Here is a 113290-nt window from a genome sequence, read left to right on the forward strand (position 1 = left end):
TGGTCATGATCGTGATCTCGCTGGTGCTGCCGCGGGGCCGCGCCGGCCTCGCCGCCATCCTCCCGGCTGTCCGGAACCGTGCTTTTCCCCGCATCTACGTGGTGGCCGGTGCCATCGGTGCGCTGTTCGTGTTTGCCCAGTCCTTCACCGTGGGCATCCTCGGCGTGGCGCTTTTCACCGTCGCCACCGTGACGGGGCAGACCGTGAGCGGCCTGCTGGTGGACCGGATGGGTATCGGGCCGGCCGGGAAGAAATCCGTGACCGGCATCCGCATCATCGGCTGCATCCTCACCATCGCAGCGGTCGCCTGGGCAGTATCACCCCGGTTCGGCGGCGGAGCCTCAGGGGACGCGGCAGGACTGCTGCTGCCCCTCCTGCTGCCGGTGGCGGCGGGCTTCCTCATGAGTTTCCAGCAGGCCATGAACGGCACCGCCACTGTGCACTACGGCACCCCGATCGCCGCCACGTTGGTCAACTTCGTAGCCGGCTGCATCGTGCTGTGGATTGCGCTGGCGGTGAAGCTGGCGGTAGCCGGCCCGGCCAACCCGCTGCCGGGGGAGTGGTGGTACTACCTGGGCGGTCCCATGGGCTGCGTCTTTATCGGCCTGGGCGCCCTCCTGGTCCGCAGCCTGGGCGTGCTGGTCACGGGGCTGGGCATGATTGCCGGCCAACTGCTGGGCTCGCTGGCCCTGGACCTGGTGCTGCCCACCCCCGGGACCGTCGTCGCTCCGGCCACCGTGCTGGGGACCCTGCTGACCCTCGCCGCCATCATCCTGGCAACCCTGCCCTGGCCGCGGGGCGCGCTGCGGAGGCAGCGGCCGGTACGCTAGGACACGAGCTTTTCCACGTCTTCCTTCAACCGTCCCCACGTGTTGCCCACTGTGCCTCGGCACTCGGCAGCCGGGGCCCGACAACCCGCGGACCGCACCCAGCGGCCCTGTAGAAAATGGAGTTATCCCATGGCAGCAAAATCCGTCCTCGACCAGGTCATTTCCCTCTCCAAGCGGAGGGGCTTCGTATTCCAGGCCGGTGAGATCTACGGAGGCTCGCGGTCTGCCTGGGACTACGGCCCCCTGGGCGCCGAGCTGAAGGAAAACATCAAGCGCCAGTGGTGGCAGTCCATGGTCCGCGGCCGCGAGGACGTAGTGGGCCTGGACTCCTCCGTAATCCTGCCCCGCCAGGTATGGGAAGCCTCCGGCCACGTGGAGGTCTTCTCCGACCCCCTGGTGGAGTGCCTGTCCTGCCACAAGCGCTACCGCGCGGACCACCTCGAGGAAGAGTACGAGGAAAAGAAGGGCCGCCCTGCGGAGAACGGCCTGAAGGACATCGTCTGCGCCAACTGCGGCACCCGTGGCCAGTGGACAGAGCCGCAGGAGTTCTCCGGCCTGCTCAAGACCTACCTGGGACCGGTGGCCAGCGAGGAAGGCCTGCACTACCTCCGCCCCGAAACCGCGCAGGGCATCTTCGTGAACTTCAACAACGTGCTCACCACCTCCAGGAAGAAGCCCCCCTTCGGCATCGGCCAGATCGGCAAGTCCTTCCGCAACGAGATCACCCCCGGCAACTTCATCTTCCGCACCCGCGAGTTCGAGCAGATGGAGATGGAGTTCTTCGTCGAGCCCGGCACGGATGAAGAGTGGCACAAGTACTGGATGAACGATCGCATGGCCTGGTATACCGGCCTGGGCATCCGCGAAGAGAACCTGCGCTTCTTTGAGCACCCCAAGGAGAAGCTGAGCCACTACTCCAAGGGCACCACGGACATCGAGTACCGCTTCGGTTTCCAGGGCTCCGAGTGGGGTGAGCTGGAAGGCATCGCCAACCGCACCGACTTTGACCTCTCCACGCATGCCAAGGCATCCGGCACGGACCTGAGCTACTTCAACCAGGCCACCAACGAGCGCTACACTCCGTACGTGATCGAGCCCGCGGCCGGCCTGACCCGTTCCTTCATGGCGTTCCTGGTGGACGCCTACACCGAGGACGAGGCCCCCAACGCCAAGGGCGGCGTGGACGTGCGCACCGTGCTGAAGCTGGACCCGCGCCTGGCCCCGGTCAAGGCCGCCGTGCTGCCCCTGAGCCGCAACGAGGACCTGTCCCCGAAGGCCAAGGCCCTCGGCGCGCAGCTGCGGAAGAACTGGAACATCGATTTCGATGACGCCGGCGCCATTGGCCGTCGCTACCGCCGCCAGGACGAGATCGGCACCCCGTTCTGCATCACCGTGGACTTCGACACGCTCGAGGACCAGGCCGTGACCATCCGCGAGCGGGACACCATGAGCCAGGAACGCGTCTCCCTGGACAAGGTGGAGGGCTACCTGGCGGCACGGCTGATCGGCGCCTGAGCATGGCCATCGACTACCGCGAATGGCGTGACGGCGACGACCTGGCGCTCCTGGAAATCTGGGGCGACCCGGACACCGCGCAGGCCGGACAGTTCCGCGGCGCCCTTGCCGTCTCCTCCAACGGGAGGGACGGCAACCCATGGCGCCGCTGCATCGTGGCCGAAGACGTCGTCGACGGCGTCCGCATTCCGGTCGCGGCCGGCGTCGTCTACGAAGCGTCCCTGCACCCGGACCGACTCTGGGCCTACATCGAAGTCGCGAAGGACCACCGCCGCACGGGGATTGGGGCCAGCCTCCTGACCATGCTGCGCCGCGAAGCGGACAACGCGCCGTCGGGCGTGACGAAGCTCCGCGCCAAAGTGGAGCCGGGCACGGCAGGCGCTGCCTTCGCCGAAGAGTTCGGGCTCGCGCCCATCCAGCGCTCCCGCCTGGTGGTTGTCGAGCCCGGCGCGCTGCGGCTTCCGGTGTTCCCGGACAAGGACCACGGCGGACGCCCCATCGACGGCGAAAACGCCGGCTCTGACGTCGTGATGGACCTGGCCACCGGCTCCGTGGAACTGACGGATGTGGTGGGCCGCTACTACACCTCCATCCACGGCTGGGACTCCCCGGGCGTCCTGTCCGTGGGCCAGGTGCAGAAGCTGTTCCTGGATGAGCTCACCGGCGCGCACGGCGCCATCGTGCTGCGGGCCCAGCCGGAGTCCGCATTCGGCCAGGGCGTGGCGCCCAGCAAAAAGGGCCGCATCCGCGCCTTCGCCGTCAGCTACGCTCCGCCGGCGGATCCCGACGCCGCACCCCACACACAGGGTCCGGAGAGCGGGCCTGAAACCCCCACGGATGTCTTCGTGGGCCACGAGCCGGCGCTTGACGCTGACGACGCCGCCGCGGCCGTCCGCGACATCCTCTCCCTGATCGCGTACCAGCACCCGGTCGTGCTGGAACTCGACGACTCCATGACCGCCCTGCGCGCCGCCGTCGAGCCCCTTCTGGAAAGCGGCAAGGCGCGGCTGGCGGGTACCGAAACCCTGGTGGTCTCGGACTAGGGCAGCGCCTGCCCGCTGCATCGTGCCACGCGCCGTCCCCGGAGGGTGCGTGGCACAGCCCTTTAAGCCGGCTAGGTCGCGCGTGGACCACGGCGGCGGCCGGCGGCTGCGTCTGCCGCGTCCAGCAGCTGCCGCTCGGCATCCGTGGGAGCGGCACCGCCGAGATGTGCCGGCATCCACCAGGCTCCCGGCCCGGGCTGGAGCGGAAAATCTGCGATGCAGCGGTCGATTCCTGACTGCAGAATGCTGCGCAGTTTTGCCGTGCCCGCCTCGGCGTCGACGTCCGGGGCAAACATCATGGGCCCGTCAATCTGGACGCGGACAGGCGCCCGCCAGCCGCGCCGCAGCGAAAAACCGTGCCCGCGGGTCATGATCCGGTGGGCGCCCCAGACGGACACCGGGATGACCGGGACTCCTGCTTCCGCGGCCATCCGGACCGCGCCGGTCCTGCATTCCCGGACCGTAAAGCTCCGGCTGACGCCAGCTTCCGGAAATACCGCCAGATACTCGCCGGCCCGCAGCTTGGCCACGGCGGAGTCGTAGGCGTCGGAACGGTCCGCGTACCCCACGACCACATGGCCGCTGGCGCTGATGGCGGGACCTGCAAGCCAATGGTCCGCCGCGCCCTGGTGGACCAGGAAGCGCAGCTGGGCACGGGAGTGCCGCCACAGGAGCAGCTCAACCACTGCAAAGTCCAGGTAGCCGAAGTGGGTGATGGCAAAGACCGCGCCGCTGCCTGGCGAAATCTGGCGGGACGGCCCGCTGGTGGATCCGCTTGGGGGCAGGTGCTCCAGGCCCGTGGCACGGACGTCCAGCCGCAGGGCCCAGCGGAGGAACTGTCCGGTGCGGACGATCAGCCGGTAGAAGCGGTCGTTGGGTGGGGGACGCCAAGGCATCGCGGAGCGCCCTAGAGGGTGACCTGGACTGAGGCGTCCGGCAGCAGCTGCGTGAAGGCAGGGGAGGGCCGGACGGCAGCGCCCGTGCTTTCGGCGAAGGACTTGATGACGAACCCGGTGGCAAGGGTGTGCCAGATGCGGATTTTGCGGAGCATGAAGTGCCCCACCCCCCTGAGGGCCACGTACTGCATGCTGGCAGCGTCGGCAGACGCCCGGCGGGCAAAGGCCAGGGACTGGGTGGGACTGGTCATCTGGTCCGTGGTGCCATGGATGATCAGGACCTTCCTCCCGGCGACCCTTTCGGCAGGGGTCTGCGGGTCCAGCCAGGGCGCAAGGGCCACCACGGCATGCACCTGCGGGTGGTCGGCAGCGCACACGGCGGTCAGGCCTCCCATGGAGTGCCCCAGCAGGAAAACCGGAACGTCGGGGTGGCGTTCGGCTATCTGCCGCAATGCCCACCGTGCGTCCTGAAGGGGGGACATGTCGGGCCCGTTCCAGCCACGCACGCTGTTGCGCAGGGACCATACCGCCAGCCCCTGTTTCCCGCCGGCGCGGTGCAGATGCCGGGCGAACGGGACCATCCTTGCCGGACTGAGGTGCCGGGCCTCCACCGGGTCGTGGCTGTGCGGCCTTCCGCCGTGCAGGACCAGGACCACGCCCTTGGTCTCACCGGATGCTTCGAGGACACTCAGCACGGGCCGGTGGGCAGGAACTGTTGATGCCGTCCCGGCCCGCACCACACCACTGTCCGCTGTTTCGCTGTTGCCGGCCCCATACCCGCCACGGTTCTCCATGCCTGGTTCCTCCCCATCCCAATGGTCCATTTATAAACCCTATGGCGCCGCACGTAGAGTTCAACGCATGAGGTTGTACTGCTGATGGGCGCCGGTCACTCCCACGCTTCCCTGGATCATTCGGAGCCGACGCCGCAAGCGATGGCTGCGCGCAGGAAAGCGAACCGCATCCTGGCCGCCGTGCTCATTCCGCTGGCACTGCTGACCCTGGCCGGCATGGCCGCGCTGTGGCCGTCGGGAAGCAAGGAAGGGATTTCCCTGGCCAACCCTTACTCCACGGCCCCAGGCGTCACCTTCGACACGGGCACCATCCAGAGCGTGGTAACCGGAAGCTGCATGGAGGGCGCGGGACAACAAAGTTCAGCCCAGCAGGGCACCAGTGACCAGGGCCCCACCCAGCAAGGTTCAGCCCAGCAGGGCCCCACCCAGCAGGGATCCACGCAGCAGCCCCCGGGCCAGGGCTCGGGCTGTACCTTCGCCTACACCGACCCGGACAAGGGCGGAAGCCCGGTGAAGGTGGTGATCAACCCGGACGTGGCCTCCTCGCACGGCGTGAAGCCCGGGGACCAGATCCGCTACCTGAACCTCTCGAAGGTCCAGGGTGCCACCGGGTCCCAGGGCTCGCCGGCGTACGTCTTCGTGGACTTCGTCCGCACCCTGCCGATCGTGCTGCTCGCGGTACTCTACGCCGTGGTGGTCATCGCGGTGGCCAGGTGGCGGGGTTTCCGGGCGCTGATCGGGCTGGTGGGCGCGTATTTCGTGCTTGCCGCCTTCCTGCTTCCGGGGCTGGTGGAGGGCAAGCCGCCCCTGTTGCTGGCCCTGGTGGGGTCCACCGTGATCATGATCGGCGTGCTGTATTTCGCCCACGGCTTTTCCGCGCGGACATCCACCGCGCTGCTGGGCACCATCTTTGGACTGTCCATCACCGCCCTGCTCGCGGCGTGGGCAACGGACGCGGCAAACCTGGCCGGCGTGGGCAGCCACGATGCCGCCACCCTGGTCAACACGTCGTCCAACATCTCCATTTCCGGGGTGATCCTCTGCGGACTCATCATCTCGGGCCTGGGCGTCCTCAACGACGTGACCATCACCCAGTCATCGGCCGTGTGGGAACTCTATGAACTCGCCCCCGCCAGCAGCGCCCGCAAGCTCTTCACCTCCGCCATGCGCATCGGCCGCGACCATATCGCCTCCACCGTGTACACCATCGCGTTCGCCTACGCCGGCGCCTCGCTGCCCATCCTGATCATCGTCATGCTCTACGACCGCCCCCTGATGGACACCCTCACCAGCGCTGAACTGTCCGAGGAAGTCATCCGGACGCTCGTAGGTTCCATTGGGCTGGTACTCGCCATCCCGGTCACCACCCTGATCGCCGTGCTCGTGGTCAAGGCGACAGGGATCAAGCCAGCGGACGTCCCGGCAACGGCAGCAGAGAACGACGACGCCGGGCACAGCCACGCGGACGACGTGTCGGACACGGGGGCGCTCGCCGCAGCCGCCCTTGAGGAACGCAGCCGGCGCACCGCCGTCGAACCCCTTGACGAGCAGCCCGCCACCAGGCGGGGCCGGCGCGCCGACCGCGGCTGACCCGCGTCCGGTACGGCCGGCAACCTACTGATAGTCCGCGAGCCAGAGATCCGGGCCGAAGACCTCGTACTGGATGTCTTTGGGCCGTACGCCCGCGCCGACGAGGGCGGTGCGGACGGCCTGCATGAAGGGCACTGGTCCGCAGAGGTAATACTCGGCGTCGGAGGGCAGAGCCACGTCGTGGATGTTCATGAATCCGGAATGCACGTTTCCGCCACCTCCGGCCGCACCTGATCCCGTGCCGTCCGGGTTGAGGAACCAGGTGTTGATGGACCCGTCCTGCAGCGCGGACAGGTCCGCAGCCACCTGGTTCCGCAGCGCGAACGAGGCGGGGGAGTCGTCGGCGTGCAGGAACATGACCTTCCGCTGAGAGCCGGACTTCACCAGGTGGGACAGCATGCCGGCCATCGGAGTGATCCCGATGCCTGCACTTGCCAGCACCACGGGCCGGTCGGTGTACTCAAGGACAACGTCGCCGAAGGGGGCGGACAGCGTCACCTCATCGCCCACGTTGACGTGGTCGTGCAACAGGTTGGACATCTCGCCGTCCGGTGTGCCCTCCGCCCGGACGCGCTTGACGGCGAACCGCCGGTGCTGCCCGTCGTCCGCCTGCGTGAGGCTGTACTGGCGTGGCTGCACGACGCCGTCGGGCATCTGCATTTTGAGGGTCACGTACTGTCCCGGAAGCGACGGCTTTACATCCCGCTCGTCGGTTCGCTCCACCACGAAACTCACCACATCGTCCGTTTCCTGGATCTTCCCGGCCACCCGCCAGGTGCGCCATACGGTTTCGGGACTGAGCCGTACGGCGTCGTACAGCCCGCGTTCCTTGTTGATGAGCATGTTGGCCATGAGCCAGTAGACCTCGTCCCATGCAGCCGCCACCTCCGGGGTCACCGCATCGCCGAGCACATCGACGATGGCCCACATCAGGTTGTCGTGCACCACCTGGTACTGCTCGGGACTGAGACCCAGGGACACGTGCTTGTGCGCAATCCGGGACAGCAGGTGGTCGGGGAGGTGGGTGGGATCGTTGACCAGGAAGCCGGCAAACGCGGCGACTGAACCGGCCAGGGCCTGCTGCTGCCGGCCGTCGGCCTGGTTGCCGCGGTTGAACAGGCCATTGAGCAGTTCGGGATGTTCCTGGAACATGTGCGTGTAGAAACGGGAGGCAATTTCCTGGATGTTTTCCCCGACGACGGGGAGGGTCGCCTGGATTACCGGATACGAAGTGTCGGACAGCATGGGCATGTCTCCTTCAAGGTCCTGGCCGGTGTGCAGTCCCGCGCCACGCTAGCACCGGCGGGAAACCCGGGAACAGGCCCTTTGGCACTCGCAGGGAGCCGATTTGCCCGGCTTTGCAACAATGGACAGGTGACTGTTGCAGCAACTCCTCCCGCCCCCAAGCTGGAACTCCCGCCCCTGAAGCTGGGACCCATTACGGTGGACACCCCCGTGATCCTGGCTCCCATGGCGGGCATCACCAACTCCGCCTTCCGCAGGCTCTGCCGTGAATACGGCGGCGGCATGTACGTGGCGGAGATGGTCACCTCCCGCGCGCTGGTGGAACGGACGCCCGAATCCCTCCGCATCATTTCCCACGACGACGACGAAAAGGTCCGCTCCGTGCAGCTGTACGGCGTGGATCCCGGCACTGTCGGTGCTGCTGTGCGGATGCTCGTGGAGGAAGACCGGGCCGACCACATCGACCTCAACTTCGGCTGCCCCGTCCCCAAAGTGACCCGGCGCGGCGGCGGCTCGGCCCTGCCCTGGAAGATCGACCTCTTCACCTCCATCGTGCAAACCGCCGTCAGGGAAGCGTCCAAAGGCAACATCCCGCTGACCATCAAGATGCGCAAGGGCATCGACGATGACCACCTGACATACCTGGACGCCGGCCGCATCGCCCGCGACGCCGGTGTTGCCGCCGTCGCCCTGCACGGCCGCACCGCCGCCCAGTTCTACTCCGGCAAGGCCGACTGGTCCGCCATCGCCAGGCTCCGCGAGGCGCTCCCGGACATCCCCGTGCTGGGCAACGGCGACATCTGGTCCGCCGAGGACGCCGTCCGGATGGTCCGCGAAACCGGCGTCGACGGCGTCGTGGTGGGCCGCGGCTGCCAGGGACGGCCGTGGCTCTTCGGCGACCTGCAGGCCGCGTTCGAAGGCAGCGACGTCCGGCACCGGCCCAACCTGCGGCAGGTGGCCGAGGGCGTCTACCGCCACGCGGAACTCATGGTGGAGACGTTTGGCGATGAAGGCAAGGCGCTGCGCGAGATCCGCAAGCACATCGCCTGGTACTTCAAGGGTTACGTGGTGGGCGGCGAACTGCGCACCAGGCTTGCCCTGGTGACCAGCCTTGAAGTCCTCCGGGACACCCTTGCCGAGCTGGACCTGGACTCGCCCTATCCGGGCGTTGACGCCGAGGGCCCCCGCGGACGTGCCGGCTCGCCCAAGAGGCCGGCCCTGCCCAAGGACTGGCTGGACTCCCGGGCGCTGAATGATGACCAGTCCCGGGACATCGCAGCCGCCGAACTGGACGTTTCCGGTGGCTGAAACACGCGTGTCCGGGGCCTCCGGAGCCGGAACCCCCACCGCGGCCCTGGCGCTGCCCGGCTACGACACCCACGACTCCGCCCGCTGGGTGGAGGAGCCGCCCAAGAGTACCTACCGTTCCGACTTCGAACGGGACCGGGCCCGCGTGCTGCACTCCTCGGCCCTGCGCCGGCTGGGCGCCAAAACCCAGGTGGTGGCACCGGACACGGACGACTTTGTCCGCACCCGCCTCACCCACAGCCTGGAAGTGGCGCAGGTGGGCCGCGAACTGGGCCGGGCCCTGGGCTGCGACCCGGATGTGGTGGACACTGCCTGCCTCAGCCACGACCTCGGCCACCCGCCCTTCGGCCACAACGGTGAATCGGCCCTGAACGAGGTGGCGCACGCCATTGGCGGCTTCGAAGGCAACGCCCAGACCCTTCGCCTGCTGACCCGCCTGGAACCCAAGGTGCTCACGGCTGACGGCCGCCCCGCCGGGCTGAACCTCACCCGCGCAAGCCTTGACGCGGCGTCGAAGTATCCCTGGTCAGCCCTTGAAGCTCCTGTCATCCACGGGCAGCGGACCAGCAAATTCGGCGCCTATGAGGACGACCTGCCTATCTTCAACTGGATCCGGGAAGGTGCCCCGGAGCGCCGCACGTGCCTGGAAGCGCAGGTGATGGACCTGGCGGACGACATCTCCTACTCGGTGCACGACGTGGAGGATGCGATCGTTGCCGGCCACTTCCAGCTGCGCTGGATGGACAACCCGGACCACCGCGCCCGCGTGGTGGGCTACGCCAAGCAGTGGTACCTGCCGCACAACGACCCCGCCGCCATCGACGCCGCCCTGGCGCGGCTGGAGGCCACGGACGTGTGGGTGCGCGAGGCGGACGGCAGCCGCAAGTCCATGGCGGCGCTGAAGAACATGACCAGCCAGCTGATCGGCCGGTTCTGCCAGAGCGCCCTGGAGACCACCCGCGCCGTCTACGGGCCGGAAAACCTCACCCGCTACAACGCCGAACTCATGGTTCCTGATGAGACCGTCATGGAAATCGCCGTGATGAAGGGCCTGGCCACCACCTTCGTCATGACCACCGAACACCGGCAACCCATCTACGAGCGCCAGCGCGAGGTCCTCCACGCCCTGGTCACCGCCCTCAGCGCCACGGGGGACCGGCACCTGGAACCGATGTTCGCTGCGGACTGGCGGGCCGCGGACGACGACGGTGCGCGCCTTCGCGTGGTCATCGACCAGGTGGCATCGCTCACGGACGGGTCGGCCCTGGCCATGTACGAGCGCCTGGTGGGCAGCCTGCCCTCGCTCTGGTAGGCCGGCCGCAGCTCCTTCCCCGGCACCCTCCCGATCAACAGCTTCCTTAAAGCATCTACACAGGAAGCAGGTGCACCATGGGAGGAAAGAAGGGCCGCCAGGAACGGGAGCAGGTCATGAATACTCGCAGCAGGGGCAAGCGCCTTGCCACCGGAATTACCGCAGCCGTTGGTGTCGGCAGCTTCGCGGCTGCCGGTGTGGCCGCAGCTGCCGTGTACGCTGCCACACCTTCCGTGATCGCCAGGACAACCCCCGCCGCGGACAGCAGCACCCAGGGCACGACTTCCAAATCCGGTGCTGCCCGCTCAGATGATGACGACAACGGCACCCGCCAGGACAACGGCACGCGCCGGTCCAGGAGCTACGGCAACACCAGCCCCGTCCAGCCAAGCAAGGGCGGCACCGTCCACGGCAGGTCTTCGGGGTCCTGACGTGGGAGGTTCAGGGTCCGCCGCGGGCCCAGCCACCCCGCGGGACGTCGCACAGGCGGCCTGGACGGTGTGGGGGCTCGAGGCCTCGGTGACGGTGACGGAACCCGGCATCGTCGGTGCAGCGGAGGAAATCGTCCGCGACGTCGTCGCCGCCGTGGACCGCGCCTGCAGCCGGTTCCGGGATGACTCGGAACTGGTAAGGCTCCAGCCCCTGATGCCATCGGGCGTCAACGTCAGCCCCATGTTCCAGCATCTCCTCGAGCGCGCCCTCGACGCCGCACACCTTACGGGCGGGGATGCTGACCCCACCCTCGGCGCCCAGCTGGCCGCCCTCGGCCATGGACCCCTGGAGGATGAGCAGGCTGAAATGCCGGGGCACCCGGGAATAAGGAGCATTCCGGTGCCGCCCGCGCCCTCCATTCCGGCAGCGCCCGCACCGCGTGCGCCGGGCTGGTCCCGCCTGCACCTCGACGCCGGCACCTTGACCCTGCCCGCGGACCTGCGCCTCGACCTCGGCGCATCGGCCAAGGCCGTTGCAGCGGACCTCGCTGCGGCCGAAGTGCACCGGCAGCTGGGCTGCGGGGTGCTGGTGAGCCTGGGCGGCGACCTGGCCAGTGCAGGAGCGGGACCCCAACAGGACGGCGGACCCGGCCCCTGGCGGATCCTGGTCCAGGACCTGCCCTCCGACCCCGCCCAGCACGTTTCGCTTGCCCCCGGTTTCGCCCTGGCAACGTCGAGCACGCAAAAGCGCCGGTGGACCCACCAGGGAGCCCAGGTACACCACATCCTTGATCCCCGCTTTGGCCTTCCTGCCGACCCTGTGTGGCGTTCGGTTACCGTGGCGGCCCCCTCATGCCTGGAGGCCAATGCCTTCAGCACCGCGGCCATCGTGCGGGGCTTCGCAGCCCTCGAATGGTTCAGGACCGAAGGGATCCCGGCGCGGCTCGTGGACAGCCGCGGCAGGGTGGCCGCCACTGGCGGCTGGCCCGCCGAAAACTACCTCGCTGCCGGAATCGAAAGCCCGGAGGACAGCCTGAAGGCAGATCAAAACTCCGGTTACTTTGGCGAAGCCAGCGTCAGCGAAGGTGCACGCCATGGATGAGGCAATGTGGGCTTTCGGCAGGGTCAGCGGATTCGTGTCCCTGACACTGTTCACCGCGTCGGTGCTGCTGGGGATCCTTAACCGGTCCGGCCGGCCCATGCTGGTGCTGCCGCGGTTTTCCATCAGCCTCCTGCACCGGAACATAGCCCTGCTCGCCACCGTCTTCCTCGGGCTGCACGTGGGGTCACTGCTTCTTGACTCCTATGCCAAGCTGAACCCGGTGGACATAGTGGTGCCGTTCCTGGGCTCCTTCCAGCCGTTCTGGCAGGGGCTGGGGACAGTGGCGCTGGACCTGGTCCTGGCCGTTGTGGTGACGGGGCTGCTGCGCCACCGGATCGGGCAGCGCACCTTCAAGGCGGTCCACTGGCTGAGCTATGGTGTCTGGCCTGTGGCCATGGCCCACGCACTCGGCAACGGCACAGACGTCTCCAGCGGGTGGTTCCTCCTGCTCGCTGCAGCGTCCGCGGTGGCCGTTGCAGCGGCCCTGCTGTGGCGGCTGAGCCCATCCTTCCTCGAAACGTCCCAAGCCAGGCAAGGAAACCTCCCGTGAGCCAAGCCCGTGACACCCGCCCGTCCGCACCCCATGACGGGTACCCGGACGCTTACCGGGACGATTTCAACGGCACCGTCCCCCCGGCGCCCCTGCAGGCGCCCCAATACACCAGTCCACGCCAGGAGCCGCGCCTGCTGGCTGCAGGTCCGGAGGCGGATTGGGCGCGGCACCTTGAGGCTTTCGGTCCCTGGGAGCCGCAGGCCGGAGCGTCCGGCCTGCTGGACGCGCTCGGAGCATCCGGACTGACCGGCCGTGGGGGTGCGGCGTTTGAAACCTGGCGAAAAGCCACCGCCGCTGCCGGTACCGGCAGGAAGGGCATGTTCACTGCCCGGCCCGTGGTGATCGCCAACGGTGCCGAGGGTGAGCCGCTCAGCTTCAAGGACCGGACGCTGCTGGCCCATGCACCCCACCTGGTGCTCGACGGGCTGTTTGCCCTGGGTGGCGCCCTTGGCGGCGCCGGACTCTACGTCTACGCACCAGCCGTCACCCTTCCGCGCGTACAGCAGGCCCTGGCTGAACGTCCCGGCGGCAAACGGGTGCGTGTGGTGCAGTCCCCGGAAACCTTCATCTCGGGCGAGTCATCCGCCGTCGTCAATATGATCGACAACGGCGCGGCTGTGCCAACGGACCAGCGCCGCCGCCTGAGCGAGTCGGGCCTCCACGGCCGGCCCACCCTGGTGGTCAATGTCGAAACTCTCGCCCAGGTTGCCCTGATCGCCCGGTACGGTGCCCCGTGGTTCAGGGAGGCGGGGACGCCAACTGATCCGGGCACCCGGCTGGTCTCCGTCTCCGGGCCCGCCCCGGTGCGCGATGTTGTGCTGGAGGTGCCCGGCGGCGCGGATCTTTCCGCCGTCCTGGCAGAAGCGGGGATGCAGTCCGGATCGGTTTCTGCGGTCCTGGTGGGCGGATACCACGGCCGCTGGGTGCGGCCCGCCGCGCACGTTCTCTCGCCCGTGGGGCCGCCGGCCCGCACGGTACGGCCGGGAGCAGGAGTGATCCACGCCCTGGGCACGGACGCCTGCGGCATCCAGGCAACCGCCGGAATCGTCAGTTACCTCGCTGGCCAGTCCGCCCGGCAGTGCGGCCCCTGCATGTTCGGCCTGCCGGCGATGGCATCCGTCCTGAACCGGATCGCAGGAGGGGAACGCAACCCCCGCCTCACTGCCGAACTGGACCGCCTGGGCCGGCTGGTTTCCGGCCGCGGCGCGTGCCGGCATCCGGAGGGGACCACGGGGCTGGTCAGCAGCGCGCTGGAGGTTTTCGCCGCGGACTTCCGCGCCCACCTTTCCGGATACTGCGCAGCCCCGGGAGGTGCGGCGGCATGAAGACGTACCTGCACATCGACTGGACCAGCTGTGATGGCCGCGGCCTGTGCACCGAACTGCTTCCCGGCGTGCTGGACCGGGACGACTGGGGTTACCCGGTGGCCCGCGGGAAGGCCGGCCGCGAACGGACGGACGTACCGTTGCGGGACGCGGACCGTGAAGCCGCGGAAGAGGCGGTCTTCCTCTGCCCCAAGCTGGCCCTCAGCCTGCAGGAGCGGGAGGCCCAGGACCCGGCCCCGCGGACACCCGGCGGGGGAGCACGGAACGCCGGCACCCGGCACTGACACTAGGATTGCTGTGTGGCTGGGCTGATAAAACGTGAAGATATCGACGAAGTACGCCAGCGCACGGACATCAAGGAAGTGGTGGACGGCTACGTCACGCTCAAGGGCGCCGGGCTGGGAACCTTCAAGGGCCTGTGCCCCTTCCACGACGAGCGCTCGCCATCCTTCACCGTCCGTCCGCAAGTGGGCCGCTACCACTGCTTCGGCTGCGGCGAGGACGGCGACGTCATCGCCTTCGTCCAGAAGCAGGACCACAGCTCCTTCCAGGAGGCCGTGGAGAAGCTGGCCGCCCGGATCGGCTACGAGCTCCGCTACGAAGACGGCGGAACGGGTCCCAACCGCGAGGAAGTGGGCCGGCGGCAGCGGCTCCTGGACGCGCACAAGATCGCCGACGAATTCTTCCGCGCCCAACTGCTCACTCCCGGCGCCGCCGAGGCGCGCAACTTCCTGTTCGGCAGGGGCTTTGACCGGGCCGCGGCGGAACACTTCGGCTGCGGCTACGCACCACAGGGGTGGGACGCGCTCCTGAAGCACCTTCGCGGCCGCGGCTTCACCGATGCCGAGCTCAAGCTCACCGGCATGTTCAGCGAAGGCAACCGGGGCATCTATGACCGCTTCCGGGGCCGCCTCATCTGGCCCATCAAGGACATCGCCGGCGACACCATCGGCTTCGGCGCGCGCAAGCTCTACGAGGATGACCAGGGCCCCAAATACCTCAACACCCCCGAAACAACGCTCTACAAGAAGTCCCAGGTCCTCTATGGCATCGACCTGGCAAAGCGCAGCATCGCCAAGGACCGCCAGCTCGTGGTGGTGGAGGGCTACACCGACGTCATGGCGTGCCACCTGGCAGGAATCACGACGGCGGTGGCCACCTGCGGCACCGCGTTCGGCACTGAGCACATCAAGATTGCCCGCCGGCTTCTGTCCGACGACGGCACCGGGGGAGAAGTGGTGTTCACCTTCGACGGCGACGCAGCCGGCCAGAAGGCGGCACTGCGGGCCTTCGAGGAGGACCAGCGCTTCACCGCACAGACCTATGTGGCCGTGGAACCTACCGGAGCCGACCCCTGCGACCTGCGGCTCAGCAGGGGTGATGAAGCGGTGCACGCCCTCATCCAGTCCCGCAGGCCGCTGTTCGAGTTCGCCATCCGCAGCACGCTGAAGCAGTTCAACCTGGACACCGTGGAAGGCCGGGTCCAGGGCCTGAAAGCGTCCGTTCCCGTGGTGGCTGCCATCCGCGACGCCTCCACCCGGACCGGCTACTGCCAGGCGCTCACGGGATGGCTGGGCATGCCGGACCCCAACGAGGTCCTGCGCCTGGTCAACGCCGAAGTGAAGAACGCCGCGAAACGAGGTGAGCCGGGCAGGCCCCCGGCTCCAGGGCAGCAGCAGCCGGCAGGGTCCTCCCGCCCTGCTCCCGCCCAGCCAGGCGGTCCCGGCGTAGCTGCCGGGCCGTCGTCGGGCGCTGTCCCTTCCTTCAACCGCCCCGACCCGCGCGACCCCGTGGCCTCCATGGAGCGCCAGGCGCTGGAAGTGGCGCTGCAGCAGCCGTCCCTGCTCGGCGGTGGGGTGTGGGACAAGTTCGCTGCCGCGCGGTTTGCCACCCCCGCCTTCCAGGCCGTCCACGACGCGATGCGGGCCACCGGTGCGGGACTGACGGGCGATCCAGTGCGGTGGGTGGAGCAGGTGATGCACGAGGTCCCGGAGCCGCTCCGGCCGCTGGTCTCGGAGCTGGCAGTGGTTCCGCTGCCCGCCCATACCGAGGAAGCGGTGCTGAAGTACTGCCGCGATATCCTGTCGCGGCTTTTCGAACTGCAGATCACCCGGGTCAAGGCGGACAAGATGGGCCAGCTGCAGAGGCTGGATGCGGCTGCGGACCCGGAGACCTACCAGCGGCTCAACCGTGAACTGTTGATGCTGGAGATGGAACGCCGGGCACTGAGGGCCGAGGCGTAGCCCCGCCTGCCGCCCCTGCCGGGTGGGGGAGATCACTGCCGCGCCGATTTCGTTTCCGCCGCAGGTGTTTGCTAGGCTGATACCCGCTTCATTCCTCCTTAGCTCAATTGGCAGAGCATTCGACTGTTAATCGAAGGGTTGCTGGTTCAAGTCCAGCAGGAGGAGCTTCCATCCCCGTTCCGGCCTCCGGAACGGGGATTTTTGTTTGCCCAAAGGGCCGTCCGGGCCCGGAAAACCGCCGATTTCCCTTCCGCCGGAAACCTTTGCTAATGTCATACCTGCTTCATTCCTCCTTAGCTCAATTGGCAGAGCATTCGACTGTTAATCGAAGGGTTGCTGGTTCAAGTCCAGCAGGAGGAGCGCTACGAAAAAGCCCCGTTCCTCCAGGTAGAGGAACGGGGCTTTTTCTTTCCGCGGGGTGGGAAGCCTGGCTGTGGGGCGACGGGTCAGACGAAGTCCATTTCCACCTGCAGGAACCTTTCGGCCTCGGCAATGGCTGCCTGGAAGGCATCCTTTTCCGTAGGTGACTTCCGGGGCTCCCGGGGATTCCATTCGTGCGGCGCCGAGTGGATCCTGACAAACCCGGAGTCCGGGGGAGCATAGAAGATTCCGAACCGCTGCACCGGCCATTCGGGGGAGGTCTCCGGCGCCACCAGCAGGGCTGCTTTGAAGGCGGGATTGAACCATTGGGCGATAGGCCGGCGCCGGTCTTCCGTGAACAGCCCGGCCGCATACAGGGCCGCCGACTGCTGGCCCGCCTGCGCGCACAGCCGCTCCCACCACAGAGGCAGGATCCGGGCGTCGCACCGTTGCCATGTGGCCGGAAGTGGCGGTTGGTTCTGCCAGCTGGGCACGGGATTATTTTATCGCGGGAGGGGGCAGTAAGGCAGGGAAGGCTCCCCGGGCGGACAAAACACTGCGGCCCGCGTTCTCACCGGCGTTTCCCCTGCCGCCGGTTCCGCGGCCCCGGATTCACCCGGTAGAGGAGCGCGGCGCCGGCCAGCGTCCCCAGGATGATGCCCCAGGCGGGGTTGCCCACGGCCCGGCCGGCGAAAAAGCCCACGACGGCGCCCAGCACCGCCCCGAGGAAAAGTCCCCTGCTGTTCCGGTGCGGTTTTCGGCTCATGGACGGCCTTCCTTGTGGTGCCCCGCGGTTGTGGCCGGCGCGGCGGGGCGACTCAATGGATTGAGGGTACAGTGCGGGGACGGACCACCAGCCACAGTGCTCCAATAGCCGCCAGGATGCAGCCGGCCTGCACGGCGCCCATTGGAGCCGCACTGGTGATGCCCAGCCACCCCACCACGGGGGAGATCAGCCCGGCCATGAGGAACGTTGCCGCCCCGAGCAGGGATGCCGCCGTGCCTGCCTGCGCTGCGTGGGCTGCCAGTGCCAGTACCTGGACGCAGGGAAACATGAAGCCTGTGCCCATGATGTAGAACCACAGCGGCACCATGACGCCCCACAGGCCCAGTCCGGCCCGGTCGAACACCACGATCAGCAGGGCCATCAGGAACATCCAGGCCGTGGCGCCGGCAAGGATCCATTGCGGGGGGACGATCCTGATCAGCCGCGAACTGGTCTGCACGCCTGCCACGATGCCCAGGGAATTGATGCCAAAGAGCAGCCCGTACTGCTGCGCGGAAAAGCCGAACACGTCCTGGAAAAGGAAGGGCGACGCCGAGAGGTAGGTGAAGAGGCCGCCGAAGTTGAACCCCGCAACCATGAGCAGGCCTACGAAGATCCGGTCGCTGAAGAGCGCCTTGTAGCGCTGCCCGGCAGTCATGCCGCTCTGCCCCCGCTTTTCCGGGGGGAGGGTCTCGCGCACCAGGAGGAGGGCGGCCGTGATCACCAGGGTCCCGTAGCTTGCCAGGAAGACGAAAATGCCTGGCCACGGCATCACCAGGAGCAGCTGGGAGCCGATGACGGGGGCAAGGATGGGCGCCAGTCCGTTGACCAGGGACATCCGCGAGAACATCCGCACCATGGCGTATCCGGAAAACAGGTCCCGCACCATGGCCGTGGCCACCACGCCGCCACCGGCCGCACCGACGCCCATGAGGACGCGGAAGATACCCAGCGTGGTGATGTCAGCGGACAGGGCGGCCCCCAGGGACGCGGCGATGTGCAGTGCCGTGGCCAGGATCAGGGGAACCCGGCGGCCGAACTTGTCGCTGAAGGGTCCCACCACCAGTTGCCCGAACGCAAAACCCACCGTGGTCCCCGCCAACGTCAGCTGGACCTGGGCCTCGGTCACCCCCAGGCTGGCCTCCAGGGCCGGGAAGGCGGGCAGGTACAGGTCGATCGTAAACGGACCAAGGGCGGTCAGGGCGCCCAGGAGGAGGATATACAAGAGCTTCCGGCGGCGGCTCAGCAAGTCGCCCGGATTGGGGGGATTGGTCACGAAGAACAATCCTAGGCCCGGCCGGAAGCGTTTTTGCATCGTTGTAGGCCGCGCCGCCCGGCAAGCCCCCAAGTTCGTCCTGAACTGAATGGTAGTTTGGGGGGCGTGGACTGTGCGGCTGCACATTTCCGCAGCAACGGAAGCAGTATGGACCCATGAACCAGTAAGGCGGAACCGATGAGCGGACGTCACAGCGGGCGTACCAGCCCGGGATTGCGCATCACTGCGCTGCCCGGGACGGCAAGACTCCTTTTCCGGTTGGCACCCCGCCAGCTCAACGACGAGATCGCCTTCGCCAAGATCGAACTCAAACGCAAGGGCATCCAGGTGGGTGTGGCCGCGGCCTTCTTCGCCGTCGCGCTGCTCTTCCTGGCGCTCCTGGTGGTTGGACTGATCGTCGCAGCCATCATGGGCCTGGCCACCATCATGCCTGCCTGGCTGGCAGCGCTCCTGGTCTCCGCCGCGTTCCTCATCATCGCCCTCATCGGCGGACTGATCGGCCTGGCAAGGTTCAAGAAAGCCATGCCGCTGATGCCCGAGGAAACCATCCGCGGCATCAGGCACGATATCGGGGTAGCCCGCGAAGGGTCCGCCTTCAACCCGGCCGTCCTGGACCCGGACAGCCCGGAGGCCAAGGCGGCGAAGGCGGCAAAGGCCGAAGCGGCTGCCAAGGCCAAGGCCGAGAAGGAAGCCAAGGCTGCCCAGCAGAGCCAGGAGTTCCCGCACGCGTCCGAACCCGAGCTGGTGCGGCGCCTGAGCCAGCGGCGCCACCATCTCACCGAAGTCCGCGACGAGCTCGGCACCGAACTGGACCTCAAGACGCAGGCCCGGTACCTGCTGGCTGCCGCCCAGGTCAAACTGCGGGAGAGCCAGGTCCTGGCCCGGCGCAGCGTTGATGCGGCAGGCCAAAGGCTCGCCGGGGTCTCCGGCTCGGCGGAGCTGTCGAAGCGCTGGAAGCCGCTCGCGGCCTTCGTGGCAGCGGGGACGGTTATGCTGGTCCTCCTCCGCAAGCTGTTCCGCTCCGCCTAGGCCCTGTTTTCCACGCGCAGCGTCCTGCCGAACCGGGCTACGGTAAAGAAGGCACGCTAAGGGAAACAGGCACGCAGGGCGCAGGCAAACAGGGTCTCCGCGAACAATCCATCACCGACACACCGCGCTGCCGCGCCGCAGGAAGGAGAGGGGACGGGTGAAGTTCATTGGCGCAGGCGCCCGCCCCGGCCGCCCCCAGGTGGATCACGACCTCGTGTTCACCATCCCGAACCTGCTCACCGTGGTGCGGTTCATGGGTGTTCCGCTGTTCATGTGGCTCGTCCTGGCCCAAAAGGAATACGGAGCCGGGGTGATCGTCCTCGCCGTCATGGCCGGGACGGACTGGATTGACGGCTACATTGCGCGCCGCTTCGACCAGGCCTCCAGGCTCGGCAGGGTCCTTGACCCCATCGCCGACCGGCTGGCCCTGCTGGCCGTGGCATGCACCCTGGTGATTGCCGGCGTCGTACATTGGCTGTACCTGGCCGCGCTGGTGGTGCCTGATGCCGTGTTGCTGGTCCTGACGCTCTCCTTCTTCCATGGCCACCCGGACCTCCCCGTCAGCGTGGTGGGCAAGGTGCGGACGGGGCTGCTGCTCCTGGGCACCCCGCTGCTGGTCCTCTCCCGCCTGGACACCGGGGTTTCGGGCCAGCTCTTCATCGCCGCCTGGGTGGTCCTGGGACTCGGGCTGATCGGCCACTGGGTTGCCGCGTACAACTACTTCTGGGCCATCCTGCGAAAGGGCAGGGAATTGAGACAGCACGACGGCGGGAACGGCTGATGGTGTGGTTGGCCGTAGGCCTGGCGGTGCTCGGCGCCTTCTGCCTCGCCCTGGGTGCCCAGCGCCAGGGGAGCGCCGTCAAGGCCGACACGGGCGGCCTCGCCCTGAGTTCCAACGGCTTCCTCCGCCTGCTCCGCAATCCCCGGTGGATGTTCGGGCTCCTGCTGCTGTGCACGGGCATGGCCATGAATGCCGTAGCCCTGGTGTCCGCGCCGCTCACGGTGATCCAGCCCATCGGTGCCATCGCGCTGGTCATCACCACCATCGTCAACGCCCGCGACCAGGACCTGACCATCAACCGCGCCACGGCCGTCTCCATCGCCGCCTGCGTCACAGGATCGGCGCTCTTCGTCCTCCTGGCGGTCAACGTCACCCAGGAAAGCCACCACGTCAGCCCCGCGGACGAGCTCACCATCGTGTTGCTCCTGGCCCTGGCGGTGGGACTGTTCGGCACCCTGGCCGTGACCTTCAAGCACCGCATGAACGCGTTTATCTACATCCTTGGCGCGGGCATCCTGTTTGGCTTCGTGGCAGTCCTCACCAGGATCATCGGCAAGCACCTCCTGGATCCCAACGGACTCTTCCTGCTGAACGTGCAGTGGTACTCGGCAGTGGCCATCATCGCGGCCGGCGGCCTGGGTTCGTGGTTCGTCCAGAGCGCCTACTCCACCGGGCCGCCGGACCTGGTCATCGCCGGACTTACGGTGATCGACCCCATGGTGGGCATTGCCATCGGCGTCATCATCCTGGGTGAACTGCGCCCCGACGTCCATGCCGTGATGGCGATTGCGATGGGAACCGCCGCCTGCCTTGCTATCGTTGGGGTTATCGCCCTTTCCCGGCACCACCCGGAGGTCACCAAGCGCAGGAAGGACGCGCGCAAGGCCGCCGGCAGGCCGTCCCACTAGCCCATTCCCTTCATTACCCAGCAATTCCACGAGGCCCGTGCCCCCGCGCCGCAGGCCAACCGTGCAGTCAGTTCCACGCTGCCCGCACCGTGACCATCAGGAGTACTCCCATGACCACGCCCGCCGACCAGCGCCCCCTGACCATCCTGATCGCCGCCGATACCTACCCGCCGGACGTCAACGGCGCTGCCCAGTTTGGATACCGCCTGGCCAAGGGCATGACTGCCCGGGGCCACAACGTCCATGTCCTGGCGTCGCGGGACAGCAAGGGAAAGAGTTTCACCGAGTTCCGCGAGGAAGCGACCGTGCACCGGCTCCGCTCGCACCGGGCGTTCACGCACGAAAGCTTCCGTCTCTGTTTCCCCTGGGAGATCAAGAAGGACATCAGCCTTCTCTTCGACCGGGTCAAGCCGGACGTCGTACACATCCAGAGCCACTACATGATTGGCGAGCACGTTCTCTACGAGGCCGTGAAGCGCGGCGTCCGCATTGTCGCCACCAACCACTTCATGCCCGAGAACCTGAACCCCTTCCTGCCCTTCCCACAGTGGTTCAAGGACATCATCGGGCGCGTCTCCTGGAAGGACATGGGCAAGGTCATGGGCCAGGCTGACGTTGTCACCACGCCTACGCCCCTGGCTGCCAAGGCGATGCACGACCACGCCTTCCTCCGGAAGGTCCTGCCGCTCTCCAACGGCATCGACTCCGCGGCCTACGAACTGCAGCCTGGTGAGCACATAGAGCCGCACGCCCACCCAACCGTGCTCTTCGCGGGACGCCTCGCAGAGGAAAAGCACGTGGACGTGCTGATCGAAGCCATCAGCAAGACCCCGCCGCAGCTGGAAGTACACCTGGAAATCGTGGGTGGCGGGGAAGTGCGTCCCGCCCTGGAGGACCTGGTGCGCCGGCTGGGGCTTACTGACAGGGTCAAGTTCCTGGGCCTTGCCAGCGACGACGAACTGCGCACGGCGTACATCCGCGCCGACCTGTTCTGCATGCCCGGAACGGCGGAACTGCAGTCGCTGGTGACGCTGGAAGCGATGTCCGCCTCCACCCCGGTGGTCCTGGCCGATGCCATGGCCCTGCCGCACCTGGTGCGCGACGGTGAGAACGGCTACCTCTTCACGCCCAACGACAGCGACGACCTCGCCAAGAAGATCACCCAGGTCCTGGAGCTGCCCAAAGACGAACAGCGGGCCATGGGCCGGGCCAGCCGGCAGATGGTGGAGCCGCACAGCCTCCAGGGAACCCTGCAGACCTTCGAGGACCTGTACCGTGGCGCCACCTATGAGGACAAAGTGGTCTGAAGCCTTTCCCGGGTTTGCTAGAGTGTTTTTGCCCTGCCGGAGCGCGGTGCTCGAACACCTGCTCCCGGGGTTTGGGGGGCTATAGCTCAGCTGGTTAGAGCGCGGGACTCATAATCCTAAGGTCCTCGGTTCAAGTCCGAGTAGCCCTACCCCTGCTGCAAACCGCGGCCGGCGATTTTCGTCGGCCGGGGTTTTCTTGGTTAAGCCCGCTCCCTGCGGTATGTTACTGACCAGTAACATACCGTGCTCCGCCCCGTGCATGGTCACCGCCGATCATCAAAGAAGGTATTCATGGCCTCCTCAGCCGAATCCCACGAGCTTCCCTACGCGGACGGCGACTTCTTCGCCTTCGAGCAGCTTCTGTCCGGCAAGGAGCAGGACCGGCTCGCCGAAGTCCGCGACTTCCTGGCGCGCGAGGTCAGGCCGGTGGCTGTGGACTGCTGGAACCGCGGCGAGTTCCCCATGGACCTGGTGCCGAAGTTCGCCGGCCTGGACCTGGTGAGCCCGGTCCGGCGGCAGGGCTACTCCAACCTCTTCGCGGGCATGCTGCATGCCGAGGTCACCCGCGCCGACGCTTCCATTGCCACGTTCCTCGGCGTGCACGACGGCCTCTTCACTGGCTCGATCGAGCTGCTGGCGTCCCAGGAGCAAAAGGACGAGTGGCTGCCCGATATCTACGCCTTGAAAAAGATCGGCGCCTTCGGTCTGACCGAGCCCCTGGGCGGCAGCGATGTGGCAGGTGGAACACGGACCACCGCGCGCAGGGATGGTGACAGCTGGATCCTCAACGGCGCAAAGCGGTGGATTGGAAACGCGACGTTCTCCGACTGGGTCGTGGTGTACGCCCGCGATGTTGCTGACAACCAGGTCAAGGGCTTCATGGTGGATACCTCGCTGGCCGGCTTCAGCGCCACGAAGATCGAGAACAAGATCTCCCTGCGGACCGTGCAGAACGCAGACATCGTCCTGGAAGACGTGGTGGTCCCGGACCACTTCAAGCTGGCCAACGCCAACAGCTTCCGCGACGTCAACAAGGTCCTCAAGGCCACCAGGCTTTCGGTCGCCTGGCAGGCCGTGGGACTCCAGTTGGCCGCCTTCGACGTTGCCCGCCGCTACGCGGTGGAACGCCACCAGTTCGGCCGCCCCCTGGCCTCCTTCCAGCTCATCCAGGACCAGTTGGTCCGGATCCTGGGGAACACCGTCAGCTCCATGGGCATGATGGTGCGGCTCTCCCAACTGGAGGATGAGGGTGCGGCAAAGGACGAACAGTCGGCGCTGGCCAAGGCTTTCGCCACCGCGCGCATGCGGGACAGCGTGGCCCTGGGCCGCGGCATCCTGGGTGGCAACGGCATCGTGACCGACTATGAGATGGCCAAGATCTTCGCAGACGCGGAGGCCATCTACTCCTACGAGGGCACGGCCGAAATCAACACCCTGGTGACGGGCCGTGCCATCACCGGAATTTCGGCCATCGTCTAGCCGGCGGGTGGGTGCGCGGCTGCCGCGCCAGGGCCGCATGGCCGGACGGTCTAGGGTGGCCCAGGCAGCGGCAGCAGGATGGAGGGGCGGAGGTCCAGAACGAACTGAAGAGGATTGACGTAGTCCTCTCCGTCCCGGACGCCCCAGTGCAGGCACTGTGCGGCGACGCAGTGTCCCGGCAGGACGGTGCCGATCACCTGGCCCGCAGCCACAGGGGTGCCTTCAGCCAGCCTGCTGTCCACCGGTTCGAAACTGCTGCGCAGCCCGTTCCCGTGATCAATGGTGATCACGGAACGGTCCACCACCACGCCCACGAAACTCACCGTTCCCGCTGCGGGAGACCTGACCTGCGTTCCTGCGGCGTAGTCCAGGTCCACCCCGCGGTGTCCGCTGAGCCAGGGCCTGGGCGGCGGGTCGAAACCGCGCAGCACGGGCGGCCGAGGTGCCAGCGGCCACAGCCAGGAAAGCCCGGCACCCGCTGCGCCGCCCGTCGTCGTACTCTGCTGTTGGTTAGCGGCAGGGTGTTGGCTGCCGGCAGGCTGTGCCGCGGAAGGCTGCCCGTTTCCTGCGCCGCGGTACTGGAAAGCCGGCCCGGGAGTTGATGCCGCGGACGCGGGGAGCAGCAGGACCGCGGCCAGGAGGATTGGTGCTTTCATGCCCCCAGCCTGTCCGTTTAGGGGGAGCGCCGGCAGGCCCTGCGCCGGCTATGTGGACAACGGTGCGGCAGGGTCCGGCTGTCGGCTGGGCGGGGGCGCCTGTAGTACACTTGATGGAGCAGTTTGCTGCGCCCTCAACGCTTCCCGTCCCAGTGGTTCACCCCGCGGTGTGCCGCCATGTCCGGGTTTGCGTCGGCACATCTCATTCAGGAGTGTGGGGGAGCAGTGGCTGACTACGCGCATCCGGCCCTCCGGCAGCCGACGCCCCCGGCGTTGTCCATGGAGGATCGTTCTTCCTGCGGTCAGGCTTTCGGCTTGATGGGAAGAACGGGGGGTGCCAGGAGCACGGCCCGTCCGGGCCACGCTGATCAACCGTCAACTATTGGCAGGGTAAGAAGCCCCCGGGTTTTCTCATGAATGACCTGCCGGAAAATAAGGAGCGTCGGAATGCCCGTCGTAACCATGCGCCAGCTGCTTGACAGCGGCGTCCACTTTGGACACCAGACCCGCCGTTGGAACCCGAAGATGAAGCGCTTCATCTTCACCGAGCGCAACGGCATCTACATCATCGACCTGCAGCAGTCGCTGTCCTACATCGACCGCGCCTACGAGTTCGTCAAGGCCACTGTTGCCCACGGCGGCACCGTGCTGTTCGTCGGTACCAAGAAGCAGGCCCAGGAAGCAATTGCCGAGCAGGCAACCCGCGTTGGCCAGCCCTACGTCAACCAGCGTTGGCTCGGCGGTATGCTGACCAACTTCCAGACGGTTGCCAAGCGTATCCAGCGCATGAAGGAACTCGAAGAGATCGACTTCGACGACGTCGCAGGTTCCGCTTACACCAAGAAGGAACTGCTGCTCCTCAAGCGCGAGCTCACCAAGCTGGAGTCCAACCTCGGCGGTATCCGCAACCTGACCAAGGCTCCGTCCGTGCTCTGGGTTGTCGACACCAAGAAGGAACACCTCGCCGTTGACGAGGCCAAGAAGCTGAACATCCCGGTTGTGGCCATCCTGGACACCAACTGCGATCCGGACGAAGTCGACTTCCCGATCCCGGGCAACGACGACGCCATCCGCTCCGTGAACCTCCTGACCCGCGTTGTTGCCGACGCCGTTGCCGAGGGCCTGATCGCCCGCAACAACCGCGGCACCGGCGCCACCGAAGCTCCGGAAGAGCCCCTGGCTGAGTGGGAGCGCGAGCTCCTCGAAGGCAACAAGGCTGAAGCCGCTGCCGCTCCGGCAGAGACCGCTCCGGCAGAGGCCGCTGAAGCTCCGGCTGCTGCCGAGGCTCCCGCCGAAGACGCCAAGTAAGACACAAAATCCGGATTTCTCCGCGCTGTCCGCAGCCGGAGCTGCTGACAGGATGGCGGCCCACCCCGTGGGCTGCCGTCCTGTCGGTCCGTACACCACCAAACATTTCTAGACAGAGGGGTTCACATGGCGAACTACACTGCCGCGGACATCAAGGCCCTGCGCGAGCGCACCGGCGCCGGCATGATGGACGTCAAGAAGGCTCTTGACGAAGCCAACGGTGACGCCGAGAAGGCCATCGAGATCATCCGCATCAAGGGCCTCAAGGGCGCTACCAAGCGTGAAGGCCGCTCCACCGCTGAAGGCCTGGTGGCCGCCAAGGTCAGCAACGGCGTCGGCGTCATGATCGAGGTCAACTGCGAGACCGACTTCGTTGCCAAGGCTGACAAGTTCATCCAGCTGGCCGACAAGGTCCTGGCCGTCGCCGTCGAGTCCGGCGCTGCCGACCTCGAGACCCTGCTCGCCACCGACGTCGACGGCAAGCCGCTGTCCGAGGTCGTCGTCGAAGAGGGCGCCATCCTGGGCGAGAAGGTTGTTGTCCGCCGCATCTCCCGCATCGAGGGTGCAACGGTTGACGCTTACCTGCACAAGACCTCCAAGGACCTCCCGGCCCAGGTCGGCGTGCTGTTCGCAGTCGACGGTGAAGGCGAAGCCGCTTCCGCCGCCGCCCACGACGTCGCCGTCCACATCGCTGCCATGGCTCCGAACTACCTCACCCGTGAGGATGTTCCGGCCGAGCTCGTTGAGTCGGAGCGCCGCATCGCCGAGGAGACCGCCAAGGCCGAGGGCAAGCCCGAAGCCGCCCTCACCAAGATTGTGGAAGGCCGCGTGACGGGCTTCTACAAGGGTGAGGTCCTGGTTGACCAGGCATTCGCGAAGGACGCCAAGAAGTCCGTGGCACAGGTCCTCGAAGAGGCCGGTGTCAAGGGAACCGCGTTCACGCGTTTCCGCGTCGGCTCCTAGTCGAAACTGCAAGGGGGTGGCCACTTCGGTGGCCGCCCCTTTTGCATGCGCCCAATCCGCTGGAAGCCAGTCCATACGGAGCGCGGCCGGTTCCGACCACTGGATCCGGCAGGATACCCTTTTTTCGAACGTCACCAACGGGAAGGCATCATGGAAGCCGTCAACACTGTCACGAATTCAGAGAAGAGCCGGCGGCGGGTCCTCCTGAAGCTCTCGGGCGAGGTCTTCGGCGGCGGGAAACTGGGTGTCGACCCCGAAACCGTCCGCGACGTTGCCAAGCAGATCGCCGCAGCCGTCCCACAGGTCGAAGTGGCCATCGTCGTGGGCGGCGGAAACTTCTTCCGCGGCGCTGAACTGTCCCAGAGCGGCATGGACCGCTCACGTGCCGACTATATGGGCATGCTCGGAACGGTCATGAACTGCCTGGCCCTCCAGGACTTCCTGGAGCAGGCAGGCGTGGAAACCCGCGTCCAGAGCGCCATCACCATGGGCCAGGTGGCCGAGGCCTACATCCCGCGCCGGGCCATCCGCCACATGGAAAAGGGCCGCGTCGTGATCTTCGGCGCAGGCGCCGGCCTGCCGTATTTCTCCACCGACACCGTGGCAGCCCAGCGCGCCCTGGAAGTCCACGCGGACGTGGTCCTCATGGCCAAGAGCGGGGTGGACGCCGTCTACACCGCGGACCCCAAGAAGGACCCCACCGCCGAGCGGCTGGAAACCCTCAGCTACGATGACGCCCTGCGCCGCGACATCCGCGTCATGGACCAGACAGCCATGACCATGTGCAAGGACAACAACCTCTCCATGGTGGTCTTCGGCATGGAGGGTGAAGGCAACGTCACCCGCGCCATCCTTGGCGAGAAGCTGGGCACCCTGGTCACCGCCTAGCTGCGGCTAGGATGATTTCAGGACAGTTCCATCCCCGCCCGCCCCGGCGGGGATGGAACCAGCAACAAAGAACCGCGTGAGTGCATAAACCGGCGTCCCGGACCGCACCAGAACCGTCAGGAGAGACCGTGATCGAAGAAACCTTGCTCGAAGCCGAAGAAAAGATGGACAAGGCGGTTGAGGTAGCCAAGGAAGACTTCGCTTCCGTCCGCACCGGCCGTGCCAACCCCGGCCTGTACAACAAGGTCCTGGTGGACTACTACGGTTCGCCCACCCCGCTGCAGCAGCTGGCCTCGTTTGCCATCCCGGACGCCCGGACCATCCTGATCACCCCGTTCGACAAGTCCGCCATGCGTGACATCGAACGTGCCCTGAGCGACTCCGAGGTCGGCGCCAACCCGTCCAACGACGGCAACGTCATCAGGATCACCATTCCTGAACTGACCAAGGAACGCCGCAAGGAGTACGTCAAGATCGTCAAGACCAAGGGCGAGGACGCGAAGGTCTCCATCCGCAACATCCGCCGCAAGGCCAAGGAGACCCTGGACCGCCTGGTGAAGGACGGCGAAGCCGGAGAAGACGAAGGCACCCGCGCGGAGAAGGAACTGGACAGCCTCACCAAGGCCCACGTGGACGGCATCGACGAGCTGCTCAAGCGCAAGGAAGCAGAGCTGCTCGAAGTCTGATGGGCCAGGCAGATCAGGCCCCGGCAGCCAGGGCGCGCACACGGGGGAAGCAGCCCAGGAGTAACCCGACGCCAAAGGCCGGGCGGAACCTGCCCGCCGCCGTCGCGGTGGGCCTGGCCATGCTCGTGGCAGTGCTGGGCGGCCTGCTGTTCCTCCCGCTGGCGTTCGTAGCCATCGTCACGGCCTTCGCCGTCTTCGGCGTCTGGGAGGTTTACCGGGCCCTGGAAGCCAACGGCACCAGGATGCCGATCGTGCCGGTGATGACCGGGACGGTGGCCCTGCCGTTCGCCGCCTACTTCGGCGGAATCGAGAGCCAGCTTTTTGCCCTCCTGCTCAGCGCGGTGGCGGTCCTTTTGTGGCGTTCGATCGAAAGCGCCGCCGGATCGGCCAACAGTATTTTCGCGGGCGTCTTCACCCTGGGCTGGGTACCGTTCTTCATCAGCTTTGCAGCACTGCCACTGCACGCGGCCGGCACGACGCCGCTGGGGCTTTGGCCCGGCGGCCTGGCTCCCATCGGGGCGTGGGAGATCGCCGTCATGCTGCTGCTGGTGGTCTCCAACGACACCTTCGGCTATTTGGTGGGTGCCTCCCTTGGGAAGCACCCGATGGCGCCGAAAATCAGCCCTAAGAAGTCCTGGGAGGGGTTCGCGGGCTCGGTGGGTGGCGCCGTGATCATCGGCATCCTGGCAGCCATCTTCGTGCTGGACAAGCCGTGGTGGGTTGGCCTGGTCCTGGCCGTGGGAACCGTGGCAGCGGCCACCGCCGGCGACCTCGCCGAGTCCATGGTCAAGCGAGAACTCGGCGTCAAGGACATGAGCAGCATCCTGCCCGGGCACGGGGGAGTGATGGACCGGCTGGACTCCATCGTCTTCGCCTCACCGGTGGCCTTTATCCTGTACGGACTGGTGGCCGGCGCATAACCTCTGCCCGGCGTACCCGGGCACCTGACACAAACAGGGTCCGGCGCGGGCGCACCACGCCCGGCACCCTAAACTGGTGCGGAAGCACTACGGCTGAAGAGCATTGAAGGAATCGAAGTGGCATTGGACATTCATCGGCAGATCCCTGCGTCCTTTGAGCGCGTGCAGCGCAATGAGTACGGCTACAACGCCCGGCAGGTGGACCAGTTCCTGCAGCGGGCCCGGGTCTCCCTGGAAACGCCTGAAGCCGCCACCGATCCCGTCAACAGCACCGACGTGAGGGCCGTGTCCTTCGACCCCGTCAAGGGCGGCTACTCGGCCGCCGTAGTGGACGCCGCGCTGGACCGGCTGGAGGACGCCTTCGCCCGGAGGGAACGCGACGAGCTGATTGCAGCCCGCGGCGAGGACGCCTGGCTGCGCGAGATCGGCAACCTTTCCGGCATCCTTCGCGGCCGGCTGCACCGGCCGGACGGGGAGCGCTTCCGCCGGCCCACCAGGAACAAGGCCCGCAGCTACAACACGGACGACGTCGACCGGCTGTGCCGCGAACTCGTTGCCTACCTCGAGCAGGACAAGCCGTTGAGCGTGGACAGCGTGCGCCGCGCCGTCTTCCGCCCCGCAGTTGGGCGTGAGGGCTACGAGGAATCGCAGGTCGATGCCTTCCTGGACCGGGTTGTGGAACTGATGGCTGCCATCGACTGACCTGCTGCGGAAGCAGGCCGCTTACGCCCCGGACGGAGGGGTGGGGGACAGCGGCGTGAACCGGCGCCAAATAGTGCGGTAGCTCCGGTAACCCTGTACGGCGGACACCGCAAAGAACCCGCCTCCGCACAGGGCAGCCGTTACCGCGGCCGGTGCCGTACCGGCGCCAGCCAGCGTGACCAGCAGGCCGGCAAGGATGGCAATCAAGGCGGCGTTCGCCGTCGTCATGAAGATCATGCTGCTTCCCGCCACGTGGCTGAAGCTGCCACGGTGACCAAAAAAGTAGTAGGTCTGGACGGAACCGGCCTGGTCGTCGTGGTGTGCCGCCATCAGGTACGGGGCCACGCCTGGGTCCAGGTCCACGTATGCGGCCCGCAGCCTGTTCATCGCGGTGACGTACATCAGGTCCTCGTGGGCCACATTCATTACCCTGAGCTGCGTCAGGAGCCCGATAGCGGCGTCGATGAAAAGGACAACCACAGCCAGCAGGACGAAGGCATCCGAAAATCCGGTTGCCTGCCCCACCAGTGCCACACTGACCACGCTGGCCGAGGTGAAGGTGAGGAACATGCTGATGCGGGTCAGCACCTCGGCCTGGGCCGTGCTGCGCGATGCCAGCAGCCCCCAGTGTTCCGTGGCGAGCAGCTGGGCCCGCACGGAGGCAGGAACCCCTGGGGCCTGCCGGGAGGCGTTGTGGTGGGAGCCGTGCTGGCTGGACACGGCGCCGTCCTCCATGGACATGGCGCTATTGTCCTCCTGATCACCTCTCGGTCGCCAGCGGCCGTTCCGGAGTGTGGAGGCGGGTCATGATCCGCGGCATCGTGGCTGGAATCCGGTGCGCGGTGGCCTTGGAAACAGTGACCATCACGGCGAAAGCGGTGGGCACGCTCCACGCTGCAGGCTGCGCAAGCCAGGCCGGCGCAAGGTCCGAACCGGACACGGCCCCGGCGATCATCGCCCCGCCGCACAGCATCCCGCCGGTCACCATGCCGGCAATGGCCCCGGCATCCGTCAGGCCCCGCCACCAGATCCCCAGCAACAAAACCGGGCACACCGTGGAGGCGGTGAAGGCGAAGACAAGGCCCACGCTTCCGGCCAGCGCCAGGGACCCGGTCATGAAGGCAAAACCAAGGGGGACGACGGCGGACACCACGGCCGCGAGCCGGAATCCCCGCACTCCGCCGCCCAGGACGTCCTGGCTGATGACGCCGGCCAGGGACACCACCAGGCCCGAGGTGGTGGACAGGAATGCGGCGAACGCCCCGGCCACCACCAGCGCGGAAAGCAGGTCGCCCGGAACCCCGCCGACGAGTTCGCCGGGCAGCCGCAGGACCATGGCGTCCGGTTGTCCCGAACGGGCAAGCCCGGGGGCGAACATACGTGCCACCAGGCCGTAGGCGGTGGGGAAGAGGTAGAACACGGACAACAGCCCCAGGACGATCAGGGTGGTCCGCCGGGCGGACTGGCCGTCCGGGTTGGTGTAGAAACGCACCAGCACGTGCGGCAGCCCCAAAGTGCCGAACAGCAGCGCCACCAGCAGGGAGACGTTCTGGTACAGGCCGGCCGGCGGCACCCCCGTGGGGTTGGCCGCGGGCAGGGACTGCGGCTCGGTGCCTTGCCCGGCCAACACGAAAATGATGAACAGGATGGGCACGGCCAGCGCCGTCAGCTTGAGCCAGTACTGGAATGCCTGGACAAAGGTAATGGAACGCATCCCTCCGGCCACCACCGTGAGGCACACCACCACCACGACCGCCACCGACCCCACCCAGGACGGCAGGCCGGTGGCGATGTGGATGGTCAGCGCGGCGCCGTGGAGCTGCGGCACGATGTACAGCCACCCCACCATCACCACCACCAGGCTGGTCACCCGCCGCACCGTCCGGGACGAGAGGCGGGATTCGGTGAAGTCGGGAATGGTATAGGCTCCGGACCGCCGCAGCGGGGCGGCGACGAAGAGCAGCAGCATCAGGTAGCCGGCGGTGTAGCCCACGGGGAACCAGAGCGCGTCGGTCCCGGATAACAGGATGAGGCCGGCCACGCCCAGGAAGCTGGCGGCAGACAGGTACTCCCCGCCGATGGCCGATGCGTTCCACCAGGGCCGCACCGTCCGCGAGGCGACGTAGAAGTCACCCGTGGTGCGCGAGACCCTCAGCCCGTAGAAACCAATGATGGCGGTGGCCAGGGACACCACTGTGACGGCCGTGATGGCCAGGCCGGCGTTCACCCGGTCATCACTGTTCCCCGGCCAGGTCCCGGTACCGGGCCTCATTGCGCGCCGCGGTCCTGACGTACAGCCATGCGCTCAGCCCGATCACGGGGTAGATGCCGGCGCCCAGCAGCAGCCAGCCAAAGGGGATCCCGGCGATCCGCGCGTCGGCCAGCCCGGGAACAAGCACCAGGACCACCGGGAACGCGGCGAGGATCAGCAGGAAGCCGCCGGCCACCACCAGGGCCAGCCGCAGCTGGGACCGGATCAGTGACCGGACAAATACCTGGCCCACGTCGGAGTCCTGGGCGGCTTCGCGGGACTCCAGGGGACGGGGCACACCACGGGCAGGCGTGCCGGGGGAGGCAAGAGGGGCCGTGACCCGGACCCGGGTCATGCGTGCGGCCTGATCCTGGTGGCCTCCAGCTTCTCCCGCACGATCGGCAGGTGGCGCCGGCTGATGGGCAGGCCCGCGCCGGCCACCGTGACGCGGGGTCCGTCGGCCGCCAGCTTCATCGAGGACACGTGCTTGAGGGCCACCAAATAGGAACGGTGCGTACGGATGAAGCCGGCATCAGCCCATTGCTGTTCCAGGTCCGCCAGCGGCACCCGGATGAGGTAGCTGGCATCCGCGGTGTGCAGCCGGGCGTAGTCGCCCTGGGCCTGGACGTAGGTGACGTCGTCGCGGCGGATCATCCTGGTGGTCCCGCCCTGGTCAACCGTGATCATCTCAGGCGCCGTCCCGCCGTCGCGCAGTTCACTGATGCGTCCCACGGACCGGGCAAGCCGCTCAGCGCGGACAGGTTTGAGCAGGTAGTCCACGGCGGCGAGTTCGAAAGCGGCCAGCGCGTGGTCCTCGTCAGCGGTGACGAACACAACGGCCGGCAGATTGCTGCTCCGGGCGATGGCGCCGGCAATGTCCAGTCCGGACACCGCGGGCATGTGGATGTCCAGGAATACGGCGTCGATGCCGCCGGCGGACAGGGCCGTGAGGGCTTCGGCCCCGGACGTGGCCCGCGCCACCTTTCCGATGCGCTCGTCCCTGCCCAGCAGGAAGGCCAGTTCCTCCACGGCGGGCAGCTCATCATCAACGACGAGGACGTTAATCATGCTCCTAGGGTACTTCCAGCGGCAGGGGCTGCTTCACGCATCATGGCCGGGCTGGGACTTCGGAACGCGCATGGTGATCAGCGTTCCCTCCCCGGGGGCCGTTTCGACCACCAGGCCGTGGTCGTTGCCGTACACCTGCCGGAGGCGTGCATCAACGTTCCGCAGCCCCACGTGGTCGCCGTCGGTGTGGCCGGCCAGGACCGAGCGGAGCTGCTCCGGATCCATGCCCACACCGTCGTCCTCGATGGTGACCTCAGCGAACGCACCGGCGTCCTCCGCCGTGATGCTGATATGCCCGGGCCCCGCCTTGGCCTCGAGCCCATGGCGGACGGCGTTTTCCACCAGCGGCTGGAGGCTGAGGAAGGGGATGACGGTGCTCAGGACTTCAGGTGCCACCCGCAGGCTCACCTGCACGCGGTCCCCGAACCGGGCACGCTCCAGGAGCAGGTAGCGGTCGATGCAACGGAGTTCCTCCGCAAGCGTGGTGAAGTCCCCGTGGCGACGGAACGAGTAGCGGGTGAAGTCGGCGAACTCCACCACAAGCTCCCTTGCGCGCTCCGGATCGGTGTTGATGAAGGATGCGATGGCGTTGAGCGAGTTGTAGATGAAGTGCGGGCTGATCTGGGCCCGAAGTGCGCGGACTTCCGCTTCCATCAACAGCGTGCGGGACGCGTCCAGCTCCGCGAGTTCCACCTGAACGGCCACCCAGTCGGCCACTTCCCCCGTCGCCCGTACCAGGCCTGCCCCCGCGGCAGGGGCGAAGGCGGCCACAGCTCCCACCACGCGGGTGCCGGCCCGCACCGGCGCGATGACCCCGGCGAGATGGCCGCCGGTCCCGCCGGCTCCCGGGGAGAGCACGGCCGTGCGCCCGGATGCCAGGACATCCGCGGCGAGTTCCATGAGGCGCGGCCTGATGTCTTCGGCGCCCCCGTCCCAGGCCAGGACCCCTGCGCTGTCCGTAATCGCCAGGGCGTCGCAGGCCAGCAGGGCGCGCAGCTGGCGGCTGGCCTTCGATGCGCCGGCCGGGTTCAGGCCGCGCCGCAGGTGCTGCCCGGCCTGCGATGCCGCGTGCAGCGTGTGGTACGTGGCGCGCTCGGCGTCGGTGCCCAGCTCCCGGAAGGAGCGGAGTACCTTCAGGCCCACGCCGACGACGACGGCAATCGCCATGGCGATCACTGCCACGGCTGCGGCGGTGAGGAGGGGGGAATCCGGCATGCGCCCAGCGTAGCGGCGGCTGCCGCTTGCCGCAGCATCGCGACCGTTGAGCGACAGTGGGGAGCGAAGTGCTGGAACACGGCAGTGGCCGGGCCGCAGAGTGATGGGTGTCACATCTGCGGTGCCCTGTCTGGATCAGGGCCTGCCGCCCGGTGTGTTCCGGCAACTCAATGAGGAGGAACGATGGGTAATGATGCCCATACTCCGGACGCAGCGGCGTCCGTGGACTTCGAGCAAGTCCAATCGACCGGGCAGTTCCAGGAATTGCGCAAGCGTCACCGCAGCTTTGTCTTCCCCATGGCAGTGGCCTTCCTGCTGTGGTACTTCGCCTACGTCCTGCTGGCCGACTACGCGGTGGATTTCATGTCCACCAAGGTCTGGGGCAACATCAACATCGGCCTGATCCTGGGCCTGCTCCAGTTCGTGTCCACGTTCGCCATCACCGGCTGGTACGTGCACTACTCCAACAAGCGGCTGGACCCCATCGCCACGGAAATCAGGCATGGCATCGAGGGGCACGAATTCGATAAGCACGGAAACCGAGTGGGCGGAGCCAACAAATGATCGCAATTCCCGCCGCGGTGGACGTCTCCGCCCTCAAGGACACCACCCTTTTGAATATGGGCATCTTCGCCCTGTTCGTGGCCGTGACCATGGTGATCGTGTTCCGCGCCAGCCGCAACAACAAGACCGCCGCCGACTACTACGCGGCGGGACGTTCGTTCACCGGCTCGCAGAACGGCACCGCCATTGCCGGGGACTACCTGTCGGCAGCATCCTTCCTGGGTATCACCGGTGCCATCGCCATCAACGGCTACGACGGGTTCATGTACTCCATCGGCTTCCTCGTGGCGTGGCTGGTGGCGCTGCTCCTGGTTGCCGAACTGCTGCGCAACACCGGTAAGTTCACCATGGCGGATGTGCTGTCCTTCCGGCTGAAGCAGCGCCCGGTCCGGATCGCCGCGGCCATCTCCACCCTCGCTGTCTGCTTCTTCTACCTTCTGGCGCAGATGGCCGGCGCGGGAAGCCTGATCTCCCTCCTGCTGGGTATCAGCGACTGGGGCGGACAGGCCCTGGTGATCATCGTCGTCGGCGCCCTCATGATCATGTACGTGCTGATCGGCGGCATGAAGGGCACCACCTGGGTGCAGATCATCAAAGCAATGCTGCTGATCGCCGGCGCGGCCGTCATGACGCTGTGGGTCCTGGCCATTTACGGCTTCAACCTCTCCGCACTCCTGGGCGGCGCCGTGGAGACCGCCAAGAACCCGGCCGTCCTCAACCCGGGCCTGCAGTACGGCAAGTCGGACACCTCCAAGCTGGACTTCATGTCCCTGGGCCTGGCGCTGGTGCTGGGCACCGCCGCCCTGCCACACGTGCTGATGCGCTTCTACACGGTCCCGACCGCCAAGGAAGCCCGCAAATCGGTCGTGTGGTCCATCTGGCTGATCGGTATCTTCTACCTGTTCACCCTGGTGCTGGGCTACGGCGCTGCGGCGCTGGTCGGCGCGGACACGATCAAGGGCGCCCCCGGCGGCGTCAACTCGGCTGCCCCGCTGCTGGCGTTCCACCTGGGCGGCCCGCTGCTGCTCGGCTTCATCTCCGCAGTCGCGTTTGCCACCATCCTCGCCGTGGTGGCCGGGTTGACCATCACGGCCGCCGCTTCCTTCGCGCACGACATCTACGCCAACGTCATCGCCAAGGGCAAGGCCGACGCCGCCACGGAAGTCCGGGTGGCCCGGCGCACCGTGGTGGTGATCGGCATCCTGGCCATCCTGGGCGGCATCTTCGCCAACGGGCAGAATGTGGCCTTCCTGGTGGCGCTCGCCTTCGCCGTGGCCGCCTCAGCGAACCTGCCCACCATCATCTACTCGCTGTTCTGGCGGAAGTTCACCACCCAGGGCGCGGTGTGGAGCATGTATGGCGGCCTGGCCTCAGCGATCCTGCTCATCGTGTTCTCTCCGGTGGTCTCCGGAGCCAAGACCTCGATGATTCCGGGGGCCAACTTCGCCCTCTTCCCGCTCAGCAACCCCGGCATCGTGTCCATCCCCCTGGCGTTCTTCCTGGGCTGGCTGGGCACCACGCTGGACAAGCGGCGGGAGGATGCCGCCAAGCAGGCCGAGATGGAGGTCCGTTCGTTGACCGGCATCGGCGCCGAAAAGGCCGTGGACCATTAGAAGGAACCCGGCTTAACGTGAAGAGCCTCCTGCCGCTGCCGCGGTAAGGAGGCTCTTTCGTTGGTCCGGATGGCTTCCGGTCGTTTTTTGTCCGACCCCGGGGGTTAGTGCTGGTGGTGTCCGCCGGGCACCAGGCTCCCGTGTTCGCCGTGCGGGACTGCATACTGGCCGGCCGTTGAGGCGGCGAGTCCCGGCGTCGTTATTCCTGCCACCAGCACGGCGCCGGCGAACGCCGCCAGCAAGAGCCGGGCCGGCCGCACGACTGCCGGTTGCTCCGGCAGCCCACCCTCCTGGCGGGCGCCTTGCCTTCCCAACCATCCGAGCGCGGCGAGGATCATCAGCGTCAGCAGGAGCGCCGAAAGCTGGGTCAGGCCGAGCCCGGAGGTGGCGGCGGTGGGGAAAGCCACGGCCGCCAGGTGCACGGCCGCCGCGGCTGCCAGCGCCGCGCGCGCCCATCGGCTGCCCACCAGCCGGTCCTTGGCCAGGAACATCACGGCCCCGGCCAGCAATGCGGCGCCCCAGAGTCCTGCCACGGCAGCCGCTGCGGTGATTTCGGGACCGGGAGCACCGGCCGCGAAGAGGCTTGAGGAGATGGCCAGGTTGACCGACCCTGCACCAAAGCCCGCGATCCCGGTGACCAGGCGAACCGTGGGGTGCGCCTGGGACACCGGTGGGGGCGCCGGGTGGTGGAATGTCGCTGTAGTCCTGGGTGCTCCCATGCCGGGCGTTGGCATCTTAGGCCCGGGCGGCGGCGGGAGCCTTGTCCAGGGACAGCCCGACGCCGAGCAGAAGTACCGCGCTGGCAAGGTGGAGGACGTTGTCCGCACCGTTCAGGGCGATGATGTTCAGCGGCGAGTTCAGCAGGAACAGGCCCACGATGCCCACCAGGAGGTAGACGGCGCCCACGGTGGCGTTCACTGTGCGGGCGCCGGCCGTTCCGCGGAGTCCGGCGAGGAGCAGCGCGGCGCCGATGGCAAGGTGGATGACGTTGTGCAGCGGGTTGACTTCAAAGATGATGAGGTTCGCGCCCTCGGTGGCTGCGAAACCGATGCCCGAGGTGACAGCGAAGCCCAGGAGGCCCACCAGCAGGTAGACGGCTCCGAAGACGGTGGCGATGAGGCGGTTGGGTGAATTGCGCATGGCCCGAATCCTTCCGTTGGGGCGGGTGGCTTGTTCCCGCCGGTTTGGGATCCCTGGGCGGGACCCTCGGAAGCGATTCGGATCATGCATGGCCGTGGATGGGTGGAAAGATCAGTACGCTTTCCATTTCCGCGGCTGCGTGGTTTTGGCTAGGCCGCAGGGCGCAGCTTGATGTTGACCATCCGGAGCTGGTCCCGGCCTTCGAACTTATAGGCAAGGTCCACTTTCTTGCCGGTGCAGCTGATCTGGCCCACCACTTCGGCAGACTTCACCCCGTTGTCGGTGGTCACCTTCAGGTCGTTGTAGGCGGGCGTGCAGGAGCTGTCCATTTCCAGGCTTTGCACCCCCGAGATGAAGGCCTCCTTGGAGAGCTGTTGCTGCAGGGCTGGGTCCAGGTACTGGTCGTACGCTGAGGCTGAGTCGCCCGCGATCACCTTCCTGGTGAAGTCGTCCGCAAGGCCCCTGGCCTGGTTGGTGGCACTGCCCACCACGTTCACCAGGATGACGACGCCGATGATCACCAGCAGCAGCACGGCACCGATGCTGCCAAGGACGATCCACAGTTTCCGCCGGCTCCGCTCCCGGGGCGGCTCGCCAGGCAGGCCGAACGGCGCCGGATGCTCCGGCATTGGGGGAAGCTGCTGCGGATAGCCCGCCGGGCCCTGCCGGTGCGGATCCTGGGGAATGCTCAAGGAATGGGCCTTCCATTGTGAACGGGCGCGCCGGCGCCGCGGGGTGGTCCGGACCTTCCCGGCCGGCACATGACTGGAACCAGCCTATAACCCCGCGCGCCGCCGTCGTATTTGCCGCAGGACGTCCGACGTCCGGTGCTGCCGCTAGGTTTCCTCGGAGCCCCGCTCCAGCAGGGGCTGTACCCGGAAGGGGATCAGCTCGCCCATGGCCAGGGCAGTGTCCGCCCTCTCCACCCCGTCACAGGCCAGGATCTTGCCGTTGATCCGAAACAGGTCCTCGGCATCCCGCGCCACCACGCGCAGCAACAAATCCGCGGACCCTGTCAGCCCGTACCCCTCCAGGACCTCCGGGATGGCTGCGATCTCCTCCGCCAGGCGCCCCAGCTTCTGCTGCTGGACATGCACCGAGATGAACGCCATAAGGGGGTACCCCAGTGCCGCCGGGTTGATCCTCCGTTCAAAGGACAGGAAGACGTGCTTTTTCTCCAGCTGGCCCATCCGCGCCTGGACCGTATTGCGGGACAGGCCAAGCTTTTGCGCCAAGGCAACAACGGTCCGGCGGGGATCCTGTGCCAGAGCCGACAGCAGCCGGGTGTCAGTGCCATCCAAAGCTCGCATAATGCGCAACGCTAGCACGGTGGGAGGGCGGCCGGCAGGGCACTTTGCTCAAAAAATTCCGTGGTGGTTGTACCCTCTGGCTCTTGTGAGTAGGGTCACAGTATCTGGGGCAATGACGCCCGGAAGGCCGGTGGCGGCAGGGGCCAAAAGCCCGGGAAACCACTGGTCAACGACGTACGAAGGTTGCGGCAATCGTGTCTACAGACGAAACGGGCCATGGCGGCGCAAAGACCCCCCAAAGCGCAGGAAACCCCGGGATAACCGGGCCGGAATTCCTGCAGCTCATCACCCCCGCGGGAGAGCGGATCAGCCATCCGGAGTTCGATTTCTGGGTCAAGGACGTCAGCGACGAGCAGTTGTGTTCCCTCTTCGAGGACATGACGGTCATCCGCCGCATCGATGTTGAGGCCACGGCCCTGCAGCGGCAGGGTGAACTGGCACTGTGGCCGCCACTCCTGGGCCAGGAGGCAGCCCAGATCGGGTCCGGGCGGTCCCTGCGGGCGGACGACTTCGTGTTCTCCAGCTACCGCGAGAACGGCGTCGCGTACTGCCGGGGCGTGGACCTGACCGACCTCCTCCGCGTATGGCGCGGCAACGCCTCCGGTGGCTGGGACCCCTACAGCATCAACATGGCAACGCCCCAGATCATTATCGGCGCCCAGACCCTACATGCCACCGGTTACGCCATGGGGATCCAGAATGACGGTGCCGATGCTGCGGCAATTACATACTTCGGCGACGGCGCCACGAGTGAGGGTGACGTTAACGAGGCGATGGTCTTCGCGGCCAGCTTCCAGGCGCCGGTGGTTTTCTTCTGCACGAACAACCACTGGGCCATCTCGGAGCCAGTGCGGCTCCAGTCCCATATCCAGCTTGCGGACCGGGCCACTGGTTTCGGCATCCCCAGCCTTCGGGTGGACGGCAACGATGTCTTGGCGGTCATGGCCGCCACCCGGCTGGCCCTTGACCGGGCGCGGCGCGGCGGGGGACCCACGTTCATCGAGGCCGTCAGCTACCGCATGGGTCCCCACACCACAGCCGATGACCCCACCCGCTACCGCGACGCCAACGAACTCGAGGACTGGGCCGCCAAGGATCCCGTCACCCGGCTCGCCGGCCTCCTGGCGCGGAAGGGCCTCCTGACCGCCGAGCTGCAGCAGCAGGTCAAGGACAAGGCCGACGCCGTCGCATCGGATATGCGCCGCGGCTGCACCACCATGCCTGATCCCCGGCCGATGGACATCTTCAAGCACGTCTACAGCACCCCCAACTCCTGGCTGGAACGCCAGGAGGACCATTACGCAAGGTATTTGGCCTCCTTCGGCGATCCCGCAGGTGCCGTTTCAGAGGAAGGTGCACGCTGATGACCCAGTTGACCTTTGCCCGCGCCATCAATGCCGGGCTGCGCAAATCGCTGGAAAACGACTCCAAGGTGGTTCTCCTCGGAGAGGACATTGGCACCCTGGGCGGCGTGTTCCGGGTGACCGACGGCCTGCAAAAGGACTTCGGCAAACACCGCGTGGTGGACACCCCGCTGGCCGAATCAGCGATTGTCGGCACGGCCGTCGGCCTGGCGTACCGGGGCTACCGGCCTGTGGTGGAAATCCAGTTCGACGGCTTCATCTACCCGGCATTCGACCAGATCGTCAGCCAGATGGCCAAGCTGCACTACCGCACGCGGGGTGCCGTGAAGATGCCCATCACCATCCGCGTCCCGTTCGGCGGCGGCATCGGCTCGCCCGAACACCATTCGGAGTCACCGGAAGCCTACTTCACCCACACCTCGGGCCTTCGGGTGGTCACGGTGGCCAACCCCCAGGACGCGTACACGGTGATTCAGCAGGCCATCTCCTGCGATGATCCGGTGCTGTACTTCGAACCCAAGCGGCGCTACCATGACAAAGGCGAGGTGGACGAGTCCGTGGATCCTGCCACGGCCCTGCCCATGGACAAGGCACGCCTGCTGACCGAGGGCAGCGACGTCACCCTGGTGGCCTACGGGCCCCTGGTCAGGACTGCCCTGGATGCTGCCTCCGCCGCCGCGGACGAAGGCATCTCCATCGAAGTCATCGACCTGCGCTCGCTGGCCCCCGTGGACTACGAACCCGTGGTGGCCTCGGTACGCAAGACCGGGCGCCTGGTGGTCACGCACGAGGCGGCGCAGTCCGGCGGCCTGGGCGCGGAAGTGGCGGCCAGCATTACGGAGCGGTGCTTCTACCACCTGGAGGCTGCCCCGGTCCGGGTCACCGGGTTCGACATCCCCTACCCGTACTCAAAGCTGGAAATGCACCACCTGCCCGGCCTGGACCGCATCCTGGACGGCGTGGACCGGGCCCTTGGCCGCCCCAATTCCCTGAGCGGCCTGGAAGGATGAGCGCCACCATGATCAAGGAATTCCGGCTCCCTGACCTGGGGGAGGGACTCACGGAGTCCGAAATCCTCAGCTGGAAAGTGGACGTTGGCGATACCGTCAGCCTGAACCAGGTCATCGCCGAGGTGGAAACCGCCAAGGCCGTGGTGGAGCTGCCCTCACCCTTCGCAGGGGTCATCAAGGAGCTTCACGAGCAACCCGGCTCCGTGGTGGAGGTGGGCAAGCCGATCGTCTCCTTCGAGGTAGCGGACGACGACGGCGGGTCGCCTTCACCGTCGTCCGGCGCCGTGTCCGCAGGGCCGGGGGAAGCGGCGGTGGAGACACCCAAACGGGAACCGAACCTGGTGGGTTACGGCGCCGTCGTCGAGGCTTCCGGACGGCCCACCCGCCGGCCGCGCAACTTCTCCCCGGTGGTTGAGCCTGTCGAAACCAAGCTTCCGGTGGTTGAGCCTGTCGAAACCAGGCCTGTCGAACCAGGTACTGCCGAACGCCCCCGGTCCACTCCTCCAGTCCGGAAGCTGGCCAAGGATCTGGGGGTGGACCTGGCCCAGGTTTCCGGCACCGGGCCGGGCGGCCTGATCACGCGGGAAGACGTCCAGGACTACGCCGGGCACGGGGAAGAGCCTGCCGCGCCCGCGACGGAGCATGTGGCCCCAGCCGGCGGGACGCGCCAGGGGGAGCGGGAGACGCGCGTCCCGATTAAAGGCGTCCGCAAGCACACTGCGGCGGCCATGGTGCAGAGCGCCTTTACCGCGCCCCATGCCACAGAATTCCTTACGGTGGACGTCACGCCGAGCCTTGAGCTGCTGGCCAAACTCAAGACCAGCAGGGCCTTTGCCGGCATCAAGCTGACGCCGTTGACGCTTGCCGCCAAAGCCGTCCTCGTTGCCCTGCGCCGTAATCCGTCGCTGAATTCGCGGTGGGACGAAGAGCGCCAGGAAATCGTCACGTTCAATTACGTGAACCTGGGCATCGCCGCCGCCACGCCCCGGGGGCTCACCGTCCCCAACATCAAGGATGCGGACGCGCTTCCCCTTCCACAGCTCGCCCAGGCGCTGACGGCGCTCGCCGAAACTGCGAGGGCAGGCAAGACGGCACCGGCCGACCTGTCCGGCGGCACCATCTCCATCACCAATATTGGCGTGTTTGGCATTGACGCGGGCACTCCCATCCTCAACCCCGGGGAGGCGGCCATCCTTGGCCTCGGTGCGGTGCGGACCTTGCCCTGGGAGTACCGGGGCGACGTGGCGCTGCGCCAGGTGATCACGCTGAGCCTGTCCTTCGACCACCGCCTGGTGGACGGCGAGCAAGGCTCCCGGTTCCTTGCCGACGTCGGCGCCATCCTGGCCGAGCCGGGAATGGTGCTGACCATGGTCTAAAGGGGGTGCGGGGCGCCCCCTGCGCTGTCAACCATCAGGGCTGCCAGCGCCATGCGCTCGAGCAGGGGGCGGGCCGCGCCGGCCGCGATCCGCCGGCCGTGGCTGCGGACGGAGTGCGGCGTGGAGTTGATGAGGCCGAACGTAGCGTGTGCCCGCATCCGGAGTTCGGCGGCGTCCGTGCCGGGGTGGACCTTGGCGAGGACGTCCACCCATAACTCAACGTAGCTTCGCTGCAGGGAGCGCACAGCGGACTGGTCCTGTTCGGAGAGGTTGCTGAGGTCCCGGTCCTGGACCCGGATCACATCGGGCTTGCCCAGCGCAAAGTCCACCTGGAACTCCACGAGCCGGCGCAGTGCAGCCGCGGGGTCGGTGCTGCTTTCCACCACTTGCCGCCCGCCGTCGAGCAGTTCCTGGCTCACGGTCACCAGGAGGTCGGCGAGGACTGCCTGCTTGCCGGGAAAGTGGCGGTAGACGGCGGGTCCGCTGACACCTGCCGCCGCGCCCAGGTCCTCGAGGGATACCCGGTTGAAGCCGTTGAGCGCGAACAGCGAAGCCGCGGCAGACAGCAGCGCCTGCCTGCGGTTCTCCTTGGCCTTGCCGCGCTGCGTGGTGGGAGCAGGCTGCGGCGTGACGGTTGGCTGCGCTGCATTGCTGGGTTGTGTTCCCGTGCTGGGCACTTTTCCTCCTCGGACCGACGCAGATTCTACCAAGACCGCCATGTGTTGGACATCACAGTTAATCGAGACTAACCTGAATTTCAGTTATTAGTCACTAACCGAGTTGGCGTCGAGCCGGCCCGGTCCAGACAGGAACGGATCGTCAATGGAGACCCTGGCCAGCCGGCTCGACCCCTCAAGCGAGTCCTTCCGCGCCAACCGGGAAGCGCAGCTGGCGCTCGCCGAAGACCTGCGGAAAAGGCTGGCGGACGCGGCGCTGGGCGGACCACAGAAATCGCGGGACCGCCATGTGGCCCGCGGCAAGTTGCTGCCGCGGGACCGGATCGACCAGTTGCTGGATGACGGCAGCCCGTTCCTGGAGGTCGCGCCGTTGGCCGCCAACGGGATGTACGGAGACGACGCTCCGGGCGCCGGGGTGATCGCGGGCATCGGCCTGGTGCACGGGCGGCAGGTCCTGGTCATCTCCAACGACGCCACCGTCAAGGGCGGCACCTACTATCCCATGACGGTCAAGAAGCACCTCCGCGCCCAGGAGATCGCCCTGGAGAACCGGCTGCCCTGCGTTTATTTGGTGGATTCAGGCGGGGCGTTCCTGCCCAAGCAGGACGAGGTGTTCCCGGACAAGGACCACTTCGGCAGGATCTTCTACAACCAGGCGCGCCTGTCGGCAGCCAAGATTCCGCAGATTGCCGCCGTCATGGGGTCCTGCACCGCCGGCGGCGCCTATGTCCCCGCCATGAGCGACGAGACGGTGATCGTCCGGAACCAGGGGACCATCTTCCTGGGCGGTCCGCCGCTGGTGAAGGCCGCCATCGGCGAGATCGTGACCGCGGAGGAACTCGGAGGCGGAGACGTGCATGCCCGGATTTCCGGGGTAACTGACCACCTGGCCGAAAACGATGAGCATGCCCTGCAGATCATCCGGGACATCGTTGCCACGCTGCCGCCCCCCGCAGCCCCCGCCTGGCAGGTGGAACCCGCCGTCGAACCCGCCGTGGACCCGGAAGGGCTCTATGGCGCCGTTCCCACGGACGTCAACGCCCCCTACGACGTCCATGAGGTCATCGCCCGGCTGGTGGACGGGAGCAGGTTCCACGAATTCAAGAAGGACTACGGCACTACCCTGGTGACCGGATTCGCCCGAATTGACGGGCACCCGGTAGGAATCGTGGCCAACAACGGCGTCCTGTTCAGCGAATCGTCCCTCAAAGGGGCGCATTTCATCGAACTGTGCGACCAGCGCGGCATCCCGCTGGTCTTCCTACAGAACATCTCCGGGTTCATGGTGGGCAGGGACGCCGAACAGGGCGGCATCGCCAAGAACGGCGCCAAGATGGTCACCGCCGTCGCCACCGCGCGCGTCCCCAAGCTGACGGTGGTCATCGGTGGCTCCTTCGGTGCGGGCAACTATTCCATGTGCGGCCGCGCGTACTCGCCACGGTTCCTGTGGATGTGGCCAGCAGCCCGGATCTCGGTGATGGGCGGCAACCAGGCTGCCAGCGTGCTGGCCACCGTGAAGAGGGACCAGTTCGAAGCGGCGGGGGAGGACTGGGCGGCCGAGGACGAGGAAGCCTTCAAAGCGCCCATCCGCCGGCAGTACGAGGACCAGGGCAGCCCCTACTACTCCACCGCCCGGCTGTGGGACGACGCCGTCATCGACCCCACCGATACCCGCACCATCCTGGGCCTGGCGCTCGACGTCGTCTCCCGCACCCCCTTGCCGGAGACCTCCTTCGGCCTCTTCCGGATGTGAGCCAGCAATGACCATGCAGACCAACACCTTCACCCGTGCCGGCACCAACCCTGCAGCCACCCCGCAGGAAGGTGCCCCGCCCCCGTTCAGCACCGTCCTTGTGGCCAACCGCGGCGAAATCGCCTCCCGCGTCATCCGGACACTGCGGCAGCTGGGAATCCGGTCCGTCGCCGTGTACAGCGACGCCGACGCCGGCGCGCGCCACGTGCGGGAAGCTGACACGGCCGTCCGGATTGGCCCCGCCGCGGCCGCGGACAGCTACCTGAGCATTGACGCCATCCTTGACGCGTGCCGGCAGTCCGGCGCCGACGCAGTCCACCCCGGCTACGGCTTCCTCAGCGAGAACGCCGATTTCGCCCGGGCGCTGGAACACGCCGGCATCACCTTCATCGGCCCCGGCGTGGAAGCCCTCAACGTCATGGGCGACAAGATCCGCGCGAAGAACCATGTGGCGGGGTACGGCGTGCCCGTGGTGCCCGGCATCGCCAGGCCCGGCATGACGGACAGTGAACTCGCCGAAGCTGCCGCCGCCGTCGGCTTTCCGCTCCTGATCAAGCCCTCGGCCGGTGGCGGCGGCAAAGGCATGCACGTCGTGGAAAAGCAGGCGGACCTCACAGCGGCGCTGGCCACGGCACGCCGTGTGGCTGCCGCGGCGTTCGGCGACGACACCCTGTTCCTGGAACGGCTGGTGACCACCCCGCGGCACATCGAGGTGCAGGTGCTGGCTGACAACCACGGCAACGTCATCCACCTGGGGGAGCGTGAATGCTCCCTCCAGCGCCGGCACCAGAAAGTCATCGAGGAAGCGCCGTCGCCCCTGCTGGAGGGCCTGTCGAACGGGACTGACGTCCGCGCACGGATCGGCGAGGCCGCCTGCAACGCTGCCCGCAGCGTGAACTACACGGGTGCCGGAACGGTCGAGTTCCTGGTGTCCGATGACGCGCCGGACGAGTTCTTCTTCATGGAGATGAACACCCGCCTGCAGGTGGAGCACCCGGTCACCGAAATGGTCACCGGCATCGACCTGGTGGAATGGCAGGTGCGGATCGCCGCCGGTGCGGAACTGACGCTCCGGCAGGCCGACGTCGGACTTTCGGGCCACGCTGTGGAGGCGAGGGTTTACGCAGAGGTGCCGGAAAAGAACTTCCTGCCGTCCACCGGGACGGTGCTCCAGCTGGATGAGCAGCCCGCAGGCACGGACAGCCGGGTCAGGGTGGATTCCTCACTGCTGGAAGGCCTGGAACTATCCGCGAACTACGACCCCATGATTTCCAAGGTGATCGCCTGGGGTGAGGACCGCACGGCCGCCCTGAATGCCCTGGACGGGGCCTTGTCCGGCTACACGGCCCTGGGCATCGACACCAACGTGGAGTACCTGCGGCTCCTGTTGAACGATCCCGACGTCCGTGCCGGGCAGTTGGATACCGGGCTGATTGAACGGAAGCTGCCGGCCCTGGACTTCCGGCACGTTGGCGAGCCCGAACTGGTGGCGGCTGCTCTCTACGCCCTCTCCCTGGAGCCGCAGGACAACACAGCTCCGGTGGGTGGCCCCTGGCAGGAGCGCAGCGGCTGGCGCCTGGGAGCGCCGGCGCCGCGCCGGGTCCATCTGGGAACGCCCGACGGCGGCGTGGCAACGGTGGCGGCCACCCCCGGTCGCCATGGTGGAGACCCGGCTGTGGTCGCGGTCAACGGCGGCGCGCGGCAGGCGGCCTCACTGCACATGTCGGCGGATGGCGGTGGTGCCGTCCTCACCCTTGACGGCGCGACGTGCGAGTACCAGGCGGCGGCCAGGCCGGGACCACCGGTTCAGCTCTTCCTGGGCAACGAGGGCTGGTCCTGCCGCCTGGAAGTCCTGACGCGGGAGGCACGGCTGGAACGGGTGCTGGCGGCAGTCCAGCGGCAGGAAGGTGCTGCCGATCCCGAGGTGCGCTCGCCAATGCCTGGAACCGTCGTGGCTGTTCCGGTCAGCGACGGCGACACGGTGCAGGCGGGTGAGGTCCTGCTGTCCGTGGAGGCCATGAAGATGGAACACCACCTCGTGGCCCCGCTGGCAGGAACGGTCCACCTCACCGCCCGCACCGGCGACCTCGTGAAGGCTGACCAGGTCCTGGCCACCATCCATCCCCAACCCGCTGCGGAAGCCGCTTCCGCGGATACCAACCCAGACACAACTGCAGACACCACTGCAGGCCAAGGCGAAGGAGCCTGACCATGACCGGTTTTGAACTCACCGAGGAATACCAGGACCTCAGCGACACCGTCCGCGACTTCGCCGACAACGTGGTGGCCCCGGTGTCCGCCAAGCACGACGAAGAGCACAGCTTCCCCTACGAAGTGGTGAAGCAGATGGCCGAAATGGGGCTGTTCGGGCTGCCGTTCCCGGAGGAATACGGCGGCATGGGCGGGGACTACTTCGCCTTGGCGCTGGCGCTGGAGCAGCTTGGCCGGGTGGACCAGTCCGTTGCCATCACCCTGGAAGCCGGGGTCTCCCTGGGAGCCATGCCCGTCTACCGGTTCGGCACGGACGCCCAAAAGCAGGAGTGGCTGCCCATGCTGGCGTCCGGCCAGGCGCTCGCGGGTTTCGGACTCACAGAACCCGAGGCCGGCTCCGACGCCGGTGGCACCAAGACCCACGCCCGGCGCGAGGACGGGAACTGGGTCATCAACGGCAACAAGGAATTCATCACCAACTCCGGTACCGACATCACCCGCCTGGTCACTGTCACAGCTGTCACCGGGCAGCAGGAACGCCCGGACGGCACCACCAGGAAGGACATCTCCACCATCCTGGTGCCCACCGACACCCCCGGCTTCAAGGCGGAAAAGCCCTACAACAAGGTGGGCTGGAACGCCTCCGACACCCACCCCTTGACCCTGAAGGACGTCCGGGTTCCGGAAGAAAACCTGCTGGGCGCGGAGGGGCGCGGGTACGCCAACTTCCTGTCCATCCTGGACGAGGGCAGGATTGCCATTGCGGCCCTGGCCACCGGAGCTGCCCAGGGCTGCGTGGACCTGTCCGTGAAATATGCCCAGGAACGCAAGGCGTTCGGCCACGAAATCGGCAAGTACCAGGCCGTGTCCTTCAAGATCGCGCGCATGGAAGCAAGGGCCCACACGGCCCGGCTGGCCTACTACGACGCGGCCGCCCGGATGCTCGCCGGGAAGCCGTTCAAGACCCAGGCGGCCATCGCTAAGATGGTCGCAGGCGAGGCGGCCATGGACAATGCGCGGGATGCCACCCAGGTATTCGGCGGCTATGGCTTCATCAACGAGTTCACCGTGGCACGCCACTACCGCGACTCCAAGATCCTTGAAGTGGGGGAGGGCACCACGGAGGTCCAGCTGATGCTGATCGCCCGCGAACTGGGACTGTAGTCCTGCGCCTGCCGCAGGAACCGTAGCCGGCCTGAAAGGATCAATGATGATTGACAAGGTTGTTGCCACCGCTGACGAAGCTGTGGCCGACATTCCCGACGGCGCTTCACTGGCCGTGGGCGGATTTGGCCTCTGCGGCATCCCCGTGGCCCTGATTGACGCCCTGCACCGGGCGGGCACCACGAACCTGGAAACGGTCAGCAACAACTGCGGCGTGGACGACTGGGGACTCGGCATCCTGCTCCGCGACGGACGCATCCGGCGGACCATCAGCTCCTACGTGGGCGAAAACAAGGAGTTCGCACGCCAGTACCTCGCCGGTGAGCTCGAGGTGGTGCTCACACCGCAGGGCACGCTGGCGGAGAAGCTGCGCGCCGGGGGCGCCGGCATCCCCGCGTTCTACACCAAGGCCGGGGTTGGAACGCAGGTGTCCGACGGCGGCCTGCCGCAGAAGTACGACGCCAACGGTGGCATCGCGGTTGCCTCGGCACCGAAGGAGGTGCGCCCGTTCGGCGGAGTGGACTACGTCCTGGAAGAGTCCCTTACCCCGGACTTCGGGCTGGTGCACGCCTGGAAGGGCGACCGGCACGGCAACCTGGTCTTCCATGCCACGGCCATGAACTTTAATCCCTTGTGCGCCATGGCGGGCAGGATCACCATCGCCGAGGTCGAGGAACTGGTGGAACCGGGCGAACTGGACCCCGAACACATCCACACCCCCGGAATCTTCGTCCAGCGCGTGGTGCTGGCGCAGAACGGCGAGAAGCGGATCGAAAAGCGGACGGTCGCACTCAACCAGGCAGGAGCATGACCATGGACCCCAACAGCCCCGAAGCGCCCCGCCCGGAAGCCGTTCGCCCGGAATACCGCCGGGCAGGCTCCCAGCAGCACGCGGGAAAGGGTGACTCCACGTCCGCAGCCGAAACGAAAGGCTGGACCCGCAATGAACTGGCCGCCCGGGTGGCAAGGGAGCTTCACAACGGCCAGTACGTCAACCTGGGAATCGGCATGCCCACCCTGATCCCCAACTACATCCCGGAGGGGGTGGAAGTGGTGCTGCACTCCGAGAACGGCATCCTCGGCGTCGGACCCTACCCCGCCGAAGACGCCCTGGACCCGGACCTTATCAACGCCGGCAAGGAAACCGTGACCGTCAACAGGGGTGCGGCGTTCTTCGACTCGGCCACCTCCTTCGGCATGATCCGCGGCGGCCACGTGGACGTGGCGGTCCTGGGCGCGATGGAGGTAGCGGCGAACGGCGACCTGGCCAACTGGATGATTCCCGGAAAGATGGTCAAGGGCATGGGCGGTGCCATGGATTTGGTGTTCGGAGCCAAACGGGTGATCGTGATGATGGAGCACGTCGACCGCAACGGCAACCCCAAAATCGTCCAGCAATGCTCGCTTCCGCTGACAGGCAAAGGCTGCGTGGACCGGATCATTACGGACCTCGCCGTGATCGACGTCGTCAAGGACGGGGGCCCGTCCAGGCTGGTCCTGCGCGAACTGGCCCCCAACGTTTCTGTAGAGGATGTGGTGGCCGCCACCGGCGCCGAGCTTTTCGAGGAAGACCAGGAACTGACGGTATGACGGGCACGGATTCCCAAGGCGCCGGCGCAGGCGTGGGCCATGACGACGGCGGCATGCCGGTCATCGAGCAGCGCGGACTCTACTTCGATGAGTTGGAGGAAGGGGTGGTGTACGCCCACCGCCCGGGCCGCACAGTGACCGAAACGGACAACGTGCTGTTCTCCACGCTCACCATGAACAGTCAAGCGTTGCACCTGGACGCGGCATGGAGCGCGGGCCAGCCCTTCGGCCAGCGGCTGATGAACTCCATGTTCACCCTTGCCACCATGGTGGGCCAGTCGGTCACCCAGCTGACCCAGGGGACCATCATTGCCCAGCTGGGCCTGACGGACGTGTCCTTTCCCCACCCGCTTTACCACGGGGACACGCTTTACACGCAGACCGTCATCACCGGCAAGCGGCTGTCCGCCTCGCGCCCCGGGCAGGGCATCGCCACCATGACGCACACGGGACGGAACCAGGACGGAACGGTGGTGGCCCTTGCCACCCGCAGCTGCCTGATGTGGACCCGGGAGGCGCATGTGAAGGGGCAGGGCGCCGGACAGGAGACAATGCCGGTATGACTTTTGTGATGGGCCCCGCCCTGCTTTTCTGCCCCGCCGACCGTCCGGAGCGCTACCAGAAAGCCGCCGCCCGGGCGGACGCCGTCATCCTGGACCTTGAGGACGCGGTGGCGCCGGCGGACAAGCAGCGCGCCCGCGGGGCGATCCTGGCCCAGCTGGGGACAACCGGGGTGGAACCGGAACTCGAGCCAAGCTGCACCATTGTCAGGGTCAACCCGGCAGGCACCGAGGAATTCGAAAAGGACCTGCACTGCCTGTCCCACACCCCCTACCGCACCGTGATGCTCGCCAAGGCGGAAAGCGCCGAACAACTCAAGGCGCTGGAGGGCTACCAGGTGATTGCCTTGTGCGAAACCGCCCTCGGCGTCCTGAACGCCCCGGCCATCGCCGCCGCACCGAACGTCGTGGGCCTGATGTGGGGGGCTGAGGACCTGCTGGCATCGCTGGGCGGGACCTCCAGCCGAAAGGACGACGGCGGCTACCGGGCAGTAGCGCTGCACGCGCGGTCAGCGGTTCTCCTGGCAGCGCGGGCGCACGGCAAGGAAGCAGTGGACGCCGTGTACACCAACATCCCGGACCTCGACGGGCTGGCTGCTGAAGCGGCGGACGCCGTGGCTACCGGCTTCAGCTCCAAGGCCTGCATCCACCCCAGCCAGGCGGGGGTGGTACGCCAGGCCTATGCCCCCAGCGAAGAGGAAGTGGCCGCAGCCACCGCACTGCTGGACGCTGCTGCGTCGGCGGGCTCCGGGGTCTTCAAGTACCAGGGCAAAATGATCGACGGCCCCATCCTCAAGCACGCCCAGGAGATCGTCCGGCGCGCCGCCGTGGAGGCATAACTACCGTTGCCGTCCCTCCGGCCGCCGGAGGGACGTGGCCGGGATCGGCTCATACAGCAGCGTCCGCACCCAGCGGTTCCCTGTTTCCCGGAACTCCTTGCGGCTGGCGAAGCGGTAATGGAAACTGCGCACGCGCACCCAGCGTGGCGCGGCGCCGTCGAACGGGTCCTTCCGCAGCAGCCGCAGCATCTGCCGGTCGGCCGCCAGCAGCTTGCCGAGGAAGGCGTAGAACCATTCCTCGTGCACGGTCCGCAGCGGCAGGAACCACATCAGCCAGTCCAGCCGCAGGTGGTACGGGGCCCACTGCCGCGGAATCCGGCGCACGTCCCCCGGCTTGCCCTTGAAGCCGTACTCGCGCCAGTCCGAACTGTCATCGGGGTCCTCGTCCAGCGTGCCCTCCACCACGATCTCGATGCGCTGCCTGGTCACCGTACCGAACGCACCGTAGGCGTTGACCAGCTGCCACCGGTTGAAGCTGGCGTTCATCAGCTGCCGGCGGGAGAAGAGGTTCCGCAGCGGCCAGTAGCTCAGCACCAGCAACAGGATCGACGCCGCCAGGGTCACGGCCAGCCACCACAGCGGGGTTTCCGGCCGCGTGCCTGCGGCGGCATTCCAGTCCGCCGGGATTGCGGGGATCACGGCGTGCGCCACGGGGTCGCTGACCGCGGCGAACGCCAGCACGATAGCCATCCAGTTCAGCCAGGCGAAGTTGCCGCTGGCCACGAGCCACAGCTGGGTGAGCACCACGATTCCCGCCGCAACACCAGCCACGGGCTGCGGAGCAAACAGCAGGAACGGCACCACCAGCTGGGCGATGTGGTTTCCCACTACCTCGATCCGGTGCAGCGGCTTGGGCAGGAGGTGGGCCTGCCGGCTCAACGGCCCGGGCATGGGCTGTGTTTCGTGGTGGTAGTACAAGGCGGTCAGGTCGCGCCATTCCCTGCCGCCGCGGATCTTGATCATTCCCGCGCCGAATTCCAGCCGGAACACCAGCCACACGATCAGGACCAGGACGGTCCGGGGCGGCTCCGTCTGGTTGGAGCCCAGGAAGCCCACGGTGAAGCCCGCCTCCAGGAGCAGCATTTCCCAGCCGAACCCGTAGAAGGTCTGGCCCACGTTCACGATGGACATGTACAGCAGCCACAAGGACAGGAACGCGATCAGCGGCACCCAGGGTGGACCCAGCTGCGGAACACCGGCCACGAGCAGCGCCGATACCACCAGGCCAAGCGCGCAGACTGCACGCAGCAGGCCATCCGAATACCGCCAGCGGAACAGCGTGGGCCGGCGCCAGCGGGTGAATGCACCAAGGAATTCCGGCACGGGGAGCAGGCCACGCTCGCCAAGCAGGGCGGGAAACTGGTTCAGTGTGGACAGGAACGCGACGAAATACAGTGCCGCCACGCCCCGCTGCAGCACCTGCCGGGCGAATTGGTACTCCGGCGCATCGAACCACGTGAGCCAGTCCACGCGTTCCACGTTACGCCCGGCCACACGGCGGTCAAGGGTCCAACAGCAGGTCAGGACCGGGTAGGCGCGACGACGGCCCTGACCGGCCGGGGGCACGGTGGCCCTGAAGGGTGCGGGATACTTAACCAATGCAGCCACGCAGAATCGTCATCCTCGGATCCACCGGTTCCATCGGCACCCAGGCGATTGACGTCGTCGACGGCGCCCCGCACCTGTTCGAGGTGGTGGCACTTAGCGCCGGCGGCGGCAACCTCGAACTCCTGGCCCGGCAGGCTGTCCACACGCGTGCCGCAGCCGTGGGGATCGCCGCGGGGGACCCCGGCCGGCTGGCGGCGTTGATCGACGACGCAGCTGCCGCAGCGGGCCGCCCCGGCTACCGCCCGGAAATCATGGCAGGCCCGGACGCCTCTGCCCGCATCGCCGCGATTGACGCGGACGTGGTACTCAACGGAATCACGGGCTCCATCGGCCTGGCCCCCACGCTCGCGGCCCTCAAATCCGGTGCCACGCTGGCGCTGGCCAACAAGGAGTCCCTGATCGTGGGCGGCAGCCTGGTGAAGGCTGCTGCCAGGGAAGGCCAGATAGTGCCGGTGGACTCGGAGCACTCCGCCATCGCACAGTGCCTCCGCTCCGGTACGGCCGCTGAGGTGGACAAGCTCATCCTCACCGCTTCGGGCGGTCCCTTCCGGGGGAGGACCAAGGACGAACTGCACGGTGTCACGCCCCGGGAAGCCCTGGCGCACCCCACGTGGGACATGGGCGTGATGGTCACCACCAACTCGGCCACGCTGGTGAACAAGGGCCTGGAAGTCATCGAGGCGCACCTGCTGTTCGACATCCCCCTGGACCGGATCGACGTCGTGGTGCATCCGCAGTCCATCGTGCATTCGATGGTCCAGTTTGTCGACGGCTCCACCATCGCACAGGCGTCCCCGCCGGACATGCGGCTGCCAATCGCCTTGGGCCTCGGCTGGCCTGCCCGCGTGCCCAAGGCCGCAAGCCCGTGTGACTGGACGCAGGCGGCCGCCTGGACCTTCGAACCGCTGGACACGAAAGCTTTCCCGGCCGTCGGGCTGGCGAAGGACGCGGCTGGGAGGGGAAGCACCTTCCCTGCGGTGTTCAATGCGGCCAACGAGGAAGCGGTCATGGCGTTCCATGCCGGCCGCATCCGGTTCACGGACATCGTGGATACGGTGGACAGTGTGCTCAGCGAACACTCAGGTTCCTCCGGGCTGACAGTGGAATCGGTGCTGGATGCTGAGAGTTGGGCACGCGCCCGGGCCCACGAACGTTTAGCAGTCAGCAGTCTCTAGGAAGCAGCAGCACCTCCATGACCCCTGTCCTACTTTTTATCCTCGGCGTCGTCTTCGTGGCGCTTGGCATTGCCGTGTCCATTGCACTCCACGAGGTGGGGCACCTTGTCCCCGCCAAGCTCTTCAAGGTCCGCGTTACCAAGTACATGATCGGCTTCGGCCCTACGCTGTGGTCCCGCCGTAAGGGCGAAACCGAGTACGGAGTGAAGGCCGTGCCGCTGGGCGGCTACGTTTCCATGATCGGGATGTACCCGCCCAACAAGGAGGACGGCACGGTCCGGCCCTCGAGCACCGGCATGTTCCAGACGCTGGCCACCGAGGCCCGTTCCATGGCCCATGAGGAAGTGGGGCCCGGCGACGGGAACCGGGTCTTTTACCGCCTGCCCGTTTGGAAAAAGATTGTTGTGATGCTGGGCGGCCCGGCCATGAACATGATCCTCGGGCTGCTGTTCACCGCCGTGCTGCTGATGGGCTTCGGCGTTCCCACACCCACCACCACCATTTCCGATGTCTCCAAATGCCAAGTGGCCGCGGGACAAACCGTTGACCCCAACTCTCCTGATTGCCAGTTGACCCCGGCGGCAGCGGCCGGGCTGAAGCCCAACGACACCATCACCTCCTTCGACGGCAAAACTGTCACCAGTTGGGATCAGCTGACCGAGTGGATCCGGGCTTCGGCCGGCAAGGAAGTGGCCATCACCGTCCAGCGCGACGGCAACCCGGTGTCCACCACGGTTACCCCCGTCCTGTCCGCCCGGCCCGTGATGGGGCCCGACGGGCGGCAGGCCACCGATGCTGCCGGCAAGCTCCAGTACCAGGACGTAGGCTTCCTCGGCATCGGTGCGCAGACCGCTCTGGTGCCGCAGCCGGCGTCGTCCGTCCTGCCCATGGCGGGGGAGAACATCCGCCAGGTGGCAGGCGTTGTCTTCAACCTGCCCGCCCGGGTGGTGGGGGTGGCCAAGGCTGCCTTCAGCGAGGAGCCACGGGATCCCAATGGACCCATCAGCGTAGTGGGCGTCGGCCGGGTTGCCGGCGAAGTGGCAGCAATGGAGGCCGTGCCCCTGCAGTCGCGGGTGGCAACGCTCGTAGGCTTGCTGGCCGGCCTGAACTTCGCGCTTGCCGTATTCAACCTGATCCCGCTGCTCCCGCTTGACGGCGGCCACGTTGCCGGGGCCCTGTACGAGGGCGTCCGGCGTTGGGTGGCAAAGCTGCGCGGACGGCCGGACCCGGGAGCCTTCGACATCGCCAAGATGCTTCCCGTCACCTATGTTGTCGCAGCCCTGCTCATGGGCATGAGCGCGCTCCTGATCTACGCGGACATCGTCAAGCCGGTCAATATCTTCTGACGGTGATCTTCTGGCGGCTCCCTGGCTTCCTGTATGCCGGAAAGCCAATACCGGTAGATATCCTGATATCAGCCAGATCTGATTGATTTTGGAGTATCAACCATCTATGGTTGATACATGTTCGTTCTCACCATTGACCAGCGCGGAAGCACCGGGGGCCCTGACTTGGTCCCCTCCTTCCTCGCTGAGCTTGCGCGGCTGGATCCTCCGCTGACCGGACACCCGGTCTTCGAACGTTCCGTGGGGGATGAAGTCCAGGGGATAGTCCGGGACCCTTCAACCGTGGTGGAGATAGCCCTCCACGCACTTCGCAGCGGGCGCTGGTACGTGGGAATCGGGGTCGGGACGGCCTGGGTGCCTCCCGGAGCAAGCCCGCGGGAAGGGACCGGAACGGCTTTTGTTGCCGCCAGGAAGGCGGTTGAGCTGGCGAAGGCGGCAGGGACGCAGGTGCCAGTGTCGGTGGTGCCCGGCATCATGGCAGTGGAGGGCGGGGGAGACCCTGCCGGGGAGGGGGTCCAGGCGTGCGCCAATGCGGAGGCGGTGCTCCGGCTGTTGGGCCGGATCGTCCAGGACCGCAGCGAGGCCCAGTGGCGGGTGGCGGATGCCCTGCGGCGCCTGGACCCGGGTGGCAGGGGGCCGGGGCGGCATGGAAGCCAGAAACAGGTGGCACGTGAACTTGGCATCTCGGAACAGTCGGTGAGCCGTACCGTGCTTCGGTCCGGATGGCAGGAAGAATGGGCAGCCAGGCCCGCTGCCGCCATGCTTCTTGGACTTGCCGACTCGCGCCTTGGGGGCGACGCGGACGATCCGCGGCGCCGGGATACGGCGGCCGCCACAGGCGGCCATGCCACGGGCGATAACAGGGCTGCTGGCCATGTCCGCTCTCCGCAGGAGCCGGACTATCGGAACGAAGGAGACGTGTGACCGCAGTATGGGTGGCAGTGGCCCTGGTTATCGCCGGTTTCGCCGGCTGGCCCGTTACCGCGCTCGTGTTCAGGCTCGCCCGGACCATCGACGACAGGGCGGACGCTGCCAAAGCGCTGGAGGAAGCGCAGAGGGCGGAGCAGGATCCGTCCGCGGACGTCACCGTGGACCAGACGCTCCAGGCTGCCGCCGGCGCAGGCCGCCAGACGGTGGACGACGAGCTCACCGCCCCTCCCGGGCGGCCGGCGTCGGACGTGGCGGCCGCCGGTCCGGCGCCCACCACCCAGCGGATCCTGCGGGGAGGCGCCATCATTGGCGTACTGGAACGGCTGGGGGTCTGCCTTGCCATCATTACCGGGCAACCCGTCGCCATCGCCTACATTGTGGCCATCAAGGGGCTCGGCAGGTTCGCCGAACTGAAGGAAACCCCTGTGGCTGCAGAACGCTTCATCATCGGTACGCTCACGTCAATGCTCTGGGCCGCCGGAACCGCTGCCGCCGTCAAAGTCCTCTTCCTGCACTGATGTGATCGCTTGCTGCGTGCTCTTGCCGCAGTGCCGGCCTTCGCCACTCAATGGTCCGTTCCCACCAGGATTGCCCACCGCGTTGAAAGGATGGGTACGGTACCTGGCCGGGCATGGCGATAGGGTAGCGGTATGACAGTTTTTGCCGTTGAGTACGTTTATGCCGCCAGCTCCACCGATACCCGCAACGAGGCCCGGCCCGCGCACCGGGAATGGACCGGAGGACTGGCGCAGGACGGGGTCATCGTGGCCAGCGGCCCTTACGGTGACGGTGCCGGCGCCCTGTTGATCTTCAAGGCAGCCGACGAATCCGCCCTCAACTCGATCCTCAAGCAGGATCCCTTCGCCGCGGCCGGAGTCATTGCCGGAACCCGCATCACCGAATGGTCTCCCGTCACCGGCATGCTGGCCGGGATCGCCGCCTAGCCGCCTTTTACCCTTTCAACTCAAGGAGTCCACGTGACCTCGGTCAGCCTGGGAATGCCGTCAGCACCACCGCCCGTCCTTGCTCCGCGCCGCAAGACGCGCCAGATCAAAGTGGGCTCGGTAGGCGTAGGATCCGACTACCCCATCAGCGTGCAGTCCATGACCACCACGCCCACCACGGACATCAATGCCACCCTCCAGCAGATTGCAGAACTGACGGCATCCGGCTGCGACATCGTTCGCGTTGCCTGCCCGTCGGCTGACGACGCGGAGGCGCTGCCCATCATCGCCCGGAAGTCCCAGATCCCGGTCATCGCGGATATCCACTTCCAGCCCAAGTACGTCTTCGCCGCCATCGAGGCCGGTTGTGCCGCAGTGCGCGTGAACCCTGGAAACATCCGCAAGTTCGACGACCAGGTCAAGGAGATCGCCGCCGCGGCGAAAGACCACGGTACGTCCATCCGCATCGGCGTGAACGCCGGTTCCCTGGAACCCGGCATCCTCAAAAAGTACGGTAAGGCCACGCCCGAGGCACTGGTGGAATCGGCAGTCTGGGAAGCGTCCCTCTTCGAAGAGCACGGCTTCCACGACTTCAAGATCTCGGTGAAGCACAACGACCCCGTGATCATGGTGGCCGCCTACGAAATGCTCGCGGAAAAGGGCGACTGGCCCCTGCACCTGGGCGTTACCGAAGCCGGCCCCGCGTTCCAGGGCACCATCAAGTCGGCCACCGCCTTCGGCGCCCTCCTCTCGCGCGGCATCGGGGACACCATCCGGGTATCGCTGTCCGCACCGCCGGTGGAGGAAATCAAGGTGGGCAACCAGATCCTCCAGTCGCTGAACCTGCGGCCGCGCAAGCTCGAAATCGTGTCCTGTCCTTCCTGCGGCCGTGCCCAGGTGGACGTGTACACTCTGGCAGAACAGGTCACTGCCGGGCTGGAAGGGATGGAGATCCCGCTGCGCGTGGCGGTCATGGGTTGCGTTGTCAACGGCCCGGGCGAAGCACGCGAGGCCGACCTTGGCGTTGCCTCGGGCAATGGCAAGGGCCAGATCTTCGTTAAGGGTGAGGTCATCAAGACTGTTCCCGAGAGCGCAATTGTTGAGACACTGATCGAAGAGGCTATGCGTATCGCGGAAGAGATGGGGGAGGCCGATGGCGAAGATGCTGTCAAGGGTAGCCCCGTGGTTAGCGTCTCGTAAGGACGCTGCTGACCCTGCCGGTCTCTCCGTCCGGACGCTCGACGGCCCGGATACTCCCGCGCTGACATCGCTGGCACGCCAGGATCCGGTGGCCAACGTCTTCATCCTCGCGCACCTGCGCGCCACCGGGACGGCGGCACCCACCAGCGGCGGCGCCGGCGTCATCGGCATCTTCGAGGACGGCATCCTGACGGGCGCGTGCTGGGCCGGAGCCAACCTGGTTCCGGTCCAGCTCGACCCCGCACTCGCACCTTTGGTGGCCGAGGCCGCAAACAGCTCCGGGCGCAGGTATGCCTCCGCGTTCGGTCCGGCCGAGGCGGTGCTGGCCCTCAATGCAGAACTCACGGAGCTGGGGCACCACGCCCACGAGGTCAGGGCGGACCAGCCGCTGATGGTCATCGACGGACCGCCCCGGGTTGAGCCCCATCCCGGCCTGGGGCCCGGGAACCTCGCTGACTTTGACCGCATCCTTCCCGCCTGCGCCGCCATGTTCGAGGAAGAAGTGGGGTACTCGCCCTACCTTGGCGGCCGGGAGTTCTACAGCAGGCGGGTCGAGGGCCTCATCAGGCAGGGGCATTCCCTGGTCCACCTCAACGACTCCGGCGAGGTGGTTTTCAAGGCCGAACTGGGGGCCGTTACCGATGACGTCACCCAGGTCCAGGGCGTATGGATGAACCCTGCCTTCCGCGGCCAGGGCCTGAGCGCGGCCTACATGTCGGCAGTGGTGGAGAAAGCCCAACAGATCGCCCCGGTAACCAGCCTCTACGTCAACGGCTTCAACACCAGGGCCAGGGCCACTTACGAACGTGTTGGCTTCCGCCAGGTAGGGACGTTCGCCACAGTTCTCTTCTAACCGGCGGCTGCCGGCGGCGAACTGAAAAAATTGGGGGAAAAATGAGGAAGTCCGTGCTGGGATCTTTCGGGGCTTCTGCCCTCGTAGCCTTGGCGGTATCCGGCTGCGGGGGATCGGCAGCGCCGCAGGCAGCAGACTCCTCCACGGCAGCGCCGTCGCCCTCCGGTCGGCAGCACTGAGAGCCTCCGGTCCGCCGAGTCCCTCACCTGGCCCACGATGGCAGCCAACTCGTCACCCGTGTAGGCCTTGGCCGGCGACATCGCCACCGCGCTGGAGCAAACCAAAGCCCTACTCGCTTCCATTGATGTCAAACCTGCCGACTGCAAGGAGCTCGCCGCCCCCAGCACCGTGCCATCGGTCGACGGCGCCGCCATGGCCGTCGGCATGAGCACCGATACCGCTACCGGCGCGGTCACAGCACTGTCACTGGTGTCAGGCCTGGATCAGAGCTTCCTTACCAAAGTCTCGGACTCTTCGGCGCAGTTGGCGAAGTGTTCGTCCATGACCATGACCGCGTCGGGCATGGAAAATGCCGTCACGGTGAAAGCGCTGCCGGGAGTCAGTTCGGTTCCCGGTGCCGTTGCGTACCGCACGGACAGCGCGTTGCCGGACGGCCGCACCCAGTCCACGGGAACGGCCCAGGCCGTGCAGAAGGGCGTGGTGCTGACCTCCGTCGCATCCGGCGGCGCAAGCGAGGCGGACGCCGTCCAGCGGGCGGGTTCACTGCTGGATTCCGCTGCCACACTGGTCAAATAGGCCCGGTGAGGTACCGCTGCACATTCGGTGCCGTGAGCCGCACCACGTCCTCCGGAGCCGCGGACGCGAGCGGCTCCAGCCGGACCACGTAGCGGACCATCATCAGGCCCACCACCTGGGTTGCCACGAGGCTTCCGCGCAGCGCCACCTCTTCCGGCGTCCCGGGAACGGAAGCCATGATCCTGCTGATGACCCTCCGCGCCACCATCTCGCGCAGGAGTGCGGTTTTGGCTTTGGACCCGATCGTCCCGCGGAGGAAGGCCAGCAGGCCCGCCTGGGCGGGACTCTCCCACAGCCGGAGCACCGTGCGGACGATCAGTTCCGCACGCGTGGCTGGGTCTGTGTCCGCGACGCCGGCCAGGACCTGCTCCGGGTCGGCGGGCAATTCCACGCTGAGGGCAAAGAGTTCGTCCTTGCCCGTGAAGAAGTGGTGGATCATCCCGGGATCCACTCCTGCCGCCCGTGCGACCTGGCGCAGGCTGGTGCCCTCAAAGCCATGCTCGGCGAAGAGCATCCGGGCGGCCTCGAGGATGTCCTCTCGGGACCCCGTCGTGCCGCCCCGGCGTCCCCGGCGGGCCGTGGAGGTTCCCGGGCGGGGCGGGCCGCCGGCCGGGTCCTGCACCTTCACGCGGTCCGCCGCCGCAGGGTGAGTGCGGCCAGGATCAGGACACCCAGCGAGATGGCGGCCATGATGCCCGCGTCCTGCCACAGCCGTTCGGTCGCCTCCGCATGGGCAGCGATCTCCTGGAGGGCATCGACCGAAAAGGTCAGGGGGAGGACGTTCGATATGGCTTCCAGGACGTCGTTCATCCGGTCGCGCGCCACGAAGAGGCCGCAGAGCAGGATCTGCGGCACCACCACTACCGGCATGAACTGCACGGCCTGGAACTCTGTCCTGGCGAAGGCCGAACAGAACAGCCCCAGCGCGACACCCAGGACGGCGTTAATCACGGCTATCAGCACCACGTAGCCAGGTGCTCCCGCGATGTCCAGGCCGAAGACCCAGTAACCCACCGCCGTGGCCACCAGCGACTGCAGCGCAGCCATCAGCGAAAAGGCTATGCCGTACCCGAACAGCAGGTCCGCCTTGTGCACGGGCGTGGTGAGCAGCCGCTCCAGCGTTCCGGAGGTCCGTTCCCTCAGCATCGTGATGGAGGTGACCAGGAACATCACCACGAAAGGAAAGATGGCCAGCATCATGAGGCCCGCCCTGTCGAACGTGCGTGGCATGCCGGGCGGCAGCGTTTCGTTTTCGTAGAGGAAGTACACGGCCGTGAGCAGCAGCGCAGGAACCACCAGGATCATGGCGATGCTGCGGTGGTCGTGGCGCAGCTGGCTGAGCACCCGGCGCGCCGTGGCGAGCATCATCCGGACGTCCATCACCGCACGCTCCCGTGCTGCTTGGTCACGCCGGTATCCCGGCTCCCGGTGGATGCCTGCGCCGGCGGGCTCCCGCCGTCGTATGCTTCCTGTTCCCTGATGATGGCCAGGAAAGCCTGCTCCAGGTTGCTGCTGTGCCCCCGTTGGCTGAGTTCGGAGGGGGTGAGCTGGGACAGGAGCCGGCCTTCGCGCAGCAGCAGCAGCGTTTGGCAGCGGCTGGCCTCCTCCATGACGTGGCTGGAAACGAGGAGCGTTGTTCCGGCTTCCGCCAGGGCCCGGAATCGGTCCCAGAGGTCGGCGCGCAGGACGGGATCCAGGCCAACGGTGGGCTCGTCGAGCACCAGCAGCCGGGGGTGGGCCACCAGTGCGCAGGCCAGGGAGACCCGGTTGAGCTGGCCGCCGGACAGATCGGCGGCCTTGCGGCGCCCCAGCGGTCCAAGGCCGACGGCGGCAATTGCCTCGGCCATGTCGGCCTTGCCTTTGCGGTGCATCGCCCCGAAATAGCGCACGTTCGCTTCCACGGTGAGGTCCGGGTAGACACTGGGGGACTGGGTGACGTAACCCACCTGCCGCCGCAGGGAAGGCGTTCCGGCGGGAAGCCCCAGGACAGTGAGGGTCCCGGCGGAGATGCGCTGCGCTCCCACGATGGCCCGCATCAGGGTTGTCTTGCCGCTTCCCGATGGCCCCAGGAGCCCCGTGATCCGCCCTTGGGGGAGCGTGAAGTCCAGCGCATGGAGGACGGGCTGCCGCCCGAGCTTCACGGTGAGGGCGGCGGCCGCAATGGCCGCGTCGCCGCCGCTCCGGGTCACGGTCAAGGATGCTGAGGAATGCGACATGGCTGCCTCCGGTGCTGCCCCAGGTGTGCGGCCGGGCCGGATGTCCAGCTAATTCATCACCTGATGAATTACAAGGTAGGGCCGCTGGCCTTGGCGGGTCAACAGATTCCCGACACAAAAACCCTTGTCAAACGTGTGCACGATCACATAAGTTCGATCTAGCTGCGCTGGAAGTGGGGTGGGCGGTCTCACCAGTCCTCACCAGTACTCAGGCGATAACGGCGTTGAGCCACGCCCGGATGCGATGACCAGCCCTATTGGGGGGCCAGGGGCTTTGTATTCCCGGGCGTGGCTCTACTGTGTCCGGGCCTGCCAATACTCCTCGCCCATGGCCGCCCATGCAGTCAATGCGGCAGGTGCAGTGCCGGTAGATTAGTACCAGACGAATTCCGGCCCTGCTGACCCAGCACTTCCCCAGAAACGGATATCACCCGTGGTCCAACGACTGTCCCAGCTTTTCCTGCGCACCCTGCGCGAAGACCCCGTCGACGCCGAGGTTGCCAGCCACAAACTCCTGGTCCGTGCCGGCTACATCCGCCGCGCGGCGCCCGGAATCTACACGTGGCTGCCGCTGGGGCTGAGCGTCCTGCGCAAAGTCGAGGAAATCATCCGTGAGGAAATGGCCGCCATCGGCGCCCAGGAGGTCCACTTCCCGGCCCTGCTGCCCCGGGAGCCGTACGAAGCCACCAACCGGTGGACCGAATACGGTGAGGGCCTGTTCCGGCTCCAGGACCGCAAGGGTGCCGACTACCTGCTCGCCCCCACCCACGAGGAAATGTTCACGCTCCTGGTCAAGGACCTGTACTCCTCGTACAAAGACCTGCCGTTGAGCCTGTACCAGATCCAGAACAAGTACCGCGACGAGGCTCGTCCCCGCGCAGGCCTACTCCGCGGACGCGAGTTCATCATGAAGGATTCCTACTCCTTCGACGTGGACGACGCCGGCCTGGACGCCAGCTACGCCGCCCACCGGGCCGCCTACCTGAAGATCTTCGAACGCCTCGGGCTGGAAATCGTGCCGGTAGCAGCCACCGCGGGTGCCATGGGCGGGTCCAAGAGCGAGGAATTCCTGTTCCCCACCGAGATCGGCGAGGACACCTTTGTGCGCTCCGCCGGCGGCTACGCAGCCAACGTGGAGGCCGTCACCACTGTGGTGCCCGATGAGATCGACTTCAGCAACGCACCGGCTGCGGAAGTCCTGGACACCCCCAACACTCCCACCATTGAGACCCTGGTGGCCGCTGCGAACCAGATTGCCCCGCGGGCAAAGGCCGACGGCGGCGCCTGGACCGCGGCGGACACGCTCAAGAACGTTGTCCTCGCCGTAACGCTGCCCACCGGGGAGCGCCAACTGGTGGTCATCGGCGTTCCCGGCGACCGCGGCGTGGACCTCAAGCGCGTGGAAGCAAACATCGGGTCCTTCCTCCCGGTCGCCGGCGAGATCGGACTGGAGCAGGCGGGCGAGGAAGACCTCAAGAAGCAGCCCCTGATTGTCAAGGGCTACCTGGGGCCCGGGCTGTCCCTGGACGAACCACTGCTTGGCGCCGAGAGTGCGACCAAGCTGCTCTACCTGGTGGACCCGCGCGTTGTCCGCGGAACGGCGTGGATCACTGGCGCCAACGAGGCCGGAAAGCACGTGTTCGGCCTGGTTGCCGGCCGCGACTTCGGCTGGGACGGCGTCATCGAATGCACCGAAGTCCGTGCCGGAGATCCGTCACCGGACGGCTCCGGGCCGCTGGAGACCGCCCGCGGAATCGAGATGGGCCACATCTTCCAGCTCGGCCGCAAGTACGCCGAAGCACTGGACCTCAAGGTGCTGGACCAGAACGGCAAGCAGGTGGTGGTCACCATGGGTTCCTACGGCGTCGGAGTCACCCGTGCCGTAGCGGCGCTGGCCGAGGCCAACCACGATGACCGGGGCCTGGTCTGGCCGCGCAGCGTGGCCCCCGCCGACGTCCACGTGGTGGCCGTCGGCCGCGGGGATGAAATCTTCCAGGCAGCCGGAAAGCTCTCGGCAGAACTCGAGGAGGCCGGCCTGTCCGTCATCTACGACGACCGGCCCAAGGTCTCTCCCGGCGTGAAGTTCGGTGACGCCGAACTGCTGGGTGTTCCCACCATCCTGGCCGTCGGCCGGGGCCTGGCGGACGGCGTGGTGGAGATCAAGGACCGCCGCAGCGGTGAAGCTGAGAACATTGCCGTGGACAAGGCCGTCGACTACGTGGTCAACGCCGTCCGCAACCAGTGATCTCCGGCTTAGAGTCGATCCAGCTCACCACCGTCATCATGATCGTGGTCGCTGGATTCGCAGCCGGCTGGGTTGATGCGGTGGTGGGCGGTGGAGGCCTCATCCAGCTTCCCGCCTTGCTCCTGGTTCCCGGGATCGCCCCCGTCCAGGCGCTGGCCACCAACAAGATGGGCTCCATTTTCGGGACCGCCACCAGCGCTGCCACCTATTACCGGCGGGTCGGCCCGGACCTGAGGACGGCCGTCCCCATGGCCTTGATTGCGCTGGCCGGCAGTTTCGGGGGTGCCAGCCTGGCAGCCACCCTGCCGGCCGGGGTCTTCAAGCCCATCATCGTGGCGGCGCTGGTCGCCGTCGCGCTCTTCACCGCGCTGAAGCCCAGCGTCGGGGAGCTGACGGCACTGCGCCATGACGGGCACAAGCACTACGTTGTGGCCTGCCTCATCGGTGCGGTGATCGGCTTCTATGACGGCCTCATCGGTCCGGGAACAGGGTCCTTCCTGGTCATCGCCCTGGTGTCCGCCATGGGATACGCCTTCCTGGAAGCAAGCGCCAAGGCCAAAATCGTGAACATGGCCACCAACGCGGGCGCACTGCTGTTCTTCCTGCCGCACGGGTCCATCCTGTGGGGCATCGGCCTGCTGCTCGGCGGAGCCAACATGGCCGGGGGATACCTCGGCGCCCGCACTGCCGTGAAGCAGGGCAGCAAGTTCGTCCGCGTGGTCTTCCTGGTGGTGGTGGCGGCCCTGATCGTCAAACTCGGCTACGACGTCTGGCAGGAAAACTTTTCCTAGGCGATTCCGGAAAACCGGTCCTCGCAGCACGCGCGGGCCCGGCGTAGCATGCAGGTATGGCACACGGCGACGACGGGTTTGCCGCGGCACTCGGCGCCGCAGCCAGACATTCGCAGGCGTGGCTTGCCAGCCTCCCGCATCGTCCGGTTGGACCCAGCCGGCATGCCACCGAACTCGCCACGGTTTTTGGCGGGCCGATGCCGGAAACGGGCATGCCGGCTGCCGAGGTGATCGACTTCCTGGCCGAACAGGCGGAGCCCGGGCTCATGGCCATGCCCTCGGGCCGGTTCTTCGGCTGGGTTATCGGCGGCACCCTGCCCGCTGCCCTGGCCTCCGACTGGCTGGTCAGCGCGTGGGACCAGAACGCAGGCCTGCGCTATGCCACGCCTGCCACTGCTGCCATTGAGGAAGCCGCCGGACACTGGCTGCTCGAGTTGCTGGGCCTGCCGGCCGCTTCCGACGTTGGTTTCGTCACCGGAGCCACCATGGCGAACTTCACCGGCATGGCTGCTGCCCGCTGGCGGTTGCTGACCGACTCCGGGTGGGACCTGGACCGCGACGGCCTTGCCGGTGCGCCGCGGATCCGCTGCTTCGTTGGACGGGAACGGCACGACACGGTGGATCTCGGCCTGCGCTACCTCGGCCTCGGGACGCCGACGCTGGTCGATGCCGACCGGCAGGGGCGCCTGGTTCCGGCCGCACTGGACGCTGCCCTCGCCGCCGGCGCTGGGCCGGCCCTGGTGTGCCTCCAGGCAGGAAACCTCCACTCGGGTGCCTTCGACGCCTTCCCGGAGGCGATCGCCGTCGCCCGTAAACATGGCGCGTGGGTGCACATCGACGGTGCCTTTGGGCTGTGGGCCGCTGCCGCTCCCGAACTGCGGCACCTCATGCATGGCTATGAAGAGGCGGACTCCTGGGGCACGGACGCCCACAAGACCTTGAACGTCCCGTACGACTGCGGGATCGCCATCGTGCGGGACCCTTCGGCGCTGCGGGCTGCAATGGGCCTGCATGCCAGCTACCTGGTGCACGACGCGGAAGGCCCGGGTGATCCTTTCGAGAAGGTCCCGGAACTGTCCCGGCGGGCACGGGGTGTGCCGGTGTGGGCGGCCCTGAAGAGCCTGGGGCGCGAGGGAGTGGCAGCACAGGTGGCCGGACTGGCCGGTGCCGCAGCCGCGATCGCCGAGGGGCTGGCAGCGCTGGAGGGCGTGGAGGTGCTCAACGACGTCGGCTACACCCAGGTGTGCCTGGCGTTCGCTGATGACGACACCACCCGGGCGGTTACGGCCCGCATCATTGAGGAAGGGAAGGTGTGGATGTCCGGCTCACGGTGGCACGGCCGGGACATTCTCCGGGTCTCGGTGAGCAACTGGCATACCGCAGGGGAGGACGTGGCCGCGGCCGTGGAGGCTGTCCGCTCGGCCCTTGCCGCTGTGCGGAACTCCTGACACTTCCCGCAGCCTCCTGCCGCCGGCGCTAGCCGCCCTGTCCTGGCTCAGGCAATGAATGGGGATGCGGCAGCCCGTCCAGCGTTCTGCCGGCCAGGGTGCTGGCAACCCACAGTGACCGTGCGAGGTCGCCCTGGTGGCCTTGAGCGGCGTACGCCAGGGCGTTTTCCACTTCTCTGGCGACCCCCCACTGCCTGGCCACCTCTGGATCAAGTCCGGCCGCGGCACTGAAGTCGTGGCACCGTTCGAGCAGGGCAGAGCCGGCGCCCGAGGCCGGAAGGTCCGCGAGACGGTTCCAGAGCAGCGGGGCCACGGCGAACTCCGGCTCACCGATCAAGGGCTGGGGATCGATGGCGGCGTATCCAGCAGGCGTGGCTGCTTCGTCCGCAGACGCCGTTCCGAGGCGTGCCAGGATGTTCAGGTAATGCAGGTCTGTGTGCACCAGCAGATCGCGTGCCGACCGCCGTCCCACCGCCCCGCGCGTCTGGCACACCTCAAGGGCTGCCTCGAGCAGCCAGCGGGGAAACGGGCGGCCCAACTGCTCCCAGTCCGCCGGCAGGTCGTCGCTCCACTGCTCGGCGCGGGCGGCTATGTGGCCAAACTCCCGCCACTCGGGACGGCCGTACGGCGCCAGCCCCAGCTGCCGCACCAGTCCGCCCCATACCCGGACCGCGTCGTCCATTGGCACGTCCAGCAGCGACCAGTCGCCGTCGAGCCGTTCCAGGAGCATCGCGCACGATGCTGCGTCCGACGCGAGCAGTCCGACAGCTCCGTGGCCGCCCCAGAGTGCCAGCGCGTGCTGCTCAACCCTTGCTTCGTCGTGGGGGAATGCTATTTTGAGGGCCGCGGGGGAGTCGTCTTCCTGCCGCACCGGCACGACGAGGCCGCCGTGGCCGCTCCACGGGAGCCGGCCGGGCGCCAGGTCCACCGTGAGCTGCCACTCGTCCAGCCGGTCAGCCAGCTGGAACGGGAGGCCGTCCAGCCAGGCCCGTCCCGCGCTGTTCCGCTGGTAGCGCTCCGAGAGGGCCGGCGGGATGGGCACTGAGTGCGTGGCAGGCGGCGGCACGACAGGGTCAGACAACGCCGGAGGCGCCGAGCAGGTTGCCGATTACGAAGGTCGCAGCCAGCGCCAGGGCCCCGCCGATCACCACCCGCACCGCCGCCCGCGTTCTTGAGCCGCCGCCGATCCATGCTCCCAGGGCGCCGGTGAGCGCCAACGCCACCAGGACGGAAACGAAGGTCAGGGGGACGCGGATCGCCGGCGGGGGAAGCAGGATGGCCAGCATCGGCAGGATGGCACCGACAGTGAAGGCGATGGCCGAAGCGAAAGCCGCGTGCCAGGGGCTGACGATGTCCTCCTCGTCGATGTTGAGTTCGGCGGACAGGTGTGCGGCCAGGACGTCATGTGAGGTCAGTTCGCGGGCGACCCTGGCAGCCGTTTCAGGAGTGAGGCCCTTGGCCTGGTAGATGGCGGTCAGCTCGGCCAGTTCGGCTTCCGGGTCTTCGGCCAGTTCGCGGCGTTCCTTCTCGATCAGGGCCCGTTGGCTGTCGCTTTGGCTGCTGACCGAGACGTATTCACCCAGGGCCATCGACACTGCCCCGCCCACCACCCCGGCCACGCCGGCCGTGAGGATGGGACCCGCCTCGGCGGTGGCGCCGGCCACGCCCACCACGATAGCGGCGACCGAGACGATGCCGTCGTTGGCGCCAAGGACGCCTGCACGCAACCAGTTCAACCGGTGCGCTATGTCGTTTCCGTGCGGTTCCGTCTCAAGGTGGCTGTTCAACCCGGCCCCGGCAGAAGTGGTCTTCGGGGCCTCAGCCGGTTCATCCGCGTTCATTCCTTCAGCAAACCACCCCTGCCGGCCCGGTGCCACCCTCTGCAGGCCCTTCTTTGCCTGCGTCTTTGCATGCCCGGGTCCGGTCAGCGGGCAGTGCCCGGCGCTTGGAGCGGGCCTAGGATGCCGCGGGCGTTTTCGGGAGATCACCGGTGGGAAGTCCAGCGCCAGTGGTAGGGCCAGGAGCAGTCGAAGGGCCAGCGCCGCCGGGACGTCCCGCGTCCCCGGGAAGGACAGGCAGTTGGCTCACGTCCAGGGCAAGGCCGGGAACCGGCCCCGGGTCCACACCCCAGCGGACTGCGCGGTCCGCGGCAGCCTGGAGCGCAGAGACCGCCCACGCCCGGTCCTGGCCCTGGCTTACCGCCACCAGATCGCCGTAGGAGGTGGCGGCCGCCGCTTCCAGCCGGCCAAGGTTCACCGCCGGGGCGGCCAAAAACCCGGGATCCAGGACATACCCCGGTTGCTGTGGCACTGGCGTACCGCAAGCGAGGCGGAGCCGTTCCTCCGCCGCAGCGGCCAGTTCCTTGTGCCGGGCCAGGAATTCCGACGCCGGGCCGGCCTGGGCGGGAGCGAGCCGGGGGAGTGCTGCCTGGTAGCCGTAGACCGCCTGCTGCTCAGCGCTGACCGCGGACGCCAGGGCGTGGCGCGTATCTGCGGGCAAGCCCGCTCCGCCACCTGCGGGGGCGGTGGCGGGCCCCGCAGCCTGCCCGGACGGTGCCGGGCAGGGGACGGTTGTTGCCGGTCCGGAGGAAGCCATCTCCGAATTGGCGGCCGGCTCCGGCGCAGGAACTCCGAGGGCGGTGGCGAGGCGTCCGGCCGCGAGGAGTTGGGCGGCGCCTGTTCCCGCGAGAAGGCGCGCCACGCCGCCGTCGGCCGTTTCAGCATCCCTGACGCGGGCGGTCCCACTGGCGGCCATGGCCTGCACGAACCCGGCAGCACTTATGGGCGGGCTCGTGGAGGACGGCGATGCCGATGCCAGGGCAGTGGCAGGCGCTGACCCGGCGGCAGGGAACAGCAGGGCCCTGGCCTGGATGGTCAGCAAGGTCACAACCGGGTCCATGACGGCCGGGTCCGCCGCGCCGGTGGACGCCAGCTGCATCCCCGCTGCCCGCAGGTCGAGTGCCTCAGCCAGGGCCGCCGCCCTGGCCCGCTCGGAGAACGGCGGCTCTGCCGGCGCGGGCTTTTCCGCGGGAATCAAGGCGAAACCCAGGCTCAGGACCACCAGCGCGGTAAGGGCCACGACGGCATACCGGAACGGTCGCAGGCGCGGGCGGGTGTCCTTGAGGGGGTCTTTCACAACAGACCATGGTGTCACGGTGAGGGGGCACCCGGGTGCACCACTGGGCCGGTAAAATAGCTACGCTAGTAAACACCACATCATCTATAGGGAGGCGGCCGGCATCGTGAGCAACGCAGAAGCTACGGCTTCACCAGACCACACCGGCACGGGCAACGGAACCGCGCCGGCCCACAACCCGGAAGCTGCCAGGCTCCGCGGCCTCCTGGAACCCGCCGTCCAGGCCAACCGCCTGCACCTCGAGGACGTGGCCATCATCCCCGGCTCCCACCGGGTGGTCCACGTCGTGGTGGACCTGCCGCAGGAAGAAACGGGCGGGGTGAGCCTGGACGTCATCGCGGACATTTCCAAGGTGCTCTCCGATGTGCTGGACAACGATCCCAATGACGACGGCCGTCCCTATGACCTCGAAGTGTCCTCGCCCGGCGTCGGACGCCCCCTGACCGAACCCCGGCACTGGCACCGCGCCCGGGGCAGGATGGTCAAGGTCAACGTCATCCAGGGCGAGAACGTGACCGGCCGCATCCAGGCCGTGGACGACGGGGGAGTGACCCTCGTTCCGGAGCTCGCCGTCAAGAAGGGCATGAAGCCCCGGCAGGGCGACCCCGTAAAGCTTCCTTTCGACAGGATCCGCAACGGAAAAGTCGAGATCGAATTCAGCCACCTCCCGGAGGACGGTCTGGAACCTGAACACAATGGACCTTCTGAGGAGGCCTGATGGATATTGACATGAGCGCACTGAGACTTTTGGAGCGTGAGCGTGAAATCCCGCTGGACCTCCTGATCCCCACCATCGAGCAGGCGCTCCTGGTGGCCTACCACAAGTCGCCCGGCGCCTTCGAAAAAGCGCGTGCCGAACTGGACCGCAAGAGCGGACATGTGACCATCTGGGCGGTGGAGATCGACGACGAAGGCGCCCCCATCGGTGAGTTCGAGCACACCCCCGAAGGGTTCGGCCGCATCGCCGCCAGCACCGCCCGCCAGATCATCCTGCAGCGGCTCCGCGACGTCGAGGACGATAACGTCCTGGGCGAATTCAAGGGCCGCGAAGGTGAACTGGTCTCCGGCACCATCCAGCAGGGCAACAACCCGCACATGATCCAGGTCAACCTCGGCTCCATCGAGGCCCTGCTGCCGCCGCCCGAGCAGGTTCCCGGAGAAAAGTACGTCCACGGCAACCGCCTGCGCGCCCTGGTCATCGACGTGCACCGCGGCACCAAGGGTCCCTCCGTGACGCTGTCCCGGTCGCACCCCGGCCTGGTCCGGAAGCTCTTCGAACTCGAAGTCCCCGAAATCGCCGACCACTCAGTGGAGATCGTCGCCCTTGCCCGTGAGGCCGGACACCGCACCAAGATCGCCGTGAAAGCGAACACTCCCGGGATCAACGCCAAGGGTGCCTGCATCGGCGAGATGGGCTCCCGGGTGCGCGCGGTGATGAACGAGTTGAACGACGAAAAGATCGATATCGTCGACTTCAGCGAGAACCCGGCGACGTTCATTGCCAGCGCCCTGTCGCCCTCGCGCGTGAATTCGGTCACCATCACCGACGAAGCCACGCGCTCCGCCCGGGTTGTGGTTCCCGACTACCAGCTGTCCCTGGCCATCGGCAAGGAAGGCCAGAACGCCCGCCTCGCGGCAAAGCTGACCGGATGGCGCATCGACATCGTCTCCGACGCCGCTGCCGCCCGAGACAAATAGCGTCCCGGACAAGGGCGGCTGCTGCGCCGCGGCAGCCGCCCGGTTTCGGGCAGAACGGCCCAAAGGGGCTAGAATAGATAAGACCGCGCCTAACGGCCGGTAGCCGTGTGCCTTGGGCGTGCTCGTTTCCGTAACTGCGGAGACGGTAAAACCCGGGCCAGCAGAAAGAACGTCAGGACGATGACCGTGGCAGAAATACTTTCCACAGGGAATCAGCCCGAACGTACCTGCATCGGATGCCGGAAGAAAGGCCCGCGGTCACAGTTGCTCCGGCTCGTCGCCGAAGGCAGCGGGTCAACCGCTGTCCTGGTGGATGAACGACGCCGGATGGCTGGCCGGGGTGCATGGCTGCACCCCAGCGAATCGTGCCTGGCTCTGGCGATCAAGCGGCGAGCATTCGGACGTGCCCTTCACGGCGCAACCGGGACCGCAGCCGTTGAACACCGGATCACGTCAGGCCCGAAAGTTGACGCCGCCCCGGTGGCCGCAACACCAACCGTCCAACCTGAAAGCGGGTCAGAAATCTGATGGAAACCCGATGAGTTCCCAGCGATGAGTGCGTAACGATGACAACTTTGTTGCGCTCTGCAATGGGCCCCTTCGCATCAACAGCGGCTGGGGTCCGCAGTAAGAAGTAGACGGTTCGTGCCTGGCTCGGTGCGGACCGAGACAGGAGAAATGTGGCCAAGGTCCGCGTACATGAGCTCGCCAAAGAGCTCGGTATAACTTCCAAAGATGCAGTGACAAAACTGCAGGAACTGGGCGAATTCGTTCGCTCCGCCTCTTCAACCATTGAGGCCCCCGTTGTGCGGAAACTGCGCAACGCCTTCCCCGACGCTGCCGCCAAGTCGGCTGCACCGTCCGCAGCGCCCGCCGCCGCGCCCAAGGCACCCGCTCCCGCGGCGGAATCACGTCCTTCAGCTCCGGCTCCCGGACCCGCTGCGCCCAAGGCTCCGGCCGCCAAGGCGCAGGCACCGGCTCCTGCTGCGCCCGCTGCCCCCGCACAGGCAGCAGCCCCGGCTGCGCCCGCTGCCTCCGCGCCTGCAGCACCCGCTGCGTCCGCGCCTGCAGCTCCGTCCACCGGCGCCAAGCCCGGTGCCCGTCCGGCCCCCAAGGCCGAGACCCCGGCTCCGTCGGCACGTCCCGGTGGGTCAACGCCCGGTGCCTCCGGTCCCCGTCCAGGCGGTCCGCGTCCCGGCAACAACCCCTTCGCCACCTCGCAGGGCATGCCCCGCGGCCGCGGCGGAGACGGTGAACGCGCTCCCCGTCCCGGCAACAACCCGTTCGCCACGTCCCAGGGCATGCCCCGTCCGGGCGGCCGCGACGGCGACCGTCCCGGTGGTCCGCGTCCCGCAGCCGGTGCAGGTGGGCCCCGCCCCGGTGGTCCGCGTCCCGCGGCCGGTGCAGGTGGACCCCGTCCCGCAGCCGGTGCAGGTGGACCCCGTCCCGGCGCCCCGCGTCCCGGTGGTCCCCGTCCCACTCCCGGCATGATGCCCAACCGCACCGAGCGTCCCGCACCCGCAGGTGCCGGCCGTCCCGGTGGCGGCCGCGGTCCCGGACGTCCCGGTGGCGCTCCCGGCACCGGCGGTCCCGGTGGCGGCGGCGGTGCTCCGGCCGGCGGTGGCTTCGGCAAGGGCGGACGCGGCCGTGGCGGCACCCAGGGTGCCTTCGGCAAGGGCGGCGCAGGCCGTGGCAAGCAGCGCAAGTCCAAGCGCGCAAAGCGCCAGGAACTTGAGCAGATGAGTGCCCCGTCGCTGGGTGGCGTGAGCGTACCCCGCGGCGACGGCAACACCGTTATCCGGCTTCGCCGCGGCTCGTCCATCACGGACTTCGCCGACAAGATCGAGGCGAACCCCGCCGCACTGGTGACGGTCCTCTTCCACTTGGGCGAAATGGCCACGGCCACGCAGTCCCTGGACGAGGAAACCTTCGCGCTGCTGGGCGAGGAGCTGGGCTACAAGCTGCAGGTCGTCTCCCCGGAGGACGAGGAGCGCGAGTTGCTCTCCGGCTTCGACATCGACTTCGACGCCGAGCTTGAGGCCGAGGGCGACGACGAACTCGAGGCACGTCCTCCGGTTGTCACCGTCATGGGCCACGTCGACCACGGTAAGACCCGGCTGCTCGATGCCATCCGCAAGTCCGACGTCATGGCGGGCGAGCACGGCGGCATCACCCAGCACATCGGTGCCTACCAGGTCACCCACAACCACGAAGGCGAAGACCGGAAGATCACCTTCATCGATACCCCGGGCCACGAGGCGTTCACCGCCATGCGTGCCCGTGGTGCGAAGGTCACCGACATCGCCATCCTGGTGGTCGCAGCGGACGACGGCGTGATGCCGCAGACCGTTGAGGCGCTCAACCACGCCCAAGCGGCCAACGTGCCGATCGTCGTGGCCGTGAACAAGATCGACAAGGAAGGCGCCAACCCGGACAAGGTCCGCGGCCAGCTGACCGAGTACGGCCTGGTTCCGGAAGAATACGGTGGCGACACCATGTTCGTTGAGGTCTCTGCCCGCCAGAACCTCAACATCGACGAGCTGCTCGAGGCCGTCCTGCTCACCGCAGACGCAGCCCTGGACATGCGCGCCAACCCGAACAAGGACGCCCGCGGCATCGCCATCGAAGCCAACCTGGACAAGGGCCGCGGTGCTGTTGCCACCGTCCTGGTGCAGTCCGGTACCCTGCGCGTCGGCGACACCATCGTGGCAGGCACGGCCCACGGCCGCGTCCGTGCGATGTTCGACGACGACGGCAGTGCCCTGACCGAGGCAGGCCCGTCCCGCCCCGTCCAGGTGCTGGGTCTGTCCAACGTCCCGCGCGCCGGCGACACCTTCTTCGTGACCGCTGACGAGCGCACCGCCCGCCAGATCGCAGAGAAGCGCGAAGCCGCCGACCGTAACGCCGCCCTGGCCAAGCGCCGCAAGCGCATCAGCCTGGAAGACTTCGACCGGGCCGTCGCCGAAGGTAAGATCGACACCCTCAACCTCATCCTCAAGGGTGACGTCTCCGGTGCCGTGGAAGCCCTCGAAGACGCGCTGCTCAAGATCGACGTCGGCGAAGGTGTGCAGCTGCGCGTCATCCACCGCGGTGTGGGTGCCATCACGCAGAACGACGTCAACCTGGCAACGGTCGACTCCGCCGTCATCATCGGCTTCAACGTCAAGCCCGCCGAGCGGGTTGCCGAACTGGCAGACCGCGAAGGCGTGGACATGCGCTTCTACTCCGTCATCTACGCAGCAATCGATGACATCGAAGCAGCGCTCAAGGGCATGCTCAAGCCGGAATACGAAGAATTCCAGCTTGGCACCGCCGAGGTCCGCGAAGTGTTCCGCTCCTCCAAGTTCGGAAACATCGCCGGCTCCATCGTCCGCTCCGGCATCATCCGCCGCAACACCAAGGCACGGGTCAGCCGCGACGGCAAGATCATCGGCGACAACCTCACCATCGAGACGCTCAAGCGCTTCAAGGACGACGCCACAGAGGTCCGCACGGACTTCGAATGTGGTATCGGTCTTGGGTCGTACAACGACATCACCGAAGGTGACATCATCGAGACCTTCGAGATGCGCGAGAAGCCGCGCGTCTAAGCGGGTTCACAACCAGTGGCTGGGCGCCTCCGAGTTTTGGGGGCGCCCCGCCCCTACGCTGGGCGGCAAAGGATCTTGCGATCCTCTGCCGCCCAGCTCCGGTAGGCCCGATGCCACTCCCGGGCGCCCCCAAAACTCTCCGGCGTCGTCCTTGGCTCACCAAGGCGAGCACCACCTGAGGCGACTCAACCGCCTGGGTGACTGTGCCGCCGTCGTACGTCCCTAATTTTTTCTTCTTATAGGAGTTGTTCATGGCTGATCCGGCACGCGCTGCCAAGTTGGCGCAGCGGATTAAGGTTGTTGTTGCTGAGGCCCTGGGCCGGAGGATCAAGGATCCCCGGGTGGAGGGCATTACCGTTACTGATGCCCGCGTGACCAATGACCTGCAGCACGCCACCGTTTACTACACCGTCTTCGGTGACCAGACTGTCCAGGCTGATGCTGCCAAGGGGCTTGAGAAGGCCAAGGGTGTGCTTCGGCAGGAGGTGGGCCGGAACATCACCGTACGCCTGACCCCCACCCTCGAGTTCGTGGCTGACCAGATTCCCGTCAACGCCTCCAACCTCGAGGAACTGCTGCGGGAAGCGCGCAAGCGCGACGCCGAAGTGGCCGCCCTCGCTGCCAACGCGAAGCACGCCGGCGACTCGGACCCCTACAAGTCCGATGCATCCGCCGACGTGGACATTGACGAGGACGACTTCGACGAAGAGGAACTGGACCTCACCGGCGATGAAGACCTTGACGGGGACAGCACCAAGTAGGACCCCCCACCAGGGGCCCGGAAGCGATTCCGGGCCCCTGGTGCTTTTAACCTGTGCGTGCCACGATGTCCGGCAATATGCCCGGTGTTACTTGAGGTCCACCTTGATGACCTTGCCGGCAGGGGGCTGGGACGGGTCGCCCAGGGCGTCGATCGTGGCGTAGAGGTTGTCCCCCTTGATGTCCACGTCGGCCGGCATGTTCACCGCCAGGAACTTCGAGCGGTCACCTCCGCAGGTGAACTTCAGGATCTGGCCGCCAAAGAGGGACGCAACATAAACATCTCCGTTGCCCCCCACAGCCAGGCCGGTGGGGCTGAGGATGTGGTCCGCCCAGACGTCGGCGTCACCGTTCCACGGGTTAATCTTGAAGACAGCTCCCCGCGCCCCCAGTTCGGGTCCTTCCGGGCCGCCTGGCAGCGACGTCACGTAGAGCATGCCGTCGGGACCGATCCCGATGTCCGTGGGCACCGGTTCAAACGCGTATTTATGCCCCACGACGCAGGACGGCACCGCCACGGTGTTCCCCTGCATGTCCGTGGGGATCCGCAGGCCTGCCGGAATAACCGCCGGCCTCGGGGGGAGGACGGCAACGGTGTCAATGTCACCGTTCTTCAGGTTGACCTTGAGGACGGCGTTCATGCCCGCATCGGCAACATAGGCTGTGTCGTCGCGGACTGCCAGCGCGTAGGGATGCGAATCAACCATGCCCTTGTACGTGGGAGGCGGGAACTTGGGCCAGTTGGCCAGACACTGGGCGCTGACGTCGTCTCCGAAGCCGTAACGCTGGTCACCGTCCGGGTTGTGGCGCCGCTCGTAGTCGGCAATGTTGGCGATGATCTCCACATGGCCCTTTGAGTCAATGGACTTGAGGTAGCCATGCAGCGCTGCCGGGTCGCCCTGGCCGGCGCCCACGCTCTCAAGGTAATAGGTGGTGCTGCCCCGGGTATCGGAACCCGCCACCTCCCACCCCTTGGCCGTGTGCGTGTCCAGGTCGGCCGTGGAGCCGTCACGGTTGATGCGGGTCAGCTTCCCGACGAAGTCCTGGGAAACGAGGACTGATTTTCCGGTTCCTGCCGAGACGTGCAGTGGGGATACGAGCCCGCCTGCAAGAACCTCATAATCCGGTGCGCCGGCGGAAGCGGCGGCGGGACCTGCGGACGCTAGTGCGGCGGCCGAGGCGGCGATACAGGCTAAGATTGCGAGTCTTTTCTTCATTGGGTACTCCGGGGTGCGAGGCCCTTGCGGGCGTGATATGGAGGCCTCCGCAGAGGCCGAAAGTGTCCCCCGGGCGCAAGCGTAGGCCCGTACCGGCCGGTAGGGGCAGGAGGAATGCCCCCTTATTGCCCCCCTTTCATCCCCCGACGGGGTACCGGTGGCTAGGATCGTGCTATGACCACTGCGGATCACGGCGGCAGCCCCTCCCGGGACCTCGACCAGGGGCAAAACCCAGGCCGGGCCTCCCACGCTGACCAGGCCAAATATCTTGCGCATGCCGTGGACCTGGCCACCCAAAACGTCGGCCAGGGCGGCGGCCCGTTCGGGGCGGTGGTGGTGACGCGGGACGGGCGCGTCCACACCGGCGTCAACAGGGTCACCCGGGACAACGATCCCACTGCCCACGCAGAGGTGGTGGCCATCCGGGCGGCTGCTGCCGCCACCGCGGACTTCGACCTCACTGGCTCCATCCTCTACGCCAGCTGTGAGCCGTGCCCCATGTGCCTGGCGTCGGCCCTCTGGGCCCGGATCGGCCACGTCTACTTCGCGGCCGACCGCCACGGCGCCGCAGCCGCCGGCTTTGACGACGCCCTCTTCTACGACTACTTCAGCGGGGCAGCGCCGGAACTCATGCCGGTCACCAGGGGTGACATCCCGACGTCGGATGTTCCCTTCCAAACATGGCGCGCCTTTGACGCCAGGAAGGAATACTAGCCATGGAACCAACGCTTGTGGCCTGCCCGGCCTGCGGGAAGACCAACAGGGTGCCGGCCCAGGCCGCCGGCCACCCGCGCTGCGGCAACTGCAAGGCAGACCTGCCATGGATCGTCTCCGCGGGCGACACCGACTTCGCGGCTGTGGCCGAGCAGTCTTCAGTTCCGGTGCTGGTCGATTTCTGGGCTGCCTGGTGCGGACCCTGCCGCATGGTCAGCCCCGTCCTTGACAAGCTCGCCAGGGAACGGCCCGGGAAGATCAAGCTGGTCAAGGTTGACGTGGACCAGTCGCCCAACCTGTCCCGGCGGTTCGACGTGCAGGCCATTCCCACGCTGATGGTGATCGTTGACGGGAAGGTTGCCGCCAGGCAGGCCGGCGCGGCGCCGGCAGAGGTGCTGCGTTCCTGGCTCGACAAAGCGCTGGCGGGCGCCCGGAGCTAGCAGCAGGCCTGCCTGTTGGAGCGTCCCGGGGTCAGGATGCCGCAGGAAGCCGCGACAACCCTTCCACCAAATCCTGCTTCCGGCCGCACAGCGCGATCCGCACCCAGCCCTCGCCGATAGAGCCGAACGCCGTTCCCGGAGCCAGCGCCACGCCGGAATCGGCAAGGAAACACCGTACCCAGGACCGCACATCGCCACCGGTCACGTGGGACATGTCGGCCCACAAATAGAACGCGCCCTGCGCCGGCAGGTAGCGGATTCCCTTCGCCGCCAGGACCGCCGACGCCGCGTCCCGGTTCTCGCGGTAGTGCTGGTGTGCGTGCCGGACATAGTCCTGCGGGCCCGTGAGGGCTGCAAGCGCTGCGTATTGCGGTGCCGATGCCACGCAGGACACGATCGATTCCATGACGTTGTCCATTTTCTGTTCGAGCCCCGGAGGGCAGACCAGCGCACCAATCCGCAATCCCGTCAGCCCGTACGTCTTGGACAGCGTCAGCGAGGTGAAGATGCGGGCATCGCCGGGCGTGCTGCCATCGAACCGGGCCGGGCTGACGTGCGGCACATCGTAGGTGAACGCCTCGTAGCACTCGTCTGAAATGACCCAGATATCGTGGCGGCGGGCCAGTTCCACCAGCTCACGGACCAGTTCGGCGTCGAGCACGGCGCCCAGGGGATTGGAGGGGGAGTTGAGCACCAGCACCCGGGTGCGGTTGGTGATGAGTGACTCCACGTCGGCCACCCGGGGCTGGAAGCCATGCTCCGGGTGCAGGGGATAGCCCACCGGAACGGCGTTCAGCAGGCGGCTGGTCATGGCGAACGTGGGGTAACCCGGGTTGGGGATCAGGATTTCGTCGCCGGGGGAGAGCAGCAGACTCATGGCGAAGTGCAGTCCCTGCTGCGCGCCCGACACCACGTACACGCGCTCCGCGCCGACGTCAACGCCCTGTTCTTCCCGGAACCTGGCGGCGAACGCCTCGCGAAGAGCCGGAATGCCGGCATTGGGCGTGTAGTTTGTCTCGTCCCGGTCAAGGCAGGCAATACCCGCTTCCAGGACGTGGCGGGGAAGTGGGAACCCCGGTTCGCCGATGCTCAGCACCACGGCGCCGGGCGTGCGCCACGCTGCCTCGGTAATCTCCCGGATCTGGTTGACGGGGACGTCGCGGACGTGGGCGGCAAGCTCAGGCATGCCAGCCATCCTAGCCGCCGCGGCTTCCGCCCCACGACGCCCGGCGGGGGAAGGGGACGGCCGCCTGCCGCCGTCGTCCGCGCGTTCACCGCCCACCCCAATGCCGCCGCTGTTCGCCTGCACGGGCGCCCCAACCTGCGCCGATATACTGGGAGGCGTGCTTTCTGGACTGGTGATAGTGGACAAGCCGCAGGGATGGACCAGCCATGATGTGGTTGGCCGGATGCGGCGCCTCGCAGGGACCCGGAAAGTGGGGCACGCAGGAACCCTGGATCCCATGGCCACGGGCGTGCTGGTGCTGGGCATCAACAAAGCCACCCGCCTGCTGACCTACATCGTGGGCACGTCCAAGACCTACACGGCCACCATCCGGCTTGGCCAGTCGACCGTCACGGATGATGCGGAGGGCGAGGTCACTGCCACCACCAGCGCCGCCGGTGTCACCGACGAACATATCCACGACGCCGTTGCAGCGCTCACGGGCGGCATCCAGCAGGTGCCCAGCAGCGTCAGCGCCATCAAGGTCAACGGCGAACGCGCCTACGCAAGGGTGCGGTCCGGCGAGGACGTCAAGCTCGCCGCCCGGCCCGTCACCATCCACGGGTTTGAGGTGCATTCCATCCGGCGGGACAACGAAGCGGGTGTTCTGGACCTGGACGTGACCGTAGAGTGCTCTTCCGGCACGTACATCCGGGCGCTGGCCCGGGACCTGGGTACCGCCTTGGGCGTGGGAGGCCACCTCACCGCCCTCCGGCGGACCCAGGTGGGCCCGTACACCTTGGACCAGGCGCGGACCCTCGAACAGCTCGCCGACGAGCTCAACATCCTTGAGATGTCCCAGGCAGCCCGGGCCTTGATGCCCAACCGCGAACTGACCGCGGCGGAGACGGCAGAGATTTCCTTCGGCCGGCGGATCGCGGCCGGCGTGGCGGCCGGCACCCCCGGGGCCGCCACGGCCGAGCATCCGGCGGCTGCCTTCGCCCCCGATGGTTCCCTGGTGGCCCTCCTCGCGGACGCAGGCAGCTACGCGAAACCTGTGCTTGTCTTCGCGCCCGGCACCGGAAACGGCAGCGGGACTGCGGCGACCGCTGCAGCGGAGGCCTGAGCGTGGACGGATACTTTTGGATCATCCTCGTCGTCGGCCTCGTGTCCACCCTGCTGTGCCTGGGCGCCGGAATCTTCAAGAAGGCGCCGAACGACGTCACCCTCCTGTCCGTTGTGGCAGTGGAAGCAGCCCTGGTGGTCTACCTGGTGGGCTCGATCGTGCGCGTCATCGCCGGCGAACACATCGCCGGGGAAGCCTGGGAGTTCTGGGGTTACATGGCCACGGCCATGCTGCTGCCGCCGGCAGCAATTTACTGGTCCATCCTGGAACGGACCCGGTGGAGTAACTTTGTCCTGGCCGCCGTCGGCGTCACGGCGCTGGTCATGGCTGCCCGAATGAACCAGATCTGGTACTGAAGTGGAAGAAGCAGCAAGAATGAAGAACCAGCAGGCCCAGGCGGCCACCGGCAACACCCCTGTCCGCAACACCCGCAACACCGGGCCCGGGCGCCTGCTGATCGCGGTGTACGGCGTTTTCGCCATTTCGGCTACCGCCCGCGCCGGCTACCAGATCCTCACCAAGTTCTCCGAGGCCCCGCTGGCGTACCTGCTCTCCGCCTTCGCCGCCGTCGTGTACATCGTGGCGACAATTTCGCTGGCCAAGGCGGGAACCACCTGGTTCAAAGTTTCCGTGGCGGCAGTGCTGGTGGAACTGGTGGGTGTGCTGGTGGTGGGAACCCTCAGCATCCTTGACTCCGTCCAGTTCCCGCATGAGACCGTGTGGTCCCTCTTTGGTCGCGGCTACGGTTTCATCCCCCTGCTGCTGCCCATCCTGGGCCTGGTGTGGCTGTACCGGCGCCGTCCGTCCAAGGCGGCGGCGGCCCCGGGCAACGCCGCGGAGTAGGCGCAAAAGCTGCGCCGCGAATCCGGGTAACCTTGAAGAGTTCCGCGGCCGGCATGGTTGACGGAACGTCGATGCTTTCAGGCAGCTTAAGGCGAGGGTGATGGTTTACATCTGGAACGATCCGTCCGATGTCCCGGCGGACTTCGGCCCATCTGTTGTCACTTTCGGCAACTTCGACGGCGTTCACCGCGGCCACCAGCAGGTGCTGTCCCAACTGATCCGTTCGGCCCGCCTCGCACAGGCGAAGGCCGTGGCCATCACTTTCGACCCCCACCCGGCAGTCATCCACCGGCCCGAATCGGCGCCGGAGCTGATCATGGGCCTGGATGACAAGCTGGAGGCGCTGGGGGAGCTTGGCCTGGATGCCATCCTGGTAGTCAAATACTCCCTGGATCTTGCCAGCCTCACGGCCGAGGAATTCGTGGAGCAGTACCTGGTGCACTGCCTGCATGCCAGCCACGTGGTCATCGGCCACGATGCCCGCTTTGGACGGGGCAACTCCGGCGACCTGGAGACCATGAAGGCGCTGGGCGAAAAGTTCGGTTTCGACGTCCAGGTCATCAGCGAGTTCGGGTCCGAGGGCTACCCCCTGCATGACGACGGCGGCACGGACCGCCGCTGTTCTTCCACCTGGGTGCGCGAGGCCCTGCAGGAAGGCGACGTCGCCACGGCCGCCTCCGTCCTGGGCCGCCCGCACCGCATGCGCGGCGAAGTGGTGCACGGCGCCGCCCGCGGCAGGGCACTGGGATTCCCCACGGCAAACCTTTCCCCGGACGCCACGGGCCTGGTCCCGGCCGACGGTATCTACGCCGGCTGGCTGGTGGACCAGGCCGGCAAGCGCTGGCCGGCCGCCATTTCCGTAGGCTCCAACCCCACGTTCGACGGCGTCAGCCGCCAGGTGGAAGCACACGTGATCGACAGGCCAACGGAAGCCGTGGAGGACTTCGATCTCTACGGCCAGACAGTCATCGTGGAATTCGTGCAGCGGCTCCGGGGCATGGTGGCTTATCGTGGCCCTGAGGCCCTGGTGGAACAAATGCGGCTGGATGTCGACCAGGCGCACCAGCTCCTGGTTGCCCGCTGAATGCAGCGTCCACCCGGCTGACAACAACGAAAGGCTGGACGTGTCCGTCGAGAAGAACACCCGCAAGCTGGACAAGGGTATAGTCCGCGACTTCAGCTCGCGGATGAGCTACGCCTCCTATCTGCAGCTGCCCACGCTGCTCAGCGCGCAACAGCCGGTCAGCCAGCCTGAACACCACGACGAACTGCTGTTCATCATCCAGCACCAGACCACGGAGCTGTGGCTCAAGCTGGTCCTGCATGAACTTCGCAGCGCCGCCGGCTGGCTTCGCGAAGACGACCTCGGCTCGGCCCTCAAGGGCATCGCACGGGTCAAGCACATCCAGAAGACCCTTACCGAGCAGTGGTCCGTCCTGGCCACCCTGACGCCCACCGAGTATTCGCAGTTCCGCGGCTTCCTGGGCAACTCCTCAGGCTTCCAGTCCGCCCAGTACAGGGCAGTGGAATTCGTCCTGGGGAACAAGAACCGGAAGATGCTTCCGGTCTTCGAATCCGATCCGCAGGCCCACGCCATGCTGGAGGAGCTGCTTTCCGCCCCCAGCATCTATGACGAATTCCTGGCGTACCTCTCCCGGCAGGGTTTCGATGTACCCCCGTCAGTCCTTGACCGCGATGTGACCCGCGCCCACGAGTTCACTCCGGAACTGGTACCGCTCTTCAAGCACATCTACGAGAATGCGGCGGACAACTGGGCGGCCTACGAAGCGTGCGAGGAACTGGTGGACCTGGAGGACAACTTCCAGCTGTGGCGGTTCCGGCACCTCCGCACCGTCCAGCGGACCATCGGCATGAAGACCGGAACTGGCGGGTCCAGCGGTGTGACCTTCCTGCAGAAGGCCCTTGAACTGACGTTCTTCCCGGAACTATTCGCTGTCAGGACGGAGATCGGACAATGAGCATCCATCAGGAAAACCCCACCGGCGTGTCCTTGGAGGAGCTCCGGCAACGCGCCGCTGAGCTGGACCGCAACGATCCCCTGGCCCACTTCCGGGAGGACTTCATCGGCACCGACACGCCGCTGTCCTACCTTGACGGCAACTCGCTGGGCAGGCCGTTGAAGCGGACCGCGGACGATGTCGCTGCCTTCATCCGTGACGAGTGGGGTGGACGCCTCATCCGCGGCTGGGACGAGAAATGGCTCGCCATGCCGCAGGCCATCGGTGACCAGATGGGCCGTGCCGTCCTGGGCGCGGCACCGGGACAGACCATCATTGCCGACTCCACCACCGTGGTGCTGTACAAGCTGATCCGGGCAGCCCTTGCCGCAGTGCAGGACCCGGACCGCAACGAACTCGTGCTCGACACCGAGAACTTCCCCACGGACCGCTACCTTGTGGAAGGCATCGCGCTTGAGGAAGGCTTGACCCTCCGCTGGATCGAGCCGGACCCCGCCGCCGGGGTGACCCTTGACCAGGTGCGGCAGGTTACCGGGCCGCGCACCGCCGTCGTCCTCCTCAGCCAGATCGCCTACCGCTCAGGGCACCTTGCCGACCTGCGGGGAATCACTGCGGCAGTGCACGACGCCGGCGCCTTGGTGGTGTGGGACCTTTGCCATTCCGCGGGGTCGGTGGAGATCGACCTGGACGGCGCGGACGTGGACTTCGCTGCCGGGTGCACCTACAAGTACCTCAACGGAGGTCCCGGATCGCCGGCCTTCGCTTACGTCAACGCCCGGCACCTCCCGTCCCTGAACCAGCCTATCTGGGGTTGGATGGGCCGGAAGGACGCCTTCGAGATGGCCGCAGGCTATGAACCGGCCGCGGGCATCCGGGGTTTCCTCAGTGGCACCCCCGCCATCTTCGGAATGATCGCCATGCAGGGCACGCTGGACCTCATTGAGGAAGCATCGATGGGTGCCATCCGGGAAAAGTCCGTGGCATTGACGGCCTTCGCCGTGGAGCTCTTCGATGCCTGGCTGGCGCCATTGGGCGCGGAACTCGCCTCGCCACGGGAGCCGGGGGAGCGGGGCGGACACATCACCGTGGACCACCCGGACTTCACCAAGGCAACCGTGGAAGCGCTCTGGGACGGGGACGTCATTCCGGACTTCCGCTCCCCGCACGGCATCCGCGTTGGCTTGTCACCGCTGAGCACCAGCTTCGCCGAAGTGTTCCAGGGCATGGCTGCCGTCCGGGACCGGCTGCAGGGCTGACCCCTGCGGGTTCCTGCCGCGCGTGTTTCGACAAGGTTAGGCCCGGCCCGGTAAACTGGACGATGGATCCGGCTGCAGTCCGTGGCGGCTGGTTCCTGTTGTTGTCGGTTCCCTCCGGTTGACCGGGGCGGGACCACCACGGCAGACCCGGCAGTGAGTTACTGACCTGGGCCCTCACGGCACATTCCCAAGGAGTTATTGTGGCACTTGACGCCGCTGTAAAGCAGTCCATCATCAAGGAATACGCGACCGCCGAAGGCGACACCGGTTCACCGGAGGTCCAGGTTGCCGTCCTGACCCAGCGGATCAAGGATCTGACTGAGCACATGAAGGAGCACAAGCACGACTACCACACCCAGCGCGGTCTGCTGGCCATGGTTGGTCGTCGCAAGCGCATGCTGAGCTACCTCAAGAAGACTGACATCGCCCGCTACCGTTCGCTCATCGAGCGCCTCGGCCTGCGCCGCTAGTCTGGCTTTGGGGCGGCCCTTTCCACGCGGAACGGGCCGCCTTCTTCAAATGAAAAACTAAACAGGAGGATCAACCGCATCACGCATTCGCGGTCCTCGGTAGTGATCTCCGGGAACGGCTTCGTTGACTGAAGCCGGCGGCCCGTGGGTCTCGATCGATGACCGGGTGCAGGGCCAGTAGACAGATGCTGGCTGGGTTGATGCGGCTGGACTTCCGTAAGAAAGAAACGGAGGTGACTCTCTTGGAGGGTCCCGAAATCCAGTTCTCGGAAGCAGTCATTGACAATGGCCGTTTCGGCAAGCGCGTAATCCGCTTCGAAACCGGCCGCCTTGCCAAGCAGGCAGCCGGCGCAGCCATGGTGTACATCGACGATGACACCGCGCTGCTGTCCGCCACCACCGCCGGCAAGCACCCGCGTGAAGGCTTCGACTTCTTCCCGCTGACCGTCGACGTCGAAGAGCGCATGTACGCTGCCGGCCGCATCCCGGGCTCGTTCTTCCGCCGCGAAGGCCGTCCGTCCACCGAAGCCATCCTGGCCTGCCGCCTGATGGACCGCCCGCTGCGCCCCGCCTTCATCAAGGGCCTGCGCAACGAGGTCCAGATCGTGGTGACCGTCCTGGCCATCAACCCGGACGAGCTCTACGACGTGGTGGCCATCAACGCCTCCTCGATGTCCACCCAGCTGTCCGGCCTGCCGTTCTCCGGTCCCATCGGCGGCGTCCGCGTTGCCCTGGTGAACGACGAGAACGGTTCCCAGTGGGTCGCGTTCCCCAAGCACTCCCAGCTGGAGAACTCGGTCTTCAACATGGTTGTTGCCGGCCGCGTTGCCGGTGACGACGTCGCCATCATGATGGTTGAGGCCGAGGCCACGGACAACTCCTGGAACCTCATCAAGGAACAGGGCGCAACCGCTCCCACCGAAGAGGTTGTGGCCGAGGGCCTTGAGGCTGCCAAGCCGTTCATCAAGGCACTGTGCGACGCCCAGGCCGACCTCGCCGCCCGCGCTGCCAAGCCCACGGTCGAGTTCCCGGTCTTCCTTGATTACGAGGACGACGTTTACGCCGCCGTCGAGTCCGCTGCGGCCGACAAGCTCGCCGCTGTCTTCCAGATCGCCGACAAGCAGGAGCGCGACAACGCCTCCGACGCGCTCAAGGACGAGGTCCTGGCCAACCTGGCCGGCCAGTTCGAAGGCCGCGAGAAGGAACTGTCCGCAGCCTTCCGCTCGGTCACCAAGCACGTTGTGCGCCAGCGCATCCTCAAGGACCAGATCCGCATCGACGGGCGTGGCCTGACGGACATCCGCCAGCTCACCGCCGAGGTTGAGGTCCTGCCCCGCGTCCACGGCTCGGCCATCTTCGAACGCGGCGAGACCCAGATCATGGGTGTCACCACGCTGAACATGCTGAAGATGGAACAGCAGATCGACTCGCTGTCTCCGGTCACGCGCAAGCGCTACATGCACAACTACAACTTCCCGCCGTACTCCACCGGTGAAACCGGCCGCGTGGGCTCGCCCAAGCGCCGCGAAATCGGCCATGGTGCCCTGGCCGAACGTGCACTCGTGCCCGTCCTGCCGTCCCGCGAGGAATTCCCGTACGCCATCCGCCAGGTGTCCGAGGCCCTCGGATCCAACGGTTCGACGTCGATGGGTTCCGTCTGCGCCTCCACCCTGTCGCTGCTGAACGCCGGTGTGCCCCTGAAGGCCGCCGTCGCCGGCATCGCCATGGGCCTGGTCTCCGACCAGGTTGACGGCCAGACCCGCTACGCCGCGCTGACCGACATCCTCGGCGCCGAAGACGCCTTCGGTGACATGGACTTCAAGGTTGCCGGTACCTCCGAGTTCGTCACGGCCATCCAGCTGGACACCAAACTCGACGGCATCCCCGCATCCGTTCTGGCAGCGGCCCTGAAGCAGGCCCGCGAAGCACGCCTGCACATCCTCGAGGTCATCAACTCGGCCATCGACACCCCGGACGAGCTCTCCGAGTTCGCTCCGCGCGTCATCGCCGTGAAGATCCCCGTGGACAAGATCGGCGAGGTCATCGGCCCCAAGGGCAAGATGATCAACCAGATCCAGGAAGACACCGGCGCCGACATCTCCATCGAGGACGACGGCACGGTCTACATTGGCGCCACCAACGGCCCGTCTGCCGATGCAGCACGCTCCGCCATCAACGCCATCGCGAACCCGCAGGTCCCGGAAATCGGCGAGCGTTACCTGGGTACGGTCGTCAAGACCACCACCTTCGGTGCTTTCGTATCGCTGACCCCGGGCAAGGACGGCCTCCTGCACATCTCCGAGCTCCGCAAGCTGGCCAACGGCAAGCGCGTGGACAACGTCGAGGACGTGGTTTCCGTCGGGCAGAAGATCCAGGTGGAAATCACCAAGATCGATGACCGCGGAAAGCTCTCGCTCGCCCCGGTGGTTGCCGAGGAAGAGGCTCCGGCCGACTCCGAGCGCGTCCACGCCACGGAGCCCGCTGAAGGCGCTGACGTCTAACAGCCCGGACTTCCGGGCATCAGCATGAATCGGCGGGGCCCGGGGGTGANGGTTGCCGAGGAAGAGGCTCCGGCCGACTCCGAGCGCGTCCACGCCACGGAGCCCGCTGAAGGCGCTGACGTCTAACAGCCCGGACTTCCGGGCATCAGCATGAATCGGCGGGACCGGTGGATGATCCACCGGTCCCGCCGCTGTTACGATGGCAGCCAGATCCGGCTGCCCGTCCTGAAAGGCATCAATGACTGTTGTACCCCTGCCGCTTGAGCAGAACCACGCCGGCGACACCTTGGTCCACGGCTCCGACGGTGGGTCCGAGGTCCGCCGTTCCGTGTTGCCGGGGGGAGTGCGGGTACTGACGGAAGCGATGCCGGGGCAGAGGTCCGCCACCATCGGGTTTTGGGTTGGCGTGGGTTCCCGGGACGAGGCGCCAGGCCAGCACGGGTCCACCCACTTCCTGGAGCACCTGCTGTTCAAGGGCACCAAGCGCCGTACCGCCTTGGAGATCGCTTCGGCGTTCGACGAGGTGGGCGGCGAGTCGAACGCGGCAACAGCCAAGGAAAGCACCTGCTACTTTGCCCGGGTCCTCGATTCGGACCTGCCCATGGCGATTGACGTCATTGCGGACATGATCACCGGTGCCGTGCTTGACCCCGATGAGATGGAGCAGGAACGGGACGTCATCCTCGAGGAAATCGCGATGGACAGCGATGACCCCACCGACGTTGCCCACGAACACTTTGTCGCCGCGGTCCTCGGCAGCCATCCTCTCGGCCGCCCCATCGGCGGTACCCCCACGGCCATCAAGGCCGTGGCCCGCGACTCCGTCTGGGAGCACTACCGCAGGTACTACAAGCCGCAGGAACTGGTCATCACCGCCGCCGGTGGGCTGGACCACGACGTCGTCTGCGGACTTGTAGTGGATGCCCTTGAGTCCTCGGGGTGGCCCCTGGAGCCCGACGCGGCCCCCGTGCAGCGGCGGTCCACGGAACGGGCCCTGATCACCGGCACCGCCGGCCTGCACGTGGTCAAGCGTGCCGTGGAGCAGGCGAACATCATCATGGGATGCCCCACGATCGTCGCCACCGACGAACGCCGCTACGTCATGAGCGTCCTGAACGCAGTCCTGGGCGGCGGCATGTCCTCCCGGCTGTTCCAGGAAGTCCGCGAGAAGCGCGGCCTGGTGTACTCCACCTACTCCTTCGCATCGTCCTACGCCGACGCCGGCTACTTCGGAATGTACGCGGGCTGCACCCCGTCCAAGGTCCGCCAGGTGGTGGACCTGCTGGGTGTGGAGTTGGACAAGCTCGCCGAGCACGGCATTTCGGACGATGAACTCCGCAAGGCAGTGGGCCAGCTTGGCGGCGGAATCGTCCTGGCGCTGGAGGACACCGGCTCCCGTATGTCCCGTTTGGGCCGGGCCGAGCTCGTCTCCGGCGAATACCAGGACATCGACGAAACCCTTCGCCTGATCAAAGCCGTCACGGCCGAGCAGGTGCAGGAACTGGCCGCAGAACTCGCTGCCGCGCCGCGGACAATTACCGTGGTGGGACCGTTCGAAGAGTCGGAGACCTTCGGGCTGTAGGGCGCTGGCGCGACGGCCGCCGAGAGTCCATCCTGAGGTAGCAGCGATTCTTGGGGAGGGAGGGGCGGCGTGACAGCGAACCAGCCGGCGCACGTGCGGATGCATCCTGCCCTGTCAGCCCTCCTGGGCCATTGGCGGGGAAGCACCCGCGTGGCGGCGGGGCCTTGGGGAGCCGCCAGCAATGTGGACGCTGAAGTTTCGTATACCCCGGTTGCCGGTGGCCTGGGGGTGGTACAGAGTTACCGGCATGTCGAGCCGGACGGCGGCCACTTTGAAGGGCACGGCATCTTCACGATCGACCCCGTCCACCCGGATGTGCTTTGGTACTACGTCGACAGCCCCGGTGCCGGCCCTGGTGCAGCGGCGCGGTGCACCTGGCACGACGGCGTCCTCCGCATTGAACGTCACAGCGACGGCGGCTGGACGCGCCATTCCATCTGGGTGGCAGATGACGTCCTGACCCATGTCACCGACCTCCGTTCTACCGACACGCACGACGGCGGTGACTCGCCGGACGCAGCGACGGGCACCGGTTCAGGCGTAGGTCCGGGCGTGGGCGCGTTTTCAGGCGCAGGTTCAGACGCAGGTCCGGGTTCAGGAGTAGGTCCAGGCTCAGGGACAGACGGTAAAGGTCCGGGCTACAGGCCGTTCATGCGCTCGGTCTTCCGGCAGGCACAGCAATGAATCCAGCGACCCATTCACACCGGCAGGAATGTGAACCCGTTCAGTGGGTCAGGCGGCACAACGAACGGCAAGGCATGTAACTCCTCCCACAGCGGGTCTGCCGAGGAAATGTCATCCGGATCGAGGATGGCTTCGCCTGCCGGTTCTTCGGGTGGTGGGTCGGGCCATGATGGCATCCCGGCAAGCAGCAGTTGCCACTGGACGTCGTCGTCCTGAAAAGGGGTCGCATCCGCTTCAGCGTGATCGGCGGATAGGATTCCTGGCGGCCAGTGTGGTGGTTGGGGGTCGGGGTGTTCGGGTTGGTAGTGCCGTCCGGTGGGTGAGGTCCAGCCGGGTGGGTGGTGGTTGGTTGCCGGGGTGGGTGTCCATCGGCTGTTGTGTTTGAGCCGGTGGTGTTTGGGGCAGAGCTGTGCGAGGTTGCTGACGTTCGTGGTGCCGCCGTGGTCCCAGGCGTGCAGGTGGTCGGTGTCGTTGTCGGGGGTGGGGTTGCTGCAGCCGGGGAAGGTGCATTTGGTGTCGCGCATCCGGATCCAGCGTTTGATGGTTTCGGGGAGCCGGTAGTTTGTCCGTCCGATTTCCAGGGGTGCCCCGTCGCGGGGGTCGATCAGGACCCGGTAGAACGACTCCGCCCCGTCGGCGACGAGTTTCCGGGCCATGGAGGCCGGGATCGGGCCGAGGCCGTCGAGCGTGGCGGGTTCGTCGGTGAGGCCGAGGAGGGAGAACACGGGCACGGTGACCAGGACATCGGCACGCGGGGCGGGGACTTTCCCGGGTCTGGTGTTGGTTTCGGCAGCCGCGCGTGGATCTTTACCGGCAGAGGCGGCGGTTCCTGTGCCCGTGGCGGTGTCCTCGGCCTGTTGGGTCACGCCGGCGCCGAGCAGTAGGGATGCGGCGATGTCGGGGCGGAGTTGGGTGAGGGTGCGGGTTTCGTCGGGGCCCTGCAGTCCGCGGGCGGTGGCGGTGGTGCGGTTCCAGATGGCACAGGCAGTGTCCCCGGGCAGGTAGAGCGAGAGCCAGGCCATGCCGTCCCGGTCCGGGGCGTATTTCATCAGCCGGTCACCCACACCTTTTACATGGCGCTTCTCAATGGAGTCGGGATGGTGGCGTTCCCGCCAGGCACGTACCTTGGCCCGGAACCGTGACGGGACAAGCTCACCGGGGGCGGCGCCCCGGGCGGGAGTGGGTGCGTCGGGGTCGAAGAAATGCGCCACTAACGCAGCCGCGTCGGCCGCGTCGAGGCCCTCGGTTTCGTCCGCAACGATCTTCGCGTGCTGCCAGGACACGGCCCCGGTGGACAGCGCCTCGAGCACCAGTGGCAGGGAACAGACCCGCCGGGAATGGTCCACCAACGCCCCGGCGGCCCCCGAGCTGATGGTCAGGACCCCGGCGATCTCCTCCACAGTGGACATCTCCACGTAGGTGCGGTCCTGCACGGAGGCATCCGGCGCGGTCATGGCCTGCTGCAACCCCATGCACTCCGCCGCATCTCGCGCCTTCACGGCCGCGAGCTGTGCCTCCAGGCGGGCGACAACCTCCAACCGTCCCAGGCACAACTCATACCGCCGCTGCAACACATCACTGTCTCCAGCGGCAGCACTCAGCGCAGGATGTTCGAGGTTCCGGTCCTCAAGAACCAGCGCGTCAAGGGCAGCGACAGAGGCATGGACACCCTCCAGTACCGCCCCAAAACCACCGCTGATTCCCATACCCACATCATCCAACGGGGGTCTGACAATCAATCCCGGCCGCAGAAGCCGCAGAACCTGGACGGTCAAAACCCTATGGCTCCGGCTGCCCTAAGGCCCTAGCCCCCCGCGAACGGTGGCAGCACGTCCACCACGTCGTCGGGACCCAACACCGTCGCCTGATCCCGCACCGCCANGGGGGTCTGACAATCAATCCCGGCCGCAGAAGCCGCAGAACCTGGACGGTCAAAACCCTATGGCTCCGGCTGCCCTAAGGCCCTAGCCCCCCGCGAACGGTGGCAGCACGTCCACCACGTCGTCGGGACCCAACACCGTCGCCTGATCCCGCACCGCCACCTCGTTGAGCAGGAAGCTGCTGCGGGAGAGCAGTCGGGGGAGTGGCGGGGTCCCGGCGGGGGGCTCCGGCCGTTCCACCGCGGCTACGGCTGCCAGCAGGTCAGCCACCGTGGCTCCGGCAGGCAAGTCGAACTTCTCGTCGTCAAAGCCTGCGGCAGCGCGTGCGGCAGCAAAGTAACGTACCAACATCTTCCGTCAGCCCCCGATGGCACTCATGCTGCGGTCCGGCTGGACGAAGTCCGGAGCGTCCAGGCCCACATGGTCCATGCCGTGGGCTTTAGGTTTGATCCACATGGCGTCCTGCCACCGCTGGGCCAGCTCATCATCGCTGGCTCCTGAGCGAAGCAGGCCCAGCAAATCGAACTCCTCCCGCGAGAACAGGCAGCTTATGATCTTGCCCTCCGCGGTGATCCTGGTGCGCCGGCAGTCGGAGCAGAACGGCTCGGTCACGGAGGCAATGATGCCCACTGTTCCCAAAACCGGTCCGTCGGCTTCCAGCGAACCTTCCGCCCGCCGTCGTACCTCAAAACGTTCCGCCGGGGCACCGTCACGTTCGCGGGGATCGGGGCTGAGGACGAAGTCGCGGGACAGCAATCCCCGGATTTCAGCCGCAGTGATCATGTTGCGCCGCGTCCAGCCGTGGTCGGCATCGAGCGGCATCTGCTCGATGAACCGCAGTTCATACCCACGCTCCAGCGCCCAGGCCAGCAGCTGCGGCGACTCGGCATCGTTGATGCCCCTCATCAGGACGGCGTTCAGTTTGACCGGGCCAAGGCCGGCAGCCCAGGCGGCGTCCACGCCGGCCAGCACCTGGTTCAGGAAAGGACGGCGGGTCAGCTTGGTGAACGTTTCCTCATGGAGTGAATCCAGGGAGACGTTGATGCGCGTCAGGCCGGCGTCCTTGAGCGCGGCCGCCTTCTTCGCCAGCCCAACAGCGTTGGTGGTCATGGAAATCGGGAGGTCCGGGTGGTTGGCACGCAGGGCCGCGATGATCTCCACCAGGTCATGCCTGACCAGCGGCTCCCCGCCCGTCAGCCGCAGTTCGCGGACACCCAGCTGGTCCACGCCGACGCGCACTATCCGGACGATTTCCGCCGCGGACATCACCGCCTGCTTTGCCAGCCATTCCAGGCCTTCAGCGGGCATGCAGTACGTGCAGCGGAGGTTGCACTTATCGGTCAGGGACAACCGCATGTCCGTGGCGCGGCGTCCATAGCGGTCCACAAGTCCAGCAGGCGCATCCGCTGGCCGGCGCGCGGGAACGGCGGGCAGCGCCGATGCTGCTTCCTCCCGCGGCTGGGGCATGCCTAGCTGGACACTCATAAATTCAGGCTACGCCACGTTGAGCCGCCCATCACAGCCGTGACTTCCGCAGATCCGGCCGGGTCCCGGCCAAGGGCCCCGATCCGCCCCGGGAGACGGCCGGCGAACCTATGCTGAAGGTGTGAACATTTCCCGGCAAAAGCATGGGTCGGACGACGACGCCGCACGGCTTGGGGAGCGGGCGGACAGTTCCGTTCGGCAACAGGCAGTCCGGCGCGGCGTGGGCGGTTGGGCCGCTGCCGCAGGGATAGTGGCAGCCGGCGGGGGAGTCGCAGCGGGAGAGCTGGTGGCCGGGTTCGCAAGCTCGTCCCTTTCCCCCCTCACCGCGGTGGGTGGGGCCGTCATTGACGCGGTCCCGCCGGGCGTCAAAGACTGGGCGGTCTCGCTCTTCGGGACGGCGGACAAGGCAGCCCTCCTGGCCGGCATGGCGTTGGTCATTGCCGCTCTGGCCGCACTTGCCGGAGTCCTTGAGTTCCGAAGACGGTTCGCCGGTTCCTTGGTGGTGGCCATCTTCGGCCTGGCCGGCGCGGCCGCGGTCCTGACGCGTTCCCAAGTGACGCCGCCGGCCCTGATCTCCCCGCTCGCGGCTGCGGTGGTCGCCGTCGTACTCCTGCGGTTCCTGGTGGGCAGGCTGCACGGGTGGGAAGACGCAGAGGCCGGGGAAACCGTCAGGGCCGCGGGTTCCCGCAGGACCTTCCTCCAGGCCTTTGCCATCACCGCAGCTGCTTCCGCTGCAGGCGGCGTGGTGGCAGGAATCTGGCGCGGCGCCACTGCTGCCGTCAGCGAAGCCAGGGCGCGCATCGGCCTCCCGGTACCGGCATCACCGGCGCCGCCCATCCCGGCCGGTGCCGAGTCCGGCGTGGCAGGCGCAAGCCCGCTCGTCACGCCAAACCGCGACTTTTACCGGATTGACACGGCGCTCTCCGTTCCGGCGGTGAACCCGGACACCTGGGTCCTCAAAGTGACAGGGATGGTCGCCCGCGAAGTCCAGCTTTCCTTCTCCGACCTGCTGGCGAAACCCCTGACGGAACGCCACATCACCATCGCCTGCGTTTCCAACGGTGTTGGCGGGGACCTGATCGGCAACGCCCGCTGGCTCGGCTGGCCGGTCCGCGACCTCCTTGCCCAGGCCGCTCCCCAGCCGGGTGCGGACATGGTCCTCTCCCGCAGCACCGACGGCTGGACCGCCGGGACGCCCCTGGAAGTCCTCACCGACAACCGGGATGCCCTGCTCGCCGTCGCCATGAATGGTGAACCCCTGCCGCTTGAGCACGGCTTCCCGGTCCGGCTGGTTGTGCCCGGACTTTACGGGTATGTCTCTGCCACCAAATGGCTGACAGAACTCAAGGTCACCCGGTTCGCGGACGACGCCGGGTACTGGACTTCCCGCGGGTGGTCCGAGCGGGGTCCCATCAAGATCTCATCCCGCATCGACGTTCCCCGGAGCGGGCGTCCCGTCAACCCGGGAAGCGTGGTGTTCGCAGGTGTCGCCTGGGCCCAGCACACCGGCATCCGGGCTGTGGAGCTGCGGATCAACAGGGGCCCCTGGAAGGAAGCGGAGCTCGCTGCCGGCATCTCGGTGGACACCTGGTACCAGTGGAAGCTGGCCGTCGACCTCACCGCGGGCCAGTACGAGGTACAGGTCCGCGCCACGGGCCTGGACGGCCGGCCCCAGGACGAAACGTCACGGCCCCCCGCGCCTGACGGGGCCACGGGATTCCACACGGTTAGAGTTGACGTGAAATCCTGACGGCCGCGACCAAAGGTGTATTCATGACCAGCCACCCCCACAGCAGTGCTGCACGTGCGCGGTCTGTCGCAGACCACGCCGCGGCCGTCGCACAGCTTCTGGGCCCGTTGCGTTCGGCGGACCGCACCGAAAGCCTGCCGCTGGCCCAGGCACTGGGCCGGGGCTTGGCTGATGACGTCGCCGCGCCCATCAGTCTTCCTACGTTCGCCAACTCCCAAATGGACGGGTATGCGGTACGTTCCGGAGACATTCCCGACGCCGGTGCCGAACTGCGGATCGTGCCACCTGTACCGGCCGGGTCCAGCCCGCAGCCGCTTGGGCCGGGGACGGCCGCGCCCATCATGACCGGTGCCATGATCCCGGCGGGGGCCGACGCCGTCGTGCCCATTGAGCGGGCCGTACCGGACCGCTTCCTGGAGCCGGGCCACGCAGGCACGGTGAAACTGCCGCCCACCGCCCCTGGCACCTTCGTGCGTTCCGCCGGCAGCGACATCGCAGCAGGGGAGCAGGCCCTGGCCGCAGGCACCTGCCTTGGTCCGGCCCAGCTGGGCCTGCTCGCCGCCCTGGGCATCCCGGAGGTGCGGGTGCACAAGGCCGTGACCGTCCTGCTGGTCACCACGGGGGACGAAGTGGTGGAACCCGGCTCCCCGCTCCCGCCAGGGAAGATCTACGACTCCAACGGAACCCTTTTGGAAGCGGCCATGACCCAGGCCGGGCTCAATGTCCGCCGTGCGGGCATTTCCACCGACAGCCCGGAAGACCTGCGGGCACTCCTGCGGACGCAAGGCCAGGGCGCCGACCTGATCCTCACCACGGGCGGGGTCAGCAAGGGCGCCTATGAAGTGGTGCGGCAGGCCACGGCGGACCAGCCCGTTGACTTCCTGCACGTGGCCATGCAGCCGGGCGGTCCCCAGGGAATGGGAACGTTCGACGGCGTCCCTTTCCTTGGGTTTCCCGGCAACCCGGTCAGCTGCCTGGTGTCCTTCGAAATGTTCCTCCGCCCGGCACTCTCTGCGCTGTTGGGGGCTCCCGCGTCACGGCTGCCGCTGCGCGCCCGCCTGGCCGGTTCCCTCACGTCCCCCGAGCACAAACACCAGGTCCGCCGCGGCAGCCTGCGGCCCGGCGGGACGGTGCAGCTTGAGGGGGGCGAGGGCTCGCACCTGATGCACGCACTCGCCGGCTCCAACGTCCTGGTCCACGTCCCTGCGGGCGTAACGGAGCTCGCTGCCGGCGATGAGGTGGAAGTATGGATGCTGTGAATGCAGAACATATCCCTGCGCTGACGCACCTGCGCCAGGACGGCAGTGCCCAGATGGTGGATGTCTCCGCCAAGGCCGAGACCACCCGGGAGGCCACCGCCACGGCCACCGTCCAAACCACCACTGAGGTCATGCAGCTCCTCGGCACCGGCGGACTCCCGAAGGGCGACGCACTGGCCGTTGCCCGTGTGGCCGGGATCATGGCCGCCAAAAAGACGCCGGATTTGATTCCCCTTTGCCATCCTTTGCCCCTGTCCAAGGTCACCGTGGACTTTGACCTGGGCGCGGCCGCCGTCACCATCAGCTCCACCGTCAAGACCCGCGGCGTCACCGGCGTGGAAATGGAGGCCCTGACCGCTGCCTCCGTGGCCGCGCTCAGCGTTTACGACATGATCAAGGCCGTGGACAAGCATGCCGTCCTCACGGATATCAAGGTGCTGGCCAAGAGCGGCGGCAAGAGCGGAGACTGGGCACTGTGACCTCACTTTTCAACGCGGCTGAGCCCCACGTGCACGGGGACGTGCAGGGCCGGAAGGCCGGCGTCGTGATCGCTTCCACCCGCGCCGCCGCCGGCATCTACGACGATGAAACCGGCCCGGTCATCACTGACTGGCTCACTGAGCATGGCTTCGAGGTGTTTCCGGCCATGGTGGTCCCGGACGGCGAGCCCGTCGGTGCCGCCATCCGCGCCCTCCTCACCCAGCACCCCGCCGTCGTGATCACCAGCGGGGGAACCGGCCTCAGCCCGGACGACCGCACGCCCGACGTCACGTTGCCGCTGCTGGACCGGGAAATCCCCGGCATCATGCAAGCAATCCGCCAGGCCGGGGCTGCCAAGACCCCGCTGGCTGCCCTGAGCCGGGGTTACGCGGGCGCCCACGGGCACACCTTCATTGTGAACCTGCCCGGCTCGCCCAAGGGTGTCATGGACGGGCTGAGCGTCCTGGACCCTTTGATCGGCCATCTGTGCGACCAACTGGAAGGCGGACATGGGCACTGAAGCATTCGAGGTTGTCACGGCAGTCCTGAGCGCGGAACCGATTTCCGTGGACCAGGCGATCGCCGCCGTGGAAAGCGACACCGCGGGAGCGGTAGTCAGCTTCAGCGGGGTGGTGCGCAACCACGACGGCGGCAAGGCAGTCGAGCGCCTCAGCTACAGTGCGCACCCCACGGCGCACCAGGTGATGGCCGACGTCGTCGCGCGCCTGGTTGCCGAGCAGAACGCCGCAAACGGTGCCGGGGCCGGCCAGCCTGTGCGGATCTGGGCAGCGCACCGGATCGGGATGCTGGAGATCGGAGACCCGGCGCTGGTGTGCGCGGTGTCTGCGGCGCACCGTGGCCAGGCGTTTGCCGTCTGCTCCGAACTGGTGGACCGCATCAAGGAACAAGTGCCCATCTGGAAGGAACAGTTCTTTTCGGACGGCACAGTGGAATGGGTCGGCGCAGGCGGCTGATTCTTCGCGGCACGCGCCGGATGTCGCCTGCGAGGTAACGCACAGCCCACGGTTCCTGCCCCCGCCCGTCCCGCCGGTAGGCTTAACGGCATGACCGAACAACACTCCGCACCCAAGCTGGTGGCCGTCATGGGCGCCAATGGACGCATGGGCGCCGAGGCCGTCAAGGCCATCGATGCCGCGCCCGACATGAAGCTCGTCGCAGCCCTGGGGCGGGGTGATTCGCTGGAGCAGCTGACCGGATCGGGTGCCCGATACCTGGTGGACCTGACGGTTCCCGAAAGCACCGAAGCGAACGTCCGCTTCGCCGTCGAGCATGGCATCCACGCCGTAGTGGGCACCACCGGCTGGGACGCAGCGCGCCTGTCCGGGCTGGAATCGCTGCTGGCCGAGCACCCGGGGGCGGGCGTCCTCATCGCACCGAATTTTGCCCTGGGCTCCGTCCTGGCCTCTGCGTTCGCCGCGAAGGCGTCCAAATACTTCGAGTCCGTGGAAATCATCGAACTCCATCACCCGGACAAGGTGGATGCCCCTTCCGGCACGGCCGTCCGCACCGCGCAGCTGATCGCCGCGGAACGCAAAGCGGCGGATGTGCCGCCCAGTCCCGACGCCACCACCAGCGAACGTGCCGGCGCACGCGGCTGCGAAGTGGACGGCGTCCGGGTGCACAGCGTCCGGCTCCGCGGCCTGGTGGCCCACCAGGAGGTGCTCCTGGGCGGTCCGGGCGAGCAGCTGACCTTGCGGCACGATTCCTTTGACCGTGCCTCCTTCATGCCGGGCGTGCTCCTGGGCATCCGCAACGTCGCCGCGCACCCCGGCCTCACCGTTGGTTTGGACGGCTACCTGGACCTGGGGCTTTAGGCCGTGAACGGGCTCGCCGCCGGCTTCCGGAAGAACCGCACCAAGATCTGGGTGGGGGCGGTGACGCTGCTGCTGGTCTTCTACCTGGTGGTCTCTTTCCAGCGGTCCCTCCTGCTGCTGTCGGACAGCAACCTGACAGCCAAGGCCATTGGCGCCGCCTACCTGGTGCTGCCCATCATCGGGGCGTGGGCGTTGATCCGGGAGCTGATGTTCGGCGCCCGCACGGAGCAGATGGCCAAGGTCCTGGAGGCCGAAGGCGGCCTGCCCGTGGACGAGCTCCCTCGCACCCCCGGCGGCCGGATCGTCCGGGCGGCGGCAGACGCCGAGTTTGAGAAATACCGCGCCGAAGCCGAGGCCGCTCCCGACGACTGGCGTTCCTGGTTCCGGCTGAGCTGCGCCTATGACGCCGCAGGGGACCGCAAGCGTGCCCGGGCGTCCATGCGTGACGCCGTGAGGCTTTTCACCGCCGCGTCCTAGCCTCCACTGCAGGAGGTTGCAGGAGGTGCGGCTTGGGAACCGCGATGGGCATTTCTGCCCATCGCGGTTCCTTGCCGTCCACGGTAGGTTTATTTAGTAAACACTCTTTAGCTTTGGGGGAAAGCATGAGGTTGGCACTGTCCGCAGCACCGGCATCGTCCAGACGCATTTCCGGCCCTAACCGCGGACAGCCACCCCCGCCACCGCAGCGAATCTGCTTTCTCCGGCGCGCCCGGAAGCCGCAGGCCTGACGCTGCCCACAGCCGGGGCCTGAACACCTCCCCGCATCCTTTGGACCCGCACAGCCGCCCTTGCGCCCGGACACCTGCGCCCGCGCCACGGCACCCGTTTCACCGCACCCGTATCACTTCACCCGCATCACCGCAGAGAAGGACCAGCCATGAGCCACCCGAACTACCCCAACCCGCCACACAGCGGACCGCCGGCACCCCCGATTCCGCCGGCGCCGTCAACCTTCCAGGGGCAGCCACCCTATGGGGGGCAGTACCCCGCAGGGCCGCAGGGGGAGTACCAGCCCGGCCCATACAACCAGGGCCCCTACTCGGGGGAACCGGGCAAGTCCTTCATGACCACCTGGCTCCTGTCCCTCCTCCTTGGCTCTTTTGGTGCGGACCGCTTCTACCTGGGCAAGACCGGCACGGCCGTCGCCAAGCTGCTGACGGGCGGCGGCGCGGGCATCTGGGCCATTGTGGACCTGATCATGACCCTGACCGGAAACACCCGGGACAAGAACGGCCGTCCATTGGAGGGCTACCAGGAAAACAAGAAGAAAGCCTGGATCATCACCGCCGCCCTGTGGCTGGTGAGCATCATCACCGGGATCCTGCTGGCCATGGCATCCCTCGCCATGGTTGGTGCGGCCATCGATGCCCGCAAGACCCCCGTTGCGCCGGAGCCCCCTTCTGCCTCACAGGCCGCACCTGTTCCGTCCGGCGGATCCGCCGCCGGTGCCAACTCCGTGGTGGCCACCGTCTCGGAGGGCAACACGGTGAAGATCGGCGTCCTCGACTCGATCTACACCGCACAGATTCCGGGCATGGACTACCTTCAGCCGAAGAACGGCGGCTTCCTCGCCATCCAGGTCTCCTGGGAGACGTTGACCGGCAGCAGTTATTCCAGCCCCTCGAACTTCACGGTCTACGACGCCGACGGCAAGGAAGGCGAACTGGTTTACCTCGATGACGGGCTGGGAGCACTGCCCACGGATGAAGTCGGCGCCGGCGATGCCCGCCAGGGCGTCATTGCGTTCGACGTAAAGAAGGGTCCGGTCAAGGTGGTTATCAACGACGACTATGGCGACCAGGCGTCCGCTTTCACCCTGACTGCGAAGTAGCCGGACCCACGCTGGCAACCGCTCACTACCGCCAGTCTGCGAAGACCGGCAGGAAGAACAGGAACCCGCGGCACCAGGGCTGGTGCCGCGGGTTCCTGTTCTTCGGGGCCGGCCTTTTCCCGGGGCTGACCCTTGAGTCACTGCAATGCTTTGATGCCGCCCCGTCCCACCAGGCTCGCTGAGTGGCCCAGCCATTCAAGGGGCCCCCGCCGTTTCAGCACCACGAACAGCATGCCGATAATGATGGCAGCGGCCGCGTGGGCAAAGTACATGCCGTCCTCGGTCCAGCCTGCAGGCAGGGGCTTGAGGTAGAAGCCGGAGACCACCCAGACGTGAACGGCATACAGCGTGAGCGTCATGGCACCCGGACCACGCAACGGCAGCAGCAGGTCCAGGTCCACCCACTCGGCGAGCCGTCCCAGGAGCAGGCATGCCCCAATGACAGCAGCCGCCACCGCGGACGTGTGCAGGAGGTCCAGCGTGGTGCCTGAATGGGGTGCGGCGGACGCCAGCCACCACCACGAGCCGTCCTGGGGGAATCCGGCCAGGTTCACCTGCAGCACGCTGGCCAGGGGATACCCCGGCGAGTTCAGGACCTTCTCGAGCGCTGCCAGGCCACCCCAATCCTCCATGGCCGCCACGCCGAGCGTCCTCGCGGCCACGGCCACCACCGTGCCGCCCACCAGCAGCAGTGCGGGAACCAGTGCCTTGGTGAGGACCAGGCGGCCGATGGCGAGCCCCACCAGGAGGTAGGACAGCCACTGCAGGACAGGGTAATACCCGGTCAGGAACACGTCCGCGAGCAGCCGGAATGGCGTCCCCAGGTCTTCCCAGTTCGGATTGTGGCCCAGCTTCAGGGGCGGCTCGGCCGCCAGGAGCCATGGACGCAGCAGGTATGCGAGCACCGGCGACGCCAGGAGCCAGCCGGCGGCCCAGGCGCACAGGCGCTTCGCCCCCAATCCCAGGAACGGCAGGACGCAGAGGAACAGCACGGCGTAGTGGACCAGGATGATGGCCACGTTCACTTCCAGGCCGCCCAAGGTAAGTCCGACGACGGCAATTACCAGGGCGCGCAGGGCCACCCCGCGGCGGGCGGCGGAAAGTTCAGGACCCTCAAAGGGCTTGTTTTTTCCGGTTGACAGCCCCAGTCCCACCCCGGCGAGAACTGCGAAGAGCGCCGCCGCGCGTCCTGAGAACGTCAGGCCAACCCAGGTCGGGGTGAGGTTGGCATTGGATTCGAAGGTCGGCAGCAGATGGGTGGCCATCATGCCCAGGAGCGCCAGGCCCCGGGCCGCGTCGATGCCCCGCAGGCGCCCCGGCTGTTGCCGGCTCGGCAGTTTCCGGGACCGGGTGGCCGGGGTTCGGGACGTCATGACCAGATCGTCTCACATGCGCTTGCGCCGCCGTTGTCAACCAGGTCCCCACCGGCCACCAAGGCCGGGACCGGATACAGGACCCTTGTATTCGAATATATATTCGAATAACATTGCTGGCATGAAGACGCCATCATCCGCAGTCCCCGGATCCGGGGGAGGGCGCGCGCAAGGTCAGCCTCTGCCCGGGAACCTGCTGCCCGGGCCCGTTCATGTGCCGCTGGAGCAGCGCGGCGCCGGAGACGGCCTGCTGAAGGCGATGAGTCCTGGAGTTGTCGACTACCTGTTCCGCCAACTTGTTTCCGGCCGGCCTGCCGAGGATGTCCAATGGGAACGGGAGGGCATCAGCCTGGCCGCGCAGCCGGAGGGGGCAGAGCTCGCGCGGCGGCTGTCGGAAACGGATCTGGATGCGCTGACTCCCACGGAACTGTTCCACTATGTGCGGGCAGCCCAGCGCCTTGCCGCGTGGGCGGAGGACCTCCGGCAGGCCGCCGTCGGCCGCTACTGCCATGCCGGGACAAACCCGCCCGGCCCGCACCGCCACCGTATTTGACGCTCGTCACGCCCGTGGCATTGTCCTAACCAGCCGCGGACAGGGTAACGTTTTTTCCATGGCTGACTCTTCCGCGCACATCCCTGCCCTCGGTACCCTCCTGACCGCCATGGTCACGCCGTTCACCAAGGACGGCGCAGTGGATTACGGGCAGGCGGCGGCGCTGGCCAGCAAGCTGGTCGACGACGGCTGCGACGGCCTGGTGGTCACCGGCACCACCGGAGAAACCTCCACGCTGACGGACGAAGAAAACCTCGGCATGTTCCGCGCCGTGAAGGAGGCCGTGGGCGGCCGGGCGGCCATCATTGCCGGTACAGGCACCAACGACACCGCACACTCGGTCCACCTCTCCCAGCAGGCTGCTGCCCTCGGCGTCGACGGCCTCCTGTTGGTGACGCCCTACTACAACAAGCCCAGCCAGGCCGGGGTGCGCGCCCACTTCGAGACCATCGCCTCCGCCGTTGACGTCCCGGTCATGCTGTACGACATCCCCGGCCGGTCCTCGATCCCGATCGAACCCGACACCATGATCCGGCTGGCGCAGCACCCCAACATCGTCGCCGTCAAGGATGCCAAGGCGGACCTCGCAGCCGCCACCCGCGTCATGGCGGAAACGGACCTCCTCTTCTACTCCGGCGACGACGGGCTGACCCTGCCCTGGATGGCCCTGGGTGCCGTGGGCCTGGTGGGCGTCACCACCCACGTGGCCACCCGCCGCTTCCGTGAACTTATCGACGCCGTCAACGCCAACGACCTTGGGACTGCCCGCAAGATCAACTTCGAGCTGCAGCCCGTAGTCCGCGCCACCATGACCCGTGTCCAGGGGGCCGTGGCGGCCAAACAGATTCTTAAATGGCAGGGAGTCCTGCCCAACTCGATTGTCCGCTTGCCCCTCGTGGAGCCGGACGAAACCGAGATCGAAACCATCCGCGGGGATTTGGCGGAAGCGGGGCTGGTCTTCTCCTGAGGCTAAGACCGGCACCCTTCCGCCTGGAAAGTAGTGCACTATGACCCAAACTGCCCTTACCGGCCTTGTCACCCCTCCGCGCCTGCCCCAGGGCACGCTGCGGATCGTCCCGCTTGGCGGCCTGGGGGAAATCGGCCGGAACATGGCCGTGTTCGAAATCGACGGCAAACTGCTGATCGTGGACTGCGGCGTCCTCTTTCCCGAGGAAACCCAGCCCGGCGTTGACCTGATCCTGCCGGACTTCTCGTACATCGAGGACCGGCTGGACGACGTCGTGGCAGTGGTCCTCACGCACGGTCACGAGGACCACATCGGCGCTGTACCGTACCTGTTGAAGCTGCGCAACGACATCCCCCTGGTGGGATCGCAGCTGACCCTTGCCCTGATCGAGGCAAAGCTGCAGGAGCACCGCATCCGGCCCTACACCCTGACCGTCGAGGAAGGCCAGGTGGAGAAGTTCGGGCCGTTCGAATGCGAGTTCGTGGCCGTCAACCACTCCATCCCGGACGCCCTGGCCGTGTTCATCCGCACCGCGGGCGGCACGGTCCTGCACACCGGCGACTTCAAGATGGATCAGCTGCCGCTGGACGGACGCATCACCGACCTGCGGCACTTCGCCAAGCTGGGCGAAGAAGGCGTGGACCTCTTCATGTCCGATTCCACCAATGCCGACGTGCCGGGATTCACCACCGCCGAGAAGGAAATCGGCCCCACCCTGGAGCGGCTTTTCGGCCAGGCCACCAAGCGCATCATCGTGGCGTCCTTCTCCTCCCACGTCCACCGCGTGCAGCAGGTCCTGGACGCCGCTGCCAAGCACAACCGCAAGGTTGCGTTCGTGGGCCGCTCCATGGTCCGCAACATGGCCATCGCCGAAAAGCTGGGCTACCTGGACGTACCTTCCGGGCTGATCGTCGACATCAAGAACATTGACAACCTGCCGGACAACCGCGTGGTGCTGATGTCCACCGGTTCCCAGGGTGAGCCGATGGCTGCCCTGTCCCGGATGGCGAACGGCGACCACAGGGTAGTGGTGGGCGACGGCGATACCGTCATCCTGGCCTCCAGCCTCATCCCGGGCAACGAGAACGCGGTGTTCCGGATCATCAACGGCCTCCTCAAGCTCGGCGCCGACGTGATCCACAAGGGCAACGCCAAGGTCCATGTGTCCGGCCACGCCGCAGCCGGTGAGTTGCTGTACTGCTACAACATCCTTGAGCCCCTGAACGCCATGCCCGTGCACGGTGAAACCCGCCACCTGATCGCCAACGGCAAGATCGCCATCGAGTCCGGCGTCCCGGAAGCGAGCGTCATCCTTGCGGACAACGGAACGGTCATCGACCTCCGGGACCACCAGGCAGACATCGTCGGCCAGGTGGAAGTGGGCTTCGTCTATGTGGACGGCTCCAGCGTGGGCGAAATCACCGACGCCGACCTCAAGGACCGCCGCATCCTGGGCGATGAAGGCTTCATCTCCATCATCACGGTCATTCACCGTGCCACCGGAAAAGTGGTCTCCGGCCCTGAAATCCATGCCCGTGGTGTTGCCGAGGACGACTCGGTCTTCGATGACATCATCCCCAAGATCAACGCGGCCCTGGAGGAAGCGGTCCAGAACCACGCGGACCACACCAGCCACCAGCTCCAGCAGGTGGTGCGCCGCGTGGTAGGCACGTGGGTCAACCGCAAGCTGCGCCGCAAGCCCATGATCATCCCGGTGGTGCTGGAGGCCTGACAGGCCTCCCGCGCCAATCCCGGAATGCGCTCTGTCGAAGGGCCCGGTTCTCCTCGAACCGGGCCCTTCGCGCATCCCGCCGGGCTGGCCCGGTAAGCCCGATATCCCCGGAATCATGGGGTGTTTCCGGTAGCGTGGCTACTATGGCCACACGTACTACTTCCGCGCCCAAAGGTACCGGCAGGGGCAACTCCGGCAGCAGGTCCGGGAGCTCCACCGCACGCGGAACCGGCACCACCGCCGCCAAGGCAGGGCGTGGCGGGTCATCAACCACCGCACGCACCCGCCAGCTTCCCGCCGTCGAACACCACCAACCCTGGCTGCTGCGCGTGGTGGGCGGAGCGTGGCTTGGCGTGGGACACCTGGTGGGCGGGGGAGTGCGCCGCATTGGCCATGACGTCAGCGACCTCCCCGGTGAGGAACGCCGTGACGGCGCGGCCCTGTTCAACCTGGCACTGGGCATCTTCATCGCCACCTTTGCCTGGTGGGGGCTGAAAGGCTGGTTCCCGGATGCCGTCTACGCAGTGGTGAACGGTACTTTCGGCTGGATCTCGCTGCTGCTGCCGCTCATGCTCTTCGTTTGCGCCTTCCGGTTGTTCCGGCAGCCCTCCGACGGCCGGGGCAACAACAGGGTGGGGATCGGCTTCCTGATCATGACGTTCGCCGGCTGCGGCCTGGCGCACATCCTCGGCGGCCAGCCCACCGTGGCCGACGGGTTCGACGGACTCCGTAAAGCGGGCGGCATGCTCGGCTTCCTGGCGGCCACGCCGCTGGCCGCCATCCACCCCGCCGTACCCGTGGCCCTCTATTCCCTGCTGGCCTTCGTTTCGCTGTTGATCATCACGGCCACCCCGTTCACGGCCATCCCGCGGCGGCTCCGCGGCGCCTACGAGCACCTTATGGGCATCGACCTGATGGATGACGAGGAACGGCGCGGGGAAACCCATGACCGGAGCTACCTGGAGCGGACGCCGCCTGCTGCGCCGAAGAAAAAGAAGCGCAAGCTCTTCGGCAAGGATGAGGAGCCCGGCGCCGGCCTGGACGGGTACGTGGGGGACGAGGCCTTCGAGCACGCAGTCATTGACGACGACGAGCAGGAACCTGCCCGGCCGGCGCCCGGCGTGCGGCGGCCCACCCAGGCGGAGATCGCCGTCGAAAAGATCAAGGCAGCCCAGGGCCTGGGTGCCGGCGCGCCCGCGGCGCCGGCGGAGAACGCCACGGAGGCCATCCCCTTGGTCATTCCCGGCGCCGCTGCTCCCGGCAAGCCCGCCGCCGCACCCACTGTTCCTTCCAACCCCGTGGCACCCGCTCCGCCGCCCGTCCCCATCCCGCAGCGCACGGAGCAGCTCTCGCTCGCCGGCGACGTCACGTACACCCTCCCTGCCTCGGACTACCTCACGCCGGGCTCCATCCCGAAGGAGCGCACGGAGGCCAACGACGCCGTCGTCGCTGCCCTGACCGATACCCTGCAGCAGTTCAACGTCGACGCCACCGTCACCGGCTTCAGCCGCGGCCCCACCGTCACCCGCTACGAAATTGAACTCTCACCGGGCACCAAGGTGGAGCGCGTCACGGCACTGTCCAAGAACATCTCCTACGCCGTGGCCTCCAGCGACGTGCGCATCCTGAGCCCCATCCCGGGGAAGTCCGCCATCGGCATCGAGATCCCCAACACGGACCGCGAAACGGTCTCCCTGGGCGACGTCCTCCGCAGCCAGAACGCCCGGCGCACGGACCACCCCATGGTGATGGGTGTGGGCAAGGACGTGGAGGGCGGCTACGTGGTGGCCAACCTGGCCAAGATGCCCCACCTGCTGGTGGCCGGTGCCACCGGCGCCGGTAAGTCGTCATTCGTGAACTCCATGATCACCTCCATCCTGATGCGCGCCACCCCGGACGAGGTCCGGATGGTCATGGTGGACCCCAAACGCGTGGAACTGACCGCCTATGAAGGCGTCCCGCACCTGATCACCCCCATCATCACCAACCCCAAGAAGGCGGCCGAAGCGCTGCAGTGGGTGGTGCGGGAAATGGACGCCAGGTACGACGACCTCGCCAACTACGGCTTCAAGCACATCGACGACTTCAACAAGGCGGTACGCGCCGGCAAGGTCCACCCGCCGGTGGACTCCAAGCGCGTCATCCGGCCCTACCCCTACCTGCTGGTGATCGTCGACGAACTCGCGGACCTCATGATGGTGGCACCGCGCGACGTCGAAGACTCGATCGTCCGCATCACCCAGCTCGCGCGTGCCGCCGGCATCCACCTGGTGCTGGCAACCCAGCGCCCGTCAGTGGACGTCGTCACCGGCCTGATCAAGGCCAACGTGCCCTCCCGCATGGCGTTCGCCACGTCCTCCGTGACCGACTCCCGCGTGGTGCTCGACCAGCCCGGTGCCGAGAAGCTCATTGGCCAGGGTGACGCCCTCTTCCTGCCGATGGGCGCCTCGAAGGCGATGCGTGTCCAGGGCGCCTGGGTGTCCGAATCGGAGATCCACAAGGTGGTGGAGCACGTCAAGGGACAGCTCCAGGCCGTCTACCGCGACGACGTGGCGCCCGAAGCTGAGAAGAAGCAGATCGACGACGACATCGGGGACGACCTCGAGGTGCTGCTGCAGGCCACGGAACTCGTGGTCACTACGCAGTTTGGCTCCACGTCGATGCTCCAGCGCAAGCTCCGCGTCGGGTTCGCCAAGGCCGGCCGGCTCATGGACCTCCTCGAATCCCGCGGCGTAGTGGGTCCCTCGGAGGGTTCCAAGGCCCGCGACGTGCTGGTCAAACCTGATGACCTCGCCGCCGTCCTCGCCGCCATGAAGGGCCAGGAAGCCCCGGCAGCGCCTGACTCGCAGACCGCCGCGCTCAGCGACAACGCCAACGCCAACATCGCCCAGGGCGGTTACGCCGAAGACCTGGTGGCCGCCGACCTGAACCAGCGGAAGCAGAACGTCGAATATTACGACGGCTCCGACTCCGCGCCCGGCGGCTACGGCGATGACGACGACGGGTCCGAAGACGCATGGTCCCTCACCGGGCGCTAGGCCGGTAGCCTAGAAACGTGACTAGCACCGATGCAACCGCCGCCGGCCAGGGCCGTGCCGGGGTCTGGAACCTTCCCAATGTCCTGACCATGATCCGCATCGCGCTGGTCCCGTTCTTCGTGTGGTTCCTCGTTGCCGACGCGCCGGGGCTGCACAGCACCTCCGGGCCTTGGCGCTGGGGTGCGGTGGCGGCCTTCGCCGTCGCCATCTATACGGACAAGCTCGACGGCGACATCGCCAGGAGCCGCAACCTCGTCACCGACTTCGGCAAGATTGCCGATCCCATCGCCGACAAGCTCCTCATCGGCTCGGCGCTGGTGATGCTGTCCCTGCTGGGAGAGCTGCCCTGGTGGGCCACCCTGGTGATCCTGGTCCGGGAATGGGGCATCACTGCCCTCCGCTTCTTCGTAATCCGGTACGGGGTCATTCCTGCCTCGCGCGGCGGCAAGCTCAAGACCGTGGTGCAGACCGCGGCCATCTTCCTCTACCTTTTGCCGTTTGGAGCATTTGCCCCGTGGATGTCCTGGGTGGCATTCGCGGTCATGATGGCTGCCGTGGCCATCACGCTGTGGACGGGCGTGGAATACGTTGTTGAAGCCCTGCGCCTCCGCGCGAAGGGCAGGCAGTCCCGGACCGCGGAAGGGCAGGAACAGGCATGACCAACCTCCACCAGTTGGCCCGGGATGCAGTCCGGAGGGCGCTGGAGTCCGGGCAGACCGTTGCCACCGCTGAGTCGCTGACGGCGGGAATGGTGTCTGCGGTCCTTGCGGACACGCCCGGCGCCTCCGGCATGCTGCAGGGCGGAGTGGTCGCCTACCAGAACTCCGTTAAGGATGCGGTGCTCCACGTGCCCGCAGAACTGCTGGCACGCGTGGGATCCGTGGACCCCGACGTCGCCCGGGCCATGGCCGCGGGTGCGCGCACAGCGCTGGGCGCCGACGTCGGGATCTCCACCACCGGCGTGGCCGGCCCTGACGCCCATGACGGCAAACCCGTGGGCCGCGTCTACATCGGGGTCGCCACAGCCGCAGGAGCGGCAGGCTTTGAATATACCTTCACCGGCAGCAGGCCCGACATCCGCGCCAGTGCCTGCGCGGCAGCCCTGGAGCGGCTTCTCGAAGCCCTGTCCTCCTGACGTTCCGGCACCGAAGTTACCGCGCGTAAAGTTGGCGGGAACAAAAGCCGGTACCGATTAGTTATTACATTGTGTCGCTTCCGGAGAGCGGAGGCGCCTAGGATGAAATGACCACGACGGTCCGCCCCGCGGCGGACCTGACCAATGAGGGAGCAAGGCGATACAGATGGTAAAGCAGCCCGTATCCGTAAACGGCGTTGTCCGCTGGAAGGATGTGGGCCTCGCCGAACAGGCTAAGAGCGAACAGAAGGAGCGCAAGATGGTAGTACTTCGTCACGAAATCGGTGATGTCCTGCGCGATGTCCGCCAGCGTCAGGGGCGTACGCTCCGTGAAGTTTCGCACAGCGCCCGCGTCTCCCTGGGATACCTCAGCGAAGTGGAACGCGGCCAGAAGGAAGCATCGTCAGAGCTCCTGTCTTCGATCTGCTCGGCACTGGACGTTCCGCTGTCCAGCATGCTCCGCGAGGTCAGCGACCGCGTCGCAGTAGCCGAAGGCGTGGCCGTTCCGGACACCGTTCCGCAGGAATTCTCCCAGCGTTACGGCCGTGACCTGGAACGCGACCTCAACACTGAACTGAACGACGAACTTTCCACGGGCCTTCTCTCCGGAGCCCGCTAAAGGCAGCGGCCGCGCAGGCGGCCCTGCAACGCACGAAGCCCCCGGGCGGGTGAGCAATTCACCAGCCCGGGGGCTTCCTGCTGTTCTTCTATGCCTCCTGCGCCGGCGATGCGGGTGAGGCTTCCCGGAGAAAGCCGTCGCGTTCATAGGTGGAGTTCAGCTTCGCCATGTAGCGGGCCAGCTCCTGCAGGTCCTCCACCGGCCACTCGCGCAGGCGTTCCTGGAACACTTGGCGCCGGGCGTCCTGGACCTGGTGCATCTTCTCCTCGCCCTTGGGCGTCAGCCGGATGGACTGGGCCCGGCGGTCCAGCGGGTCCGCTTCCTTGGACACCAGTCCCAGGCCTTCCAGGAAGGCGATTTGGCGGCTGACCGATGGCTTGCCCACCCCGATGTTCATGGCGAGCTCGGTGAGCCGGATGGGTCCCTCCCTGCGGATAACCGTCAGGAGGCCGTAGGCTGCCGGCTCCATATCCGGGTGGACCTCGCGTGACAGCTGATTGGAAATGGCCCGCCCGCGCCGCCAGAAGAGGCTGATCTGGTGTTCGACATTCTGCAGTGCTGTATCGGCGGCATCGCCGTCCGCATCCGGCCGCGGCGGGACATCCGGGGAAGTACTCATGGCAACAATTCTATGGTTCCCAACCATGAGAGGATTTACCGATGCGAATCAGCGAGTACTGGCGTCTGATGGATGACGAGTTTGGCGCGGGGTACTCCCGCGTGCTGAGCAGCACCCTGGTCCTTGCCGGCGTAGGCGGGCGGACCGCGGACCAGGCCCTGGCTGCCGGCGTCGAGCCGCGCAGGGTCTGGCTTGCTGTTTGCGATGTCCAGGAAGTGCCGGCTGAGCGGCGGCTGGGGCGGGACATCGCACCACGGCGGGACTAGCTGGCATCCCCATCGGACACGCCGCAGGACCTGCACTCTTCGAATACCTGTTCGGATAACGCTATGCTTTTTTCATTGGGTTTATCCACATAGCCGTCGTGCTCCGGCCGGAATGTCAGTGGGTCCCCTTAGCGTCAGAGATGACCAACACAACGGCCGCGAAGGCCACCATCGAGAAAGCATTAGAGGTGTCAACCATGGCGGCAGCCCCGGATCGTGCAAAAGCGCTGGAAGCAGCGCTGGCCCAGATTGACAAGCAGTTCGGCAAGGGCTCGGTCATGCGCCTGGGCGACGAAGTCCGCGCCCCGATCGAAACCATCCCCACCGGTTCCATCGCACTTGATGTCGCCCTTGGCATTGGCGGACTCCCGCGCGGACGCGTCATCGAGATCTACGGCCCTGAATCGTCCGGTAAGACCACCGTCGCCCTGCACGCGGTGGCAAACGCGCAGCGCGCCGGCGGCATCGCCGCCTTCATCGACGCCGAACACGCCCTTGACCCGGATTACGCCGCCAAGCTTGGCGTGGACACTGACGCCCTCCTGGTCTCGCAGCCGGATACCGGCGAACAGGCCCTGGAAATCATGGACATGCTGGTGGGCTCCGGCTCGCTGGACATTATCGTCATCGACTCCGTTGCTGCCCTGGTGCCCCGCGCTGAAATCGAAGGCGACATGGGCGACAGCCACGTTGGCCTCCAGGCACGGCTCATGAGCCAGGCGCTGCGTAAGATCACGGGCCGCCTTAGCCAGACCAAGACCACTGCCATCTTCATCAACCAGCTCCGCGAAAAGATCGGCGTCTTCTTCGGTTCCCCCGAAACCACCACCGGTGGTAAGGCGCTGAAGTTCTACGCTTCGGTCCGCATCGACGTCCGCCGGATCCAGACCCTCAAAGAGGGGGCCGATTCCGTCGGCAACCGGACCAAGGCCAAGATCGTCAAGAACAAGATGGCCCCGCCCTTCAAGGTTGCCGAGTTCGACATCATCTACGGCCAGGGAATTTCCCGCGAAGGCGGCATCATCGACATGGGCGTGGAGCACGGCATCATCAAGAAGTCCGGCTCCTGGTTCACCTATGACGGGGACCAGCTGGGCCAGGGTATGGAAAACTCCCGCCGGTTCCTCCGCGACAACCCGGAACTTGCCGCCGAACTGGAACGCCTCATCAAGGAGAAGCTCGGCGTTGGCGTAAAGCCCGCCGAGGACGACTCCAAGGATGCCCCGAAGCTGAAAGCCGTCGACGGGTTCTAGCCCTTGGCTGGATCACGCTCCCGGCAAGCCCGCTCCGCCGGCCTCATGACAGGGCCGGCGGAGGGCTTTTCCGCGCCTGAAGATCCGGCGGTGGTTGATGCGGAGCCGGACCCCTACGCCGTGGCCCAGGCCATCGTGTACCGGCAGCTCACTGCGTCGCCCAAAAGCAGGCTGCAGCTGGCCAGGAAACTGGCCGAACGGAATGTTCCGGAACACGTGGCAGAGGCGGTGCTGGACAAGTTCCAGGAGGTGCGCCTCATCGACGATGCCGAATTCGCCGATATGTGGGTCCGGAGCCGGTCCCAGTCGCGGAAGCTGGCCAAGGGTGCCCTCCGTCGCGAGCTCGCCGAAAAAGGCATCGACCAGGAAACCGCGGCGTCAGCGCTGGAACAACTCAGCGACGCTGACGAGGAATCCGCGGCCCGTGGCCTCGTTGAGCGCAAGCTGCGGCCCGGGACGGACCTGTCCGATCCGGCGGAACGCGACAAGGCCGTCCGGCGGTTGGCCTCCATGCTGGCGCGAAAGGGCTACCAGCCGTCCCAGGCGTTCCGGATCGTGAACGAGGTCCTGCACAGCGCGGCAGGAGACTGACGGACTCCGGGTCTAAAGCCGGTACCCTTAAC

Annotated in this window: 112 protein-coding genes and 3 tRNA genes (1 of these 115 running past the window's edge); 84 read left to right on the forward strand and 31 right to left on the reverse strand. The window is 67.0% G+C overall.

Annotation, left to right across the window (positions count from 1 at the left end; translation table 11 throughout):
- From VXJ37_RS13000 to VXJ37_RS13010, 3 genes are all read left to right on the forward strand, one after another.
- On the forward strand, window positions 1–830 hold the 3' portion of the coding sequence (locus VXJ37_RS13000; RefSeq protein ID WP_331323443.1) for a DMT family transporter. The gene continues 157 nt to the left of window position 1, outside the view; only the last 830 of its 987 coding nucleotides appear in the window; its start codon lies off the left edge, out of view; it ends in the stop codon at window positions 828–830.
- A 129-nt stretch (window positions 831–959) separates the two neighbouring features.
- Complete coding sequence (locus VXJ37_RS13005; protein WP_331323444.1) at window positions 960–2345, forward strand: glycine--tRNA ligase; 1386 nt, start codon at window positions 960–962, stop codon at window positions 2343–2345.
- 2 nt (window positions 2346–2347) lie between these two features.
- Window positions 2348–3388: a GNAT family N-acetyltransferase gene (locus tag VXJ37_RS13010; protein WP_331323445.1), complete on the forward strand. Its 1041-nt coding sequence runs from the start codon at window positions 2348–2350 to the stop codon at window positions 3386–3388.
- 71 nt (window positions 3389–3459) lie between these two features.
- Here VXJ37_RS13010 and VXJ37_RS13015 read toward each other — a convergent pair whose 3' ends face one another.
- Both VXJ37_RS13015 and VXJ37_RS13020 read right to left on the reverse strand, forming a co-directional pair.
- Window positions 3460–4284, reverse strand: coding sequence for a lysophospholipid acyltransferase family protein (locus VXJ37_RS13015; RefSeq protein ID WP_331323446.1), 825 nt, complete (start codon window positions 4282–4284; stop codon window positions 3460–3462).
- Window positions 4285–4295: 11 nt separating this feature from the next.
- Window positions 4296–5078 (reverse strand): alpha/beta hydrolase, encoded by a 783-nt coding sequence (locus VXJ37_RS13020; protein WP_440589811.1) that lies wholly within the window; start codon window positions 5076–5078, stop codon window positions 4296–4298.
- 141 nt (window positions 5079–5219) lie between these two features.
- Here VXJ37_RS13020 and VXJ37_RS13025 point away from each other — a divergent pair, with 141 nt between their 5' ends.
- Window positions 5220–6668, forward strand: coding sequence for a YibE/F family protein (locus VXJ37_RS13025; protein WP_331323448.1), 1449 nt, complete (start codon window positions 5220–5222; stop codon window positions 6666–6668).
- A gap of 24 nt (window positions 6669–6692) precedes the next feature.
- On the opposite strand, the gene VXJ37_RS13030 is transcribed toward VXJ37_RS13025, so the two are convergent.
- Window positions 6693–7913 carry a globin domain-containing protein gene (locus VXJ37_RS13030; RefSeq protein ID WP_331323449.1) on the reverse strand — a complete coding sequence of 407 codons (1221 nt, stop codon included), beginning with the start codon at window positions 7911–7913 and terminating at the stop codon, window positions 6693–6695.
- A 129-nt stretch (window positions 7914–8042) separates the two neighbouring features.
- Between VXJ37_RS13030 and dusB the strand changes: the two genes are divergently transcribed.
- From dusB to VXJ37_RS13080, 10 genes are all read left to right on the forward strand, one after another.
- Window positions 8043–9221: a tRNA dihydrouridine synthase DusB gene (gene dusB, locus VXJ37_RS13035; protein WP_331323450.1), complete on the forward strand. Its 1179-nt coding sequence runs from the start codon at window positions 8043–8045 to the stop codon at window positions 9219–9221.
- On the forward strand, window positions 9166–10533 hold the full coding sequence (locus VXJ37_RS13040) for a deoxyguanosinetriphosphate triphosphohydrolase (RefSeq protein WP_440589805.1): 1368 nt from the start codon (window positions 9166–9168) through the stop codon (window positions 10531–10533). The genes dusB and VXJ37_RS13040 overlap by 56 nt, the downstream gene beginning before the upstream one ends.
- A 77-nt stretch (window positions 10534–10610) precedes the next feature.
- The gene (locus tag VXJ37_RS13045) at window positions 10611–10964 is read left to right on the forward strand and encodes a hypothetical protein (RefSeq protein WP_331323451.1); all 354 of its coding nucleotides are present in this window, start codon (window positions 10611–10613) and stop codon (window positions 10962–10964) included.
- Between the two features lies 1 nt (window position 10965).
- Window positions 10966–12066, forward strand: a complete 1101-nt coding sequence (locus VXJ37_RS13050) for an FAD:protein FMN transferase (protein ID WP_331323452.1) — start codon at window positions 10966–10968, stop codon at window positions 12064–12066.
- On the forward strand, window positions 12059–12616 hold the full coding sequence (locus tag VXJ37_RS13055) for a ferric reductase-like transmembrane domain-containing protein (protein WP_331323453.1): 558 nt from the start codon (window positions 12059–12061) through the stop codon (window positions 12614–12616). Before VXJ37_RS13050 ends, VXJ37_RS13055 begins: the two co-directional genes overlap by 8 nt.
- Window positions 12613–13944 (forward strand): NADH-ubiquinone oxidoreductase-F iron-sulfur binding region domain-containing protein, encoded by a 1332-nt coding sequence (locus VXJ37_RS13060; RefSeq protein ID WP_331323454.1) that lies wholly within the window; start codon window positions 12613–12615, stop codon window positions 13942–13944. Before VXJ37_RS13055 ends, VXJ37_RS13060 begins: the two co-directional genes overlap by 4 nt.
- The gene (locus tag VXJ37_RS13065) at window positions 13941–14228 is read left to right on the forward strand and encodes a ferredoxin (protein ID WP_331323455.1); all 288 of its coding nucleotides are present in this window, start codon (window positions 13941–13943) and stop codon (window positions 14226–14228) included. Before VXJ37_RS13060 ends, VXJ37_RS13065 begins: the two co-directional genes overlap by 4 nt.
- Window positions 14229–14243: 15 nt before the next feature.
- Window positions 14244–16187 carry a DNA primase gene (gene dnaG / locus VXJ37_RS13070; RefSeq protein ID WP_331323456.1) on the forward strand — a complete coding sequence of 648 codons (1944 nt, stop codon included), beginning with the start codon at window positions 14244–14246 and terminating at the stop codon, window positions 16185–16187.
- Window positions 16188–16279: 92 nt separating this feature from the next.
- Window positions 16280–16352, forward strand: a tRNA-Asn gene (locus VXJ37_RS13075).
- A gap of 122 nt (window positions 16353–16474) precedes the next feature.
- Window positions 16475–16547 (forward strand) — tRNA-Asn (locus VXJ37_RS13080).
- A gap of 86 nt (window positions 16548–16633) precedes the next feature.
- Here the strand turns inward: VXJ37_RS13080 and VXJ37_RS13085 are convergent.
- The 3 genes from VXJ37_RS13085 to VXJ37_RS13095 form a co-directional block, all read right to left on the reverse strand.
- A complete protein-coding gene (locus tag VXJ37_RS13085; RefSeq protein WP_331323457.1) occupies window positions 16634–17041 on the reverse strand; it encodes a hypothetical protein in 408 nt (135 codons plus the stop codon).
- A gap of 77 nt (window positions 17042–17118) precedes the next feature.
- On the reverse strand, window positions 17119–17313 hold the full coding sequence (locus tag VXJ37_RS13090) for a hypothetical protein (RefSeq protein ID WP_331323458.1): 195 nt from the start codon (window positions 17311–17313) through the stop codon (window positions 17119–17121).
- A 52-nt stretch (window positions 17314–17365) separates the two neighbouring features.
- Window positions 17366–18589 (reverse strand): multidrug effflux MFS transporter, encoded by a 1224-nt coding sequence (locus VXJ37_RS13095; RefSeq protein ID WP_331323459.1) that lies wholly within the window; start codon window positions 18587–18589, stop codon window positions 17366–17368.
- 177 nt (window positions 18590–18766) lie between these two features.
- Here VXJ37_RS13095 and VXJ37_RS13100 point away from each other — a divergent pair, with 177 nt between their 5' ends.
- From VXJ37_RS13100 to VXJ37_RS13125, 6 genes are all read left to right on the forward strand, one after another.
- On the forward strand, window positions 18767–19618 hold the full coding sequence (locus tag VXJ37_RS13100; protein WP_331323460.1) for a phage holin family protein: 852 nt from the start codon (window positions 18767–18769) through the stop codon (window positions 19616–19618).
- 157 nt (window positions 19619–19775) lie between these two features.
- Window positions 19776–20399 (forward strand): CDP-alcohol phosphatidyltransferase family protein, encoded by a 624-nt coding sequence (locus VXJ37_RS13105; protein ID WP_331323461.1) that lies wholly within the window; start codon window positions 19776–19778, stop codon window positions 20397–20399.
- Window positions 20399–21307 (forward strand): DMT family transporter, encoded by a 909-nt coding sequence (locus VXJ37_RS13110; protein WP_331323462.1) that lies wholly within the window; start codon window positions 20399–20401, stop codon window positions 21305–21307. Before VXJ37_RS13105 ends, VXJ37_RS13110 begins: the two co-directional genes overlap by 1 nt.
- Before the next feature lie 110 nt (window positions 21308–21417).
- On the forward strand, window positions 21418–22614 hold the full coding sequence (locus VXJ37_RS13115; RefSeq protein WP_331323463.1) for a glycosyltransferase: 1197 nt from the start codon (window positions 21418–21420) through the stop codon (window positions 22612–22614).
- Window positions 22615–22689: 75 nt separating this feature from the next.
- A tRNA-Ile gene (locus tag VXJ37_RS13120) sits at window positions 22690–22763 on the forward strand.
- Between the two features lie 142 nt (window positions 22764–22905).
- Window positions 22906–24093, forward strand: a complete 1188-nt coding sequence (locus VXJ37_RS13125) for an acyl-CoA dehydrogenase family protein (RefSeq protein WP_331323464.1) — start codon at window positions 22906–22908, stop codon at window positions 24091–24093.
- A 50-nt stretch (window positions 24094–24143) separates the two neighbouring features.
- On the opposite strand, the gene VXJ37_RS13130 is transcribed toward VXJ37_RS13125, so the two are convergent.
- Window positions 24144–24749: a M23 family metallopeptidase gene (locus VXJ37_RS13130; RefSeq protein WP_331323466.1), complete on the reverse strand. Its 606-nt coding sequence runs from the start codon at window positions 24747–24749 to the stop codon at window positions 24144–24146.
- A gap of 447 nt (window positions 24750–25196) precedes the next feature.
- On the opposite strand from VXJ37_RS13130, the gene rpsB reads away from it, so the two are divergent.
- The 6 genes from rpsB to VXJ37_RS13160 all read left to right on the forward strand — a co-directional run bounded on the left by rpsB (window position 25197) and on the right by VXJ37_RS13160 (window position 30216).
- Window positions 25197–26057, forward strand: coding sequence for a 30S ribosomal protein S2 (rpsB, locus tag VXJ37_RS13135; RefSeq protein WP_331323468.1), 861 nt, complete (start codon window positions 25197–25199; stop codon window positions 26055–26057).
- Window positions 26058–26183: 126 nt separating this feature from the next.
- On the forward strand, window positions 26184–27020 hold the full coding sequence (gene tsf, locus VXJ37_RS13140) for a translation elongation factor Ts (RefSeq protein ID WP_331323469.1): 837 nt from the start codon (window positions 26184–26186) through the stop codon (window positions 27018–27020).
- Between the two features lie 150 nt (window positions 27021–27170).
- A complete protein-coding gene (gene pyrH / locus VXJ37_RS13145) occupies window positions 27171–27908 on the forward strand; it encodes a UMP kinase (protein ID WP_331323470.1) in 738 nt (245 codons plus the stop codon).
- A 128-nt stretch (window positions 27909–28036) separates the two neighbouring features.
- Window positions 28037–28594, forward strand: a complete 558-nt coding sequence (frr, locus tag VXJ37_RS13150) for a ribosome recycling factor (RefSeq protein ID WP_141940725.1) — start codon at window positions 28037–28039, stop codon at window positions 28592–28594.
- Window positions 28594–29514: a phosphatidate cytidylyltransferase gene (locus VXJ37_RS13155; protein ID WP_331323473.1), complete on the forward strand. Its 921-nt coding sequence runs from the start codon at window positions 28594–28596 to the stop codon at window positions 29512–29514. Before frr ends, VXJ37_RS13155 begins: the two co-directional genes overlap by 1 nt.
- 117 nt (window positions 29515–29631) lie before the next feature.
- A complete protein-coding gene (locus VXJ37_RS13160; RefSeq protein WP_307303538.1) occupies window positions 29632–30216 on the forward strand; it encodes a DivIVA domain-containing protein in 585 nt (194 codons plus the stop codon).
- Between the two features lie 21 nt (window positions 30217–30237).
- On the opposite strand, the gene VXJ37_RS13165 is transcribed toward VXJ37_RS13160, so the two are convergent.
- From VXJ37_RS13165 to VXJ37_RS13185, 5 genes are read right to left on the reverse strand one after another with little or no spacing between them, the layout of a single operon-like run.
- On the reverse strand, window positions 30238–30957 hold the full coding sequence (locus VXJ37_RS13165; RefSeq protein WP_331323478.1) for a hypothetical protein: 720 nt from the start codon (window positions 30955–30957) through the stop codon (window positions 30238–30240).
- A 19-nt stretch (window positions 30958–30976) separates the two neighbouring features.
- A complete protein-coding gene (locus VXJ37_RS13170; RefSeq protein WP_331323592.1) occupies window positions 30977–32443 on the reverse strand; it encodes a sodium/solute symporter in 1467 nt (488 codons plus the stop codon).
- A 7-nt stretch (window positions 32444–32450) separates the two neighbouring features.
- Window positions 32451–32822, reverse strand: coding sequence for a hypothetical protein (locus VXJ37_RS13175; RefSeq protein ID WP_307303541.1), 372 nt, complete (start codon window positions 32820–32822; stop codon window positions 32451–32453).
- Complete coding sequence (locus VXJ37_RS13180; protein WP_331323479.1) at window positions 32819–33535, reverse strand: LytR/AlgR family response regulator transcription factor; 717 nt, start codon at window positions 33533–33535, stop codon at window positions 32819–32821. The genes VXJ37_RS13175 and VXJ37_RS13180 overlap by 4 nt, the downstream gene beginning before the upstream one ends.
- 33 nt (window positions 33536–33568) lie before the next feature.
- The gene (locus VXJ37_RS13185; RefSeq protein WP_331323480.1) at window positions 33569–34750 is read right to left on the reverse strand and encodes a sensor histidine kinase; all 1182 of its coding nucleotides are present in this window, start codon (window positions 34748–34750) and stop codon (window positions 33569–33571) included.
- A gap of 183 nt (window positions 34751–34933) precedes the next feature.
- On the opposite strand from VXJ37_RS13185, the gene VXJ37_RS13190 reads away from it, so the two are divergent.
- Both VXJ37_RS13190 and VXJ37_RS13195 read left to right on the forward strand, forming a co-directional pair.
- A complete protein-coding gene (locus VXJ37_RS13190) occupies window positions 34934–35314 on the forward strand; it encodes a DUF485 domain-containing protein (RefSeq protein ID WP_141940733.1) in 381 nt (126 codons plus the stop codon).
- Window positions 35311–36927 (forward strand): solute symporter family protein, encoded by a 1617-nt coding sequence (locus VXJ37_RS13195; RefSeq protein ID WP_331323482.1) that lies wholly within the window; start codon window positions 35311–35313, stop codon window positions 36925–36927. The genes VXJ37_RS13190 and VXJ37_RS13195 overlap by 4 nt, the downstream gene beginning before the upstream one ends.
- A 104-nt stretch (window positions 36928–37031) precedes the next feature.
- Here the strand turns inward: VXJ37_RS13195 and VXJ37_RS13200 are convergent, their stop codons facing one another.
- The 4 genes from VXJ37_RS13200 to VXJ37_RS13215 form a co-directional block, all read right to left on the reverse strand.
- On the reverse strand, window positions 37032–37646 hold the full coding sequence (locus VXJ37_RS13200; protein WP_331323483.1) for a hypothetical protein: 615 nt from the start codon (window positions 37644–37646) through the stop codon (window positions 37032–37034).
- A gap of 16 nt (window positions 37647–37662) precedes the next feature.
- Window positions 37663–38067: a DUF4383 domain-containing protein gene (locus tag VXJ37_RS13205; RefSeq protein ID WP_141940735.1), complete on the reverse strand. Its 405-nt coding sequence runs from the start codon at window positions 38065–38067 to the stop codon at window positions 37663–37665.
- Window positions 38068–38216: 149 nt separating this feature from the next.
- Window positions 38217–38759 carry a hypothetical protein gene (locus VXJ37_RS13210; RefSeq protein ID WP_331323484.1) on the reverse strand — a complete coding sequence of 181 codons (543 nt, stop codon included), beginning with the start codon at window positions 38757–38759 and terminating at the stop codon, window positions 38217–38219.
- Window positions 38760–38903: 144 nt separating this feature from the next.
- Window positions 38904–39377: an Lrp/AsnC family transcriptional regulator gene (locus tag VXJ37_RS13215; RefSeq protein ID WP_331323485.1), complete on the reverse strand. Its 474-nt coding sequence runs from the start codon at window positions 39375–39377 to the stop codon at window positions 38904–38906.
- A gap of 194 nt (window positions 39378–39571) precedes the next feature.
- Here VXJ37_RS13215 and pdhA point away from each other — a divergent pair, with 194 nt between their 5' ends.
- The 3 genes from pdhA to VXJ37_RS13230 are packed head-to-tail and all read left to right on the forward strand — an operon-like array spanning window position 39572 to window position 43127.
- Window positions 39572–40741, forward strand: a complete 1170-nt coding sequence (pdhA, locus tag VXJ37_RS13220; RefSeq protein WP_331323486.1) for a pyruvate dehydrogenase (acetyl-transferring) E1 component subunit alpha — start codon at window positions 39572–39574, stop codon at window positions 40739–40741.
- Window positions 40741–41751, forward strand: coding sequence for an alpha-ketoacid dehydrogenase subunit beta (locus VXJ37_RS13225; protein ID WP_331323487.1), 1011 nt, complete (start codon window positions 40741–40743; stop codon window positions 41749–41751). Before pdhA ends, VXJ37_RS13225 begins: the two co-directional genes overlap by 1 nt.
- 8 nt (window positions 41752–41759) lie before the next feature.
- Entirely contained in the window at window positions 41760–43127 is a 1368-nt protein-coding gene (locus VXJ37_RS13230) for a dihydrolipoamide acetyltransferase family protein (RefSeq protein WP_331323488.1), read from the forward strand.
- Here the strand turns inward: VXJ37_RS13230 and VXJ37_RS13235 are convergent.
- On the reverse strand, window positions 43124–43804 hold the full coding sequence (locus tag VXJ37_RS13235) for an SACE_7040 family transcriptional regulator (RefSeq protein ID WP_331323489.1): 681 nt from the start codon (window positions 43802–43804) through the stop codon (window positions 43124–43126). The two genes, VXJ37_RS13230 and VXJ37_RS13235, sit on opposite strands and share 4 nt — an antisense overlap.
- A gap of 145 nt (window positions 43805–43949) precedes the next feature.
- Here VXJ37_RS13235 and VXJ37_RS13240 point away from each other — a divergent pair, with 145 nt between their 5' ends.
- From VXJ37_RS13240 to VXJ37_RS13270, 7 genes are read left to right on the forward strand one after another with little or no spacing between them, the layout of a single operon-like run.
- Window positions 43950–45557: a carboxyl transferase domain-containing protein gene (locus tag VXJ37_RS13240; protein ID WP_331323490.1), complete on the forward strand. Its 1608-nt coding sequence runs from the start codon at window positions 43950–43952 to the stop codon at window positions 45555–45557.
- 7 nt (window positions 45558–45564) lie between these two features.
- Entirely contained in the window at window positions 45565–47766 is a 2202-nt protein-coding gene (locus VXJ37_RS13245) for an acetyl/propionyl/methylcrotonyl-CoA carboxylase subunit alpha (protein WP_331323491.1), read from the forward strand.
- Window positions 47767–47768: 2 nt separating this feature from the next.
- On the forward strand, window positions 47769–48932 hold the full coding sequence (locus tag VXJ37_RS13250) for an acyl-CoA dehydrogenase family protein (RefSeq protein WP_331323492.1): 1164 nt from the start codon (window positions 47769–47771) through the stop codon (window positions 48930–48932).
- A 46-nt stretch (window positions 48933–48978) separates the two neighbouring features.
- The gene (locus tag VXJ37_RS13255) at window positions 48979–49743 is read left to right on the forward strand and encodes a CoA transferase subunit A (protein ID WP_331323593.1); all 765 of its coding nucleotides are present in this window, start codon (window positions 48979–48981) and stop codon (window positions 49741–49743) included.
- Window positions 49740–50522: a CoA transferase subunit B gene (locus tag VXJ37_RS13260; RefSeq protein ID WP_440589806.1), complete on the forward strand. Its 783-nt coding sequence runs from the start codon at window positions 49740–49742 to the stop codon at window positions 50520–50522. Before VXJ37_RS13255 ends, VXJ37_RS13260 begins: the two co-directional genes overlap by 4 nt.
- 53 nt (window positions 50523–50575) lie before the next feature.
- Window positions 50576–51085 carry a MaoC family dehydratase gene (locus tag VXJ37_RS13265; protein WP_331323594.1) on the forward strand — a complete coding sequence of 170 codons (510 nt, stop codon included), beginning with the start codon at window positions 50576–50578 and terminating at the stop codon, window positions 51083–51085.
- On the forward strand, window positions 51082–51921 hold the full coding sequence (locus VXJ37_RS13270) for an HpcH/HpaI aldolase/citrate lyase family protein (RefSeq protein ID WP_331323494.1): 840 nt from the start codon (window positions 51082–51084) through the stop codon (window positions 51919–51921). Before VXJ37_RS13265 ends, VXJ37_RS13270 begins: the two co-directional genes overlap by 4 nt.
- Here the strand turns inward: VXJ37_RS13270 and VXJ37_RS13275 are convergent, their stop codons facing one another.
- Entirely contained in the window at window positions 51922–53391 is a 1470-nt protein-coding gene (locus VXJ37_RS13275) for a lipase maturation factor family protein (protein ID WP_331323596.1), read from the reverse strand.
- 128 nt (window positions 53392–53519) lie between these two features.
- Here VXJ37_RS13275 and dxr point away from each other — a divergent pair, with 128 nt between their 5' ends.
- From dxr to VXJ37_RS13315, 8 genes are all read left to right on the forward strand, one after another.
- Window positions 53520–54704: a 1-deoxy-D-xylulose-5-phosphate reductoisomerase gene (dxr, locus tag VXJ37_RS13280; RefSeq protein ID WP_331323495.1), complete on the forward strand. Its 1185-nt coding sequence runs from the start codon at window positions 53520–53522 to the stop codon at window positions 54702–54704.
- 17 nt (window positions 54705–54721) lie between these two features.
- Window positions 54722–56050 carry a M50 family metallopeptidase gene (locus tag VXJ37_RS13285; RefSeq protein ID WP_331323497.1) on the forward strand — a complete coding sequence of 443 codons (1329 nt, stop codon included), beginning with the start codon at window positions 54722–54724 and terminating at the stop codon, window positions 56048–56050.
- Window positions 56051–56167: 117 nt separating this feature from the next.
- On the forward strand, window positions 56168–56974 hold the full coding sequence (locus VXJ37_RS13290) for a MarR family transcriptional regulator (RefSeq protein WP_331323498.1): 807 nt from the start codon (window positions 56168–56170) through the stop codon (window positions 56972–56974).
- On the forward strand, window positions 56971–57498 hold the full coding sequence (locus tag VXJ37_RS13295; RefSeq protein WP_331323499.1) for a hypothetical protein: 528 nt from the start codon (window positions 56971–56973) through the stop codon (window positions 57496–57498). Before VXJ37_RS13290 ends, VXJ37_RS13295 begins: the two co-directional genes overlap by 4 nt.
- A 132-nt stretch (window positions 57499–57630) precedes the next feature.
- Entirely contained in the window at window positions 57631–57924 is a 294-nt protein-coding gene (locus VXJ37_RS13300) for a YciI family protein (protein ID WP_331323500.1), read from the forward strand.
- A gap of 33 nt (window positions 57925–57957) precedes the next feature.
- Window positions 57958–59124, forward strand: a complete 1167-nt coding sequence (gene ispG / locus VXJ37_RS13305; RefSeq protein WP_043452822.1) for a flavodoxin-dependent (E)-4-hydroxy-3-methylbut-2-enyl-diphosphate synthase — start codon at window positions 57958–57960, stop codon at window positions 59122–59124.
- A complete protein-coding gene (locus VXJ37_RS13310; protein ID WP_331323598.1) occupies window positions 59087–59977 on the forward strand; it encodes a GNAT family N-acetyltransferase in 891 nt (296 codons plus the stop codon). The genes ispG and VXJ37_RS13310 overlap by 38 nt, the downstream gene beginning before the upstream one ends.
- Before the next feature lie 246 nt (window positions 59978–60223).
- Window positions 60224–60733 carry a hypothetical protein gene (locus VXJ37_RS13315; RefSeq protein WP_331323501.1) on the forward strand — a complete coding sequence of 170 codons (510 nt, stop codon included), beginning with the start codon at window positions 60224–60226 and terminating at the stop codon, window positions 60731–60733.
- Here the strand turns inward: VXJ37_RS13315 and VXJ37_RS13320 are convergent.
- The 3 genes from VXJ37_RS13320 to VXJ37_RS13330 are packed head-to-tail and all read right to left on the reverse strand — an operon-like array spanning window position 60726 to window position 62949.
- Window positions 60726–61361, reverse strand: a complete 636-nt coding sequence (locus VXJ37_RS13320; RefSeq protein ID WP_331323502.1) for a TetR/AcrR family transcriptional regulator — start codon at window positions 61359–61361, stop codon at window positions 60726–60728. The genes VXJ37_RS13315 and VXJ37_RS13320 overlap by 8 nt on opposite strands.
- On the reverse strand, window positions 61358–62113 hold the full coding sequence (locus VXJ37_RS13325; RefSeq protein ID WP_440589807.1) for an ABC transporter permease: 756 nt from the start codon (window positions 62111–62113) through the stop codon (window positions 61358–61360). Before VXJ37_RS13325 ends, VXJ37_RS13320 begins: the two co-directional genes overlap by 4 nt.
- Complete coding sequence (locus tag VXJ37_RS13330; protein ID WP_331323503.1) at window positions 62113–62949, reverse strand: ABC transporter ATP-binding protein; 837 nt, start codon at window positions 62947–62949, stop codon at window positions 62113–62115. The genes VXJ37_RS13325 and VXJ37_RS13330 overlap by 1 nt, the downstream gene beginning before the upstream one ends.
- A 433-nt stretch (window positions 62950–63382) precedes the next feature.
- On the opposite strand from VXJ37_RS13330, the gene VXJ37_RS13335 reads away from it, so the two are divergent.
- Genes VXJ37_RS13335 through VXJ37_RS13345 form a run of 3 tightly spaced genes read left to right on the forward strand, consistent with a single transcriptional unit; the run spans window position 63383 to window position 67433 of the window.
- Window positions 63383–65194, forward strand: a complete 1812-nt coding sequence (locus tag VXJ37_RS13335; protein WP_331323504.1) for a proline--tRNA ligase — start codon at window positions 63383–63385, stop codon at window positions 65192–65194.
- Window positions 65191–65985: a sulfite exporter TauE/SafE family protein gene (locus VXJ37_RS13340; RefSeq protein WP_331323505.1), complete on the forward strand. Its 795-nt coding sequence runs from the start codon at window positions 65191–65193 to the stop codon at window positions 65983–65985. The genes VXJ37_RS13335 and VXJ37_RS13340 overlap by 4 nt, the downstream gene beginning before the upstream one ends.
- Before the next feature lie 56 nt (window positions 65986–66041).
- Window positions 66042–67433 carry a pyridoxal phosphate-dependent decarboxylase family protein gene (locus VXJ37_RS13345; protein ID WP_331323506.1) on the forward strand — a complete coding sequence of 464 codons (1392 nt, stop codon included), beginning with the start codon at window positions 66042–66044 and terminating at the stop codon, window positions 67431–67433.
- Between the two features lie 28 nt (window positions 67434–67461).
- Here the strand turns inward: VXJ37_RS13345 and VXJ37_RS13350 are convergent, their stop codons facing one another.
- The 3 genes from VXJ37_RS13350 to VXJ37_RS13360 all read right to left on the reverse strand — a co-directional run bounded on the left by VXJ37_RS13350 (window position 67462) and on the right by VXJ37_RS13360 (window position 70568).
- A complete protein-coding gene (locus tag VXJ37_RS13350) occupies window positions 67462–68514 on the reverse strand; it encodes an aminoglycoside phosphotransferase family protein (protein ID WP_440589808.1) in 1053 nt (350 codons plus the stop codon).
- Window positions 68507–69274 (reverse strand): VIT1/CCC1 transporter family protein, encoded by a 768-nt coding sequence (locus VXJ37_RS13355; protein ID WP_331323507.1) that lies wholly within the window; start codon window positions 69272–69274, stop codon window positions 68507–68509. The genes VXJ37_RS13350 and VXJ37_RS13355 overlap by 8 nt, the downstream gene beginning before the upstream one ends.
- A 115-nt stretch (window positions 69275–69389) precedes the next feature.
- Window positions 69390–70568, reverse strand: a complete 1179-nt coding sequence (locus VXJ37_RS13360; protein WP_331323508.1) for a DUF4439 domain-containing protein — start codon at window positions 70566–70568, stop codon at window positions 69390–69392.
- A gap of 106 nt (window positions 70569–70674) precedes the next feature.
- On the opposite strand from VXJ37_RS13360, the gene rimP reads away from it, so the two are divergent.
- The 5 genes from rimP (at window position 70675) to rbfA (ending at window position 76617) form a co-directional block, all read left to right on the forward strand.
- The gene (rimP, locus tag VXJ37_RS13365; RefSeq protein ID WP_331323509.1) at window positions 70675–71286 is read left to right on the forward strand and encodes a ribosome maturation factor RimP; all 612 of its coding nucleotides are present in this window, start codon (window positions 70675–70677) and stop codon (window positions 71284–71286) included.
- Window positions 71286–72266, forward strand: coding sequence for a transcription termination factor NusA (gene nusA, locus VXJ37_RS13370; RefSeq protein WP_331323510.1), 981 nt, complete (start codon window positions 71286–71288; stop codon window positions 72264–72266). Before rimP ends, nusA begins: the two co-directional genes overlap by 1 nt.
- Window positions 72267–72446: 180 nt before the next feature.
- Window positions 72447–72794, forward strand: coding sequence for a YlxR family protein (locus VXJ37_RS13375; protein ID WP_331323511.1), 348 nt, complete (start codon window positions 72447–72449; stop codon window positions 72792–72794).
- 152 nt (window positions 72795–72946) lie between these two features.
- Window positions 72947–75856 carry a translation initiation factor IF-2 gene (infB, locus tag VXJ37_RS13380; protein ID WP_331323512.1) on the forward strand — a complete coding sequence of 970 codons (2910 nt, stop codon included), beginning with the start codon at window positions 72947–72949 and terminating at the stop codon, window positions 75854–75856.
- A gap of 251 nt (window positions 75857–76107) precedes the next feature.
- Window positions 76108–76617: a 30S ribosome-binding factor RbfA gene (rbfA, locus tag VXJ37_RS13385; protein ID WP_331323513.1), complete on the forward strand. Its 510-nt coding sequence runs from the start codon at window positions 76108–76110 to the stop codon at window positions 76615–76617.
- Window positions 76618–76704: 87 nt separating this feature from the next.
- Here the strand turns inward: rbfA and VXJ37_RS13390 are convergent, their stop codons facing one another.
- On the reverse strand, window positions 76705–77832 hold the full coding sequence (locus VXJ37_RS13390; RefSeq protein WP_331323514.1) for a ScyD/ScyE family protein: 1128 nt from the start codon (window positions 77830–77832) through the stop codon (window positions 76705–76707).
- Between the two features lie 174 nt (window positions 77833–78006).
- Between VXJ37_RS13390 and VXJ37_RS13395 the strand changes: the two genes are divergently transcribed.
- Together VXJ37_RS13395 and trxA are read left to right on the forward strand one after the other, a co-directional pair.
- Window positions 78007–78546 carry a nucleoside deaminase gene (locus VXJ37_RS13395; RefSeq protein WP_331323516.1) on the forward strand — a complete coding sequence of 180 codons (540 nt, stop codon included), beginning with the start codon at window positions 78007–78009 and terminating at the stop codon, window positions 78544–78546.
- A gap of 2 nt (window positions 78547–78548) precedes the next feature.
- Window positions 78549–78986, forward strand: a complete 438-nt coding sequence (gene trxA / locus VXJ37_RS13400; protein WP_331323518.1) for a thioredoxin — start codon at window positions 78549–78551, stop codon at window positions 78984–78986.
- Window positions 78987–79017: 31 nt separating this feature from the next.
- Here trxA and VXJ37_RS13405 read toward each other — a convergent pair whose 3' ends face one another.
- Window positions 79018–80172: a pyridoxal phosphate-dependent aminotransferase gene (locus VXJ37_RS13405; RefSeq protein ID WP_331323520.1), complete on the reverse strand. Its 1155-nt coding sequence runs from the start codon at window positions 80170–80172 to the stop codon at window positions 79018–79020.
- 157 nt (window positions 80173–80329) lie between these two features.
- Here VXJ37_RS13405 and truB point away from each other — a divergent pair, with 157 nt between their 5' ends.
- From truB to VXJ37_RS13455, 10 genes are all read left to right on the forward strand, one after another.
- Window positions 80330–81277, forward strand: a complete 948-nt coding sequence (truB, locus tag VXJ37_RS13410; RefSeq protein ID WP_331323521.1) for a tRNA pseudouridine(55) synthase TruB — start codon at window positions 80330–80332, stop codon at window positions 81275–81277.
- 2 nt (window positions 81278–81279) lie between these two features.
- Window positions 81280–81633, forward strand: a complete 354-nt coding sequence (locus VXJ37_RS13415; RefSeq protein ID WP_331323522.1) for a hypothetical protein — start codon at window positions 81280–81282, stop codon at window positions 81631–81633.
- 19 nt (window positions 81634–81652) lie between these two features.
- Window positions 81653–82120 carry a hypothetical protein gene (locus tag VXJ37_RS13420; protein ID WP_331323523.1) on the forward strand — a complete coding sequence of 156 codons (468 nt, stop codon included), beginning with the start codon at window positions 81653–81655 and terminating at the stop codon, window positions 82118–82120.
- 100 nt (window positions 82121–82220) lie between these two features.
- Entirely contained in the window at window positions 82221–83204 is a 984-nt protein-coding gene (locus VXJ37_RS13425; protein WP_331323524.1) for a bifunctional riboflavin kinase/FAD synthetase, read from the forward strand.
- 40 nt (window positions 83205–83244) lie between these two features.
- Window positions 83245–84099 carry a tryptophan 2,3-dioxygenase gene (gene kynA, locus VXJ37_RS13430; RefSeq protein ID WP_331323601.1) on the forward strand — a complete coding sequence of 285 codons (855 nt, stop codon included), beginning with the start codon at window positions 83245–83247 and terminating at the stop codon, window positions 84097–84099.
- Window positions 84096–85355: a kynureninase gene (kynU, locus tag VXJ37_RS13435; RefSeq protein ID WP_331323525.1), complete on the forward strand. Its 1260-nt coding sequence runs from the start codon at window positions 84096–84098 to the stop codon at window positions 85353–85355. The genes kynA and kynU overlap by 4 nt, the downstream gene beginning before the upstream one ends.
- Window positions 85356–85555: 200 nt before the next feature.
- On the forward strand, window positions 85556–85825 hold the full coding sequence (gene rpsO / locus VXJ37_RS13440) for a 30S ribosomal protein S15 (protein ID WP_043452786.1): 270 nt from the start codon (window positions 85556–85558) through the stop codon (window positions 85823–85825).
- Between the two features lie 242 nt (window positions 85826–86067).
- Complete coding sequence (locus VXJ37_RS13445; protein WP_141946218.1) at window positions 86068–88326, forward strand: polyribonucleotide nucleotidyltransferase; 2259 nt, start codon at window positions 86068–86070, stop codon at window positions 88324–88326.
- Window positions 88327–88564: 238 nt separating this feature from the next.
- Window positions 88565–89908 carry a M16 family metallopeptidase gene (locus VXJ37_RS13450; RefSeq protein WP_331323526.1) on the forward strand — a complete coding sequence of 448 codons (1344 nt, stop codon included), beginning with the start codon at window positions 88565–88567 and terminating at the stop codon, window positions 89906–89908.
- A gap of 69 nt (window positions 89909–89977) precedes the next feature.
- Window positions 89978–90592, forward strand: a complete 615-nt coding sequence (locus VXJ37_RS13455) for a DUF1579 domain-containing protein (protein WP_331323527.1) — start codon at window positions 89978–89980, stop codon at window positions 90590–90592.
- 14 nt (window positions 90593–90606) lie between these two features.
- Here VXJ37_RS13455 and VXJ37_RS13460 read toward each other — a convergent pair whose 3' ends face one another.
- The 3 genes from VXJ37_RS13460 to moaA form a co-directional block, all read right to left on the reverse strand.
- The gene (locus VXJ37_RS13460) at window positions 90607–92298 is read right to left on the reverse strand and encodes an HNH endonuclease signature motif containing protein (RefSeq protein WP_331323528.1); all 1692 of its coding nucleotides are present in this window, start codon (window positions 92296–92298) and stop codon (window positions 90607–90609) included.
- 258 nt (window positions 92299–92556) lie between these two features.
- Window positions 92557–92823 carry a MoaD/ThiS family protein gene (locus VXJ37_RS13470; protein WP_331323529.1) on the reverse strand — a complete coding sequence of 89 codons (267 nt, stop codon included), beginning with the start codon at window positions 92821–92823 and terminating at the stop codon, window positions 92557–92559.
- Between the two features lie 6 nt (window positions 92824–92829).
- Window positions 92830–93957: a GTP 3',8-cyclase MoaA gene (moaA, locus tag VXJ37_RS13475; protein WP_331323530.1), complete on the reverse strand. Its 1128-nt coding sequence runs from the start codon at window positions 93955–93957 to the stop codon at window positions 92830–92832.
- Between the two features lie 121 nt (window positions 93958–94078).
- Between moaA and VXJ37_RS13480 the strand changes: the two genes are divergently transcribed.
- The 8 genes from VXJ37_RS13480 (at window position 94079) to VXJ37_RS13515 (ending at window position 101112) form a co-directional block, all read left to right on the forward strand.
- Entirely contained in the window at window positions 94079–95707 is a 1629-nt protein-coding gene (locus VXJ37_RS13480) for a molybdopterin-dependent oxidoreductase (protein ID WP_440589809.1), read from the forward strand.
- 23 nt (window positions 95708–95730) lie between these two features.
- On the forward strand, window positions 95731–96966 hold the full coding sequence (locus tag VXJ37_RS13485; protein ID WP_331323531.1) for a molybdopterin molybdotransferase MoeA: 1236 nt from the start codon (window positions 95731–95733) through the stop codon (window positions 96964–96966).
- Complete coding sequence (gene moaC / locus VXJ37_RS13490; protein WP_331323532.1) at window positions 96954–97445, forward strand: cyclic pyranopterin monophosphate synthase MoaC; 492 nt, start codon at window positions 96954–96956, stop codon at window positions 97443–97445. The genes VXJ37_RS13485 and moaC overlap by 13 nt, the downstream gene beginning before the upstream one ends.
- The gene (locus VXJ37_RS13495) at window positions 97442–97966 is read left to right on the forward strand and encodes a MogA/MoaB family molybdenum cofactor biosynthesis protein (protein WP_331323533.1); all 525 of its coding nucleotides are present in this window, start codon (window positions 97442–97444) and stop codon (window positions 97964–97966) included. The genes moaC and VXJ37_RS13495 overlap by 4 nt, the downstream gene beginning before the upstream one ends.
- On the forward strand, window positions 97956–98420 hold the full coding sequence (locus VXJ37_RS13500; RefSeq protein WP_331323534.1) for a molybdenum cofactor biosynthesis protein MoaE: 465 nt from the start codon (window positions 97956–97958) through the stop codon (window positions 98418–98420). Before VXJ37_RS13495 ends, VXJ37_RS13500 begins: the two co-directional genes overlap by 11 nt.
- Before the next feature lie 90 nt (window positions 98421–98510).
- The gene (gene dapB / locus VXJ37_RS13505; protein ID WP_331323535.1) at window positions 98511–99281 is read left to right on the forward strand and encodes a 4-hydroxy-tetrahydrodipicolinate reductase; all 771 of its coding nucleotides are present in this window, start codon (window positions 98511–98513) and stop codon (window positions 99279–99281) included.
- A gap of 3 nt (window positions 99282–99284) precedes the next feature.
- Complete coding sequence (locus VXJ37_RS13510; protein ID WP_141940777.1) at window positions 99285–99758, forward strand: hypothetical protein; 474 nt, start codon at window positions 99285–99287, stop codon at window positions 99756–99758.
- Window positions 99759–100158: 400 nt separating this feature from the next.
- Window positions 100159–101112 carry a TM2 domain-containing protein gene (locus VXJ37_RS13515; RefSeq protein WP_331323536.1) on the forward strand — a complete coding sequence of 318 codons (954 nt, stop codon included), beginning with the start codon at window positions 100159–100161 and terminating at the stop codon, window positions 101110–101112.
- Window positions 101113–101249: 137 nt separating this feature from the next.
- Here VXJ37_RS13515 and VXJ37_RS13520 read toward each other — a convergent pair whose 3' ends face one another.
- Entirely contained in the window at window positions 101250–102485 is a 1236-nt protein-coding gene (locus tag VXJ37_RS13520; protein ID WP_331323537.1) for a heparan-alpha-glucosaminide N-acetyltransferase domain-containing protein, read from the reverse strand.
- A 121-nt stretch (window positions 102486–102606) separates the two neighbouring features.
- Between VXJ37_RS13520 and VXJ37_RS13525 the strand changes: the two genes are divergently transcribed.
- From VXJ37_RS13525 to VXJ37_RS13555, 7 genes are all read left to right on the forward strand, one after another.
- Entirely contained in the window at window positions 102607–103038 is a 432-nt protein-coding gene (locus VXJ37_RS13525) for a hypothetical protein (RefSeq protein ID WP_331323538.1), read from the forward strand.
- A gap of 58 nt (window positions 103039–103096) precedes the next feature.
- Window positions 103097–104005 carry a 4-hydroxy-tetrahydrodipicolinate synthase gene (gene dapA / locus VXJ37_RS13530; protein ID WP_331323539.1) on the forward strand — a complete coding sequence of 303 codons (909 nt, stop codon included), beginning with the start codon at window positions 103097–103099 and terminating at the stop codon, window positions 104003–104005.
- 40 nt (window positions 104006–104045) lie between these two features.
- Window positions 104046–105737: a ribonuclease J gene (locus VXJ37_RS13535; protein WP_331323540.1), complete on the forward strand. Its 1692-nt coding sequence runs from the start codon at window positions 104046–104048 to the stop codon at window positions 105735–105737.
- A 143-nt stretch (window positions 105738–105880) separates the two neighbouring features.
- Window positions 105881–108775: an FtsK/SpoIIIE family DNA translocase gene (locus tag VXJ37_RS13540; protein ID WP_331323541.1), complete on the forward strand. Its 2895-nt coding sequence runs from the start codon at window positions 105881–105883 to the stop codon at window positions 108773–108775.
- Window positions 108776–108792: 17 nt separating this feature from the next.
- A complete protein-coding gene (gene pgsA, locus VXJ37_RS13545) occupies window positions 108793–109434 on the forward strand; it encodes a CDP-diacylglycerol--glycerol-3-phosphate 3-phosphatidyltransferase (protein WP_331323542.1) in 642 nt (213 codons plus the stop codon).
- Window positions 109431–109910 carry a CinA family protein gene (locus tag VXJ37_RS13550; RefSeq protein WP_331323543.1) on the forward strand — a complete coding sequence of 160 codons (480 nt, stop codon included), beginning with the start codon at window positions 109431–109433 and terminating at the stop codon, window positions 109908–109910. Before pgsA ends, VXJ37_RS13550 begins: the two co-directional genes overlap by 4 nt.
- Window positions 109911–110076: 166 nt before the next feature.
- A complete protein-coding gene (locus tag VXJ37_RS13555) occupies window positions 110077–110529 on the forward strand; it encodes a helix-turn-helix domain-containing protein (RefSeq protein ID WP_018771597.1) in 453 nt (150 codons plus the stop codon).
- 88 nt (window positions 110530–110617) lie between these two features.
- On the opposite strand, the gene VXJ37_RS13560 is transcribed toward VXJ37_RS13555, so the two are convergent.
- Window positions 110618–111148 (reverse strand): MarR family winged helix-turn-helix transcriptional regulator, encoded by a 531-nt coding sequence (locus tag VXJ37_RS13560; RefSeq protein ID WP_331323544.1) that lies wholly within the window; start codon window positions 111146–111148, stop codon window positions 110618–110620.
- A gap of 41 nt (window positions 111149–111189) precedes the next feature.
- Between VXJ37_RS13560 and VXJ37_RS13565 the strand changes: the two genes are divergently transcribed.
- From VXJ37_RS13565 to VXJ37_RS13575, 3 genes are all read left to right on the forward strand, one after another.
- Entirely contained in the window at window positions 111190–111414 is a 225-nt protein-coding gene (locus VXJ37_RS13565; RefSeq protein ID WP_331323545.1) for a DUF3046 domain-containing protein, read from the forward strand.
- Window positions 111415–111611: 197 nt separating this feature from the next.
- Window positions 111612–112667 (forward strand): recombinase RecA, encoded by a 1056-nt coding sequence (gene recA / locus VXJ37_RS13570; RefSeq protein ID WP_141946226.1) that lies wholly within the window; start codon window positions 111612–111614, stop codon window positions 112665–112667.
- A gap of 45 nt (window positions 112668–112712) precedes the next feature.
- The gene (locus tag VXJ37_RS13575; RefSeq protein ID WP_440589812.1) at window positions 112713–113258 is read left to right on the forward strand and encodes a regulatory protein RecX; all 546 of its coding nucleotides are present in this window, start codon (window positions 112713–112715) and stop codon (window positions 113256–113258) included.
- The last annotated feature ends 32 nt before the right edge of the window (window positions 113259–113290 follow it).

It is taken from the genome of Pseudarthrobacter phenanthrenivorans (assembly GCF_036455295.1).
Classification (GTDB): Bacteria; Actinomycetota; Actinomycetes; order Actinomycetales; family Micrococcaceae; genus Arthrobacter; species Arthrobacter phenanthrenivorans_C.

Bases quoted from the DNA above. Each gene is read 5' to 3' on its own strand.
- VXJ37_RS13005 (WP_331323444.1), top strand. From the start codon at position 960: ATGGCAGCAAAATCCGTCCTCGACCAGGTCATTTCCCTCTCCAAGCGG.
- VXJ37_RS13010 (WP_331323445.1), top strand. From the start codon at position 2,348: ATGGCCATCGACTACCGCGAATGGCGTGACGGCGACGACCTGGCGCTC.
- VXJ37_RS13015 (WP_331323446.1), bottom strand. From the start codon at position 4,284: ATGCCTTGGCGTCCCCCACCCAACGACCGCTTCTACCGGCTGATCGTC.
- VXJ37_RS13020 (WP_440589811.1), bottom strand. From the start codon at position 5,078: ATGGAGAACCGTGGCGGGTATGGGGCCGGCAACAGCGAAACAGCGGAC.
- VXJ37_RS13025 (WP_331323448.1), top strand. From the start codon at position 5,220: ATGGCTGCGCGCAGGAAAGCGAACCGCATCCTGGCCGCCGTGCTCATT.
- VXJ37_RS13030 (WP_331323449.1), bottom strand. From the start codon at position 7,913: ATGCTGTCCGACACTTCGTATCCGGTAATCCAGGCGACCCTCCCCGTC.
- VXJ37_RS13040 (WP_440589805.1), top strand. From the start codon at position 9,166: ATGATGACCAGTCCCGGGACATCGCAGCCGCCGAACTGGACGTTTCCG.
- VXJ37_RS13045 (WP_331323451.1), top strand. From the start codon at position 10,611: ATGGGAGGAAAGAAGGGCCGCCAGGAACGGGAGCAGGTCATGAATACT.
- VXJ37_RS13055 (WP_331323453.1), top strand. From the start codon at position 12,059: ATGGATGAGGCAATGTGGGCTTTCGGCAGGGTCAGCGGATTCGTGTCC.
- VXJ37_RS13065 (WP_331323455.1), top strand. From the start codon at position 13,941: ATGAAGACGTACCTGCACATCGACTGGACCAGCTGTGATGGCCGCGGC.
- VXJ37_RS13090 (WP_331323458.1), bottom strand. From the start codon at position 17,313: ATGAGCCGAAAACCGCACCGGAACAGCAGGGGACTTTTCCTCGGGGCG.
- VXJ37_RS13100 (WP_331323460.1), top strand. From the start codon at position 18,767: ATGAGCGGACGTCACAGCGGGCGTACCAGCCCGGGATTGCGCATCACT.
- VXJ37_RS13110 (WP_331323462.1), top strand. From the start codon at position 20,399: ATGGTGTGGTTGGCCGTAGGCCTGGCGGTGCTCGGCGCCTTCTGCCTC.
- VXJ37_RS13115 (WP_331323463.1), top strand. From the start codon at position 21,418: ATGACCACGCCCGCCGACCAGCGCCCCCTGACCATCCTGATCGCCGCC.
- VXJ37_RS13125 (WP_331323464.1), top strand. From the start codon at position 22,906: ATGGCCTCCTCAGCCGAATCCCACGAGCTTCCCTACGCGGACGGCGAC.
- VXJ37_RS13130 (WP_331323466.1), bottom strand. From the start codon at position 24,749: ATGAAAGCACCAATCCTCCTGGCCGCGGTCCTGCTGCTCCCCGCGTCC.
- rpsB (WP_331323468.1), top strand. From the start codon at position 25,197: ATGCCCGTCGTAACCATGCGCCAGCTGCTTGACAGCGGCGTCCACTTT.
- tsf (WP_331323469.1), top strand. From the start codon at position 26,184: ATGGCGAACTACACTGCCGCGGACATCAAGGCCCTGCGCGAGCGCACC.
- pyrH (WP_331323470.1), top strand. From the start codon at position 27,171: ATGGAAGCCGTCAACACTGTCACGAATTCAGAGAAGAGCCGGCGGCGG.
- VXJ37_RS13155 (WP_331323473.1), top strand. From the start codon at position 28,594: ATGGGCCAGGCAGATCAGGCCCCGGCAGCCAGGGCGCGCACACGGGGG.
- VXJ37_RS13165 (WP_331323478.1), bottom strand. From the start codon at position 30,957: ATGTCCATGGAGGACGGCGCCGTGTCCAGCCAGCACGGCTCCCACCAC.
- VXJ37_RS13175 (WP_307303541.1), bottom strand. From the start codon at position 32,822: ATGACCCGGGTCCGGGTCACGGCCCCTCTTGCCTCCCCCGGCACGCCT.
- VXJ37_RS13180 (WP_331323479.1), bottom strand. From the start codon at position 33,535: ATGATTAACGTCCTCGTCGTTGATGATGAGCTGCCCGCCGTGGAGGAA.
- VXJ37_RS13185 (WP_331323480.1), bottom strand. From the start codon at position 34,750: ATGCCGGATTCCCCCCTCCTCACCGCCGCAGCCGTGGCAGTGATCGCC.
- VXJ37_RS13190 (WP_141940733.1), top strand. From the start codon at position 34,934: ATGGGTAATGATGCCCATACTCCGGACGCAGCGGCGTCCGTGGACTTC.
- VXJ37_RS13195 (WP_331323482.1), top strand. From the start codon at position 35,311: ATGATCGCAATTCCCGCCGCGGTGGACGTCTCCGCCCTCAAGGACACC.
- VXJ37_RS13200 (WP_331323483.1), bottom strand. From the start codon at position 37,646: ATGGGAGCACCCAGGACTACAGCGACATTCCACCACCCGGCGCCCCCA.
- VXJ37_RS13205 (WP_141940735.1), bottom strand. From the start codon at position 38,067: ATGCGCAATTCACCCAACCGCCTCATCGCCACCGTCTTCGGAGCCGTC.
- VXJ37_RS13215 (WP_331323485.1), bottom strand. From the start codon at position 39,377: ATGCGAGCTTTGGATGGCACTGACACCCGGCTGCTGTCGGCTCTGGCA.
- VXJ37_RS13225 (WP_331323487.1), top strand. From the start codon at position 40,741: ATGACCCAGTTGACCTTTGCCCGCGCCATCAATGCCGGGCTGCGCAAA.
- VXJ37_RS13230 (WP_331323488.1), top strand. From the start codon at position 41,760: ATGATCAAGGAATTCCGGCTCCCTGACCTGGGGGAGGGACTCACGGAG.
- VXJ37_RS13240 (WP_331323490.1), top strand. From the start codon at position 43,950: ATGGAGACCCTGGCCAGCCGGCTCGACCCCTCAAGCGAGTCCTTCCGC.
- VXJ37_RS13245 (WP_331323491.1), top strand. From the start codon at position 45,565: ATGACCATGCAGACCAACACCTTCACCCGTGCCGGCACCAACCCTGCA.
- VXJ37_RS13250 (WP_331323492.1), top strand. From the start codon at position 47,769: ATGACCGGTTTTGAACTCACCGAGGAATACCAGGACCTCAGCGACACC.
- VXJ37_RS13255 (WP_331323593.1), top strand. From the start codon at position 48,979: ATGATTGACAAGGTTGTTGCCACCGCTGACGAAGCTGTGGCCGACATT.
- VXJ37_RS13260 (WP_440589806.1), top strand. From the start codon at position 49,740: ATGACCATGGACCCCAACAGCCCCGAAGCGCCCCGCCCGGAAGCCGTT.
- VXJ37_RS13265 (WP_331323594.1), top strand. From the start codon at position 50,576: ATGCCGGTCATCGAGCAGCGCGGACTCTACTTCGATGAGTTGGAGGAA.
- VXJ37_RS13270 (WP_331323494.1), top strand. From the start codon at position 51,082: ATGACTTTTGTGATGGGCCCCGCCCTGCTTTTCTGCCCCGCCGACCGT.
- dxr (WP_331323495.1), top strand. From the start codon at position 53,520: ATGCAGCCACGCAGAATCGTCATCCTCGGATCCACCGGTTCCATCGGC.
- VXJ37_RS13285 (WP_331323497.1), top strand. From the start codon at position 54,722: ATGACCCCTGTCCTACTTTTTATCCTCGGCGTCGTCTTCGTGGCGCTT.
- VXJ37_RS13290 (WP_331323498.1), top strand. From the start codon at position 56,168: ATGTTCGTTCTCACCATTGACCAGCGCGGAAGCACCGGGGGCCCTGAC.
- VXJ37_RS13300 (WP_331323500.1), top strand. From the start codon at position 57,631: ATGACAGTTTTTGCCGTTGAGTACGTTTATGCCGCCAGCTCCACCGAT.
- VXJ37_RS13310 (WP_331323598.1), top strand. From the start codon at position 59,087: ATGCTGTCAAGGGTAGCCCCGTGGTTAGCGTCTCGTAAGGACGCTGCT.
- VXJ37_RS13325 (WP_440589807.1), bottom strand. From the start codon at position 62,113: ATGGACGTCCGGATGATGCTCGCCACGGCGCGCCGGGTGCTCAGCCAG.
- VXJ37_RS13330 (WP_331323503.1), bottom strand. From the start codon at position 62,949: ATGTCGCATTCCTCAGCATCCTTGACCGTGACCCGGAGCGGCGGCGAC.
- VXJ37_RS13345 (WP_331323506.1), top strand. From the start codon at position 66,042: ATGGCACACGGCGACGACGGGTTTGCCGCGGCACTCGGCGCCGCAGCC.
- VXJ37_RS13355 (WP_331323507.1), bottom strand. From the start codon at position 69,274: ATGAACGCGGATGAACCGGCTGAGGCCCCGAAGACCACTTCTGCCGGG.
- nusA (WP_331323510.1), top strand. From the start codon at position 71,286: ATGGATATTGACATGAGCGCACTGAGACTTTTGGAGCGTGAGCGTGAA.
- VXJ37_RS13375 (WP_331323511.1), top strand. From the start codon at position 72,447: ATGACCGTGGCAGAAATACTTTCCACAGGGAATCAGCCCGAACGTACC.
- rbfA (WP_331323513.1), top strand. From the start codon at position 76,108: ATGGCTGATCCGGCACGCGCTGCCAAGTTGGCGCAGCGGATTAAGGTT.
- VXJ37_RS13390 (WP_331323514.1), bottom strand. From the start codon at position 77,832: ATGAAGAAAAGACTCGCAATCTTAGCCTGTATCGCCGCCTCGGCCGCC.
- VXJ37_RS13395 (WP_331323516.1), top strand. From the start codon at position 78,007: ATGACCACTGCGGATCACGGCGGCAGCCCCTCCCGGGACCTCGACCAG.
- trxA (WP_331323518.1), top strand. From the start codon at position 78,549: ATGGAACCAACGCTTGTGGCCTGCCCGGCCTGCGGGAAGACCAACAGG.
- VXJ37_RS13405 (WP_331323520.1), bottom strand. From the start codon at position 80,172: ATGCCTGAGCTTGCCGCCCACGTCCGCGACGTCCCCGTCAACCAGATC.
- VXJ37_RS13420 (WP_331323523.1), top strand. From the start codon at position 81,653: ATGAAGAACCAGCAGGCCCAGGCGGCCACCGGCAACACCCCTGTCCGC.
- VXJ37_RS13425 (WP_331323524.1), top strand. From the start codon at position 82,221: ATGGTTTACATCTGGAACGATCCGTCCGATGTCCCGGCGGACTTCGGC.
- kynU (WP_331323525.1), top strand. From the start codon at position 84,096: ATGAGCATCCATCAGGAAAACCCCACCGGCGTGTCCTTGGAGGAGCTC.
- VXJ37_RS13450 (WP_331323526.1), top strand. From the start codon at position 88,565: ATGACTGTTGTACCCCTGCCGCTTGAGCAGAACCACGCCGGCGACACC.
- VXJ37_RS13460 (WP_331323528.1), bottom strand. From the start codon at position 92,298: ATGGGAATCAGCGGTGGTTTTGGGGCGGTACTGGAGGGTGTCCATGCC.
- VXJ37_RS13470 (WP_331323529.1), bottom strand. From the start codon at position 92,823: ATGTTGGTACGTTACTTTGCTGCCGCACGCGCTGCCGCAGGCTTTGAC.
- moaA (WP_331323530.1), bottom strand. From the start codon at position 93,957: ATGAGTGTCCAGCTAGGCATGCCCCAGCCGCGGGAGGAAGCAGCATCG.
- VXJ37_RS13485 (WP_331323531.1), top strand. From the start codon at position 95,731: ATGACCAGCCACCCCCACAGCAGTGCTGCACGTGCGCGGTCTGTCGCA.
- moaC (WP_331323532.1), top strand. From the start codon at position 96,954: ATGGATGCTGTGAATGCAGAACATATCCCTGCGCTGACGCACCTGCGC.
- VXJ37_RS13500 (WP_331323534.1), top strand. From the start codon at position 97,956: ATGGGCACTGAAGCATTCGAGGTTGTCACGGCAGTCCTGAGCGCGGAA.
- dapB (WP_331323535.1), top strand. From the start codon at position 98,511: ATGACCGAACAACACTCCGCACCCAAGCTGGTGGCCGTCATGGGCGCC.
- VXJ37_RS13515 (WP_331323536.1), top strand. From the start codon at position 100,159: ATGAGCCACCCGAACTACCCCAACCCGCCACACAGCGGACCGCCGGCA.
- VXJ37_RS13520 (WP_331323537.1), bottom strand. From the start codon at position 102,485: ATGACGTCCCGAACCCCGGCCACCCGGTCCCGGAAACTGCCGAGCCGG.
- VXJ37_RS13525 (WP_331323538.1), top strand. From the start codon at position 102,607: ATGAAGACGCCATCATCCGCAGTCCCCGGATCCGGGGGAGGGCGCGCG.
- dapA (WP_331323539.1), top strand. From the start codon at position 103,097: ATGGCTGACTCTTCCGCGCACATCCCTGCCCTCGGTACCCTCCTGACC.
- VXJ37_RS13535 (WP_331323540.1), top strand. From the start codon at position 104,046: ATGACCCAAACTGCCCTTACCGGCCTTGTCACCCCTCCGCGCCTGCCC.
- VXJ37_RS13540 (WP_331323541.1), top strand. From the start codon at position 105,881: ATGGCCACACGTACTACTTCCGCGCCCAAAGGTACCGGCAGGGGCAAC.
- VXJ37_RS13550 (WP_331323543.1), top strand. From the start codon at position 109,431: ATGACCAACCTCCACCAGTTGGCCCGGGATGCAGTCCGGAGGGCGCTG.
- VXJ37_RS13555 (WP_018771597.1), top strand. From the start codon at position 110,077: ATGGTAAAGCAGCCCGTATCCGTAAACGGCGTTGTCCGCTGGAAGGAT.
- VXJ37_RS13560 (WP_331323544.1), bottom strand. From the start codon at position 111,148: ATGAGTACTTCCCCGGATGTCCCGCCGCGGCCGGATGCGGACGGCGAT.
- VXJ37_RS13565 (WP_331323545.1), top strand. From the start codon at position 111,190: ATGCGAATCAGCGAGTACTGGCGTCTGATGGATGACGAGTTTGGCGCG.
- recA (WP_141946226.1), top strand. From the start codon at position 111,612: ATGGCGGCAGCCCCGGATCGTGCAAAAGCGCTGGAAGCAGCGCTGGCC.
- VXJ37_RS13575 (WP_440589812.1), top strand. From the start codon at position 112,713: ATGACAGGGCCGGCGGAGGGCTTTTCCGCGCCTGAAGATCCGGCGGTG.